The following is a 115,343-nucleotide window of genomic DNA, read 5'->3' as shown; positions in this document are numbered from 1 at the left end:
GCTAAACCTTCTCCAATGCCTGTTCCAGATCCTGTATCAGGAAATCCGGGTCTTCCAGGCCTATATAACACCTTATCGTGGTGAACGGCATCGAAGCTTTGTATGCCCCAGGTTTATACGAAGCCGCCACAGGAAAAATAAGCGATTCGTGCCCTCCCCAGGATGCAGCCATCAGAAAGTTCTGCAGGCTATCGCAAAACAGCTCTACCTGCTCCATCTTCTCCGCTTTTAAAACGAGTGAAAACTGCCCGGCATTGTTTCGCATTTGCTTAAGAGCCAGCTGGTGCTGGGGGTGCGCAGGTGAAAACGGAAACAGCACGCGCTCAACCTTGGGGTGCTGCTCCAGGTAAGCTACTACCTTGCGCGTTGAAACAGCTATACGCTCGAGGCGTATAGGCAGCGTCCGGAGGCCACGTAAGAGCAACGAGGCATCATGGGGCGAGAGCACTGCACCCAGGGTCATGTACTCTTTCTCGAAAATAGAATTTATGGCTGCTCTCGCTCCACAAACAATTCCCCCCATTACATCTGAGTGCCCTCCGATATACTTTGTGCAGGAATGCACTACCAAATCTACACCTAAGGCTATCGGATTCTGGTAAAGCGGCGTGGCATACGAATTATCGATAATTGTGGCACAACCATGTTCTTTCGCAATGGCCGCTACCGCGGCGATATCCTGTAATTCAAACGTAAATGAATTGGGGCTCTCCATGTAGAGCAGCTTTGTATTAGGCTTTATAGCTTTTCTGTAGTTTTCTGCATCTGTTCCATCTACCATCGTAACTTCTATCCCAAAGCGAGGAAGGAATCTGCGCATTAAGGCATTGGCCCAGGTATAAGGTTTCTGCACGCACACCACATGGTCTCCGGCTTTTACCTGAGATAGCACAGCTGCCGATACAGCTGCCATGCCGCTGCCAAAAGCTATAGCATGCTCCGCTCCCTCTAAAGCAGCTATCTTCTGCTCCAGTATAGTTACAGTAGGGTTATTGCCGCGGGTATAAAAAGGCACGTCCGGCTCATGCTGCAATACCTCCCGTAAATCAGCTACCGTTTTACAGGCAAAATTGCTGCTTTGCATAATCGGAGGCGCAACCGCATTGTAATATAGCTCTCGCTCCTCCCCCAGTTTATTTAGTATGTATGAAAGCTCCATAGGCTGTCCGGTATCAGGTATGTCTTAGTACTCCGGATTGCCTTTCTGCGTTACTTCACACTCCCTCTTCAGCAGTTTTAGCAAACAGTTTCAGCAAGCTTTGCACCTTATTTCCAGGCAATAAAATCAATTCTTAAACTTTACTAAAATTTTTTGCCATTATCTCACATAATTTTTATAAATATTTGATTTTCAATACTATATTTTACTAAAAATAATAGCAAAAATAACAGATAATGCAACTGAAGAGGGCATAAAAGTGTTTACTTTATATGAAAGAGAGAGACGAAGAAAACGTATTATCGCTGTACCCTGAAGAGCAGAAGCACGAGGGCGAGGAGTGGCAGAAATCTATTCCGGCGCAAGTGTTTCTCAACTACTTTTTCGCCATAAATTACCACCTCAACAACACTGCGGGTAATGGGCTGGATCAGTTGGCTTTCTTTAGAGGTGCTACTTCTGAAGTGGCAGAAAAGGACCTAGAAGCTGTGAAGCGCCTGCTGCTTAACTGCTGGAGCACAGAGTATGCCCTGCGTGCCACAGCCGAGCTGGGCGACGCTGAGTATATGCGCAATGCCCTCCACTGGACTTTTCCGCAGGCTTACTATACTGTGTTTGCTGGTTTGCAGGCTTTCCTGCACACGCGCGGTGTTCAGTCTAACAACGAAGCCCTGGTGCTGCGCGAGGTGGGCCGGCTGGTCGTGAAGAATGCGTATCCGCAGGCGGTAAGTTTCTACGCCTCCGGCCACTATGGCGACTTTAACCTGCACCGTTTGCCACTGGCCCACTATAAACCCAGCCTGCAGATTGCAGGCAAGGAGCTGGAGGCACAGGCACAGATCGGACAGTTTTTACGCACCACACGCCGCCTGAAAGCCAAAGCCCTAAGGCAGCAGGTGCAGGCAAATCCGGCTACTGCTATCCGCAGCAGCCGTACAGGGGAAGTATTGCAAAAATTTGGGCCGCAGCACTGGCAGCAGCTTACGTGGCGTATCGGCTACACCACCCTGTTCGATTTGCTGGGAAGGCTCCGCATCTCCAACTCGCACCGCGAGATAGAGCGTTTTGTGCAGGCCGACATCGACTTTAAGCTTTTCCATGAGTCGCTGTTGGAGATTGTAAGCTATCTGAATGGTATTCATGAAAGCTATGTAGCACAGGCAATGGGGCTGCAACAGTATACCACTTTTATCGAGCAACTGCCTAAGCATCTGCAAAACAACTTTGTGGCAGACAGGTTAGCCGCTAAGGTAAAGCCGCTGCTGCAGGACGAAGATTACCGGCTTGGTGCAGCCGCTTAAGAAGCATCATCGTCTACTACATATATGAAAGCCTCTGTGGGTTCTGCCTGCCGGGGCTTTTTGTTTTAGAGCCGCATACACTACATGCCCGCCCTCTGCTGCAATAAGGTAATCCTGCTATGGTTTACGCCTCTACCAGTTGTTGTATCTCGAACTTCTTCATCTGCATAAATGCCTGGGTTACACGCGGAGCTTTTTCAGGGTCGGCCATAAGGTGCTCCAAAACGGCAGGCACTACCTGCCACGAAACACCATACTTGTCTTTGAGCCAGCCGCACCGGCCTTCCTGCCCGCCTTCGCTCAGCCTGCTCCAATAGTAGTCTATCTCTGCCTGGGTGTTGCAGGTAACTACCAGCGAATTGCCCTCGCTAAAACAAAACGCATGCGCCAGCGTACTGTCCATGGCTGTAAATGCCTGCTGGCCCAGCGTAAACTGCGCGTATTTTACAGTGCCTTCCACATCAGGATCGGTAGCCTCGTAGCGAACTATTTCTCCCATACTGGCAGGCTCAAATACACTTGTGTAAAACCGGATAGCTTCCCCGGCTTTGCCTGCCTGTGAACCTGTAAACATAAATGCTGTCGACGGCTGCTGCGGCACCTCTTTATTTCTGAGCGACAGCTGCCAGTTTACACCGAACTTGTCCTGCACCCAACTGTACTGCCTGCTCCACGGGTAGTCGCCCAAAGCCATCAGCACCTGCCCCCCTGCCGACAGCCTGTTCCAGGCCTGTGCCAGCTCGTCTGCCGTCTCAAAGTACATGTTAAACGAAACAGATGGGTTGGGCCTGAACATAGGGCCACCATTCAGCCCCATAAATTTATGCCCGGCCAGCTCAAAGGTAACCACCATGGGTGTATCAGCTATGATGCTGCCGTAGGGAAAGGCGGTCAGGTAAAGCTCAGCCGCTTCTTTGGCTGTACCATCAAACCAGAGGCAAGGATAAATAGCATGATGTCTCATCATTATTTCTTCTCGCTGCAGTTAAACATCCAGTGGTTTGCAAAATTGAGATAGGTGCTTGCGGTCGCCATCGTTTTGTCTGATCCTTGAAGGTTTAAAATAAATTTGCATTACAACCTATGCCTCTGTTTCGCAAAGAGCCTTTAGCTTTTGCAATGCCGTGGGCCATGTTTCATTAAAAAAATCCTTAAACTCCTCATTGCTGTCGACATCCACGGCTACAATGGTTTCTTCGCCAGCTTCTGTAAAGGTATAGTCTTCCAGTGCTCCTGCCCAGCCTTCCACTTCAGGGCCGCTGGTTACTTCGGCACCGTTTTGCACCAGCCCCAGGTGTTCGATGCTCACAAACTTATTTGGGATATTCTCCTTTATCCTGCTTACCATACCGCCTACTGCGCCGTCCTCTCCTGTTCCCAGGAACTGAATTCTGGAGCCCTGCGCCCAGGAGCCTTCGTAATAAGAGGTGGGGTTAAACACAGAAGTCCATGCTGTGTAGGTTTCTTTCTCGAGCATGGTGCGGTATACTTTGTCGGCACTGGCCCCAATGCTTACCTCAAAATGCAGGCGTTCCGGCATTCCGTTTTTCTCTACGTGCTTTTTAAAGTTATCCAATATTGCTTGCCAGCCGGTTTGCTGCATTTCTACGGAGTGGGTTTGTTCGGCATCAAAGGTTTCAGTTACCGTGGTTCCTTCTTCAGCAGGTGCAAACACTATCTTCACATTCCGGTTATCCTCCAAAACATACGCTATAAGTTGGTGCTCTTCCACAGCCGTATAGGTGCCCTCAAAGTCAAACCCCATGGTGCCGTCTTTGGCCTCCATCCTGCACCGGAACTTGCCGCCCACGCGGAGATCGTTTTCTGCCCGCGGGGTATGCCAATCGTCGGAGGCATTGTTCCACTGTGTGATGTGGTGTGGTGTGGTCCAGAACCTCCAAACTTTTTCTACCGGAGCCTGCACGGTTGTTTCTACTGTAATAGCGGTGTTTGCTGCTGTACTTTCCATCGTATAAACGGTTTAAATTTGCCTTATTGATATTACAAATTTAGGCGGAGTATACCAACAGGTCGAGGGGCAAAGGTGCCAAAAGCAGGGGGAATTTACGACAAACTTATACCTGCACAGAAACACTTAAACAGGCATCGCCACATTAAAAAGCAGACTACAGCTTCGTTACTCGCCATAGTACCGTTAATTTAGGCAAAATATTGAAGAGCCGAACAATTGAGCCCTTATAGTTTTAAAAGCTGCTGTTTATTTAGCAATTTTGCACTTTATATCTAAACCATTCACTTTTAGTAGATAATCGCATGCAATTGAGCGAACAGGAACTACGCAGACGCCACGAGCGCGAAGAGTTGGAGAAAATGGGCATCAACCCGTATCCATCCGAATTATATGAAGTTACTGCCACTGCCAAAGAAATAAAGGATAATTTCGATAAGGAAAAGAATAATTATCAGGAAGTAAGCCTGGCTGGCCGCTTAATGAGCCGCCGCATTATGGGTAAGGCTTCTTTTGCCGAGCTGATGGACAGCACAGGCCGTATCCAGATCTATGTATCGCGCGATGACATTGCTCCCGGCGAGAATAAAGACCTTTACAACACGGTGTTCAAGAAGATGCTGGACATCGGTGACTTTATCGGTATAAAAGGATACGCCTTTGTAACGCAGGTAGGTGAAATTTCGGTGCACGTAACCGAACTTAAACTTCTGACAAAATCGCTGAAGCCGCTTCCTGTTGTAAAGCGTGAAATAGATGAAAACGGCGTAGAGCATGTGTACGACGGCTTTACTGACCCGGAACTGCGTTACCGCCAGCGCTACGTAGACCTGATCGTGAACCCGCAAGTACGTGAGACATTTAAAAAGCGTACGCAACTGGTAAACTCGATGCGCAGCTTCCTGAGTGGCCAAGGCTATTTAGAAGTGGAAACGCCTATCCTGCAGCCATTGTACGGTGGCGCGGCAGCTCGACCTTTTAAAACGCACCACAACACGCTGGACATGACCCTGTACCTGCGTATTGCAAACGAACTGTACCTGAAGCGCCTGATCGTAGGCGGTTTCGACGGAGTATTTGAGTTTGCCAAAGACTTCCGCAACGAAGGCATGAGCCGCTTCCATAATCCGGAGTTTACGCAGGTAGAGCTGTATGTCGCCTACAAAGACTATAACTGGATGATGGACCTGGTAGAGGAAATGGTGGAGAAAGTTGCTATGGACCTGCACGGCACAACAGAGGTGCAAGTGGGCGAAAACATCATCAACTTCCAGCGCCCCTGGAAACGTTTTACGATGTTCGAAGCCATAGAGCATTTCACGAAAATTGATATTTCGGAGATGGAAGAGCCGGAGCTACGCCAGACGGCAGAAAAACTGGGCATTAAAGTGGATCCGAAGCTGGGTAAAGGCAAAATCATCGACGAGATCTTTGGCGAAACCTGCGAGCCTTACCTGATTCAGCCGACGTTCATTACAGATTATCCTGTAGAAATGAGCCCGCTGGCGAAGAAGCACCGTAGCAAGCCGGGCTTGGTAGAGCGTTTCGAGGCCATCTGCAACGGCAAAGAGATCTGCAATGCTTTCTCTGAGCTAAACGACCCAATCGATCAGCGTGCCCGTTTTGAGGAGCAACTGGAGCTAGGTAAACGCGGTGATGTGGAAGCAATGGTGCTGGATGAGGACTTCCTGCGCGCACTTGAGTATGGCATGCCGCCAACCGCAGGTCTTGGAATAGGTATAGACCGTTTATCCATGATCATGACCAACTCGCATTCTATACAGGATGTACTGTTCTTCCCTCAGATGAAGCCTGAGAAGCACGAAGAATAATAATGATACTATTGTAAAACAACAAGGCCCGGCTACTGAAGTAGCCGGGCCTTGTTGTTTTATATTCTTAGAAATATCTTGGATTTGATTTGGCGGGATCATCTGTACCTGTCTCGCTTTTACCATTACCGGATGTAGCTCCGTTTGCCATGGTTTTTACTTTGCCCGTCCAGGTGTTCATCGTGCTTTTGCAGGTATCCATCACTTTTGTCATCTGCTGTGTTACCAGGTCTCCGGCTTCTCCTGCAGAATTAGCAATCTGAGTACGAAGTACTTTCCCTTTTTCCGGCGCCAGTAATACAGCGGCTAAAGCTCCCACACCTGCTCCGGCCAGCACACTCGCCACTAATGTGCCGGTATTACTGCTTTTAGCTGTGGTCTTTCCTTTCATGGTGCGCTCGATAGTACGTTTTATCATGCCAGGCGCCTCACTTATACCTGCACTTTCTTTCGCCTCCTCTTTTTGCGGAGTATGAATGCGAAAGCCTAACCTATCGTAAGTAGCTGCACTTGTTGTTGATTCTGCACTTGTTGTACTTGCCTTTTTTGTTTTCATAGTATTGCATCTTTCAATTTAATCAAGAAACTATAAAAAGCTTCTATATTAAAATAACGTGTTACTAGCCTGAAAGTTATCAGCAGGCATACCAGATGTAAACAGAAGCGGCCTGCTCTTGTTGTAGAACAGGCCGAAAATTGCGCGGCACTACATAAGCTTAACTCGCTTACATAGTGCCGCAATATCTTTATCAGATCTTTAATGTGTACTGCAAAAGCAGCATGCCATTAAGCGTTTCCGCCACCTGTTGCAGTTGTACCTGCACCAGTACCAGTTGAAGTACCTCCGGTTTTAGCAGTACCACCGGTAGCATTTTTCACAGTATCTGTTGCTTTCTCAGCTACATCAGAAGCTGTGTCTGTCGCTTTGCCTGAAAAGTCTTTCGCAGCGGTAGAAAGCTTATCTAATGTGTCGTTGCTCATGTTCTTGATTTCGTCTAAACCGGCCTGCAGGTTTTTCTCCAGGTCTTTGCTCAGTTTAGTAGCCCATTTTTTAACACTTGTTCTGGTTTGTTCACCAGTGTCGGGAGCCATTAACAAGCCTGCAATAACACCAGCGCTAGCACCAGCCAATAAAGCGAGTATTACTTTTCCGCTATTGTCCTTCATAGTTGTATAAGATTAAATTTGGTTAAAGTTCTATTTCCTGGGTAATTGATTTAATAACGATGATGCACAGCATTAAGTTATATCTATATTTTACTTTTCTTCCAAATTAGTTAAAAACCTTTACATTTGAAACAGAAGTCATATTCAGCAACTTATGCAGTTGCCAACATTACAAACAGGTAAACAACACGAAAGCTCAACTATAGAAGTAGTTGAGCTTTCGTGTTAGCTGCTTATCAGCTGTTATAAATCAGAAATCAATCTGACAATCTCATCTTTTGTTTTACCCAGTTTCTGCTGTAAGCGCCCGAACAGCTCATCTTCTTTTCCTTCGGCATAGGTCAGATCATCTTCTGTCAGTTCAGCGTAGTTTTGCTTCAACTGTCCTTTCACATCATCCCAGGAGCCACGCATTTGCAAGCTGCTTCCGGTACCTGTTACTTTTTTATTTTCAAGGCTGTCCATCCAGTTCTTTACTGTACGCTCCATGTCGTCGCCTACTTTTTTCAGGCTTCTTCCTATTGTATCGCGTGTAGCACGGCCATTATCCGGAGCTAAAAGCATACCAGCTGCAACTCCAGCTCCTATACCTGCTAAGGTAGCCATCAGAATTTTTCCATTGTCGTTGTTCATATTGGTTATATTTGGTTGATGTATCTTATAGCATACTTTCTATGCCTATCCGATTTGAAAACCCGAAAAGTTTCGTTTCGTAAGTTTCCAAGCTCAATAAAATACATACGGCTTGTTTAACAGTTAGTTAATATATACTGCTTATACTTGCTGCAAATACATGCTTAGCCTGCACAAATAATCAGCACTGCTCTGCATAATATCTCGTACCTTTCGGTGTACTTATTCTTTTTTATAAAACCTTTCATCTATGAAAAAAGCAACTGCCGGCATTCTATTGCTGTTTACATCAAGCTTCTTATCGTGCAAAAATGCCGAAGCACCAGATTGTATTGATACATCTAAAGTAAACCCTGACGCAGCCTGTATCATGGTGTATGACCCTGTTTGTGGCTGCGACGGTAAAACATACGGCAACTCCTGCGAAGCAGAAAAAGCAGGTGTTACTTCTTACCAAAAAGGAGAATGCAACACTCAAACTTCTAAGTAATGAGCGAAAAGAAATATTTTAAACAGACCAAACCATTCCGGGTACCAACGCCGGACAATAAGTTAATAGAAGAGCATTTTGGCCATGCCTCCACACAAACAGGAGGTTTTAGCGTGGCACACATGATTGCTCCGCCACATTGGGGAGAACCGCATCAAACTCCTGAATTTGATGAGATAACGATCGTTATCAGTGGCCGGAAATTAATAGAAATAGATGGCGAAGAAGTAGAAGTGAAAGCAGGAGAAACTATTCTGATTAAAGCCGGTGCCCGCATCCGTTACTCCAACCCATACAACGAAGAAACAGAATACTGGTCTATCTGTATTCCCGCCTTTGATATAAACACGGTGAACAGGGAGGATGGGTAAGCTAATAAGCTAATTATTAATGTGCTAATTATTTAATGAACCTAATAAACACATTAGCACATTAATAATTAGCACATTACTTGTTACTTACTGATCATCTCAACTATACCTTCGGAGATACCCATGCTGCTGAAGCCACCGTCGTGCATCAGGTTTTGCATTGTTACCATCTTTGTCAGGTCTGAGAACAAGGTAATGCAGTAGTCTGCACAGGCCTCAGCAGAAGCGTTGCCCAGCGGCGACATTTTATCTGCATAGTCGTAGAAGGCATCGAAGCCGCCTACACCTGTTCCTGCTGTTGTTTTAGTAGGAGACTGAGAAATTGTGTTTACACGTACATTTTTCAGTTTTCCATAGCGATAGCCATAGTTACGGGCAATAGACTCTAATACAGCCTTTGCCTGCGACATATCGGTATAATCAGGGAACACACGTTGTGCGGCAATATAAGAAAGTGCCACAATAGAACCCCACTCGTTCATGGCATCCTGCTTCTCTGCTACCTGCATTACTTTATGGAAGGAAAGAGCAGAAATATCCAGGGTTTTCAGGAACCACTCATAGTTCAGGTCTCCGTAAGATTTGCCTTTACGAATGTTTGGGCTCATACCGATAGAGTGCAGCACGAAGTCTATCTTTCCACCCAAAATCTCCTGAGACTTTGTAAACAGGTTCTCCAGATCTTCTACTGAGGTAGCATCTGCCGGAACAATTTCAGCATTACACGCTTCAGCCAGTTTTTTGATCTCACCCATACGCATAGCCAACGGTGCATTTGTCAGCACAAATTCAGCACCCTCTTCTTTGGCACGCATAGCTACTTTCCAGGCAATAGACTTTTCGTCCAGTGCTCCGAAAATAATTCCTTTCTTTCCTTTTAGCAGATTATAAGACATATTGTTATGTTGTTTGTTCGCTTTTTAGCCTGTTACCTTACAAAGGTATCAGAAAAAATAAATGGAGCGGCAATATAGCAATAAGTACTTATAGTGATAACAACTCTTTTGCACTTTGATACGCATTTGCACTCGGATTGGCACCTGCTATCATATGGGCAATTTCGTTTACTCGCTCCTCATCTGTTAATTTCCGTACGCGGCTGATGGTACGGTCTTCCCGGTCTTCTTTATACACAAAATAATGTGAGTTACCCTGGGCCGCAATCTGAGGTAAGTGCGAAATAGCAATTATCTGGTGCTTCTGCGCCATTTGCTGCATCATTCTGCCTACCTTAACAGCTACCTCACCCGAAATACCTGTATCTATTTCATCGAAAACAATAGTCGGAAGTGCCACCTTATCGGCCAGCATATACTTAATACTGAGCATCAGGCGTGAAAATTCACCTCCCGAAGCTGCTTTTACCAGTGATTGCGGCTGCGCACCTTTGTTGGCACTAAAAAGAATGCTGATTTCGTCGGTACCTGTAGCAGAAGGTGACGTAGAACTGTGCTGAATAACAATACGCGCATTCGGCATGCCCAGCTCTGCCAGTAAACGGTACAGCTCCTGCTCAAATTTACCGAAAGAATCTTTGCGGCGTTCAGAGAGAATCTCCGCTTTTGCCAGTACGTCCTTTTCCACCTCCAGCATGGCTTTCTGTGTGCTGGCGATAGCGTTGTCTAAGTTCAGTACGCTACCTACTTTGGTTTCCAGGTCGTGTTGTATAGCCAATAACTCCGCCACTGTTAGCACCTGGTGCTTGCGCTGCAGGGTATAGATCATGTTTAAACGTTCCTGCACTTCAGAGGCACGTTCAGGATCAGCTTCCGTATGGCGTTCCGCATCCTCCAACTCGCCCGCTATATCATTCAGCTCGATCATACAGCTTTCGGTTCGACTCCTGAGTTCTTCGTATTTCGGCGAGAATTGCGATAGCTGGCTGATTAGGTAAGCAGTATCTTTTAAAGCAGATGTGATGTTAAAATCAGACTCGGTTAAAGACTGCACTGCCTGCGTAAGCTTCAGCTTAATGTCTTCGGCATTTTCAAGTTGTTTAAGCTCCGCCTCTAGTTTCTCCTGCTCTTCTTCCTGCAGGTTGGCTTCCTCCAGCTCATTCAGCAGAAAAGTATTGTAGTCGAGCTCTTTCTGAGCCTGTGCCAGCTGGTCTGTCAGTTTTTTATAATCGCTTTCCAGCTTTTTGAACTTGCGGTAAGTATCGTTATAGTTTCTCAGGTAAGAGAGATTACCTGCATAAATATCAAACGTGGTATTTCCTGCCGATGCAGTATTTCCTGCATAAATGTCCAGGATGTTTAACTGATAGCTGGTATCGCCCAACTGCAGCGTGTCGTGCTGTGAGTGGATATCCATCAGGTTCTCTCCTATCTTACGAATTACATCCAGCGTTACCGGTGTATCATTCACAAAAGCACGGGACTTGCCACTCGGGCTGATCTCGCGGCGTAAGATGCATTGGTCGTCGAAGTCCAGGTCTTCGGCAGCAAAGATCTCGTGCAGGTTGTAAGACGACACATCAAACACACCTTCTATCACACACTTTTCGGCTTGGTTAAAGAGCAGCTTTGTATCGGCCCTGTTTCCCAACAGAAGCCCTATTGCTCCTAACATGATGGATTTACCAGCTCCTGTCTCACCTGTAATGATGTTCAGCACAGGCGAAGGGTTCATTTCCAGCTTTTCTATTAAAGCGTAGTTTTTAATTTTTAAGTCTATCAGCATATACTATAAAGACAAAAGACTTCAGACATAAGGTATAAGACTTTTTGCCTATGCTAAGTTCGTGGGTAAGGTATAAATTTACTGCTGTTTTACTAAATGCTATACTTTTTCTTAGCTTTAGTTTTAAATGGTGCGTGTTGATCTTACGAGGCTTAAAAGGCAGCTTCTTTATCGTAAATAATCTCTTCCACTTGCTGTAAAGGCACCATGTGCTTATGATTCCGGCCATCAACTAATTCCAGCTGTACTGAGCCTAATTTAACAATCTGCCCCTGCAGTACCATTTTATTGCGGTAAATAAGCTGCACAGACTTCTGATGAAGTAACTCTTCTGTACGGCCTGAAATCTGTTCTCTGAAAATACGGTGCTGGCGCTTTCCCATCTGGCATTTTATTCGGGCAGCATCTACTGCCTCATTACGTGAAGATACATGCTTTCTGTGGAATTGGAAAGCCTTAGCGCTTCAGTAACTGTTCGTATTTGGTATTGTTAGTAGGGTCTACCTGTGTGAGTAAGGTATAGGCTTGCTGTTTATCGGCTGGCGCTGCTGCTTTAAACATGTTTACCAACTCGTCTACCTTTGCTTCGAAGAAAGAACGTATAATAGCTGCCCCGGGCTTTCGCTGCGACACCTGTTGTATTTCCTGCAATACTGCCAGCATAGATTTCCTGGCTTGCTCCGGCTTCTCTGCCATCAGATCCAGCCCCAGGCGATGCATGGTATAAATACCTTCCCGGAAGGGCAGCATTTGCGGGTCCTGCAGGTTATCAATAATCCAGTACCGGTTGCGGTTACCTTCGAATGGCTTCCAGCCAGGGTATGCCGTATTCTGGGAAGCTGCCAGGTTTACAACCGCACGGGCTTTATCGAAAGCATCGGCACCACCCAGCCGCGAAAAGCTGTCGTTGTCCATTCCTATGATTGTATAGGCATAAAAAGCCAACATAGACGACAGATTGGAGGTATAGTTATTATCAGAGTAATCTAATAATTGCGCACTGTTAAACTGAAACAGCCAGTCTTTATCAATAAAGGAAAACAACACCGTTTCATAAACAGTACCGTACGCCGGCCGCAGCGACACTACCTGCACATTTGCCCTGAAAACACCTATCTCCGGCATTTCAGTCAGGTTGATCAGCAGCCTGCACTTTATCCGCTCCTCTACCCGGTAAGCCTGGTTGGTCCAGCGGCGGTTGTTCATAAACTCGAAAATGCGATTCTGCATGTCCTGGAACAGCTGCCGGTCTGTATACTGCACCTGTTCGCTGTTTACTACTACATCGCACTGCAGCTCCTGCGCTTTTGCTCCCAAAGCCAGTATACCGAAGCACAATATGAGTACAATTTTTTTAAGCATGTAATCTTTCCCAAACAAGATTTACGATATCCTGTGCTACTTCATCTTTGTGTTTTAAACTGAACAAGGTAGTAGCCTCCTGCTCAATTATAGTAATCTTATTTGTCTCATGCCTGAATCCTGCACCCGCATCACGGAGCGAGTTCAGCACAATCATGTCCAGGTTCTTTTTCTGAAGTTTGACTTTGGCATTCTCCCCTTCATTATCAGTTTCCAAGGCAAATCCTACCGAAAACTGATCGGCGCGTTTCTGTTTGCCCAAAGCCGCTGCTATATCAACGTTTTTAACCAGCTCAATGGTAAGTTCGGCATCCGATTTCTTTAGCTTTTTATCTGCTGCCACTTTCGGTTTATAATCAGCTACCGCTGCAGCAAATACCCAGATATCGGCATCTTCAGCCAATAACTTTACCGCCTCATACATTTCATCAGCTGTTGTAACCGATGTTACCTGTATAGCAGGATGCTGAGCCGCCAGGTTGGTTGGGCCGGATACCAGCTGCACCTGTGCCCCATGCGCTGCAAAACACGCTGCTAATGCGTAACCCATTTTACCGGTAGAGTGGTTCCCTATAAAGCGCACAGGATCTATAGGTTCGTAGGTTGGACCCGCTGTTAATAGTACTTTTTTACCGCTAAACGAATTTTCCACTTGCTGAAAAGAATTTCTGAAGCACCTCTACTATTTCCTCTGGCTCTGCCATACGCCCCTGCCCCACCAGCCCGCTTGCCAGTTCTCCGTATCCCGCTTCAATAATATGATTGCCGTAGCCCTGCAGCTTTCTGAAATTTGCCTGTACCGCCGGGTGCTGGTACATATCCAGATCCATGGCCGGAGCTACAAAAACAGGACATCGGGCTGATAAATAAGTAGCACTTAAAAGGTTGTCGCAAAAGCCATTGGCAAACTTGGCCACAGAATTGGCACTGGCAGGCGCTACCACCATGGCATCGGCCCACAGCCCCAGTTCTACATGGTTATTCCATACCCCTTGCGTATCCTTCACAAACTCAGTAAGCACCGGCCTTTTAGAAAGCGTGGACAGTGTTAAAGGGGTTATAAAAGCAGAAGCAGAAGCCGTCAAAATGACCTGAACTTCTGCTTCTGCTTTTATGAGCTGGCGTACTAATAAGGCGGCTTTGTAAGCTGCAATACTTCCGCAAACCCCAACTAATATTTTTTTACCCTGGAGCATGCGCTCTAGAATATATCGGCTGCTTCTTCGTCGTCTGGTGTACGAACGTAAACTTTTTTCTCTAAGAACTCTTCTGTTGCCAGAATAGTAGCTTTAGGTAAACGCTCATAATATTTGGAAATTTCGATTTGCTCACGGTTTTCGAAAACCTCTTCCAGGTTATCTACTGTTGTTGCAAACTCAGCCAGCTTAGAATTCAACTCCTCTTTCAGTTTAACTGAAATCTGGTTTGCTCTTTTAGAGATTACAGCCACAGACATATATACGTTACCGGTTTGCTTTGCAAAGTCGGCCATGTTGCGTGTAATAATGGATGAAGGAACTGATGCCATATATCTAATAATTAATTACTTTGTGTTGTTGCTGTATTTGAATTGCTTGTTATTCTTTCTAACTCTTCCAGAACATTGCCATATACCTGTTCGGCACTACGTAAAAACTTACTTTCCGGATAACGATCTACGAACACTTCATAGAATTCAATTGCTTCGCGGTAGCGTTCTGCCTGTTTACTTGCAATACTTTCTTTTGCATACCTGTACTGCGCATCAACTTTCAGATAACCAGCCTCATCGCTGTACGGAGAAGTTGGGTAATCGCGCTGAAAGTTTGTAAATGCCACAACTGCCGCTTTATAGTATCTGAGTGAATAGTATAAGCGGGCACTCTCAAAAGCCTTTCTGTCCAACTTCCTGAACAGTTCGTCTATCAGTTGATTGGCTTCCTCGCCATACTGGCTGCCCGGATAGCGCACGTTAAATTCCTGTAAAGCTTCCAGGGCCGCTAAAGTGCTTTGCTGGTCCTGCTCATGAGAAGGAGACTGATAATACTGTGATTTTGCATGTAAAAACATGGCCTGCTCTGCCAACTCACTACGCTGGTAGGTATCATAAAAGTTTTTGAAATGATACGTAGCCAAGATATAATCGCCCTGCATAAAGTATGTGTGAGCATACACAAAATTAGCACGTTCGGCCTCTACTCTTCCTGTCATTAAAGGAGCTACCTGCTTCAACAGTTCATTGGCACGGGTATAATCCTCTTTTTCGTAGTAAGAGAGTGCAGCCTGGTACTTCTTATCAACATCGTTGCTTTTTAAAAGCTTCTGATAATTGCTACAGCTTGTAAAGATGAGCAATAAGCCCAACAAAGCTACGGTATGGAAAAAGCCTCTATTCATGAACGGGCAAAATTATTGATTTTCTGTATGAAATACAAATCTGAAAATTATTGGCTTTAAACAACCTCATTAGTTTCCTCGTCTTAAATTACCGGTACTCGCCGGCCTGCTGTTAGAGCGGGTTGGCCCCTGCTGCTGAGCCTTACTGCCGGGTTGCCCCTGCGCCTGATTTCTGGCAGGAGCCTGCCTGGAATCAGGTTGTGCCTGTGCCGGACGGGCAACAGGAGGCCGCTCTTTTTTAGCGGGTTTGGTGTAAATATCTTTTTTTGCGGGCCTGAAATCAGCAAGCCACGAAAAGCCTTCCAGCTGTTTATCGTCTTTTTTCAGTTCATGGGGCGGAATAAAATCGGCGTCTGCGTCCACCAGAAACGAAATAGTTTTCAGTTTATTTTCTGCAAACCGCAGCACCATATCGCTACAGATTGCCTTATTCATTCCTGTCAGCAACGAATCTCCTTCCAGGGCAAAGTATAAGCTTTCGCCATTCCCGTTTACATCCACACGCCGCAGGTCGCCATTCTGGAAGTGGGCTACCATGTTGCGTCCTTTCACCTGGTTGTAGTTTTTGATAGAATCCTCAGAAGCGATAAAGGCATTGCTGAACATGTACATTTTATCGATGTTCTTGTTGCGCAGGTGGATGCGAATGGTGTCAGATACCATCTGGCTGCCTTCACTCCACAATACAGGCAATGTATTCATGTACATAACAGAGTCGGTACGGTTAAAGCTGAGCGAGTCGCAGGTGCCTTGTAAGTCTTTTTTGAAAATGCGCACATCTTTAAAGGCGTATAGCATACTCGGGTCGCCAGGCTTTACAGCTTCCTGCGAAATCAGCGTGTCGGCAGCCATAAAAAGGGTATCATTGTCCATGATAGACTCCATAACCGGATTACCATATACTTTGGCATACCCCCTCTGGCGCCAGTAGCGGCCTACCCGTCCGCGGATAATCACATCATCTTTTAAAGAACGCAATGTAACATTCTTTTCGGCATACCCATAGCCGGTACTTTCGTTGTAGTGCAACTTATCGCCTCCCAACCTGTACTCGGGAGTTAATATGTAGGCATTGCGCCCGAAATTAGAAATTTTAGTAATGGTATTATAAGTACCTTCTTCGGCATACAAATCGCCCTGCTTCCCTTTGATAAAGGTAGGTCCCTGGAAAAACACGATCTTGCTGAGTGTGTTATAGCGCATATTCTCAGCTGTTATGTTGTAGTCTTTCGAGAAGACTTTTACATTCTGCTGAAAAGTGAAAGTTTTGGTCTGGGTATCGTAAGTTCCACGACGGCTTTGAAGGCGGTTCTCCGGATCCACTATGGTACCTCCTTCTGTATACACAGCCACACGACTGTTCAGGTCATAGTCGAGGCTTGGCGTAGTAAGCGTCATCTGCGGATCCCGCATCACTACGTTTCCGGTCATTCTGGCCGTTCGTTTTGTACCGTCATACGTTGCACGATCCCCGGTCATGGTAAGTGTGTCGCCCTGCAGAATACGTACATTGCTAAAAGCCTCCAGCATCTCCGTTCCTCTGTACTGGTACACAGAGTCTGCGTGCAGAAAGGTATCGCGCTGCTTAAACACTACATTTCCCAATAGCCTGTCTACCTGCTGCCCATTATAGGTACCGCCTTTCAGACTATCTGCGTTTATTAAATCTACCTTGTTATTTTCCTGGGCAGGTAACTGCTGCTGCGGTCGTTGTGTTTGCCGCTGTGGCTGTTGCGTCTGCTGTTGTTTTTGCCGCTGCAACTGCTGCTGTGCCGAAACCGACAGAGAAAGCAGAGAAAACAAAGCAAAGACAAGAGAATACAGTACTTTTGTGATGTTCATTTAGAAAATAGATAATAGATTTTAGAACCTAGATTTTAGACGTAAAACAATACAAACCTCAGTATCACTGACTATTAAAAAATCAGGGACAACTATATTACTGGCAGATGTCTTTACATCTAGTATCTAACGTCTAGCTTCTAAATACTTTAAAAATCAAAATTATAAATAAATTTCAGCAACTGTCTTATGCTTCAGAAAGTTTCAGGTTTTATCCAGGCGCACCAGCTTTGCCAGCCCGAAAGCAAAATTTTAGCTGCCGTAAGTGGCGGCATTGATTCCGTTGTGCTGTGCGAGCTGCTGCATAAGCTAAAATATACGTTTGCCCTGGCACACTGTAACTTCGGGTTAAGAGCCGAAGACGCAGAAGCCGATCAGTTATTCGTCAAAAAGCTGGCCAAAAAGTATGATGTACCATTCTTTACCGAAAATTTCAACACCAAAGCATTTGCTGAACAGGAGAAACTTTCGATACAAATGGCTGCCCGAACCTTGCGCTACAACTGGTTTGAGCAAATACGCCAGCAAGAAGGCTACGATTACATTGCCACGGCCCACCATAGCAACGATACGACCGAAACCATATTGCTCCACCTGACAAAAGGAACAGGTATAGCTGGCCTGCACGGCATTCCGCCCCAAAACGGCCATATTATACGCCCCATGCTTTCTGTTACCAAAGACGATATCTACGACTTTGTAACATCTAACAAGCTGATCTGGCGTGAAGACAGCTCCAACGAAACCACCAAGTACCAGCGTAACAAAATCAGGCATGAGGTAATTCCCGTTCTAAAAGAGATAAACCCAAACCTGGAAGAAACGATGCAACAGACAGCCGAGCGGGTTAGCCATGCCGAAGCAATTGTGGGCGCCTATATCCAGCAGCTCGGGCAGCAGGCACTGCGCACAGAAGCCGATGCCACCTACCTCCACCTTCTTCCGCTAAAGGATGCGACCGGGCTACCTGTTGTGCTGCACGAGCTGCTGCGCCCTTACAACTTCAGCTACAGTGTAGTACTGGAGCTGACAGAAGCCCTGGAAGGCATATCAGGCAAACAGTTTCATTCCCCAAGCCATACACTTATAAAAGACCGGGACCAGTTGGTTATTACCCCCCGCAACCTCGCCACCTTTGGAAGTATAACCATAGAAGAAGGCCAGACACAAATACAAAGAGAGCATATCCGCCTAACACTTCGCTATATGGATGCGGCTAAGTATAAACTCAATACCAAACCCCATGTAGCTGCTCTGGATGCTGATCAGCTTAGGTTTCCTCTGAAGCTCCGAAACTGGCAGGAAGGCGACTGGTTTGTACCGCTGGGCATGAACGGAAAAAAGAAAGTAAGTGATTTCCTGATTGATAAGAAAGTACCTGCTAACCTTAAACCTCAAACACTGGTACTAGTATCAGAACAGTCGATTGCCTGGATTGTGGGGCAGCGGCTGGACAACCGCTTTAAAGTAACCGACAAAACAGAGCGGGTGCTGGAGATAGTTTTTTCAAGGACACAAGACACATGACTTAAGACAAAGGACTAAAGTATGCCAGGAAGAGGCGGATAAGTTGTTTATCCTTAATATACCCATACATTTAAAAAATCTTGTATCCTGTGTCTTATGTCCAGTACCAAAGAATACTTTTACTTTTCCCTGCATCGTAATAGTTTTTTTCTATATTTTTACAATAGTTAATCGATCCTCAAACCAATAACTAAAGCATATCCGATAATGAAAGTAACCGTAGTTGGAGCCGGAAACGTAGGCGCTACATGCGCTGATGTTCTTGCTTACCGCGAAATCGCGAACGAAGTAGTTTTAGTGGATATTAAAGAAGGTTTTGCCGAGGGCAAAGCGCTTGATATCTGGCAGAAAGCCCCTATAAACCTTTATGACACACGCACTGTTGGTGTTACGAACGATTACTCCCGCACTGCTGACTCTGATGTGGTTGTAATAACCTCCGGCCTGCCACGCAAGCCAGGCATGACCCGCGACGACCTGATCTCAACCAACGCGGGTATTGTAAAGTCAGTAACCGAAAATGTTATAAAATATTCTCCGAACGCCATCATTATTGTGGTTTCCAATCCGTTGGATGTGATGACGTATGCGGCTCATATTACGTCTAAATTACCGCGTACCCGTGTAATGGGTATGGCTGGCATTCTGGATACAGCACGCTACAGAGCATTTTTAGCAGAGGCACTTAATGTATCTCCGAAAGATATTCAGGCTGTATTAATGGGTGGCCACGGCGACACCATGGTACCACTTCCACGCTACACCACTGTAGGCGGTATACCTGTAACAGAACTGATTGAAGAAGACAAACTGAACGCTATAGTGGAGCGCACGAAAAACGGTGGCGGCGAACTGGTAAAACTGATGGGTACTTCGGCCTGGTATGCACCAGGTTCTGCGGCTGCTCAAATGGTTGAGGCTATTGTACGCGATCAGCGCCGCGTGTTCCCGGTTTGCGTTAAACTGGAAGGCGAATATGGAATTGATGGAGTATACCTCGGCGTACCTGTGATTTTAGGTAAAAACGGTATCGAAAAAGTAATTGAGCTTCAGTTAAACGATGAAGAGAAACAGTTGCTGGAAACTTCGCGCGGACACGTAAAAGAGGTAATGGAAGCGCTGGATAAGATCAATGCAAATGCTTAAATAAGGAAGCATTCCCTATAAAGGCAGAAGGCGCTACTGAATAAGTAGCGCCTTCTGCCTTTATAGGGAATGCTCGGTTACTCCTTTTCTATTTGCTTTCTTTCAGTTTCTTTAAAAACTCATTAGCCGCTGCTTCGTCTTCCTTCAGGGTTATAATCACAACGCCATTGGCTCCTTTGTCACCATAGCGTTCTACCGCAGATGTATCTTTCAAAACATCAACCGCTTCAATCCAATCTGAATCAATAGTCTTTAAAGAAGCATGCTCCACAGGAAACTCTTCTGCTGAGTTGCTTCGGATTATATAAAGCACATCTTCCGGACTTACATTTTTCCTCGTTTTTATAGTCATTGTCTTGCTTTCTTGGGCAAGTACGCTGGTAGAGGAAAACACGCTTAGTATCAGTGCAAACGCAAATAAGTATTTCATATCTTTTAAGTTAGGTTCTACATTGTCTTACTTAAAGATACGAAGATTATTCTTTCTGGCTGGCCTGGAAGAGCTTTTGTTTTTCTTCTTTGGATAAGCTTTCGTAACCGGAACTGGAAATTTTGTCCAGAATACGGTCTATTTCCAATTGGCTTGGTTTACCTGCATAACTGCTGCTGGCTACATTGCCATTAGAGGGAGCAGATGCTGTTGAGCGCCGATGCGTTACTTTTAAAGCAGGTCTGCGTTTAAATATTCCTGTTACAAAACCGAATAAACCATGTATAGGCCTGCCCAGATCGCTACCGCGCTGCAACTGCTTGATAAACATCCAGCCTAAAAACGCGCCACCCAAGTGGGCAATATTTCCACCGGCATTGCTTCCGACCGCCCCGGAAATAGACAACACAACTAAGAACAGCGCAATATACTTTATCTTTACCGGGCCTATCAATATTAAATTAAAGGTATAGTTTGGCAGTAAAGTGGCTGCTGCAACTACAACAGCCAAAACACTGGCAGAGGCACCTATCATAACAGCATAAGCCGACCTGTCTGCAAAAAAAGGCACCAGGTTGTAAAAAAGGATAAACAGCAAACCACCTGCAAGCCCACCTAAAACATATAAGCTTAGCAAGCGCTTATCGCCTAAGTACTCCCGGACCAACTGCCCAAACCAATACAGGTTAAGCATATTAAATATAATATGTAGAAAACCTTCGTGGGTAAAGAAATAGGTTACCAGCGTCCAGGGCTTTATCAGCACAGACCACGGATCAGAAGGCAAGGCAATAAAACTCATTAACCTGCCGTACACTTCAGGCCCTACTGTAAACGTAAGAAGCATACGCAGCACAATAAGCACCACAAAAACAATAACATTAATAAGAATGAGTTGCTTTAGTGTATTATTGGGCTGCCGGAAAGAATCTTTTATATCTTGTAAAATGCTCATTATACTTTTAGCATAAAAAAATAATTGTCATAACACACATAGTTGCTTTACGCTTGCCCGCCCTACAAAACGTTGCTGTATCTGCTAAACAAAGAAAGCTACTTATAGTTAAAGCTTAATAATTACGATAATCGTTCCGTTGCCACATCCTTATCAGGATATACGCAAACAACATACCGCCAAGGTGTGCAAAATGTGCTACGTTATCGCCGGGCACACGGTTGAAACCGGAATACAATTCATACGCACCATAGAGCAATACAAAATACTTAGCTTTAACCGGAAAAGGAATAAAAAGCAGGAAGAGCTCCAGGTTCGGGAACAGCATCCCAAAGGCCATTAATATACCGAAAACAGCTCCGGATGCTCCTACCAATGGTGTATTCACCACTTGATTGTAGACACGCCTTACAATTTGCTTGCTCCCCTCAATATACTCGGGACTGTCAGGATTACGACGAAACTCTGAGGCCATCTCCAGTCCTGCTCCGGGTGCCAGATGGTTGTCCATAAAAATATTGAAACCCAGAGGAGTAGGATTCTCCAGGTACTGTTCTGTATCTGCACGCAGGTTGTTCAGCTCGAAGGTTCTGACGCCTGTATAAAGCAAGCTAGCTCCTAAACCTGTAATCAGGTAAAAGGCCAGAAAGCGCTGTGGGCCCCAGAAACGCTCCAGCATCGGACCAAAAATAAACAAGCTGAACATGTTGCTAAACAGGTGCCCCCAGCTACCGTGCATAAACATGTGCGATAAAAGCTGAATTGGCTGAAAATATTCAGAGCTGAAATGATATAAAGCAAATTGCGCAGAAGGTATTAACCTGTCCTGCAAAATAAAGATAACCACGTTGATGATCAGGATGTTCCTGACCATGGGCGTTATATTAAGCATGCGTTAAGCGTTTCTAAGGTAGAACCATCAGCCTTTCAAAAAAAGCTCATGCAGCTGGCTAAGCTCCATGATTACTAGTGTTTTCTGACCACCAGGTGTATAATAGGGCACCTGGCAGGCAAAGAGTCTGTCTACGAGCGAATTCATTTCTAGGTCAGACATGCGCGACTGAAGTTTTGACGCCAGTCTTTTTGCCATAGCGCGCGCCAGATTCTCTCTTTTATCAAGCTTTAAGGTGGCCAGATTGTTTTTATACTGTTCAATTAACTCTTCCAGCAGCTCTTTCTCATTCGCTGCCTGCACATCGGCTGGTATGGCATTCAGAATAATGGTATTACCACCAAAGTCCTCAAACTGAAAACCAAGTTCCCGAAACTCCACAGCCAGTTCCTTCAGCAACACGGCATCGGCTGGCGAAAGCTCTACAGTTTGCGGGAAGAGCAGCGTTTGGGAGGCTACGGCTTTCTTCTGCGGTGAACCGATGTACTTCTCATACAAAATGCGCTCCTGTGCAGCCTGCTGGTCTATCACCATGATGCCTGATTTCACCTGCACCAACAGGTATTTCTGGTGTACCTGCAGTGTTTTGTTAACGGCAGCCGGGCTCTCGGCAAATGCATCATCCAACAGCCCCATCCCCGAAGAAGAAGTAATACGCTCCTCCTCTGCCGGCATCTGCTGCTTTAAAGGTTCGTACAGTTCTTCCCAACCTTTAGAACTTACCCGCTTAGGCGATGCAGGCACATTAAAGCCAGGAAATTTGTAGTCTTCCTCAAACTCACTCCTGACGCTCTGCAGTCGGATCGGCTGCAAGGGTGCAAAATTCACATCGCTCTGAAAATCAAGGGAAGGCGCTATATTATGCAGTCCCAACGATTTCTTAACGGCAGCATGCACAATAGCGTATACCGTTTTTTCGTCTTCGAACTTTATCTCCGTTTTAGTGGGGTGCACATTTATATCTATCTTCTCCGGATCGAGCTCAATAAAGAGCACATAAAACGGGTAATTATCTTTCGGAAGCAGTCCTTCGAATGCCATCATAACGGCATGGTGTAAATACCCACTTTTGATGAAGCGGTTATTTACGAAGAAAAACTGTTCTCCCCGGGTCTTTTTAGCATATTCAGGCTTGCCTATATACCCTTTCACGCTCAGAAAAGACGTATCTTCCTCGCAATAGGCCATCTGCTCTTTATAGTTGTTGCCAAACACACCCACGATCCGCTGGCTCAGCTTGGTTACCGGCAGGTTAAAAATTTCGGTGTCGTTGTGGTACAACGACATGGCAACTTCGGGGTATGCCAGCGCCACCCGCTGAAACTCATCCAGAATATGGCGCATCTCCACCGCGTTGGTCTTCAGAAAGTTGCGGCGGGCGGGCACATTATAAAACAGATTTTTAACAGAAATAGAAGTACCGGCCGGTGCAACCACAGGTTCCTGAGCCACTACGGCCGACCCCTCCACCAGCAACCTGGTACCTGCTTCCGCTGTGTGCTGCCTGGTTTTAAGCTCTACCTGGGCTACAGCCCCAATAGAAGCCATTGCTTCTCCCCTGAACCCCATTGTTCTGATGCGGAACAGATCTTCGGTAGAACTGATTTTGGAGGTGGCATGCCGCTCAAAACACATGCGGGCATCTGTCTCCGACATACCAATACCATTATCAACCACCTGTACCAGCTGTTTCCCTGCCTCCTTCACAATCAACTGCACGTTTGTTGCCTGCGCATCTATGGCATTTTCCAGCAGCTCCTTTACCACAGAGGCTGGTCTTTGCACCACTTCGCCGGCAGCAATTTGATTGGCAAGGTAATCCGGTAATAAATGTATAATGTCGGGCATCCGATAGCGTTAGTCTTTGTAATTGTTTTGTTACTAAACCAGCTCCAAGATTAAATTCGGACTGATTTTTGATTTTACTTATTTGTAAAAACAGAACTTATTCAGAAGTAATTTTATTACTAATTTACAGACTGATTAAAAAAAGATGCTGGAATTTTTGGTAAACCTTGATTTAATCTATGGCCTAATTTAATAAATGAGCCAACAGGTGGTTTTGAAACTGCGGCGCCGGCACACAGAACAGGCGATGCCGCATACCACTTAAACAGCTCGGCAGGTTTTACGTCTTCCGCGTGTTTTTAATCTGTAAAAAGGAATACAGCAGCATAAAAATTTACTTCTCCTGTACCGTCCTTTGCAAAATTAGGCTTAATTTCGACTTGTTCCAATAATATAAATACCTGTGTAGGATGTTGAAGCGTTTTAGTTTAGGATTGCTTGTACTTATTTTTCTGGGAATGGGGCCTATGATGTCGTTAAAGCCATCAGAAGATGCCGTGGATGAGGTAAAAGAGAAAAATTGGGTGGACAGCGTCTATAACTCACTTACTCCTGACCAGCGTATTGGGCAGCTTTTTATGGTAGCGGCCTACTCTAACAAAGACGAAAAGCATTTCAGGGAAATAGATGCACTAGTGCGAAACCAGGGCGTGGGCGGCGTTATGTTTATGCAGGGCGGGCCTGTGCGGCAGGCAAAACTTACCAATCGCTTTCAGGGGCAGGCAAAGGTGCCCCTGTTAATTGCCATGGATGCGGAGTGGGGCCTTGGCATGCGCCTGGACAGCAGCATGAACTTTGCCAAAGCCATGACGTTGGGTGCCGCAACCGACGACAAATACGTGTACATGATGGGCCGTGAGATTGCTTTAAAAATGAAGCGCATAGGTGTGCATGTGAGCTTTTCGCCTGTTATTGATGTAAACAGCAATCCAGGCAACCCTGTAATTGGCACCCGCTCCTTTGGCGAATCAAAAGAAGAGGTGGCCCAACGCGGCGTAGCCTATATAAAAGGCCTGCAGGACCACGGCATTATGGCTGTTGCCAAACATTTTCCTGGCCATGGCGACACCGATACCGACTCTCACTTATCGCTGCCTGTTATTTCACATGATCTGAAGCGCCTGACGGAGGTAGAGCTTTATCCATTTCGTAAATCATTCGAAGCAGGCGTAATGGGTGTTATGGTAGCACACCTCTACCTGCCCAGCATCGATACAACACGTAATCTGGCCACTACACTTTCTTATCCACTGGTAACAGGGCTTCTGAAGGAAAAGATGGGCTATAAAGGCCTTGTGTTTACAGATGCCCTGAACATGAAAGGGGTAACCAAATACTATGCACCCGGAGAAGTTGATTTAAGAGCACTAATGGCCGGAAACGATGTACTTCTTTTTCCCGAAAATGTACCGGTAGCCATTGCCAAAATAAAAGAAGCTGTTAGCCAGGGGAAGCTAAAGCAGGAAGAAATAGAGCAGCACGTTCGCAAAATACTCGAAGCCAAGTATTGGGCAGGACTGAACAACATCAAGCCTGTGGCACTCAAAAACCTGCAGGAAGACCTGGAGCGCCCGCTGAGCGAGGTAGTGCAGGAACAGATTTATGAGAATGCGGTAACGGTAGTTCAGAACAAGAACAATTTCCTGCCTTTCCGTAACCTCGATACCATGAGCATTGCCTCAGTGGCTATCGGAGCAAATAAAGGAAACACCTTTCAGCAAACCTTAGGCAACTACGCGCCTATAGCAAAGTTTACAATACCTAACCGCTTTGCTCCGGACTCTGCTTTTACAAAAGTGATAGCACAGCTCCGCGATTATGATGTGGTGGTGGTGAGCATACACAACATGAACATTACACCCCAGAAAGACTTTGGTGTAGGCGTAAGCACACGTGCCTTTATTAAATTTCTGCAGGAACGCACCGACAAGAAAGTAGTGGTGGCTGTGATGGGCAACGCTTACAGTCTTAAGTTTTTTGAAAACAGCAACTGGCTGGTTTGCGGCTACGAAGATAATGCCACCTCTCAGTTGCTGGTGCCGCAGATACTGTTCGGTGCAAGGGCTGCCAAAGGAAAACTGCCGGTTACAGCATCAGCCAAATTTAAGGCGGGCACAGGCGTTTCCACCGCTTCCTTAAATCGCTTAAAGTATGGCGCACCAGAAAGTGTAGGTATGGATTCCAGAACCTTGGCCCAGATAGACAACATTGCACTTGAGGCTATTGCCTATGCAGCTACTCCGGGAGCCCAGGTACTGGTAGTAAAAGACGGAACCGTGGTATTTAACAAATCCTACGGATACTATACTTACGATAAAATTAAGCCTGTAACCAATAACACGGTATATGACATTGCCTCTGTTACCAAAGTGGCAGCCACACTGCAGGCAGTTATGTTCTTAAAAGATCAGGGAAAAATTTCGCTGGATGAAAAAGTATCAGCTTATTTACCTGAACTAAAAGGCACCAATAAAGAGGGTATCATTATCCGGGATGTGCTGGGGCACCAGGCAGGCCTGAGAGCAGGCATTGTGCACTGGCAAAAAACGCTGGATAAGCTAAAACTAGCCCAAACCTACTATGCCAGCACCCGCACCGATGTGTTTCCAAATGAAGTGATACCTGGTGTATACTCCATTAAATCGATGGAAGACTCTCTTTGGACCTGGACGGTAAAATCGCCTTTGCTACCGCGCAGTAAAGGCGCCAAAACCTATGAATACCAGTACAGTGACCTTGGCTTTTATATTATGAAGCGCATGGCAGAAAAGATGCTGAACCAGCCCTTAGATGAGTTTATGGATCAGAACTTTTACACCCCGCTTGGCCTGAGCACCATGACTTACAAGCCCTTGCTAAAACACCCTAGAGAAATCATTGCGCCGACAGAGGATGACAACTATTTCCGCAAAAACCTGATATGGGGCACTGTACACGATCAGGGTGCTGCCATGATGGGTGGTGTAGGTGGCCATGCCGGTTTATTTTCGAATGCCAACGACCTGGCTATACTGATGCAGATGAACCTGCAGAATGGACAGTATGGCGGGCACAACTACTACAACAGCAAAGTAGTGAGCGAATTTGCCAAAAAACAATTCTCCGGAAGCCGCAGAGGCCTGGGCTGGGACAAACCTGCAACAGATGGCGGTAACGGACCAACCTCTAACCTGGCTTCAGCAGAAACATTCGGACACACTGGTTTTACGGGTACGGCAGCCTGGGCAGATCCGGATACTAACCTAATTTATATCTTCCTGTCAAACAGAGTTTATCCAGACGCCGGGAACCAGAAACTCGTAAAGTATAATATCCGCTCTCGCATTCACGATGTGATATATAAAGCGATTGTACCTAAAACATAAATTTAAATGGTAATTTAGCGGGTGCAGCCACAGAGGCTGCACTTGTTATTTCCACAGCATAGATACTATGAGAATCGGGATTGTCTGTTACCCAACTTTTGGAGGTAGCGGTGTGGTAGCCACAGAATTAGGAAAAGAGCTTGCCCTGAAAGGACACAAAGTTCATTTTATCACCTATAGCCAGCCAGCTCGCCTCGACTTTTTCAACGAAAATCTTTTTTATCACGAAGTATACATTCCTACTTACCCCCTGTTTCAGTACCCGCCGTACGAACTGGCACTTGCCAGTAAAATGGTAGATATTGTTCAGTTCGAAAAACTGGATGTGCTGCATGTGCATTATGCCATACCCCATGCTTCGGCAGCCTTTATGGCAAAGCAGATCCTGAAAACGAAGGGAATTCATATACCTGTTATCACCACCCTGCATGGTACAGATATAACCCTGGTAGGTAAAGATGCTTCTTTTGAACCTGTTGTCACGTTCAGCATAAACCAGTCAGACGGCGTTACAGCAGTTTCAGACAGCCTTCGGGCAGAGACGTATAACTTCTTCCAGATTGAAAAAGAAATAGAAGTTATTCCTAACTTTATCAACCTGTCTAAATTTAAGCGTCAGAAGAAAGATCATTTCCGAATGGCCATCAGCCCGAACAACGAAAAGCTGCTGGTACATACCTCCAACTTTCGGTCGGTAAAACGAATTGAGGATGTAATCCGGATTTTTGCCAAAGTGCGCGAAAGAATTCCGAGCAAGCTGTTGCTGATTGGCGACGGGCCGGAAAGGCCTAAAATGGAAAAGCTGTGCCGGGAACTGGATATTTGTAGCGACACACGCTTTTTAGGTAAAATGGAAGCCGTAGAAGAAGTACTCTCTATAGCCGACCTGTTCCTGATGCCTTCCGAAAAAGAAAGCTTTGGTTTAGCGGCACTGGAAGCCATGGCCTGCGAGGTGCCGGTTATTTCTTCTAACGCAGGTGGTATACCGGAGCTGAATGTAGATGGCGTTACCGGATTCGTAAGCCCTGTAGGCGCTGTAGACGAAATGGTGAAGAATGCGCTTTACATTTTGCAGGACGAAAACCTGAGCCGGTTTAAACAAAATGCCTTTAATCGCGCCAAAGACTTTGACATTAACACCATTGTGCCGCTGTACGAACAATATTACCAACGTATTATTGATGAGCAACTAGCTTTACTTTAATTCTAAAATTATTGACAAAATATTGAAAAACCAGCAAAATTTTACGTGCTGGTTTTTTTTATATTGTATCTTTACTGCTTAAGATAAATACCTAGTTAACTTTAGCTAGCTTTACGTGCCAAAGCAGAAATCTTACTCTTAAAATTAATTTTCAGCTGCTGGTATACGCATTGCTTGTGAAGCTAAATCACCCGTAATTATGAGCAAAGACAAATACTTTATCATTGATTTTGACAGCACATTCACACAAGTGGAGGCTTTAGACGAGTTAGGTGAAATAACCCTGCATGATGACGAACGCAAAGATCAGATTCTTCAGGAAATAAAAGATTTAACAAACAGTGCCATGGAGGGTAAAAGCTCCTTTACTGTAGGATTATCCAAGCGCCTGGCCCTGTTAAAAGCAAATAAAAAAGACCTGCAGCAACTTATTCCAAGGCTTCGCGACAAGGTATCAGAATCCATTAAACGAAACAGAGAGTTCTTTACAGAATTTTCTGATAACATTTTTATAGTATCAAGCGGGTTTAAGGAGTTTATCACCCCAATTGTTACTGAATACGGCATTAAGGAAGAAAATATTTTTGCCAATACATTTCTGTTTGATGAGAACGGTAACATTATTGGTTTTGATGAAGCCAATGTACTGTGCCTGGACAAAGGAAAGATAAAACTGCTTGAAACTATGGCGCTGAAAGGCGATGTGTATGTTTTAGGCGACGGGTATACCGATTACGAAATAAAAGAGGCCGGTCTTGCCAACAAGTTCTATGCCTTTACAGAAAATATTGCCCGCGATAGTGTAGTGGCAAAAGCAGAGCATATAGCACCAAGCTTAGACGAGTTCTTATACCAGAATAAACTTCCTATGGCTATCTCCTATCCCAAAAACCGCATCAGAGCACTTCTGCTGGAGAACATCCACCCTAAGGCTGTGGAGCTCTTTAAAAAAGAAGGATACCAGGTTGAAACTGTTGCAGGTGCTTTAAGTGAGGAGGAACTGTGTGAGCGTATAAAAGACGTATCTATACTGGGCATCCGCTCTAAAACACACGTTACCAAAAAAGTGCTCAAACATGCAAATAAGTTAATGAGCATTGGCGCATTTTGCATTGGCACAAATCAGATCGATTTAACTGCTGCGCTCGATGCCGGCATTACGGTTTTTAATGCGCCATTCAGTAACACCCGAAGTGTTGTGGAGCTGGCAATCGGCCAGATCATCATGCTGAGCCGCAACATCTTTGACAAAAGCGAAAAGATGCATCGTGGCGAGTGGGATAAATCGGCAGCCGGTAGTTTTGAAGTACGCGATAAAAAACTGGGAATTGTTGGCTACGGCAACATAGGCTCACAGCTTTCTGTTTTGGCAGAATCGCTGGGCATGGAAGTTTATTATTACGATGTGGTAGAGAAACTGCAGCTTGGTAATGCCCGCAAGTGCGAAACCTTAACTGAATTATTGGAAATAGCAGATTTTGTAACGCTGCACGTTGATGGCAGGTCTTCCAATAAAAACCTTTTTGGTGAAGCAGAATTTGCCGCCATGAAAGAAGGGGCTATTTTCCTGAACCTGAGCCGTGGCCATGTAGTGGACTTATCCAGCCTGGTAGGGGCTTTAAAAACAGGCAAGCTTCGTGGAGCAGCGGTAGACGTTTTCCCGGAAGAGCCAGCCAATAATTCTGAAGAATTCGTGAGCGAGCTTCGTGGTTTGCCAAATGTTATTCTGACGCCGCATATTGGAGGAAGCACTCTGGAGGCGCAGCAGAACATTGCTGACTTTGTACCGAAGCGCATTATGCAGTACATCAATGCCGGTAATACATATCAGAGTGTAAATTTCCCGAACATTCAGCTGCCTGAGCTAAACAATGCACACCGCCTGATTCATATACACCAGAACGTGCCGGGTGTATTGGCCAACATAAACAAAGTGCTTGCCAGCAACCATGTTAACATTCTGGGCCAGTACCTGAAAACAAATGAACGTGTGGGATATGTAATCACCGACATCGACAAAGCCTACGATAAAACAGTAGTAAATGACATGAAGCAGGTGCCGCATACCATTAAATTCAGAATATTATATTAATAGCTAAGGCTACTCCTGTCGCTGATTGGGCGCGGGAGTAGCTATGGTATACCTAACCTATTGCCAGTATCAGTAACGTTCTGCTCATTTATCTGCAATACCTTTTCCATGACTAATAAGATTTTCTTTACGCCAGGGCCTTCAGAATTATATCCTACAGTTGCAAAGCACATACAAAGTGCTTTAGAAGATAAAATTGGAAGTATTTCGCACCGCAGCCAGCAGTTTAAAGATATTTATGCACATGCCGAAGCTGAACTGCGCACCCTGCTTCAGTTGCCGGATAATTATGAGGTGCTGTTTCTGTCGTCGGCCAACGAAATATGGGAAAGAGCCATTCAGAATACAGTAGAACACGAAAGTTTTCACTTGGTAAACGGCTCCTTTTCAAAACGCTTTTACCAGGTATCAGGGGAATTGGGGCGTAAAGCAACTAAATATGAAGCACCCTTTACACAAGGCTTTGATGCTGCAAGTATACATGTTCCTGCCACAGCTGAATTAGTAGCTCTTGTACAAAACGAAACCAGCTCAGGTGCCAGTATGCCTGTGGCGGAAATCAACAAGTTCAGGGAGAAAGTAAGTCCGGATACGCTTCTTTTTGTAGATGCCGTTTCTTCGCTTCCTATTCCGGCCTTTGATTTCAATCAAGTTGATTCTGTTTATTTTTCGGTTCAGAAATGCTTCGGGCTTCCGGCTGGCTTAGGTGTCTGGCTTCTGAACAACCGGTGTGTAGCGAAGGCAGAAGCTTTGCAGGCAAAGGGAGTTTCGCTTGGCTCTTACCATAGTATACCTGCCATGCTTAGCAAGGCAAAGGCAAACCAAACTGTAGAAACACCAAATGTGCTCAACTTATACCTGCTGGGCAAGGTGGTGGAAGACATGCTTCAGAAAGGAATAGAAACAATCAGAGAAGAAGCAGCAACCAAAGCACAGCTTATCTATGAGTATATAAAGGTCAGCAAAAACTTTTCTGCTGCAGTACAGGAGCAAGCCCATCGCTCCGTTACAACCATTGTAGCCAATACCATTTTACCGGCATCCGAAGTAAATAAATTGCTGGCTCCATACAACATGGCTGTTGGCAGCGGCTATGGCGACTATAAAGAGAAGCAGATCAGAATTGCCAGTTTTCCTGCTCACAGTGTAGAACAGGTACAGGCTTTGGTTGAAAAGCTGCAGGAGTTAGTAGGCTAACAGAAGCGGCTCCTACAATTTTTTAATTTACAGCTGTAGCAGCAAATCAGCTTTTGATTGATGCCGATGGCTTTAAAAATTGTATTGGTAGGCTTAGCTTTTTCTTTTCAGGCCGCTTTAAGAAGTTTATAAAAAACTTGTTTATTATCAGAAAACCTGGGCTATCTCTTGCTTTATCGCACTGATGGCACGCGCAGTCGGGTCCTGCTCACCGCCCAGTATAGTTTCCAGGATGCGCTTAGCCAGATCATTTCCTTTTGCATCATCTGGCATTTGCTGATAGGCTTTGTTAATTAAAGCCACTATCTCTTCACGTGCCTGCTTTACCTGCTGCCACGCCTGGTCAGACATATACACCTGCTGCGACAGGTTATGATTGAATTCTTCCCGTATTTCAGATAAGAGCTGCCGATGGTACTCTGTGGCCGTACTCCCGGCCCCGCTTATACGCAATAACAGATTGCCAGGGCTGATACGCTCCAGCAGCAATGTGATCCGCTCATAAGCCTGCAAACGAATAGGCAGTACCGTTTCTGCATTTTTCATGCGTAGTTCCAGTGCCCTTACCCGTTGCTCTTTCTCCAGGTAGTTCTTTACCAATAAATACATGGCACCAGCAATAATAAGAGCCGGCAGTGTCAGTTTAAGAAGTTCAATCATGAAGATGGAAGTCTGTTGCATAGATATCGTTTGAGTGAATAAATATCGGGAAAAATTAATTTATCCTACGTGAATCATTTTCGGTTTATACCTGTTTAAATAGAACGTATGGTAGCCGTGAAGATTTATTTATTAAAAAATATGTAAATTTACGGTTCATAAAAGAATCAGATCATTATGGCAACAGAAACTAAAACTGCACCTATCACGCTCACAGAAAGAGCACTGGCTGAAGTTAAAAATATAATGCAAGAAAAGAACGTACCAGCTGATTACGGATTACGCGTGGGCGTTCAGGGCGGCGGCTGCTCAGGTATGTCTTACCTGCTTGGCTTTGATAAAGCAAAAGAAGCAGACGAAGTATTTGACCTTGACGGTGTAAACCTAATCATGGACAAGAAGCATGGTATGTATGTTATGGGTATGCAAGTAGATTTCCAAGATGGCCTTAACGCCCGCGGATTTACGTTTAACAACCCTCAGGCAACCAGCACCTGCGGTTGCGGTAGCTCTTTCTCTGCTTAAAAGCACCTCCTTTTCTTCCTACTAAAGAGCGTGGCCTGACTCATATGAGTCAGGCCACGCTCTTTAGTAGGATTTCAGCTTATTACTTCTCCAGCGACACCTTTGCCCACTTGCAAATGCCACCCAAGGGAGGGTTAAACTTATACACGCTGATCTTAACAGATTGCACAAACGGAAAGTGTTCATACACACGATCAATGATGCGATGCCCGATATGCTCCAGCAACCGCGCAGGAATTTTCATTTCTTCCAGCGCCAGTGCATACAGCACCTCATAATTTACAGTTTGCTGCAGCTCATCGCTTTCGGCAGCACGGCTTAAATCTGTTTCAATATACAGATCGATGCCGTACTTATTGCCAATCTTCTGCTCCTCATCATAATAGCCATGGAAGGCAAAGAACTCCATTCCTTCCAATGCAATCTGTCCCATTGCGTTTCCTTATATTTCGTCGAAGAAGGACCCAGCCGTTTGCCTGATAGGCGCATTTACCTGGTTTTTGGAAGGTTCGGTAAGAGGAGGCTGAATTTCAGGCTCATCCGGCGTTACAGGTTCAATATCAGGAATTGGCTTTTCGATACCCGGAGCTGGCACACGGCCAGGATAATCAGGCTCAGGTTGCTCAATTTCAGGGGCAGGTATATTAGGCACAGGCGTAACCGGATTAGGAATTTCCGGGTGCGGCTGTGTTACATCTGGGGCAGGATCTCCAAAAGGATCAAATCCGTTGCCATTTCTTACTGCTATAGGAGCATTAGCCGCTGTAGAAGCCGCTAACTGGTATGGTTTATTTTCGGATGCTGTGTTCATATCTTTCAGTTTTTGCAACAGCTCAGCTTGTTGCACTTGCACACTGGCTGCTCTTGAAAGAATACTTGATGTAGAGGTTTTTGGTTTTGCATTTGCCTTTTCTACTTTCTCTAAAGCATCATTAGCCAAATGTTTCAGGTCACGCACCATCGACTCCAGGTAACCCTCCAGTCGCTGATAATCCTGCTCCAGCGCTTTTACCTCCTGCTGCATTTCAGCCACCATACGTTCCGATTGTTTGGAAGCGTCTTCTAAAACCTGACGTGCCTGGTTGCGCGCCTGGCTTAAAAGCTCATCTGCCTTTAACTGTGCCTCGCGCACTTTCAGCTCCGATGATTTGTTTGCCTGTTCCAGAATACTGTTTCCTGTATCTTCAGCTGTTTTTAAAGTTTTATAGAGCGAAGATTCCACTTCACGCAGCTTCTGAGTCTCGCGATGCGACGCATCCAGCTTCATGCGCAGGTCTTTGTTTTCATCCAAAAGCTTTTCCCACTGCTGAGAGAGGGTCAGCAAAAAAGCATTTACCTCATCTTTGTCCAATCCCCTGAAAGCTTTCTCAAATGTCTTTTGTCTGATTTCTAATGGTGTAATCTTCATAACTCTAAAAATTTATATCCCAAACTGAGATGGTACGATCATCGCTACACGAAACTAACTGATTCTGATGAGCCGTCCAAAATAATTTATTGACAGATGTGCCATGGCTTGCGTTACGAACTTTATCGATCACTTTCAATAACTTAAAAGTTTGGGCATTCCATATTTTAATGGATTTATCCATGCTGCAGGTGGCAAAGTAGCGGCCATCAGGGCTATAAGCGATGTGATTGATGGTGTACATGTGCGCGATCAGGTACCCCCTTTCTTTGTACTCCTGTTTTGCCTCCCATACCCGCAGATGTGCATCGCGGCCACCTGTCAGAAGCAAATCGCCTTCAGGTGAATAAGCCATGGCAAACACAGAATTGGTATGTTGCTTTAGCTCATACTTCTGCTGCATAGTAGCCAGATCAAAAATACGAACGGTATTGTCGCTGTAGCCTGCGGCAAGTTCCTGGGTATGCTGGTTAATTGCCAGGCAGCGCGCACTCTGGTCAGACTTTCTGATGATCGTCTCCAGCGCAAAGGTTTCGAGGTTGAGTACGCAAATACCACCGTTGCCCAGTGCCACATATAATTTTCCGGTTACGGCAGACGCAACAATATCAAAAATAGGCACTTTAGGCAGTGCCACTGATTTTAGAATTTTTTTATCCTGCAAATCGATTACCTGCAGTCCTTCCGTATTCTGCCCTATCAGCAACAGGTGCCGCTCTGGCAGGTAACGCAAAGCATACACCGATTTTTCAGCATTAGCAATCAGCTCGCCATTTTCAGGGTCGTTCAGGTCCCACTGTGCCACCAGCCCATCACCCCCTGCAGAAAAAAACAGGTGCGTCTCCCCTGCCCGCTCCAGCGTATACACACAATCGCGATGGCCTGTGAGCGTGGCTACTTTCTGTACTTTTACTTGGCTGGCCATAAGCGAAATAACTGTAAAGTTTAAAATTTGCCTAAATTTACGATAAAAAGAGCTAATCCTTTGGCTAACGTTTTATAAAACCTGCGCTTGCTGTTTGCTTATGCCCCTGCTTTTCACAAAACAACTTCACCCACATACCTTATTAGGTGTCTGGTCAATTACAGAAAGTCCGGAGGAACTCCTGCAGCATTTGCCTGATTACATCGACCATAGCGCTATACCTGTTTTTCCGCACCCAAAGCGACAAAAGGAATGGCTGGCAAGCCGGGTACTTGTATATCAACTGCTGCAGCACTTTACAAGCGAACCACTCCAACTGTTGCGGAGTGAAAACGGCAAGCCTGAATTTGCTTCTTCAGGCATACATGTTTCCATCTCACATACGACTGATCTGGCTGCGGTAATACTCTCTGATACTTATGAAGTTGGCATAGATGTTGAATATATCAGTTCTAAAGTGCTTCGTGTGGCTAACAGGGTTTTAACGGAAGAAGAGCTGCTATACACCTCGGGCGATACAGAAAAAACCTGCCTTTACTGGAGCGCTAAAGAAACATTGTATAAATTATACAGCAGGAGAAATTTGATCTTTAAAGAAAATTTACTCGTACTTCCTCCCAATGCAGCCAACCATCATAAGCTGCAGGGTTATGTACAGACAGATAATTTAACTAAATTGTATCATATTCAACATGAAACCGTTCTGAGTCATATTTTAACGTATGGCATAGACAGTTTTTAAACACGGCAATAGAATCTTATCTATATGAAACTTCTTATTTCTTTTATGGTAACCTTACTGGTCACCCTTGGTGCTGCTGCGCAGTCTGGGGCCTACCAGTTAGGTGATAAAGTTGCTAATTTCACTCTGAAAGATGCTTCTAACAGAAGCTTTTCGTTGAGCGATTTTGCCAAAAGCAAAACGGTTGTACTTGTTTTTACCAACAGCCAATGCCCTTACGCCACACAATATGAAAACCGGCTGGTAACACTCTCCACTTCTTATGCGAGCCAGGGAGTACAGTTTATTTTCATAAATCCGGGTACAGGCGCTGAAACGCTTAAAGAGCTTGCCTCTAAAAACTATAATTTCCCATACCTGGCCGATGACAGCCAAAAAGTAACTTCGCAGTTCGGAGCTACCCGCATGCCTGAAGCTTTTGTATTAAATAACAACAACGGAGAGTTTACATTAAAATATAAAGGAGCCATTGATGACAACCCTCAGGCAGAATCGGCTGTAAAAAACAATTACCTGAAAAGTGTTATTGATGAGGTGCTGGCAAATAAAACAGTTACGATTCTAGACAAACGTGCTACAGGCTGCATGATTAAGAAGCTGTAAATAAACATTCCAATAAAGCACAAAGGCCACTCTTTAACAGAGTGGCCTTTGTGCTTTATTGGAATGTTTATGCTTATACAGCAGGATCATCGTCTGAAATAGCAGTAAGCAGCTTTGTTACCTCCGTCGCCTTTTCCAGATCGTTTGTTTTCTCAAAAGAGAAAGCCAGATTTCTAAGCGCACGCTTCACAATGTCCAGATTCGGGCACGGCTCGTAAAAAATATCGATCGGGTTCAGGTTAAGCTGCAGGATATAGTTATCAATATCTCCCTTAGAAAGAATCAGTCCTTTGTTGTACACATTAATGTAAAACTGCTGCAGGCCTTCCATTTTATACGTTAATATAAAGAGGTTTGGAAGGTTTACGCCGTAAACCGGCATCTTCAGCCGTTGTGCGATGGTCATGTAAATGACACAAAGTGTAAGTGGATTACCCCGCTTGGTTTCCAGAGCCAGGTGCAGCATAGAGTTGGCCGGGGAGTGAAAGTTCTTTGTATTCGCAGAAAACTTCTTATCCCTGAACAGCACATTGTTCAAGGCTTTCACCTGGTCGTAAGGATGCATATCTTCCCGTAGATTGGTCCAGGCATCGTAGTACAGCTGATCCAGTGCTTTCGTAATTGTGGCTAACTCCACATCAGGATACAAATACGTATTTACCAGCCAGATTCCTTCAATCAGGTTCTCAGCGCCGCTATCCTTCCATTCCTTTAACCTTGCGAGCAGGCCTTCAAACTGCAAATTATGAATCAGATCTTCCAGCTTCTTCTGCAGGTCAGCATCCAGTGTTTCTTCCCACTCTTCTTCTAAAAAAGGGATAATACTTTCTCCCAGCGACACGATCTTCTGCTCTACATGCGAGGCCACCTCATAATCATGGTCATCCAACAACGACACCAGTGCCTTTATTTCTTTCTTATTCACGCTCAGTTTTAATTAGAAATGCAAAATTAGAAATTAAAAATCAGAATACTTCAGCTATAAACAATTAAGCCGGGCACCAACTTCTTTCTAACCAGCTTAAAAGATGCTTTCTGCACCACAGCTGATACTTCTAACCTTTAACACCCTTTTCTGATTTTTAATTTCTAATTCACAATTTATAACTCAGGTCTGAATAACGCCTACGTTGTAAGGCTTTTCGACAGGCGCATGATTGGCGGCTTCTATACCCATGGAAATCACTTTTCGGGTTTCCAGCGGATCGATGATGCCATCTACCCATAATCGGGCTGCAGCATAGTAAGGCGAGAGCTCTTCGTTATACTTGGCAGTAATACGCTCGAGCAGTTCCTGCTCTGCTTCCGGGGTAATTTCTTCTCCTTTTGCCTTTAGCGCCGATACCTGTATCTGGAGAAGGGTTTTAGCAGCAGAGGCACCACTCATAACCGCTAGCTGGGCTGTTGGCCAGGCATATATCAGCCGTGGATCATAGGCTTTACCGCACATGGCATAATTACCGGCCCCATAGCTATTGCCCACTATAATCGTAAATTTAGGCACTACAGAATTTGCCATGGCATTCACCATTTTAGCTCCGTCCTTAATAATACCACCATGCTCTGCCTTGCTTCCCACCATAAAACCGGACACATCCTGTAAGAAAACAAGCGGTATTTTTTTCTGGTTGCAGTTCATGATAAAGCGTGCAGCCTTATCTGCCGAGTCAGAATAGATAACGCCTCCCATCTGCATTTCGCCTTTCTTGCTCTTTACAATCTTCCGCTGGTTGGCTACAATACCTACAGCCCAACCATCTATGCGAGCCAAACCGCATAGAAGCGACTGCCCATACAGGTCTTTGTAAGGCTCAAACTCAGAATTATCCACCAGCCGGAGTATAATATCCATCATATCGTAAGGCTTTACCCTGTCCGAAGGCAGCAGGCCATAGATCTCTTCCGGAGCAAGCTTGGGAACCGACGCCGCAGAACGATTAAACCCCGCTTTGGGATTATCGCCCATTTTATCAAAGATGTTCCGAATATGATCTAGGCACTCTTTGTCGTCTTTGCATTTGTAATCAGTTACACCGGATATCTCGGAATGAGTACTTGCCCCTCCCAGCGTTTCATTATCAATGGTTTCGCCTATAGCCGACTTTACCAAGTAAGAACCAGCCAAAAACACCGATCCTGTACCCTCTACAATTAAAGCTTCGTCGCTCATAATCGGTAAATAAGCCCCTCCTGCCACACAACTCCCCATAATGGCTGCAATCTGCACAATACCCATAGCGCTCATTACGGCGTTGTTTCTGAACATGCGTCCGAAGTGTTCCTTGTCCGGGAAAATCTCGTCCTGCATGGGTAGAAAAACGCCAGCACTATCTACCAGGTATACAATAGGCAGTTTGTTTTCGATAGCGATTTCCTGAGCACGGAGGTTTTTTTTGGCTGTTATGGGAAACCAGGCTCCTGCTTTTACAGTAGCATCGTTAGCCACTACCACACATTGTCTGCCTTTAATGTAGCCAACGCCTGTTACAACACCTCCGCTCGGGCAGCCGCCCACATCCTGGTACATGCCCTCTCCTGCAAAAGCTCCTATTTCCAGAAACTCGGAATGCTCATCGAGCAGGTAAGCAATGCGCTCCCGGGCCGTCAGCTTTCCACGGCTATGTTCTTTTTCGATGCGTTTTTCGCCGCCACCCAGGTATACTTTTTTAAGTTTAGCTTTCAGCTGGTAGGTTAGCTGCTTTAGAGAATCTTCGTTTTTATTAAATTCAATATCCATGCAGGGCTGATTAGAGTAGTTAGAAAAGTATCGTAACGAAAAATCCGCTTAAAAAGCGGATTTCCCTAATATACCTGTTTTCTGATACTTTAGTTGGCCCTTCTTTGAGAAGAATCCGGCACAGCAGGCTGAAAATCCTGTGGGTTCTGGTCCTGCATCTCTTTTATTTCCTCTACTGTGATAACTCTACCGGTAGCATCCACTTTATACTTATCACGGCGGCCGAACACAGAGAAGTGTACATAGCGTTTCGGGTTTACCTGAATATCACGCAGCAGTAAATTAAGAGCTTCGGTAGATCGGTTTAAGTTATCGTAAACGGCATTGTCGTTCATCAGCTTGCCCATAGAGCCCTCATTCGAGTTAAGCTTTGCCACTGCGCTTTCTAATTCCGAAACCGCATCGTTGGCATTATTCACCAGCTTATTGATTTCTACCTGCTTTAGTGTATCGGTAATTTCAGCCATATTCATGGCTAAACGGTTAATTTGCCGCTCTGTCTGCCGCAATGAAGCCGTTAATGCGCTTATGTTGGAAGTAATATCGTTGATGTTACGCTGGTTCTGGCGCAGCATCATGTTCAGAGCTTCAGTAGTTGCAGCAGAGTTAGCTAAAATTTGCTGAATGTTATCTTTAGCTTCGCTATCCAGCAGCTTGTTGACACGCACCAGGGTCGAATCAACCGTGCCGAGCACCGGCATCGCTTTAGATGTCAGCATATCTGTAATGCTTTTCTCCACATAGGCGATCAGCTGCTCACCTCCATTATACTGCCTGGTGTTATTGCCCATGTACAGGATAATAGCCTTGCTACCCAAAAGATCAGAATTGGCAAGACTTGCTACAGTAGAGTCGCCTATCTGCAGATCGTTTTGCACTTCAATTTGCACCTCTATCTGGTTTCCCTTATCGGTAAGCAGCTTTACAGCTTGTACCGTGCCAACGTGCACCCCATTTAATATGACAGGGTTTGATGCCGTAAGTCCGTCAGCATTGCTGTAGATAACATAAAACTTTTTAGTTCCCGAAAAAATCTCCGCTCCCTTCAGGAACATGAAGCCGAAGTATAAAAGCACCAGCGCTACTATACCAAGCAGCGCTACTTTAATTTCTTTAGTAATTTTCACGTAGGGGGTGTTTGCCTTATTGAATTAGTTCATGGCCTCGAGCTCTTGCTTATACTCTTTAAAAGCGCGATATATACCTGAAGCCATATACGATTGCCCGGTTTTATCGTTAAGAAATTTTTCCTCTGCAGGATTTGTCAGGAAGCCGGCTTCAATCAGAACACTAGGCATATAGGATTTCCATAATACAAGGAATACATCCTGTTTTACACCTCTGCTGTTTCTTCCAACACGGGCTTTGAACTCGTTTTCTACTTTTTGGGCAAAGCGAAGGCTGTTATCGATATAGGCACTTTGGTGTAATGCCAACAGAATATGGCTCTGCGGAGAGTTAGGGTTATAGCCACCATAATTCTCTTTATAATTGTCTTCCTGAAAAATAACAGAGTTTTCGCGTTTTGCCACCTGCAGGTTTCCTTCCGCCTTTTGCATACCCATGGTATAGGTTTCGGTACCATGTGCCGTAGCAGGCCCGGAGTTCAGGTGAATAGAGATAAAAAGATCGGCATTATGTTTATTGGCAATACCTGCCCGGTCGATCAGCTCCACAAACGTATTATCTTTCCGGGTATATACTACTTTTACATCCGGCTGATTCTTTTCAATCAATTCTCCCACCTGCAGCGCCAGCTTTAAGGCAACATCAGCCTCTTTTGAAAATTTTCCGTTACAACCTGTGTCCTTACCACCATGGCCAGCATCAATTACCACGGTTCTTAGTTTGTAAGGCTTACGGAAATACTCTAATCTGTTAGATGAGCACAATAAGAAAATCAGAGCTAAAAACGAAACTATAACAATATTTCTCACAACGTGCGTTAGTTTAAAAGCTAAAACAATAACTTTGTACAAATTAAATAAAAACTTTAGAGAAGTTCTGAAGAAGTTGCGTCACATTTTCATGTTTTTACTGCTACTGCAGTTCTGCATACTTTCATCATTGTCTGTATCAGGACAAACGAGGCCGCGTAATGCGCAGTCGACTCCTGATACTGTTCGTACTACTCCACAGGACACGCTCTCTACAGCCTTACAGGATACTGTAGAGATTGCTCCTCCTCCCGGCGATATCGCTACAACCATAAAATACTCTGCCCGCGACTCTATTTTATTTGAGGTAGACCGCAAGGTAGTGCATTTATATGGCAATGCGACGGTAGATTACGGAACAATGTCGTTAAAGGCTGCCTATATTGGCATAAATTACGACTCTACCACCCTTACTGCCGCCACCCTGGCCGATACTACCGGCCGCCAGACAGGACAGCCTGTTTTTGCTGATGGCGGGCAAAATTATGAGGCGAAACGAATTGTGTACAACTACAAAACGAGAAAAGGCCTCATCTCGCAAGTAGTAACGCAGCAAGGGGAAGGATATATACATGGTGAGGTGGTAAAAAGAAATGAAAACAACGAGTTTTCTGTTTTTCATGCCAAGTATACCACCTGTAACCTGGAGCACCCCCACTTTTACATTAATGCAACCAAGATAAAAGCCATACCCAACGAGAAAGTAATGTCGGGGCCTTTTAACCTGGTTTTTGCCGACATTCCGCTTCCTGTAGGCTTTCTGTTCGGGCTCTTCCCTACTCCAAAAGACAAAAGATCGTCGGGTATTATTGTGCCTACCTATGGCGAAACCAGGGCACGCGGTTTCAGCCTCAGCAATGGCGGTTTCTATTTAGCGCTGAACGACTATATCGGCACAAGTGTCACGGGTAGTATATACTCCTTAGGCGGCTACCAGGTAAGTGTAAATAATGCTTACTTTAAACGCTATTCCTATCAGGGTAACTTCAACTTCTCTTATGATTATTTTAAGAACGATGAAGCTGATGTGGAAGGTTCGAGGTTAAGTGACTATGCATTGCCGCCATCAACCAGGTCCTTTATGTTAACCTGGAGCCATTCTCCTGTTGTTAAGCCGGGCCGTGGGCGATTTACAGCGAATGTTAACTTTTCCAGCCCGCTATACACCCGCCTGAACGTGGTAAGTACATCCCAGTATTTGTCTGCTAATATCAGTTCATCCATTTCTTATCAGAAAACCATTCCTAACTCTCCGTTTAGTTATGGTGTTACCTTAAGGCATAGCCAGACCAACGGCGCCAGCAACATGAACCTTGTACTGCCGGACATGAACTTTGCTATGACGCAAATGAGCTTGTACGAGATCTTCACCAAAAACACCCCAACAGGTAAGTGGTATGAGAACTTTACTTTCGGCTATAGTGTAAACTTCAACAATAGTATTTCTAACCAGATACAGAGCATACCGGGCACCATATCTGCTATACCCGTTAACGGGAGCAATATTACACAAGTAGGAGTAGCGGGCGGGCCTACTCAGGTAGATACAGTAGATTTTAATTTTAATAACCTTGGCCGCCTCTGGAATGCCGGCAGGCGCCAGGCAAATCATAACTTTAGCATTGGTCTGGGTAACTATAAAGTATTCCGCTTCTTTAACCTTAACCCGAGCGTTAGCTACAGCGAAACCTGGGTAGACAGAAGATATACTTATACCAGTTCTCCTAATTATATATCATCGCAGCCGGGGGTTGTAGCTATAGACACAGCCGGATTTGGGCGTATCTACCAGTATAGTGCAGGCGCATCGCTCAGCACCAACGTATATGGAACCGTACAAATACGGGGTAAGCGGGTAGAAGCTATTCGCCACGTAATGCGCCCTAGTATTTCCTACAGCTATAGTCCTGACTATAGCAACCCTTCTTTTAATTATTACCAGACTTTACAGGTAAGCAGGGACCAGATAACGGGAGAAGCCCTCTACGCCAGATTACCCCGCTATGCCAACGCACCTGGTGGAGGTTTACAAAGTGCTATGAACTTTAACATTACCAATCAAGTTGAAATGAAGGTAAAGGCGAAGAGTGATACAGCCGCAGCAAAATTTGAGAAAGTCAGCTTAATTGATAACCTGAGTATTGGAGGAGCCTACAATCTTGCTGCGGACTCTTTCAAATTAAGTGTTATCAATGTTAGCATGAACACAAAGCTGTTCAAGATGTTCAACCTGAATGCCACCTCGGTCTTTGATCCTTACCAGACAGTAACAACTACACTAGAGAATGGCGATACACAAACACGCACTGTTGACCGCTATACCTGGCAAGGTGCCGGATTTAAGCTGCCGCGCATGACAAGAGCAAATCTGGCTGTTCAGGCTAGCTTTAACCCTGCGGCCCAGGGCTCTACCACTGCACCTCCTCAAAACCTGCCAGCGCTGGAGCCGGAAATGGGCAACATGCCTGCCTATATAGATTTTAAAATTCCATGGACGCTTAGCAGTGACTTCACCTTCTGGTATCAGAAATCGAACACAAGTACAGAGTTTACAATTACAAAAACACTGGGCATACAGGGTTCTCTGAATATGACAGACAAGTGGAAAATAAGCGGCTCTGGTACTTATAACTTTACAGATAACAACATTGCCTATGCGAATGTAAGCATCCATCGTGATCTGCACTGCTGGGACATGAATATCAGCTGGATACCGTTTGGGTATGCCAGAGGTTATAACCTGACCATTAACGCCAGATCTTCTATTCTGCAAGACCTGAAGCTAACCAGAAACAGGCAGGGCATCAGCTACAGGTAAAACTGTGCTCCATCATACTTTGATGTAAGTATAATATTTTGGAGCTTTACGGCTCATTAAACAACTTTTAAGGATGTCGGTACACAAACGCGATATAAAGATTGTAACTACCCATCAGTTGCAAAACATGAAGGATCGGGGCGAGAAGATTTCCATGCTTACCGCTTACGACTACTCAATGGCAACGATACTTGATAATGCTGGTGTTGATGTGTTATTAGTCGGAGATTCTGCCTCCAATGTAATGGCCGGGCATGAAACAACACTGCCTATTACACTCGACCAGATGATTTACCACGCTTCTTCTGTTGTAAGAGGCGTAAAGCGCGCGTTTGTTGTTGTTGACTTACCTTTTGGATCTTACCAGGGCAATTCCTCGGAAGCCTTACGCTCCGCCATACGCATCATGAAAGAATCTGGAGCCCATGGCGTGAAGCTGGAAGGCGGTGCTGAAATAAAGGAGTCTGTAACACGTATTTTAAGTGCAGGCGTACCTGTAATGGGGCACCTAGGGCTTACCCCTCAATCTATTTATAAATTCGGCACCTATACTGTAAGAGCTAAAGAAGAGGCCGAAGCTCAGAAGCTGCTCGAAGACGCTCAGTTGCTGCAGGAATTAGGTTGCTTTGCCATCGTACTGGAAAAAATTCCATCCGAGCTTGCCAAAAAAGTGGCGGCCGCTCTACATATTCCTATCATAGGCATTGGAGCAGGTCCTCATGTGGATGGACAGGTATTGGTTGTGCACGATATGCTAGGCATCACAAAAGAATTTAAGCCAAGATTCCTGAGACGCTATGCAGAGCTCAATCAGATCATGACTGATGCCGTGCAAAACTATGTAAACGACGTTAAGAGCAAAGATTTTCCTAGTGAGCAGGAAGCTTATTGATCTAATTATGAATGATGAATTAGGAATTATGAATAGAGCTGAAATGGTATCTGTAGTATTCCTTTTTCACTAACTATTCATTAATAATTTCTAATTCATAATTTTTTAATTCTGATGATCGATGTTCTCTTTGAGGATAACCATGTGCTGGTGGTGAACAAGCCTGCCGGATTACTGGTACACGGCGATGAGACCGGAGATGAGACCTTGGCAGACATAGCCAAGGCTTATATCAAAGAGAAATACAATAAACCCGGAAATGTATTTGTAGGCGTTGTGCATCGCCTGGACAGGCCAGTAAGTGGTGTGGTATTACTTGCTAAAACATCTAAGGCTCTGGCAAGATTAAATGAACTCTTCAGAAGCAAGAAAACCATAAAAACCTATTGGGCGGTAGTCGACAACAAACCAGCGCGCGAGCAGCAGACGCTGGTGCATTGGCTTGTAAAAGACAGCAGTAAGAATATCACCAAAGCTTACAGTAAAGAAAATAACAAGGGTTTACGTTCTGAACTCAGTTATCAACTTATAAGCCAGCAGGCGGGGAAGTATCTTCTTCAGGTAAACCCTGTTACAGGGCGGCCACACCAGATCAGGGTGCAGCTGGCTTCTATGAACTGTAGTATAGCCGGAGATTTAAAGTACGGGGCTGCGGCTCCCCTTCCGGATAAAAGTATTGCGCTTCATGCCAGAAGCCTGCAGTTTGAGCATCCGACACTTAAAACACCTGTTACTGTAAGCGCGAAGCCTCCCCATTCTCCTATCTGGCTACCTTTCAAAGACTTAAATACTGAGCAGCTTTAGATTTATACTAGCTCAAAAAATGATTTTCGTCATATTTCTGAACTTTTATAGCCCCATATATACTTTACTAAGGAATCATGTCGTAATTTTGTATACTGACTGGCATAGTTATAGTAGTATGCTTCGTTAGCACAGAAGACTTTACCAAACCCCCTTACCATATCTGGATGGCTATATTAATTTTCTTTGTGGTACATTGGTACCTTTCGCTTTTCGTTCAGACATTTTACCTGCACCGTTATGCAGCCCATAAAATGTTTACAATGAATCCTTTCTGGGAAAAAGCTTTTTTTGCATTAACTTATGTTGCCCAGGGATCATCATTCCTGTCGCCGCGTGCTTATGCTATTTTACACCGTATGCACCATGCCTTCTCTGACACAGAGCAGGACCCACATTCTCCCCATTTTTCCAACAATGCCTTCACCATGATGTGGAAAACAAAAGAAATCTATAATAATGTACTTAAAAACAGAGTAGAACCTGAACGTCGCTTTGAAGGAGACTATCCGGTTTGGAACGCTGTAGAAAAGCTAGGCGATACCTGGTTCTCACGCATTGGCTGGGGCGTTCTTTACGTCCTCTTTTATATCCATTTTGCAAACCATTGGTGGATGTTCCTCTTATTGCCTATCCACTTCCTGATGGGGCCGGTACACGGGGCTATTGTCAACTGGAGCGGTCATAAGTACGGCTATCAGAACTTCGACAACAACGATAAGTCAAAGAACTCGCTGTTCTTCGACTTTCTGACAGGTGGCGAACTATTTCAGAACAACCACCATAAATTGCCAAACCGCGTGAACTTTGGCGTGAAATGGTGGGAAATAGATCCAACCTGGCCAGTAATCTGGACCTTGGATAAGCTAAACATTATCAAGCTGAAAAAAGTAAAAGCAAAATAAAAGAAGGCTCCCTAAATGGGAGCCTTCTTTTATTTTGCTCACTTAGTTCTGCCAATGCTAACCACAGATAAATAGGCAGAAGCACATTTCTATAAAAAATAAACATTTAGTGTATTATTCTACTTAAGATTTTGTACCTTTGCGGTTCTAAAAAAAATGGTGGACGGGTTCCGCCGACTTAAATTTTTATAAAAAATGGCAGTTAAAATCAGACTGGCCCGCAGAGGCCGCAAAAAAGCAGCAATCTATGACATCGTAGTAGCTGACTCAAGATCACCACGTGATGGTAAATTCATTGAGAAATTAGGCGTTTACAACCCAAACACTAACCCTGCTTCTATCGACTATAACGAAGATAAAGCATTCCAGTGGTTAATGAATGGCGCACAGCCTACTGATACTGTAAAAGCTATGCTTTCTTACAGAGGCGTACTTTACAGAAGACACCTTCAAATTGGTGTAATTAAAGGTGCTATTTCTCAGGAAACTGCTGATTCTCGCTATGAAGCCTGGAAAGCTGAGAAAGACGCCAAAATAGCTGGCAAAGTACAACAACTTGGATCAGACAAAGAAGCGAAGCGTAAAGCTGCTTTAGAAGCTGAAACAAAAGTAAAAGAAGCTCGTGCCGAAGCTATCCGTCAGCGTGAAGCTGAGAAGGCTGCTGCCAATGCGCCAGCTCCAGCTGCTGAAGAAGGCGCTGCTGAAGGTGAAACTACTGAAGAACAAGCATAATTTAAGCTGCCATGAACATTGATGCATGTTTCCAACTTGGATATATCGTCAAAACCCATGGCATTAAGGGGCAAGTAGTTGCGTTCTTTGACGTAGACTACCCTGAAGATTATGAAGATCTGGAATCAGTCTTTCTCGAACAAGGAGGAAGGCTGATTCCTTTTTTTATTGATTCTATGGAGCCGCAGCAAAAAGGCCGTTTTATCATCCAGTTTGAAGATGTTAAAACAGTGGAACAAGCAAATAAGCTGCGCAACACGGCTCTTTACCTGCCTTTGGACGAGCTTCCCGAGCTGGACGAAGATCAGTTTTATTTTCATGAAGTAATCGGTTACAAAGTTCAGGATGAAACGCATGGCGCACTGGGCATTGTAAAAGAGTTTTACGATATGCCACAGCAGCAGCTGATGGCAATGGAGTACCTGGGCCAGGAAATGCTGATTCCGGTGATAGATGAAATATTTCTGCGTGCTGATCATGAAGCCAGGCAGCTCCATGTCAGGTTACCGGAAGGCTTATTAGAAGTTTATACACAGCCTTCTTCTCCCGAAGAAGCAGACGATAAAGACGACGACGCGGAGGATAGCCAATAATGCGTATCGATATTATCAGTTGCCAGCCTGACCTGCTCGATAGCCCTTTCAGCCACTCTATACTCAAGAGAGCTCAAAACAAAAACCTGGCAGAGATACATGTACACGATCTGCGAAAGTTTGCCATAAACAAGCACGGCCAGATAGATGACTACGCTTTTGGAGGCGGAGCAGGCATGGTGATGAGGGTTGAGCCCATCGATAAATGCATTTCTGCCCTGAAAGCAGAACGCACATACGATGCAGTTATTTATATGACTCCTGATGGGCAGACATTAAACCAGAACATCGTTAACCAGTTTTCACTTCTCAAAAACATCATCATCCTTTGCGGGCACTATAAAGGTGTAGACGAACGGGTTCGCCAACTTTTTATCACGCACGAAATCAGTATCGGCGATTACGTACTATCCGGAGGAGAACTGGGCGCAGCTGTACTGGCTGATGCAATCATCAGAATTATACCAGGTGTACTGAATGATGAATCTTCTGCTTTAACAGATTCTTTTCAGGATGGCTTACTTGCTCCTCCTGTTTATACACGCCCAGCCGAGTACAAAGGCTTAAAAGTGCCGGACGTACTGCTTTCAGGTAACACCCCTAAAGTTGAGCAATGGCGCTTTGAACAAGCTATCGAACGAACCAAGCAGCGTCGCCCAGACCTTTTATAACTTTTTTGTTAAAAAATTTTCTTTATTCAATAACATTTTATTAACAATTTAGTAATATAGTAGTAACATATAAAAGTGCTACTATTATGAAGACTCTTGCGCTCCAACTTTACCAGCACCTATCGCTGCGAAGCCTGCTTTTAATATTACTGGCACTCTCCTTTATCGCAGCCAGCTTTTCTATAGACAATCTCATTCTTGAGGTTAGTGTGGCAACCAAAGGAATACCAGATTACAGTTTTATTTACTTGGTGCGTACAGCAATGGCTATTCTGAGCAGTATATTGGTGCTATCGGCCATTATCCAGTTCAGGCAAACCGATAATTCGCCTGTTGTGCAGGCCAGGGAGGCAAATCAAGTGGCTAATAGCATTTTGTCTACTAAATTAAAAGCAGGAACAATAAGCCTGGTTTTACTAGCTTCTGTCTTATTCTTATCCCTGTTTCTAAGCGATCCCTACCAGTTCTATCTGTACTCAGAGGAAGATGGCTTTCTGGAGCAAACTTCGGCAATTTTGCTCTTTATCAGCTGTGGCATATTCATTTATGTATTTCTGCACTTCTGGCAGCACCCAAAGATCAACAACAAACTATACCTAACTACCACAGCTCTTTTCGCAGCCGGCTTCTTTTTACTGGCTATGGAAGAAGTATCATGGTTTCAACGTGCTTTGGAAATAGAAACACCAGTAAAAGGCTTTGAGAAGAATGCTCAGAATGAATTGAACCTGCATAACTTTTACACCTGGCACGCAGAAGCATTATATTACTTCGGTTCCTTTTCCTTTCTTATACTTTTACCTTTTATAGCGCAGGTTACGCAGGTATTTCAAAAAATTAAACCAGTGCATTTTTTTATACCAAGCCCCTTTGTACTGTTTGTAAGCGCTGTTGCAGTAGCTTATAACTACGATGGCTGGAACGTGATTTTTATGCAATTAGCGTTTTTTATTACCCTGTCTATTTTGGTATATTACATGTTAACTTACCGCAAAAACAAATCTCTTAGTTCTTTATCGGCTGCTATGTTTATCCTGATACTGGTAACACAGGTGCTTTACCTGATGTACGGTGGCAATTTTGTAAGAACCTGGGATGTGACAGAGTACAGGGAATTCTTGATGCCACTAAGCTTTACAATTTATGCCATAGAAGTTCTGCTGAAGCTGAGAAAGAATTCTGATCCCACCTTAAAGTCTGAAAAGCTGTAGCGGACCGTTGCCTGTTTTTAAAAATGTAAAATTTGGATGCTAGCCCTGTGTGCTATTGAAAAGGGTGTTAAGCCCTGCTTCTGTTTTACAGCCACTGCAACAAAAATTTAAGAGATGTAAATATTTTTTTTGAAAGAATATTCCTAAGTAAGAAATATTTACATATCTTTGCAGTCCGAAAATTGAAGAAGATACTATAGCTTTAACACATAGCCATGAGCGAATTAATTAAATTTATTGAGCAGGAATCTACAGACAAGCGTGCCTCTTTCCCAGCTTTTCAGGCAGGCGATACTATCAATATCCACGTAAAAATCCGTGAAGGTAACAAAGAGCGTATTCAGCAGTTCCAAGGTGTTGTCATTCAGCGCAAAAATGTTAATACTAACGGTGAGACTTTCACTGTAAGAAAAGTTTCTAACCAAATTGGCTTAGAGCGTATCTTCCCAATTCTTTCACCTGCTATCGAAAAAATTGAGCTTGTTAGAAAAGGTAAAGTAAGAAGAGCTAGATTGTTCTATCTGAGAGGTCTGCAAGGTAAAGCTGCAAGAATCAAAGAGAGAAGATAAAAATACCTGTTTTCATAAGTTTCCTATATTTAAAAAGGAGCCGACATTCGTTCGGCTCCTTTTTTTGCTTATACCCCTCTTACCCGGCATAGGACAGGACAAAGGCTATGCTTATATTTGCAGGCATTGATGCAACTGTTCCCCAATACCAAATGAAGCCAGCCATATATTTACAACTGCTACTCCTTTTGCCGCTCTCAATTGTGCTTAGCAGCTGCCAGACAGATTACGCTAACTTGCCTACCTATACTCCAACCAAACAGCTGCAGGCGGTTATCGAAACACCGGCAGGATCAGCGCATAAACTGATATATAGCCAGGAAAACAAAGATTTTGTAGCTGACAAAGAAGCCGGCCGAGACCGGGTGATCAGCTTTCTGCCTTTCCCGGCAAATTTTGGATTTATTCCTTCTACACAAACCAACAGCACCGGAAAAGGAATAGAGATAGTGGTTATTTCGGAACGAGCCGAGCCTGGAACCGTAATGGAAGTGATACCGGTTGGTGTACTGCAGTTAGAAACAGCCGGTGACCTCGAACACATCATAATTGCTATACCAGCGCGCCCAAGTGAACAATTGATTACTACCAGCGATTATACCTCCTTTAGCCGACAATATCCTGCCATAAAAGAGATTTTACAACAATGGTTTATGCATCATAACGCTACTGCAAAAACCAGGTTTATAGGCTGGCGCGATGAGAAATTTGCTGACCAGGAAATACAGCGGTGGATGAAACTATAGATTATATTTTTTCTGATTAGCTGCTTTCCAGATCTCATACAAGCCGTTATGTACATAGCTTCTGAGCGCATACGATAAATCTTCAAGCTCTTCGTAATGGCTGATAGAAGTACCCGAATACATTTCGAGCTCGCTTTTAATTATTTTTAAAGATCGGGCAATATCCTCTATCTGATTTTTCAGCTCCACGTACCTGATCTGTGGCATCGGCATGCTCTCTTCTAATTTAACATGGCGCTGCTTTAAATCCTTTGCTTTTAAAACATAGCGGGTATGTTCTCCAAAGTCCTTTAGTTTTGTAAAGCCTACGCTCAAAGCTACCTTCTCCGATTGCTCGGCAAAGGGACCAGCTGCAATACTGATTCGTACTTCTTCTCTGCTACGCAACAGGCAGGGTAAAATAACCTCGTTCAGATTCCTGGTCAGGTAGCCTTGCCTTCTATAGGCCGGCAAGACATACCAGTGCAGGTCGTTTTTCATGTCGAAAACGGCACCAATGTATTTGTTCTCTGGGTTTTTAAAAAAATAAAAGACGTTCTCTCTATCAGGAAATATCGTTTTGATGGGCGGCCTGGAATCTTTTGTCCAGATTTTAGCCATGTCCACAGCAGGAGCTAAGGGTCTGATAAATATCAGCTCTTTAGAGTCGTTTGCGTTGAGCTGCTGAATCAGCTCCTCCAAAGTTTCATCGCTCATTCAATTCAGCTGGTTTATCTATTTTACTGCCCTGAGTTTCGCCCGAACAGTCTCCACTGCTTTTTCCATTTCGAGCACCTGCTGCTGGCTGGCCTGCTGCTGCTTAGCATTGTTCTCCACATCTGCCTCCAGCTGCATTAGTTCTTCAGCATTACGCACCAGCTCCGCCTCTAGTTCCAGCTTTCTCTTTTTGTTTTTTTCTATACTGGCCTGGATATCATTGGCCTGCTTCACCACACGCTCTTGTTCAGCTTTTGTTTTCTGAAGCACATCTTCTGCCTGGTTTATCTGCCTGAAAATATCTTTTTTATACAGCTTCGCACCAAAAGATTTTAAAAAGCCTTCTGCTGCCGCGTATACCTCAGGCTCCGAATTTTTACTGATACTTCCGGCTTCCGTATCCAGCGACCACCACACATAGCTTCCAGTGGCATGGCTTCCAACCACAGAAAAAATGGTAAGCGGCTTGCTACTGATCGTATCTAATACAACCCCCTCCAAAGACAAAATGCCTTTGCGAAGCTTCACTTTTCCGGGCTGCTTTGAAAGGTAATCTTTCCAGTACTTCTCCACAAACTTCTGGTCGAGCTGCACGGTTAGCTGCTGCCCCTGCCTGAATAAACCGTTCACTGATTGTTCTTTTTCTTCTACTTGTACTGTCTGCGCCTGGCATACTCCTGAAAAGGCTAACATGAGCCAGAGTATGGAAACTTTCCACTTCATCTTTGGGGTACTCTTTATTCTAGTTTACTATTGTGTCTACGAAACTAAGCAATCTACACGAATCATCCTGTATCTGAAACCTAATTTAAACAAAATTAGGCTTGGGTTTCGCTGCGAAGCACTAACTTTGCAAATTATGGTGCTCTAGAATTAAAATTTTAGAAATACTCAAACTATAGCACCTCTATAGTTGTTAACCCACTATGAAGATAACCATCTGTCGGAAAGAGCAATTTAATGCTGCACATAGGTTACACAACCCCTCCTGGAGCGATGAGCAGAATGCTGCTGTATTTGGCAAATGCAATAATCCGAATTATCACGGGCACAACTATAACCTTATAGTTAAATTATCAGGAAATGTAGACCCGGACACCGGTTATGTGTATGATATGAAGAGGCTCAGCAACCTTATTAAGGCAGAGGTGATTGAGCGGTTCGACCATAAGAACCTTAATCTTGATACTACGGAATTTAACCAGCTTAACCCGACAGCAGAAAATATAGCCATTGTTATCTGGAACCTGCTCCGGGCAAAAATTAGCACCGACTACGATCTGGGCCTTACACTTTATGAAACTGAACGAAACTTTGTTGAATACAATGGATAAAAATAATCTGCGGCGCGACGAGGAAGAAATAGATGATCATATGATGAGTTCGCTGGAGACTCCTCTGCGTACAGATGCGTTTGATTTATCTGACGAAGAGAAAATCCTTCTGATTGAAGGCCACTTTAGAGAGATTATGCAGACGCTGGGGCTTGACCTGAATGACGATAGCCTGAAGGGCACTCCTTTGCGTGTGGCTAAAATGTATGTGCAGGAAATATTCAGTGGACTGCATCCGGAAAACAAGCCGGTAATACGCCGTTTCGAAAACAAGTATAAGTATAACCAGATGCTGGTAGAGCGCGATATTACAGTTTACTCTTCCTGCGAGCATCATTTTGTACCGATTATAGGTAAGGCTCATGTAGCCTATATGCCGAATGAGCACGTTATTGGTTTATCGAAGCTTAACCGTATTGTACACTACTATGCCCGCCGCCCACAGGTGCAGGAGCGTATGACCATGCAGATTGCCAACGAGCTAAAAGAAGCCTTACAAACAGAAAATGTAGCTGTATTAATAGAGGCAGACCACCTTTGTGTGATGAGCCGCGGCGTAAACGATGTGAGCAGCAGCACTATTACAGCAGAGTACTCAGGGCTTTTTGAACAGGAGCAGTATCGGAATGAATTTCTGAGCCATATCCGAAAAAAATAAATTTCTGTATAGCTGGTAAAATTAATACATTGATTTTACCAGCTATTTACTATTTTAGCATTTATTCTTCCTACCGCTTTCAGAACTGCAAAGCTTACCTGCACCTGTTTTAGGTATATCTGAGGTATGCTTAGTTGCAATTAAACAAACTTTACCCTTTCCAAGCTGTTACAGCAGAACGTATAATTCTGCTTATTACGTATTAATTTCATTAGAATTGTTTGCTTTATGCTAAAGACAAATTATGCCGGATAAGATACTTATAACAGGCGGTTCTGGTTTGGTAGGCATGCGCCTCTCCGAAATGCTGATAGACTTAGGCTATGAGGTTGCACATTTAAGCAGGAGTCCGGGTAAATTTTCGCATTACAAAACTTTCAAGTGGGATATAAAGGAGCATTATATAGATGAGAGCGCCATCACCTATGCCGATTATATTATCCACCTGGCAGGTGCAAATGTTGCCGCTGAGAAATGGACTGAAGATCGGAAGAAAGAAATTATTAAGAGCCGGATAGATAGTGCAGGTTTGCTCTATAAATGTTTAGCAGAATCAAAACACCATGTAAAAGGCTTTATTTCGTCTTCTGCCATTGGTATTTACGGTAATTCAGGTGAAAACCTGATGTCGGAGGAAAGTACCTATGGCGACGATTTTCTGGCTGAGGTTTGCAAGAAATGGGAGTCTACTGCCTGGAAGGTTAAAGAACTGGGCCTACGTACCGTTATTCTCAGGCTGGGTGTGGTGCTTAGTAGTGTGGGAGGGGCATTACCACAAATGGCTCGCCCGGTTAAAATGTTTGCGGGTGCTCCCTTAGGCTCTGGCAACCAATACATGTCCTGGATTCATATTGATGATGTTTGTAGGCTTTTTATCAGGGCTATAGAAGACACCCAATTTGAAGGAGTTTACAATGCAGTTGCGCCTCATCCTGTTACAAACAAGGAGTTCACTAAGAAATTAGCAGAAGTAATGCATCGCCCCCTGCTGCTGCCTAAAGTTCCTGCTTTTGCCCTTAACATGGTATTAGGCGAACTGAGTGAGGCCATTCTGTTTAGCCAGCGGGTAAGTGCCAACAAAGTAATTCAAACCGGCTTTACGTTTGAATATGCCTATCTTGATGAAGCACTGGCTTCTTTCTATGAAAAGAAAGCCTGATGTATATATTATTTGCACATAAACGGGAAGGCCAGCTAACTCAAACATTAGCTGGCCTTCCCGTTTATATCATCTCAGGGGAATTACTGCAGTATACTATCGTCCAGGTTTAACAGCTCCAGTTCCAGATCTACAGCCGTAGAATCAGATTCAACGACTTTGGGTAGTATGGTGGTGCAGTTATACTTTTTGTTAATTTTCACGGATGGCCCGGGGAAGCGCCCCATTGTATATCCCAGGTCTTTGTCTTTATAGATGTTTTCCATGTACAGGCCAAACACTGGCAAAGCCGTTTTAGACCCCTCTCCCAATTGTGATGTCCTGAAATGTATACTTCTGTCTTCACCTCCTACCCACACGCCTGTTACAAGGTCTTTTGTAACACCCATAAACCAGCCATCCGAGTGATTAGATGTGGTACCTGTTTTGCCTCCTATTTCATTTCCTTTCCACAGGTCGTACTCCCAGAGTGCCTGTGAGGTACCTCCAGGCTCTTCCATACCTCCTTTTAGCATGTGCATCATCAGGAAGGCAGTTTCTTCGCTTAACACTTTCTTCTGGCGAGGCATAAACTGGTGAATCAGGTTGCCATTGCGGTCTTCTATACGCGTTATAAACATTGGGTCGGTATGGAAGCCATGATTCGGGAAGGTACTATAGGCCCCCACCATTTCGTAAATAGAAACATCACTTGGTCCTAAGCCAATAGAGGGTACAGATTCCAGCGGGCTTTCTATACCTAACTTCTTAGCGTATTTTACAACAGTTTCCCAACCAATTTTTTCTGTTAGCTGCGCGGTTACAGAGTTCACAGATTTACCCATTGCCCGCCTAAGTGTCATAGGTGCTCCAGTATACGACCAATCGGCATTGGTTGGAGACCAGCTTTTCTTCTCCCCTTTCTCCACATAGTTTATTGTAATGCGCTGATCTACTATTTTATCGCAGGGCGAATAGCCGTTATCGATAGCAGCTACATATACAAAAGGCTTAAAGGTTGAACCTGGTTGCCTGCGGGCCTGCTTCACATGGTCGTATTTAAAATATTTAAAGTTGATACCACCTACCCAGGCTTTTATTTGTCCTGTAAAGGGATCCATGGTCATCATACCTCCATGCAGAAAACGCTTGTAGTAGCGCAGCGAATCCATCGGCGACATGGTAACCTGCTTCTCACGTGCTTCATTCTCCCAAGTGAACACCATCATCTCCCGTGGCGTGGTCAACTCACGCTTAATGGCTGCCTCGTCATCCCCATACTTCTTCTTCAGGCGCTTGTAGTAATCTGTACGCTTGATTGTTTCTTCAATGAATCCTGGAATCTCACGGCCTTTCTCATCAACCCATGGGTTCTTACTCCCCCAATGGTTATCAAACCTTCGCTGCAGGGTGCGCATCTGCTTCTCCATTGCGGCTTCGGCATGAGCCTGCATGCGCGAATCTATGGTTGTATAAATTTTTAAACCGTCCCGGTACAGGTCGTAGCCATTCTGCTTGCACCACTCTTTCAGATAGTCGGCTACTGCACCTCTAAAGTAAGTAGCAGGGCCATCGTAATGGTTCTCTACACGATACTGCAGTGTTAGCGGAACCTGGCTTAGCGAATCAGCCACAGTGGCAGGCATATAGTTATACTTCGCCATTTGAGCCAGCACGGTGTTACGGCGACGGGTAGCATTTTCAGGGTTAAAGCGGGGGCTGTAGTAGGTAGGTGCTTTTAGCAAACCTACCAGTACCGCGGCTTGCTCTGGTTTTAAGCTGTCGGGCGAGGTGTTGAAGAAAGTCTTGGAAGCTACTTTTATACCAAAAGAGTTACTGCCAAAGTCGACGGTATTCAGGTACATAGCCAGAATTTCTTCTTTGGTATACCGCTGCTCCAGCTTGATGGCCGTCAGCCATTCCTTTGTTTTAGATATCAGAATATTAATTCCCGGTATATGACCCAAAACGCCTTTCGAATCCTCGGTTCGTGTTTTGTAAAGATTTTTGGCTAACTGTTGGGTAATGGTACTGCCGCCCCCACGATTATCTCCGCGCACCAGATTATAGCCTACAGAAGCAATAGCCTTCACATCTATTCCTGAGTGCTCGTAAAAGCGGGCGTCTTCTGTTGCCAGCAGTGCCTGCACCAGCACAGGCGACATATCGTCATAGCTAACCGGGCTCCTGTTTTCTTTAAAATATTTACCTATCAGTTCTCCATCAGAAGTGTAAAGCTCCGAAGCCTGGTCAGACCTTGGGTTCTCCAGTTTATCAAGACTTGGTGAAGCCCCAAACAAATAGAAGAAATTATACTCTACACTTACTACATACAGAACCAGCAGCAACAGGCTCAAAATGAAAACGTTCCAAAAAAGCTTTATAATGCTCCTGTAAACAGATTTCTTCCTTTTCGGCTCTTCTTGTACTATCTTTTGCTCTTGCAGCATTATATAAAACAGGGTAAACCCACTTAAAATTCGAATTCAAGTTTTTTTCAAAACAGCTACAAATATAATCTAACTGTACAACATCTAAGGGATATAAGTCCTAAAACTTAGTAAAGCCCTCTCATTTTACCAAACATTAAATGCAGCTGCTTATCTTTGCCCTCAGTAGCTTAAAACACCATGATGCAAGAACAGCAGTTACAGCAGGCTTTTGAACAAATTATCGGTTTGCCCCTTACCAGAACCACCCGAACGGAACTGATAGAGTATTTTCATTTTGGAAATGCGCACTATACTACTCCGCAGGGCTTAGTACTGGATGTGGGAGCCTTTACGCTGGCTGTAAATTGTCCGTGGCAGTTACAGCAGCCCGGAGGCGAAACCATCGAGCATAAGGAGGTATTTATGCGAAAAAGAGAAGCTGGTTTGCCAACTCCAGGCTGGAACTGGAAGATTCCGGGGGATAACCTGCGCGACCAACGCCTGAAGGAGTTTATTCACCAGCATGGAGAACTGCTGGTAAAAAGCGTAGAGTCTACCGGCAACTATGGTCTCATCCTGCATATTGGCCAGCAGATCCAGCTTATTATCACACCTGATACCGCTAAAACAACAGAAGAATTCTGGCAGCTGTTCAGCAATACAGCCGAAAATTTCAGAATAGGCGCAGGCCCGGCCGGTGTAGTATAACTCCTTGTTTTTCTGAAGTAAATTAAGGCTTATATCTGCAAAACTTTTTAGGTGCTGCAGTAGTAATGTAGCTTAAAAGCTACGTTGCACATTCGCCTTCATTTATTTGAATTAGAAGATCAGCCCTGGTTCCCTCATTTTATACGGCAGGGAATGCTTGATTTTCTCCGGTTCATGATCTCAAAATTGGGAGCATATGAGGCCGCTTTGCCTTTGCTGGAGGAATTGCTGCTGAAAACCGGGCTCAACCACTTTACAGATTTGTGCTCGGGAGCAGGAGGAGGTATTGAGGTAATCCAGAAAGGCATAAGTAAGCGTATGGGAAAAGAGGTTAAGGTTACGTTAACTGATCTTTATCCAAACATAGATGCCTACGAGTATTTATACTCAAAATCCGGTGGTACTATAGACTATGAAAAAGAACCAGTAGATGCCACTGCTGTTCCTCGTCGTATAACAGGTATTCTTACTATATTTTCGTCATTTCACCATTTTAAACCGGAGCAGGCGCAGGCAATCCTGCAAAGTGCGGCTAACCACAGAGCGGCTATCGGTATTTTCGAAGGCACCAGTAAGAGCTGGTTAGAACTACTGTTCCTCTGGGTTGTTTTTCCTGTGCTTATTCTGGTAGTAACACCATTTATCCGGCCTTTTAAAATAAGCCGCTTGTTCTTCACCTACGTGGTTCCTCTTATACCGGCAGGCATTATCTGGGATGGAACAGTATCGCTCTTCAGAATATACACTCCACACATGCTTCAGCAGATGGTTGCCAAAGTACATGCGCCAGATTATACCTGGAAATGCGGAAAAGCGGGAAACCGTTTAGGGAAACATGTCATTTATCTTATCGGGTATCCCCGCACAAAATAAACGGATGCTTTCAGATACAAAACACTACGCCGATGCAGCCGCTGCTAACTGAAAGCTCCATGTTCCAGAGATATAGAGCCGCTTTGGTTCTGATGCGGATACCTTTCTCGGTATACCTGATGCCTGTATACTGGTTTGCATTAAGTGCTGCTCCTGTGGTCAGCCCTGCTTCTGCCATACTTACCTTCTTTATTTTGCACCTGCTGGTGTACCCGGCCAGCAATGGCTATAACTCTTATTTTGATAAAGATGAAGGCAGCATAGGCGGGTTAAAACAACCACCGAGAGTTACACCCGAATTGCTTCATGTCGTCCTGATCTTCGATACACTTGCGGTTCTGGCGAGCCTTTTACTTTCACCTGTATTTGCTGCTATGGTGGCCCTATACCTTCTTGTCTCGAAAGCCTATAGCTACAAAGGCATTCGGCTGAAAAAATACCCCATTACCAGCACGATAATTGTAACGGTATTTCAGGGCGCTTTTACATTTATAATGGTGCAGGTGGGTGCAGGAGTAGAACCCCAAAATACCTTGTACTTCCCAACTGAGGGCTTTGCTTTGGCAAGCACGCTTCTCCTCTGTGGCTCCTATCCTCTTACTCAAATCTATCAGCATGAAGAAGATAGCAAACGAGGCGACAAAACATTAAGCTTGCTTTTAGGAATACAGGGCACTTTTATATTTGCTGCAAGCTGCCTCACCCTTGGCAGCGGAGTACTTCTCTATCTATACTTTATAACTGATCAGGCAATCAATATCCTGATTTTCCTGGTTTGCACCGGGCCTATTCTTTACTTCTTTTCCAGTTGGGTGTGGCAGGCTCAAAAAAATGCACAGGTAGTTAACTATGAAAATACCATGCGTATGAATAAAATATCTTCTATCTGCATCAGCCTAGCCTTTGTAACGATAATGGTTGTGGAGGCTATAAGAGCCTGAAATTACTTTTACAGCATTTCTTGCAACCCCATGCTGTGGCTACGTATATGACTTCAAAAATATATTGATACATGAAGTTACTGTACGCCATTCTCTCCGGTTTAGCAGCAACCGCCGCCATGACTGCATTTCTATACCTGCTGTCTTACGCAACACACAGGGTTATGAAAGTGATAAAAATTCTGGGAACTATGTTGCTTAGTCGCACGCAGCGCAATGGAGAGTTATCTGATGCAATCGGAACAAGAGTAGTGGGTACACTGGCGCATTACCTGGTAGGTATTTTATTTGCGATAGCTTACCTGGCGCTCTGGGAATCCGGTGTGGGGCTGGTTACAGCCTCATGGGGTTTGTTATTCGGACTCGGCAACGGTATACTGGCAATGTTTGTATGGTACTTCTTTTTTATGATTCATCCAATGCCACCACTTATTCCACTCCGCCTTTACCTGATCACGCTTATCTTCGCCCATGTGGTGTTCGGTCTGGTTGTTACCTATACCTATTACCTCCTCTCCCATCCGGAGTACGGGTTCTGGCAATAAAGCCGCCGTGCTACAGGAGAGGCAGGTTGTTTGACCTATAAAAGCAAAGAGCCTGCACCCGCTTTCGGGTACAGGCTCTTCTATACTATTTACAAATGTGCTGGCAATTAGCCATTCATAGAAATCAGGAATTCTTCGTTGCTCTTCGTGCCGGTCATTCTGTCTTTCAGGAACTCCATAGCTTCTACAGAATTCATGTCAGACATAAACTTGCGCAGAATCCAGATGCGGTTTAATTCATCTTTGTCCATTAACAGATCTTCGCGGCGGGTACCGGAAGCAGGCACATCAATAGCAGGATAAATTCTGCGGTTCGCCAGTTTGCGATCCAGCTGAAGCTCCATGTTACCAGTACCTTTAAACTCTTCAAAAATAACCTCGTCCATTTTAGAACCTGTGTCTATCAGGGCTGTTGCTATAATAGTTAAGGAACCGCCGTTTTCTACGTTACGGGCGGCACCAAAGAAACGCTTCGGCTTGTGCAGTGCATTGGCATCCACACCACCTGATAAAATTTTACCAGAAGAAGGCACCACAGTATTGTAAGCACGGGCAAGACGGGTAATAGAGTCTAATAAGATAACCACATCGTGTCCGCACTCTACCATACGCTTCGCCTTATCCAGCACAATGCTCGATACCTTTACATGGCGTTCAGCAGTTTCATCGAATGTAGAAGCTATTACTTCCGCTTTTACGCTTCGGGCCATGTCTGTTACCTCTTCCGGACGTTCGTCTATCAGCAGGATCATCAGGTATACTTCCGGATGATTTTCGGTAATCGCATTTGCAATTTCTTTCAGCAATACCGTTTTACCTGTTTTCGGCTGGGCGACAATCATACCGCGTTGTCCTTTACCTATCGGGGCAAAAAGATCCAGCACACGGGTAGAAAGCTGGCTTGGCCTTGTAGTTAACTTTAAGCGCTCTTCCGGGAAAAGCGGTGTCAGGTGCTGGAATGGAATACGATCACGGATTTCCTCTGTCGTACGTCCATTTACTGTTTCTACCTTTAAAAGAGCGAAATATTTCTCTCCTTCTTTTGGCGGGCGGATCTGACCTTTTACAGTATCTCCGGTTTTAAGGCCAAATAACTTGATCTGCGAAGGCGATACATAAATATCGTCCGGGCTGGCCAGGTAGTTGTAATGTGTGGATCGCAGGAAGCCATACCCATCCTGCATGAGTTCCAGAACACCCTCGTTTAGGATTATTCCATCAAACTCTTTAAAGTTATTGCTGCTAACATTCGCCTGTTGCGGTTGTTGCTGGTTAAAACGACGTTGGTTATTGTCGTTGCGGTTGTCGTTCCTTTCAACGCGCTGTTCGCGATTTTCCGTTCTTTCAGGGCGAGGCTCACGGTTTTCGTTGCGTTCAAAACGGTCTCTGTTTTGATTCTGATTTTCGGGGCGTTCAGGTCTTTGCTGCTCACGGGTATCAGTCCGTTCTGTACGGTTTTCTACTCTTTCGGCACGTGGCTCACGATTCTCTGTTCTTTCAGGGCGAGGTTCGCGGGCTTCGGGGCGGTTATCGCGGCGTAAACGCTCTCTTCCCTGTTGTGGTCCATGATCCTTTGCAGGTGCGGCAGGAGCCTGTGCTACAGTAGGAGCCGCCACATCAACACGGGCAGCAGGGGCCTCGGCTCTTGCCGGAGCAGGTTTACGCTCTGGTCGGCTTTGCTTTCTTAAAGCTGGAGCCGGAGCTGGCGCAGCCTCAGACTCAGGCTCAGGCACCTCTGCTACTTCAGTTGTGCTTTCCGGGGTTTCTACTTCTTCTGGAGTAACTGGACGAGGAGGAGATTTGTACTTTTTAGGCAGTTTCTCAGGTGGGGTGATGGCTTGCTGATCAAGGATTTTGTAAATGATTTCTTGTTTGCTAAGCTTTTTAAAGTTCTTAACACCCAGGTCTTCAGCAATTTCCTTGAGTTCTGAAAGAAGCCTATCTTTCAATTCTTCAATATTGTACATAAATAGTTGTATGGTAGTTAACTATACTTGCCGGTACACGGCATGTGTAGCCAGCGAGAGATTTTTAATTATTAGGATTAAGATCAGGTTGTGATTGAGTAAGTGAGGCTCAGGAAAGGGCCTTCTTCAAATTGTACTGCAATGTTATTGCAATGCGCTTTAATTAACAAATATTACGATGTATTTTGTTAAAAATGTTTCAATTTTTATGTAAAAGATTTCGTAATGACAGCATACTACTCAAAAAAGTATATTTTTGTGCCTCAATACAAGCCCCAATTATGCTACAGTTACATGTTTTAAGAGATCAGACTGACCTGGTAGTGGCAGGTTTGACCAAGAAAAACTACAAAAATGCGGCAGCAGAAGTTGCCGCCCTGCTGGAGCTCGATCAGCAGCGACGCCAGACACAAAGCGAGCATGATGAACTACAGGCTAGATCGAATACGCTATCGAAAGAAATTGGCGTATTAATGAAGAGCGGCCAACGCGACAAAGCCGAGGCTTACAAATCGGAAACAACCGAGCTGAAGCAAAAGGCAAAGGCCTTGGCTGAGCAGCTTTCGTCGCTGGAAGAAGAACTTCAGAAAGCACTTTACAAGTTACCTAATCTGCCTCACGAAAGCGTGCCTGAAGGTAGAACAGCAGAAGACAACGAAGTAGTTCTACAACATGGAGAAATTCCTGTTTTACATGAAGGTGCTCTTCCACACTGGGAGCTAATTCAGAAGTATGATATCATAGACTTTGAGCTTGGCAATAAAATTTCCGGTGCCGGTTTCCCGGTTTATAAGAAACAAGGGGCACGTTTACAGCGTGCACTCATCAACTTCTTTTTAGACGAAGCCATTAAGGCTGGTTATGCAGAAGTACAACCCCCGATTCTTGTAAACGAAGCTTCAGGCTACGGCACTGGTCAGCTACCGGATAAAGACGGACAGATGTACCATGCTACTGAAGATAACCTGTACCTGATCCCAACTGCTGAAGTGCCGATCACAAACATTTACCGTGATGTGATTGTGCCTACAGAGCAGCTCCCTGTTAAAAATGCTGGCCATACGCCTTGCTTTAGAAGAGAGGCTGGCTCATGGGGCGCTGATGTACGTGGCCTGAACCGCCTGCACCAGTTTGATAAGGTAGAGATAGTGCAAATTACGCTGCCTGAGAAGTCTTATGAAGTGCTGGAAGAAATGAGCAGCTATATTCAGGGTTTGCTACAGAAACTGGAATTACCTTACCGTGTGCTACGCCTGTGCGGTGGTGATATGGGCTTTACTTCGGCTCTTACCTATGATATGGAAGTATACTCTACCGCCCAAAACCGCTGGCTGGAAGTAAGTTCTGCCTCTAACTTTGAAACATACCAGGCTAACCGCCTGAAACTACGCTACAAAACAGAATCAGGCAAAACCCAGTTGCTGCATACCCTTAACGGTAGTGCGCTTGCTCTTCCTCGTATTGTTGCTGCTATCCTGGAGAATAATCAGACGCCCGATGGTATTAACATGCCAAAGGTGCTGCATCCATACCTTGGGTTCAGCTCCATTTCATAAGTCATGTGCTAATTTTTCAATGTGAGAATTTGAAGATGTGAATGTTTAGTAAGCCTATCACAGAGAAGCCGCGGAGCAATTCCACGGCTTCTCTGTGATAGGCTTTAAGGTTACTGTATATCTAAGGCAGCTCTCAACTGTCATTAATTTTCAAATCTCCACATTTCCAAATTCTCACATCCCTAAATTAGTACATCAGCACATTACCTCATTCCCACATTAATCCCTGTTTGCAAAAGCAACTATAGACGCTTCATCGATATCGTGCATACATTTAAAGTGACCAAGCGGGCACTTTGGCAATCCGAATTTAGAGCAAGGCCGACACGGTAGTTCCACTCCTGCCTCATAGTGATTGCTTACCAGGTATGGCTGCACACCCAGCAATTCAGGCACTGTACTACCCCAAATAGAAACCAGGTCTTTGTTAAAAGCTTCTGAAATATGTGTAAGCCCTGTATCAAAGCCAATAACTTTATCCGCTTGTTTCACCAGGAACACAGATTCATTCATGCTGATTTTACCACAGGTGCTCACAACGTGCGCTCCTGCCCCCTGCTGAATAATGCGGCCGTTTTCTTCCACATCTTTTCCTCCCAGTAAAACAACAGGCTTCTGAAGCGACCGGCAGATACTGATTACTTTTTCATTGGGCATCCTCTTTGTAAAATGAGTGGCGCCAATAATAAAAGCCACATATCCTTTATGGTGGCTCTCCGGCAACAGGTGTTCCACCTGGTAATCACCTGCCAGAAAGTAATCAATAGGCTGCTGATCGTTAGCTACTCCCAGAAATTTAACGGCTTTGAAATAGCGATCAACCAGGTGCACAGGTTCTATTTTGTTTATTTTGAACCGTATTGCTAGCACCTTCTTAATCCTCTCTTTTTTATAAGTAGAAGATTTTACTCCCAATGCCACCTTCACCATGGCTGAGCGAAGGCTGTTATGCAAATCAATTACGTAATCATATTTCTCTGCTTTCAGGTCTTTTATCGTATCAGATAACTTGTCTTTAAGCAGATGAAGCCTATCCACATAAGGATTATGGTTAAACATAAAGCTGAAACTCTTCTTGGTGAGAAAATGGATTTCAGCCCCGGGTAACTGCTGTTTTAATGCACGCACAACAGGCGTGGTATAAATAATATCACCAATAGAGCTAAACCGGATAACCAGTATTTTTAAGTTTTCTTTTTTCAAGAGAACGTGTTTAAGCTGTTCGTATTAAAGTTTGTTCCAGTACATTGGCTGTGGCAAGTAAAACAAAAGAAAGGCATTAGATTTTTGCTTTCCGGTTTTTAAAATAGGCCTCTACTTCTTCCACAGTTTTTGCATTAAAGGTCATCTCTTTGGTAAGGCCACCTTTTCTGCCTACCAGCACGCCATAGCGCATATCGTGATAACCGCTGGTATGGTGAGCATCCGGGTTTATACTTAGCATAACCCCTTTCTCCTGTGCATACTGTACCCAACGCCAATCCAGGTCGAGCCGCCAGGGGTTTGAGTTTATTTCTATAATAACGTTATTGGCAGCACAGGCATCAATAACAGCTTTGTGGTTGATCGGGTAGCCCTCGCGGCGAAGCAGCAACCTGCCCGTTGGATGCCCAAGCATGGTAGTATAAGGATTTTCGATGGCTGTAATAAGTCGTGCGGTGGCCTTTTTTTCGTCCATGTTGAGTGTGCTGTGGATAGAAGCTACTATAAAGTCGAAAGTAGCCAGTATATCTGGGTCATAATCAAGAGACCCATCGCCCAGAATATCAGATTCTATTCCTTTAAAGATTTTGAACGGAGCCAGCTTTATATTCAGTTCATCTATCTCTTTCTGCTGCCGCAGCACATCGCCTTCTCGCAAACCACCGGCATAAGAAGCTGTTTTAGAATGATCCGAAATTCCCAGATACTCAAATCCCAGATCACGGCAATAAACAGCCATTTGTTCCAGTGTATGGGCACCATCCGAATAAGTACTATGGTTGTGCAGAATTCCTTTCAGGTCGCTCTCCTCCAGCAGAACCGGCAGTTTGTTCTCTCTTGCCAGTTGCAGCTCATTCGTGCCTTCTCTGAGTTCAGGCACAATATATGCCATACCTGCTGCCTGATAAATAGCCTTTTCAGAAGCGAAGTCCTGCTTTTTAATTAATCCGAATAATGTATCAGAAGCTTCGTAAGGAAGCGTTATGTGCTCTATGGCAGCCGAATGCATTAATAGTTCGTTTGCGAAACGTTTTTTAGGTACTATGTTTATTTCTGTCCGGAGGCTACTTATTGTATGCATACCTCTCCAGGCAAAAGGTCCGGAGGCTTTCTCCTCCTGGTGCAGCACTTCCAATGCATTCAGCTGTTCCTGCACGGCAACAGGTTGGTCGGCACCAATTAAAAGCTGCAGTTCCTCTACAATTTCCATCCTCCGCCTGACTGCCCCGACAAGGGCAACTTCGGCATCAGGTAAAACAGCTTTAATAGTTTGCTGCAGTTCATCAGCACTGGCTTCTGCCTCAGCAAACAGTAGCTTACCCCTGTTCTGCTGCGTAAAGAGCAATGCCTGCTTTATGTTTTCCTGCGTTTTAGCTCCAAACCCTTTAATCTTGCTTAATTTATCCTGTTCACATGCCTCCAGCAACTCTTCCAGCGTTTCTGTGCCCAACTCTTTCCAGATAGTACGCACCTTCTTAGGGCCTATACCTTTAATGCGAAGCATCTCTACCACGCCTGGCGGTGTGGCAGCAAGCAACTGATCCAGTTCCTCAAAAGAACCTTCCTCGTTTAATGCCAGAATTCGTGCGGCTATACTTTTGCCTACACCATTTATCTTCTCTAATTCGGCTAAGGTTTTGCCCACCAGTGGCTCTTCCACCAATTCCAGGGCCGCTATGGCATTTGCATAAGAGCGCACCTTAAAAGGATTCTCGTCATGCAACTCCATAAGCTCTGCCGTTAGCTTAAACTGTTTTATTATTTTTTTATTTTCCACTGCCAGCTTCTTGTGTTGTACAAAGATAGAAAATTCGCCCTGTACCAGAGCAACGCTTCAACTTCTAACATTTGAATTTTGACTTCAAAATAAACACGGAATTCTCTATCTTAGCTTTAAAATAGGCTGCTTGTTATGGCCTCTACCTTTATTTCTATGAAATACACATCGCTGCTCTGTATCCTGGGCCTTTTTCTGCTGGCAGTTACCTGCAAGAAAAGTAAACTGGAGTCGGAGCTTCTGCAGAAAACCTGGCTACACTCTTATGAAGAAGACCAAGGTGATATTATGACCTTTCGGCCTAATACATTTGATTTTCCACCTTCCCGAGGCAGAACAGGCTTTACTATGGAAAAAGATGGCATTATCCGCCAATATGAAATTGCTCCTGCCGATGGACTGGAAGAAGTAACGGGCCATTGGGAACTGGAAGGCCAGGACACGATACTGGTGAAATTTGATAGAGAAGAGCAATCGCCTGAACAGGATTATCGCATCAAAATCCTGTCTCTCAAAGACCAGGTCTTAAAAATAAGAAGACTGCCACTACAAAACTAAAACCAATAAAACTTACATAAATTAATAATATCCATGCAATACTGGCTAGTAAAATCAGAACCTGAAGCATATTCGTGGGCTGATTTGGTACGAGACGGCGTCACCTGCTGGGATGGCGTACGTAATTATCAGGCAAGAAATAATTTACAACAAATGCAGCCAGGCGATCTGGTGCTATTTTACCATAGCGTTTCTGAGAAAGCTGTAGTGGGCATTGCCAAAGTAAAAAATGCGGCCTATCCAGATCCCAAAGCCGAAGATGCAAAATGGGTAGCCGTAGACCTGGTACCAGAACGTGATTTTAAAGATCCGGTAACACTGGATCAAATTAAAAAAGATAACCGCTTGGAAAATATAGCCCTGCTGCGCCAATCCCGGTTGTCTGTAATGCCGTTAAAAACAGAAGAATTTGAAGTTCTGTTATCTCTGGGCAATTAAATAAGCCTGTAGCTAGAGCTTACTTAAAACCTGTCATCTTTAGTATGTAAGCCATGACAGGCTTTTTCCTCTTAAATTAAAAGCAACGCTGTTATGATTAGAGTTTACTTCCTGCTTCTTTGCTTACTCATTCTTTCAGCTGAACCACTCATGGCCCAGGAGCCAGACCAGTCTTTGCGCATAGAACTGCCATTTGACTGGAACAAAACTTCTGTAGAAGTAATTGCTTTACCAGATAGCAGCCTTCTCATTTTCAGCAAAACCAGTAGTACATGGGGCAGCAAAGCAACTTTTAATCTTAACAAGTACGATGCAAACCTGAAGCAGGTCTGGAGTAAAGCGCTTGACATTCCTTCCGAATGTGAGTTTATCAGATACTATACCGAAGCTCCTTATACCTACCTTGCCCTCTCAGGCAGAAAAACAGAGGAATACAAATTCCTGCAGGTACATATTCCAACCGGAAACCTAAAACTGGTAGAGCAGGAGTTTAAAAACATTGACAGCATCTATGAATATGGTGTTATACAGGGTAATTATTTCATTATAGCTCATAACAGCAAAGACGACAATCCGGTGCTTCTTTACCTGAACCCCGACCACAAAGAGCCTCAGATACTGCCAACACTATACGATCAGCGCTCTTCTTTCTCTGATCTGCTGATCGACAAAGAACATAAGCGTGTAGATGTAGTCTTAACAGAGTCTAATAATCGTATCTCACGCCTTCAGGTAAAAAGCTTTGATGTGTACGGAAAACTAATCAGCAACCACTTTATCCTACAAAACGGCAACCGGAGCTTGCTTAATGCTGAAATCACGCCAGGAGACAGTACTAGCAAATTGCTTTTTGGAACATTTGGCACACGCGATATCCGGTTAAATCAGGGCTTTTTTGTAGCAGATGTAGCTTCGGGCGTAGTAAATGCCGACTTTTACGATATGCTCCAGCTTGAAAACTTTTACAAGTACATGAAGCCAAGAAGAGAAAAACGAGTAAGAGCACGCGAAAAAGCACGTATAAAATCAGGCAAAGAACCGCTGAACCAATACAGGCTTCTGCTACATGATCTTATGCCTACTCCTGCTGGCTATCTTCTAGCGGCAGAAGTTTACAGCCCCTACTCAGGTGGCAGCGTCAGCACGTTAAACTATCCGCTTTTATTTCCTTCGTCGCGCAGAACAGAGGGTTATAAGCGGAGCCACCTGGTATTACTAGGTTTTGACAGGGCTGGCAACCTGGTTTGGGACAACAACTTCCCTATGAGCGAAATTACCACACCCACTCTTACTTATGCCGTTGAAATCGCCCACACAGCAGATGAGAAAATAATTATTGCTTACCCGGACGAAAACAAAATATTTTACCAGGTGATACAGGGTAACACGTACCAGAATGAAGTTTCTGAGCTAGAGTTACTACGCCTTGATGCTGATGAAAAAATAAAGGACACTTATGATCCAGGTGTTATCCGCTGGTATGGCTCAACCTTTGCTGCATTTGGATTTAAAAATAAAAACAACAAAAGCTACTCTGAGGAAAAAGTGTTTTACATTAATAAAATCACCTTCTAAAAAGCAGCGGGCTAAATTTAGCCATCATTGATTTTAAAAATTTGCACTACTCCCGCCGAAGTATCTATATTTGCAACACATACCGCTTCTTATGCAGAAAAGACTAATTGTAAATCACCAGTTGCTCGATATTATGGTATTGCGGCTTTGCCACCAGCTGATTGAGAACCATGGTAACTTTTCTGATTCTGTTATTTTAGGCTTACAACCCCGTGGCAGACAAGTAGCACAGCGCATTCAGGCAAAACTAACTTCTATTTTGGGCACGTCTGTACCTACAGGCTACCTGGATACCACCTTTCACCGCGACGACTTTCGCAGAAGAGAAACGCCACTTGCAGCAAATGCAACCCGCATCGACTTTCTGATTGAAGGAAAAAAAGTGATCCTGGTTGATGATGTTCTCTACACAGGCCGATCTGTGAGAGCTGCTTTAGATGCGATGATAGCTTACGGCCGCCCTGCCAATGTGGAGTTACTGGTTCTGATAGACCGCCTTTATAGCCGGCATTTGCCTATAGAGCCAACCTATGTAGGCAAAAGTGTGAATTCACTTCAATCGCAACGCGTTTTGGTAGAATGGCAAGGGCAGGAGGTTGAAGAAGATAATATCTGGCTAATTACGAAAAACGAAGACTAAATCATCCATGCAAGAGCTCAGCGTGAGGCACCTGTTAGGCATTAAAGATATTACCAAACAAGATATTCAGCTCATTTTTGAAACCGCTGATAATTTCAAAGATGTACTGAACCGCCCAATTAAGAAAGTTCCTTCGCTACGCGACATTACGATTGCCAATGTCTTTTTCGAGAACTCCACCCGCACCCGCCTTTCTTTTGAGCTAGCCGAGAAAAGACTTTCTGCAGATGTGATTAACTTTTCCAGCAGTGGCAGCTCCGTTAAAAAGGGAGAGACACTTCTGGACACTGTGAATAACATTCTGGCCATGAAGGTAGATATGATTGTGATGCGCCATTCAAGCCCGGGAGCACCTCACTTTTTGTCGAGGCATATCAAAGCCAATATTGTAAATGCCGGAGATGGCACGCATGAACACCCTACGCAGGCTCTACTGGACTCATTTTCTATAAGAGAAAAGTATGGCGAAGTGGCAGGCAAGAAAATCGTGATTGTTGGTGACATCCTTCATTCACGGGTTGCTTTATCTAACATTTTCGCTTTGCAAAAGCAAGGTGCAGAAGTAATGGTATGTGGGCCTTCTACTCTGCTACCTAAATACATAAAGGAACTGGGAGTAAAAGTAGAGCTGGATATAAATAAAGCTCTTGCCTGGTGCGATGTAGCCAATGTGCTCCGCATCCAGCTGGAAAGGCAGCAAATGAAATATTTCCCTTCCCTGAGAGAGTATACCTTGTACTACGGCATTAATAAGAAAATGCTCGACAAGCTGGATAAGCAGATCACAATTATGCACCCAGGCCCGATAAACCGGGGAGTAGAGCTAAGCAGTGATGCTGCAGATTCCCATCACTCCATCATATTAAACCAGGTGGAGAACGGAGTAGCCATCAGAATGGCTGTCTTGTATCTTTTGGCGTCTAAAAATAAGATTTGATTTAGCAGCGCTTATGTTTTTCTTATTTTGAGAATGTTAAAACGGACAGGAAGAAATAGTCTGTTCAAATTAAGCTTTATGAAGTAAGCTATCGCATCAACTTTGTTAAGCTTTTTCCACCACCTAAGTTAAAACCAATGCCAAAGGTATGCTGTAAGAAATGATCGTTCTTTTCTCCTCCCACTACACCATCAAAACTATCGGAAGCAGCCCAGTGCCTGCCTGTCTGCAGGAAAACATTAGCAGCCCTCGTTAAGCGGATATTAACTCCAGCTCCGCCAAACAAAGTACCCGTCACGTATTTTTCTTTTGCACTTTCGGCAGCATTAGTACTTTTCGTATCAACAAAGCTCATTCCTGCTGCCAGCATCAGGTACGGCCCTACAATAGCCTCTCTCCTTTTCCGGAACCCATACCTCCTGTAGCCAACTTTTCTCAGCGGGTTTTGATCCAGCACCGCCCGTAAGCCATGCAATTTAAGCCTGATGCCATACATAGCCGTTCCCACACGCGCATCGAACTTGGCCACATTTTCATTTGCAGCAAGCGTAGCAGCAGCTGTGCTGGTTTTGCCGTAGCTCATATGTAGTCCTCCATCAAAACACCTGTTCAGATACTGGTTAAATGAAACACCACCGCCCCAGTTTACTGCTGGCGTCCACCACTGGTTCGTAATATCTCCGGCATACTGTAACCCACTCGCATAAACCTGAATGTTAACAGGCATTTTTAATGTTTGTGCGGTTACCCATGATACTTTCCCGAATAGCAGGCAAGAAACGAGCAATGATACTTTAAATGTACGAGTAATGAGAAGCTTCATATGAACAATAGTCAAGCGTGTATCTTCAACATAATCAGCGCTATACCCAAGTAAGCGTATTCCAAATATAACCTATCAATGTTATACTTTCACAAGCGTTTCTCAATATTCATATAAAATTAAAAATATATATAAGTATTATTTTATAATAGATTCTAAGGGAAGTTCTATGATATTAAACAGATGTACTTTTTGCCAGAATGACATCTGTAGGAGCAAGAGAGAAGCAACTGATAATATGTTAATGCTAAATTGTTATAATTTGTCTGTATAAATAAAAAGCAGAAGCAACCAAACAAGCTACTTCTGCCACTTCTCTAAAAAAGGAAGAGGCCCCCGCTCTCATTCGAGCGGGGGCCTCCCCTTGGTGCAGGGCCCGCCCCTGCGGGCAGGCCTCTGTTATCTTACTCCATGTCCAGCTTCATGTCGGGCGTGTCCATCTGGAAGCCAACCCTCCTGTTCTGGGCACGGGCCGCAGCCGTTCTGGCCTTCGACAGGCGCGTGTTCACCTGCACGAGCGGCTGGCTCTCGCCGTAGCCTCTGGTCACCAGCCTGTCCGGGTTCTGAACACCTCTCGAGATCAGGTAGTCCTTCACCGCCTGCGCCCTGCGCTCGGAAAGCGCCTGGTTGTACTCCTCAGAGCCGATGTGGTCGGCGTGACCCTTGATCAGCAGCACGTGGTCCGGGTAGCGCTCCAGCGCCACAACGATGCTGTCGAGCAGCTGACGGTAGCCGTCCTGCACCCGGGCCTGGTCGAACTCGAAGCGAACCTTCTCCTCCATCAGGCGCAGCGTGCGCTCGTCCAGCTGAGGGCAGCCTTTGTTCTCGGCAGGGCCCGCTGAGTTAGGGCACAGGTCCTCGTGGTCGGCAATGCCGTCCCCGTCCGTGTCGATCGGGCAACCCTGCGCGTCCACCTGAACGCCGGCAGGCGTGTCTGGGCACTGGTCGTCGATGTCGGCAACCCCGTCGCCGTCTGAGTCAGGGCAGCCCTGAAGAGCGGCAGTGCCTGGCTCTGTCGGGCAGCGGTCGTCCTTGTCGGCCACGCCGTCGCCGTCGCCGTCAGGGCAGCCTTGCGTAGAGGCAGGTCCGGCCTCTGTCGGGCACTGGTCCTGATAGTCCGGAACACCGTCCCCGTCCGTGTCGATCGGGCAGCCCTTGCGGTCCACCTGAACGCCCGTCGGCGTGTCAGGGCACTCGTCCCTTCTGTCAGGAACGCCGTCCCCGTCCGTGTCGGTCGCAGATCCCAGGTTGAAGCCCAGGCCCACGTTGTGCTGCAGGTACTTGTCCCAGCCGCCGTCAACCTCGCGACCGTCGATGCCGTCGTTCAGGTCGAACATGAAGCTCGACTGCACAAAGCCGCTGATGCGGTCCGAGAAGCGAAGGCGGATACCGCCGCCGAGCGAGCCCAGAAGCGCGCTGTAGTTCTTGTCGAACGGACCAACAGGGTTGTTGGCGTAGGCCGTGGTGGAACCCTCCGTGCTGCCGAAGCCGGCGCCGATCGTACCCGACAGGTAAGGCCCGATGAAGGCGTCCTCCTTGAGGATCGTGCCGTACATCTTCAGCCTCAGGCCAAGAGAGGCCGAAGTCATATTGGCTCTGTACCAGTTACCTGCACCCTGCTGACCTGCGCGCATGTCCTGATAGCCCAGGTGAAGCCCGCCGTCGAAAGAGGGGCTGATGTAGCGGTTCAGCGACAGGCCGGCCCCGCCGTTCCAGTCAAACTTCCACCAACGGTTGATCATCTCGTTGTGCTGCTGCAGAGCCGTGCCGTACACCTGGATGTTCCAGGGCATGTCCGACGTCTGAGCTAGGAGACCAGGGCTTGCCGCAAGCAAGAACCCTAGCGCTAACGCTGCTTTTCGTAATCTTGTGAAGTATGTTCGCATAATTATTATTTGATAATTCTTCAGCTAGTATGTCAATATGAAGATATTCACATATTTTCACGCAAGTTTAGTGACATTTTTTTAAAATGCCAATCCTCAAACGAAAATACATGTAGTTTGCATTGATTTTATTGTTTTTACGCCACCATTTCTTCTAAATGAGTATGTACTCTCTTCTTTACCCTTAGATCAAAAAAAGCATTTTAATATTAGAAATACAAGATATGTATTCAAAAACCTAATACCAGACAGTGCAGAAGGTAAGTATTTACTTATTATTCACTTTCTTTTCAAACTCCCTTAGCCATTCCTTTGCCCTCTAAAAAAGGAAGAGGCCCCCGCTCTCATTCGAGCGGGGGCCTCCCCTTGGTGCAGGGCCCGCCCCTGCGGGCAGGCCTCTGTTATCTTACTCCATGTCCAGCTTCATGTCGGGCGTGTCCATCTGGAAGCCAACCCTCCTGTTCTGGGCACGGGCCGCAGCCGTTCTGGCCTTCGACAGGCGCGTGTTCACCTGCACGAGCGGCTGGCTCTCGCCGTAGCCTCTGGTCACCAGCCTGTCCGGGTTCTGAACACCTCTCGAGATCAGGTAGTCCTTCACCGCCTGCGCCCTGCGCTCGGAAAGCGCCTGGTTGTACTCCTCAGAGCCGATGTGGTCGGCGTGACCCTTGATCAGCAGCACGTGGTCCGGGTAGCGCTCCAGCGCCACAACGATGCTGTCGAGCAGCTGACGGTAGCCGTCCTGCACCCGGGCCTGGTCGAACTCGAAGCGAACCTTCTCCTCCATCAGGCGCAGCGTGCGCTCGTCCAGCTGAGGGCAGCCTTTGTTCTCGGCAGGGCCCGCTGAGTTAGGGCACAGGTCCTCGTGGTCGGCAATGCCGTCCCCGTCCGTGTCGATCGGGCAACCCTGCGCGTCCACCTGAACGCCGGCAGGCGTGTCTGGGCACTGGTCGTCGATGTCGGCAACCCCGTCGCCGTCTGAGTCAGGGCAGCCCTGAAGAGCGGCAGTGCCTGGCTCTGTCGGGCAGCGGTCGTCCTTGTCGGCCACGCCGTCGCCGTCGCCGTCAGGGCAGCCTTGCGTAGAGGCAGGTCCGGCCTCTGTCGGGCACTGGTCCTGATAGTCCGGAACACCGTCCCCGTCCGTGTCGATCGGGCAGCCCTTGCGGTCCACCTGAACGCCCGTCGGCGTGTCAGGGCACTCGTCCCTTCTGTCAGGAACGCCGTCCCCGTCCGTGTCGGTCGCAGATCCCAGGTTGAAGCCCAGGCCCACGTTGTGCTGCAGGTACTTGTCCCAGCCGCCGTCAACCTCGCGACCGTCGATGCCGTCGTTCAGGTCGAACATGAAGCTCGACTGCACAAAGCCGCTGATGCGGTCCGAGAAGCGAAGGCGGATACCGCCGCCGAGCGAGCCCAGAAGCGCGCTGTAGTTCTTGTCGAACGGACCAACAGGGTTGTTGGCGTAGGCCGTGGTGGAACCCTCCGTGCTGCCGAAGCCGGCGCCGATCGTACCCGACAGGTAAGGCCCGATGAAGGCGTCCTCCTTGAGGATCGTGCCGTACATCTTCAGCCTCAGGCCAAGAGAGGCCGAAGTCATATTGGCTCTGTACCAGTTACCTGCACCCTGCTGACCTGCGCGCATGTCCTGATAGCCCAGGTGAAGCCCGCCGTCGAAAGAGGGGCTGATGTAGCGGTTCAGCGACAGGCCGGCCCCGCCGTTCCAGTCAAACTTCCACCAACGGTTGATCATCTCGTTGTGCTGCTGCAGAGCCGTGCCGTACACCTGGATGTTCCAGGGCATGTCCGACGTCTGAGCTAGGAGACCAGGGCTTGCCGCAAGCAAGAACCCTAGCGCTAACGCTGCTTTTCGTATCTTTGTAACTAATTTCTGCATAGTTTTAATAGGTATATTATGATATGACAATACGTACTCACTATTCCTAGGTTCTCAAGTTTACTCTAATTTTGAAGTTGGCAAACATGAATAGTTGATACTCAATACAAAATAGGATTTAAAAGTTTTCATTTAAGTTTACTGTACTCTAAATAGCTAATGTAATATCACTACGGCTTAATTTTCAAAAAGGTATATTCCATGTTAATATTTCTTTTTAATCCAAAAAATGAAGACGAATTCAAATCTAGTTTGGCTTAAACGAAATACTATAAAAGAAAGGTTACCCAATCATCAAATTTGCACCTATACCCGTGCTTTCTTACCTGGCCATTAGTCTTTCTATTTCATCTGCTTCGAGCGGTATCTCTTTCATCAAATCTTCCGGACCGCTTTTAGTAATTAGAATATCATTCTCCAGTCGTACTCCCATTCCCTCTTCCGGAATATAGATACCAGGTTCACAGGTAAATACCATTCCTTCTTCAAATGGCCTGTACTTGTTTCCCACATCGTGTACATCAAGCCCTAGAAAGTGTGAGGTGCCATGCATAAAATACTTCTTGTACAGGGGTTTACCAGGATCCTGGTTACGTACATCACTTTCATTCAGTAAGCCCAGGCGAATAAGCTCGTTTTCCATCACCCTTCCTACAAAGGCATGATACTGATCTAATGTATTGCCCGGTACCAGCATCTGGGTAGCAGCTTTCATTACACGTAAAACGGCTTCATAAACATCGCGCTGCCGCTTTGAAAATTTACCGTTTACAGGCACCGTCCGTGTCAGATCCGAAGCATAATTGGCATACTCAGCACCAAAATCCATTAAGAGCAGGTCGCCGTCTTGACATTCTTTATTGTTATCAATGTAGTGTAAAATACAGGCATTTGCTCCTGAAGCAATAATGGAACTATAAGCGGGCCCTGTAGAACGGTTACGCAGAAATTCGTGCCATATCTCAGCCTCGATTTCGTATTCCATTACTCCTGGCTTAATAAAACGGAGTAACCTGCGAAAGCCCCTTCCTGTAATAGCACAAGCCTGCTTTATTAAATTTATTTCATATTCAGACTTAATTGCCCGCAGGTAATGCATTATAGGAGCGTTTCGTTCGTATTTATGCAGCGGATAACGTTGCTGGCACCATTTAATAAACCGGGAGTCCCGTGTTTCTACTTCTACAACCGCCCGCAAGTGCTCATTGGTATTCAGATAAACATGCTCCACCTCCAGTATCAGGCTATTTAATACCTGCTCAAACTCATGCGTCCAAAATATGGTGCTTATTCCTGATACTTTTTGGGCATGCTCTTTAGTGTATTTATATCCCTCCCATCTGGCAATCTGATCGTTTGTTTCCCTGATGAACAATACTTCCTTCATCCTGGGATCGCGCGCATCATGGTAAATGAGCAGGATGCTTTCTTCCTGATCTAGCCCAGTTAAATAAAACAAGTCGTTATTTTGCTTAAAAGCCATGGTAGCATCAGCATTTGCAGGCATTACATCATTCGAATGAAAAACTGCAATGGATGAAGGCTTTAGCTGCTTGCAAAACTTCCGGCGGTTCTGAACAAACAAAGCAGGATCGATAGGTGTGTATTTCATAGCTTTTGAAGAGGTAAAATTTGTAGCTGCACATATTTACTTTTAAAGATATACAAATAACAATTAAATATTTTACTTTTTATATACCTGGTTATTTCTAAACAGCTGTTTACTTTAGGTTATTTCAATCAAGATCATAGAAGCTTCTATGGTATTTCCGGAAGCTCATGCAAACAAAACAATTTGTATACTTGCACCCTGAATAAATAGTATCTAAGTTAATGAAGATAGGATTTGACGCTAAACGAGCCTTTACAAATGCTTCCGGGCTAGGCAACTACAGCCGTTTTATAATAGACTCGCTTATACAGCAATTCCCTCAGGACGAGTACATACTCTATACTACTAAACAGCATCAGCTTTTCAGTAACTTCTATAATTCCACAAACTCAGTTCATGTAGTGGAGCCACAAGGTGTGTGGCGGAAATTTTCCTCGTTCTGGCGAGTTTTCAAGTTAGCTTCTGTCTTAAAAAAGCAGCAGCTAGATATTTACCACGGCCTAAGCAACGAATTACCCTCTAACATTCAAAAGAGTGGCACCAAGGCAGTAGTTACCATTCATGATCTGATATACCTGCGCTACCCTGAGCTCTTTAAACCCATAGATCGCAATATTTATAATAATAAATTCCGACGGGCTTGTGAACAGGCGCATCGGATTGTTGCCATCAGCGAGCAGACAAAGCAGGATATCGTGAACTACTTCGGCACCGACTCTTCTAAAATAGAAGTAATTTACCAGGACTGCCACCCTATTTTTCACCAAAAATGTAGCGATGAAGCACTAGCTGCCATTAAACAGAAGTACAGTTTACCTAACCATTACCTCTTATGTGTCGGCACACTGGAACCCCGTAAAAATCAGCTTAACTTATTGAAAGCCTGGCATACATCCGGCACTGATTTAGATTTGGTATTTATTGGCAGGCAAACCAAATATACATACCTGCTGAAAGAGTATGTGGCACAGCATAAGCTGGAAGGGAAAGTGCATTTTATGCCGTACATACCATTCCAGGAACTACCTGCCTTCTTTCAGCAAGCCACAGTATTTGCGTATCCTTCCGTATTTGAAGGCTTTGGCATACCTATTATTGAAGCTTTGAATAGCGGGGTGCCTGTTATCACCTCCAAAGGCTCCTGTTTCAGCGAAGCTGGTGGAGAAGCTGCTATTTACATAGAACCAGGTGATGTAGAGGCCTTAGCGCAGGCCATAAACGAGGTGAGTCGAAGCCAGCACCTACGCCAGCAGATGATAGAAGCTGGTTATACACATGCTTTAAAGTTCCGGCCTGAGCACACCATCAAGCAACTATACGCTCTTTACGAACAGGTACTGAAAGACTAACAAACAATCATTGGCATGTTCCGGCTATCTGCTGCTTTCTTCTTTTTAAGAAGCACTTAATTTCTTTAATCAAAATCAGCATAAAGCAAAATTGCAAAAAGGTTTAATTCAGCCTAACTTGCTCTACCTAAATAGATAAAACACAATATATCTGATATAAGATAATGGCTCCAGGAATGAAATTCATTTTCCAGTTCAAAAAAAGATACAAGCTATATCTTCTCCTGTTTGTTACCCTACCACTTCTTTTTTCAAGCTGTGTTTCTATTTATATGCCCAATGTTCCCAATGTGCCTATGTTCACAGAAGAAGGCGAATTAAGTGCTGCCGGGCATATTACCCCAAAAGGCAATATTACTTTTAACACTGCTTATGCTGTTTCAGATCATTTTGGTGTCTTGCTTAATGGCTCTATGCTAAACAGCGAGCGCAAGAAGCGTGACTTCCGGCATAACCTCATAGAAGCGGCTGGCGGTTATTTCACAACTTTTGGGCCTCAGCAAAACCGTGTGCTTGAAATATATGGCGGCTACGGCAAAGGAAGTAGCGATCGAACTGAAAAGACAAGAAATGAACTGGGCGAACCCGCCTTCGAACGTTTTGAATCAAACTTTAACAAGTACTTTGTACAGGTTAATTTCAGCTCTAAAAGGAAAAGAACGTTTAAATTGTGGAACTGGGAATACCCGTTGAATTATGGCACCGTATTGCGTGGAAGCTATATAAACATGACTAAATACCTGCACAATGGTATTGCAGAGCCAACAGAGAGCAATATATTCCTGGAGCCGATCTTTTTCACCCGCTTAACACTTAACCCTTCTGTACAACTTCAATATACCAGCGGAACAACCATTGGCTTAAAAAACGGCAAAACGCTTACGGCCGCCTACTCTGTATTTTCAATCGGATTTGTGATTAACGTAGGCGGAAGGTCGCTTAATTAAGCTAATTACATTCTTAGCACCGCCTCCTAAATGAGGCATGGGCAAATCATTCAGAAGCAGCGAAAACATGTAATTTTTCCGTATCTTTGCAGGCTAATTTAAAATTGAATGCCTGATTATCATATCCATACATTACCGAACGGTATTCGTATCGTTCACAAACAAGTAATCCACACCAAAATTGCACACAGCGGCTTTATAATGGACATCGGCAGTCGTGATGAACTGCCCGAAGAAGTAGGCCTAGCACACTTTTGGGAGCACATGGCCTTTAAAGGCACTACCAAGCGCAAATCTTTCCATATTCTGAATCGCTTGGAATCAGTGGGAGGAGAGCTTAACGCTTATACCACAAAAGAAAAGATCTGCTTTTACAGCTCCGTGTTAGACAAACACTTTGAGAAGTCTTTCGAACTGCTTACTGATATCACGTTTCGTTCTGTCTTTCCTGAAAAGGAAATCGAAAAAGAACGTGGAGTTATTCTGGAGGAGATGTCGATGTACCTTGATACGCCTGAAGAAGCTATTGTAGATGAATTTGACGAGGTAATTTTTGGAAAGCACCCACTTGGGTACAATATCCTGGGTACAAAAGAAAGTGTAGCCGGTTTTAAGAAACAGGATTTCCTGAACTTTATAGACAGGAACCTTAGCACAGATTTTTTGGTATTTTGCTCTGTGAGTAATTTGCCATTCGAAAAAGTGTTGAAGCTGGCAGAGAAATACCTGGCTGATATACCAACTATTCAGAAAAGCCGCAACAGACTTGGCTTCGACAACTATATACCCCGCACAGTTACGCTGGAGAAGTCTATATCACAGGCACACTGTGTAATAGGCTGTCCTGCCTATGCCTTAAACGACAAACGCCGGATCCCATTTTTTATGCTGGTAAACCTTTTGGGCGGACCAGGCATGAACTCGCGCCTTAACCTCGCCGTTCGCGAAAAGCACGGACTAGTGTATACCATAGATGCCAACTATGCTACCTATATAGATACTGGCCTGCTCAGTATTTACTTTGGCACCGAGAAAAAGCAGCTGAAGCGCACAACATCTCTCGTGCTGAAAGAGCTGAGAAAGCTACGGGAAAAGCCGCTGGGATCGCTGCAACTGCATACTACCAAAGAACAGCTGATGGGGCAGTTAGCCATGGCCGAAGAAAGCAACATGGGCCTGATGATGATGATGGGTAAAAGCATCCTGGACCAGAATTCCATCGATTCTCTGAACGACATCTTTGAACAGATCCGAAGAATTACCGCCCAGGAATTAGTAGATATTGCAAACGACGTGCTAAGCGAGGACAAGCTAAGCTTTTTAAACTATGTACCTTTGTAACAAGCGAAGCTTGTTCAATTAAAAATTATGAATTAGAAATAAGGGAGCCAAACATAGTTTTCAAATTCCCACTTCTTCAAATTCTCAAATTTACATATGGAATTCATAGACGAGGAACTTTTAAATTATTCAGAAGAGCATACTTCGCCAGAAGGCGCACTGCTGCGCAAGGTTAACCGCCAGACGCACCTGAACGTGTTAAAACCGCGCATGCTATCCGGCCACCTGCAGGGAAGATTACTGGCCATGTTCTCTCACATGATACGCCCAAATCAGATTCTGGAAATAGGCACCTATACGGGTTATTCTGCTATTTGCCTGGCAGAGGGTATGCAAGCAGGAGGCATACTGCACACAATTGATAAGAATGAAGAGCTGGAAGACGTTGTGCGGGGTTATTTTGCAGAAGCTGGGCTTCAGGATAGCATAAAATATTATATTGGCCATGCACTTGATATTATCCCAACAATTGAAGCCACGTTTGATCTGGTATTTATTGATGCTGATAAAATTAACAATGCCCTATATTACGATATGGTTATAGATAAAGTAAACCAGGGTGGATACATAATTGCCGACAACGTGCTATGGAGTGGCAAGGTACTGGAGAAGTATCGAAAGAAGCTTGACGAGGACACTGCCGCCTTACTCGCTTTCAATAAAAAAGTACACGATGATGAACGTGTTGAAAATATTCTGATGCCAATACGGGACGGACTCCTGGTCGCACGCAAACTGTAGAAAGAGGCTAAAAGCCTCTTTTTTTATGCTTAAGTAGCAGAAACACTCAACTTTAAATTTTACGTCTCCCCTACCTCCTCCTATAGGGGAAGCAAAACTCCTTCTTTTTATAAAAATTTTATCCGCACATCTTCGTTTTCAAACCTAGGAAGAGAAACAAAAAACTCTAATTTTGTAGGTTCATATTATATTCTGAATAAACTATACTAGAGCACCTTACATGCTTCTGTTTAAACAGAAAGTATAACAAGAATTTTAATTAGCCTGTTTGTTTAATTACCCCTCGTTATGAGAAAAAGCTTACCTCTTCTCCTGCTGCTTTTGTTGCCGCTAATGGCATGGGCACAAAGCGCTGTAGTAGTACCAAAAAATATATATGTGGCAGATGTTCACCTTAAAATATCGGATGGTGCGCAACAGGAAATACAGAAAAAAGTAGATGCCCTGCATCGCCACCCCACCTACTTTAACATTAAGGTAAACCTGGCCGATGCTTATTTCCCTATCATTGAGCGGACTTTCAGAGAAGAAGGCGTACCTGATGATTTTAAATTCCTGGCTCTACAGGAAAGCGGTCTGATAGGCGATGCTGTTTCCACTTCTAACGCAGTTGGTTACTGGCAATTCAAGAAAGAGGCTGCTCAGGACTTTAGCCTTCGTATCGATCATATTATTGATGAGCGCAAACATATTATAGAAGCAAGCCGCGGTGCAGCAAAGTATTTTAAGCGCAGCAACAACTACTACGATAACTGGTTTAATACCATTCTTTCTTACCTGCTTGGCTACTCAGGTGCAAAAACAGCTACCAGCCCTTCTGATATTGGAAGTAAAAAAATGGAGGTAACTGAAAAAACACACCCTTACCTGCTCACTTTCCTGGCACATAAAGTTGCCTACGAAAACTTTGTAGGAAAAAGGCCCATTGTTTCACTCAGAGAAATGCGTGCCACACCTGGCCAAAGCCTGACCGATATTGCTTTAGCCACTCAGACAGATTATGCTGAGCTTGAGAAGTACAATAAGTGGTTATTGGGCAGTTCTATTCCTTCAGACAAAGATTATTATGTGATGGTACCAATACAGACTGGTGCCGAAGGTGGCCCGTTACTCGCTTCTACCACCACTTCAACGCCTATAGCCAAACAAACTACACAACCAGCCGCCAGTATCATTAAGAAAAACGGGTTAAACGCATTGGTTGCCAGAGAGGGCGATACCAAAGACAAGCTTGCTTTGCAGGCAGGCATTTCAACCCGGAAATTCTTAAATTATAATGACATGCATAGCTTTGACAATATCGAAAAAGGCAGCGCATATTATATTGAGCAGAAAAGGACTAAGGCAGATAAAGAATATCATGTCGTGCAGCCAGGAGAAACCATGCAGATGATTTCACAGCATTACGGCATGAGATTAACTTACCTGTTGTTTAAAAACCGTATGGACAGGGCTGAGGTTCCTGTACCCGGACGTGTGCTTTGGCTGCAGAAAAGACGTCCTGCTAAAACTCCTGTTGAGATTCGTGACCTGAAACAACAGCCGCTATCCGTGCCAAATACAGCTATTGCAGTAAAAGAAGCACCCTCACCAAAAGTTTCTGCTTCCTCAACTGAAGCAGAACCAGCACCTAAAGAAAATATCTTTACAAGATTTATCAACAGCCTGAAGAAAAAGCCAGCCGACACTACAGAAGAAACAGTGGTTGTTGCAGCTGAGGAAACTGAGGATGAAACAGAAGATGAAGCAGCTTTAGAAGAAGAGTTTGAAGAAACAACCTATTCCATAGAAGAAGGAGAAGCGGTAAAAAGATCAACCAAAGCGGCTGTTTATCCTGGCAAAAAAACTACAACAGCACCTGCATCGCCTCAGTCAAAGCCTGATTCGGGAACAGTAGCTCCAGTAACCACCACTGTAACCAACACTACTCCGGTTCAGGAATCTGTATTTTCTTCCCAGCCAGCTCCTGTACAAGAAAAAGCGCCTACACCTGTTACAAAAGCTACCACTCACGTGGTGCAACAAGGAGAAACACTGTATGGCATCTCCAGAATGTATGCCGTATCTGTAAACGATATTTCCACGTGGAATAACCTGGGCGATGAACCAATAAAAATCGGCCAGGAATTATTGATTGCTCAGCCGCAGATGGCACCGGCTGAGCGTCATGAGCCTTTTGCACCAACAGCAACAGGCAGTCCTTATCATACAGTAGAAACAGGGGAAACACTTTACCAGATCACCCGAAAGTATGGCATTACCATGGAAAACCTGCTGGACTGGAACAACATGACAGACACTAATATAAAGGTGGGTCAGCAACTACGCGTGGTGGCTCCCCAGGGATATACTGCACCTGCCGCCGCCCCAAAACCAGCAGCCTCCGAAACCAGCCAGGGGAACTACCATGTAGTGCAATCAGGCGAAAGCATGTACCAGATATCCCGCAAGTATGGAGTTACCATCAAAGACATTATGGAATGGAACAAGAAAAGCGACTTTAATGTAGCTGTTGGAGAAAAGCTTGTAGTAAGGAAGCCATAGGGGTAGAGACATACCTGGCAACCGTCATCAAAGAGGAAAGATCTTTCTGCAGGTCTTTCCTCTTTTGTTTATAATAGCTTTCTTATTGTTGGGTTTATCTCTCTTCAGGCGGAGTTGTGAGCGTAGAAGCAGACTGTAGTCCGGTCGCTATTTCAGGCAAAATACCTAAACGCTCATAAATAGGATCTACCATTTTACGCAGCCTTCCCAGATTTAAAGCAAACGGCACAATGCTAAGAGCACAAAGTACTCCACAGGCTGCCAGGGTATAGTTAACGCCCAGATACGCTGCCACAGAGCCGGCCAACATACTCCCGAAAGGTGCCATTCCCATAAAAGCCATGCTGTACAAACTCATCACACGGCCACGCTTGTCGTCTTCCACGATAGTCTGCAGCAAGGTATTGCAGGAGGCCATTGTCACAATCATGCCAAAACCGCTGAACAGCATACACACCAGGGACACCGGCAACACTTCCGAAAATGAGAAAGCGATCAGGCCCACACCAAAAGTCAGCATTGTAAACACCATCACTTTCCCCAAGCCCACCACTGTTTTGCGTTGCGCCAGAAACAAGGCTCCTATCAGTGCGCCTACACCCGAAGCACCCATTAAATAACCTAGCGTATTGGCCCCGCCATGCAGTATGTCTCGTGCAAAAACAGGCATCAGTACGCTAAAGGGCATCCCGAATAAACTCAGGCACGCCACTATACTAATGAGGGCTCTTATTGGTGCAAACCCGAACGCATAGCCAAAGCCTTCCTTCAACGACTGCCAAACCTTTCGTTCCTGGATCACTTTCTCAAAAGGCTTCAGACGCATGAGCAGCAACGACCCAATAACAGCCACATAACTGACAGCATTAATCAGAAAGCACATTCCCTCTCCTACTGCTGCTATTAAAATACCTGCCACTGACGGCCCTACCAACCTGGCCATGTTAAACATAGAAGAGTTCAGAGCAATGGCATTGCTTACATCCTCCCGTTTATCTACCATCTGGATTACAAAAGCCTGGCGGGTAGCAATATCATAAGCATTTACAATTCCCAGAAAAGCACTCAACGCCAGCACATGCCATATCTGCACTGTATTGGTAAGCACCAGAGCCGTTAGAGTAGAGGCCTGCACCATAGAGAGCACCTGCGTCACTACCAGCACCTTGTGCCTGTCAAACCGGTCTGCAACCACACCTGCAAATGGCCCCAGTACAAAGGAGGGTACCTGGCTGCAAAAAGTAACAGCACCCAACAAAAACACCGAATCTGTAAGGCGGTACACCAGCCAGCTCAGTGCGATCTGTTGCATCCAGGTGCCTATAAGTGATATACCCTGCCCTATAAAAAAAAGCCTGTAATTGCGATACTGCAAGGCCCTGAACATACCACCAATATTACTTGAAGTTTCCTCTGTTGCCATTAAAATTAATTTGCTGCACCTGTTTCTGCACAGGCTTTTTCTTACGTATAGCAGGTGTAGTGTTGTTATAGTTAGGCCGATTTCTTTTGGAAGCCCGTGCTATATGATTTAATTTTAACCTTGGTCGCAGCAAGACAGCCTGTGCAGCAGCCTGCTTTTCTAGCTATACCAGATCGTAATCAAGAGAACAATACCTGGAAAGCCAGTAAAATTTTTGTTCATTTTTAACACATAAATTCAGTTTATCTGCGGGATAACCCTTTATACTATGGATGAAATAAATGAATTCTTAAACAGAACTTACCTTCACAATACTGTCAGAGATTACCTTATTGCAACTGCCTTTGTATTTGTTTCCTTATTGCTAGTAAAGGCCTTTAAAAGATTTATACTTACCAAAGTCGCTAAGATTGCCGAGAACACAGAAACAAATCTTGATGATTCTGTGGTGCAAACCTTTAGCCGCTATGGTATTCCTATTATCAACATCAGCATTATCTATTTTGCTTTTGAATACCTCCGGCTATCGGCCAAGGCAAACGTGTTTTTAAGCAGGGTTACAACGGTTGCCATTACTGTTTTAGTCATTCTCTTTGTTTCTTCTACCTTGGTAATGCTGTTAAAAGCATACCTGAAGAAAAGGCACCAGGGCTCTGAAACTTTAAATGAGTTTGGGGCACTTAAACTCATTATCAACGCCATTGTATGGTTTATAGGCCTAGGCTTCCTGTTCGACAACCTGGGTTACGACCTGACAGCTGTTATAGCAGGTTTGGGTGTGGGAGGTATTGCAGTGGCGCTGGCAGCACAGAATATACTCGGCGACCTTTTTAACTATTTTGTTATCTTCTTAGATAAACCCTTCGAAATTGGCGACTTTGTGGTAATTGACGATAAGAACGGAGTTATTGAAAACATTGGCGTAAAAACAACCCGCATTAAAACACTTTCAGGCGAGCAGCTTATTTTCTCGAACAGCGACCTGACCAGCTCCCGCATTCACAACTTCAAACGGATGCAGCGCCGCAGAGTCTTGTTTAAAATCGGCGTTACTTACCAGACCTCTTACGAAGACCTCGCAAAAATTCCCGAGGTTCTGAAGTCAATTATCCTGGAACAAAGCCCAGTGGAGTTCGATCGTGCCCACTTTGTATCTTACGGCGACTCCAGCCTCGATTTTGAAATTGTATACTATGTACTAGACTCCAGTTATAACGTGTATATGGACATACAACAAGCTATAAATCTGGGTATTTATAAGTCTTTCGCAGAAATGGGCGTAGAAATTGCCTACCCAACCCGCACTTTATTTGTCGTGAATGAGCAGCAGGGAGGGCAGCAAAAGGATGAGAAAGAAAGTCCGCTTCTGGTTTAAGGTAATGCCATTTCCGATAAATCTAATCTAAAATGATTATTTATATTTATAAATTAAAACTTGTTATTAATCAAGTAAAGCTTTAGCTTTGATCAAACACTTTAGGGGTGTTCTGCGCTTGACGCATAAGCGCAGAACTGAGAAATACCCTCTGAACCTGATACAGTTAGCACTGACGAAGGGAAAAGTATATGATAAACAGACCTGTCTTCTTACTTCTTCTTACTGCCGCTCGGCACACCGGCGTTCAAGCTAACTGTATCCCAACCCGAGCGAATCATGAAGATCTTTATTAACAACCAGCCGGAGGAGCTTACGCAGCCTCAGCCTGTATCCGCTATTCTGAACCTGCTTCAGGTGCAGCACACGCGTGGCCTGGCCATTGCCGTGAACAACCAGATTGTGCCCAAAACAAACTGGCAGGCACACCTACTCCAGGATAATGATAAAGTAACTGTTATTCGGGCTACTCAAGGAGGGTGATCCGAATCAGGATTTACAAAATATCAGGATGAACACAATGTTTATAAAGGCTGCTACTCCTGCTCCTTAGCTGAGTTAATTTTAAATCATGCTGTAATCTAAACTTCTCAGCCCTATAAAAGAGGTCGGGAATTGAGTTAATATTTAGCAGAAGCATGCTAAGCTCTATCAATGTTCAAAAAATCCTGTGTCTTAAACCTAATGTCTACATACTAGATTCAGAAATATGAAACAAGACAAAATGCCTACTGCCAGCGCTATTACACGCGATCCTTTTCCGGGCTCCCGCAAAGTATACGTGCCTGGCCAGCTGCACGACATTAAAGTTGCCATGCGCGAAATTGTGTTGGAAGATACCGTGAACAAGTTTCTGGGGGTTGAAAACAGCGAACCGAACGCACCTGTAACAGTTTACGATACCAGCGGCCCTTACACCGACCCCAACATAGCGATAGATGTACGGCAGGGCCTGCCTCGCCTGCGGGAAGAATGGATTCTGAACCGCCAGGATGTGGAGGAGCTAGCAGAAATAACCTCCGACTACGGCAAGGCAAGGCTATACGATGAAAAGCTGGATGCGCTGCGTTTTGAGCACCTCCGCAAGCCGCTTCGCGCCAAGCCAGGGCAGAATGTAAGCCAGCTACACTACGCCCGCAAAGGCATCATCACGCCGGAAATGGAGTATATTGCCATCCGTGAAAACCAGCGTATACAGGAAATACAGGAACTGGGGCATCAGCACGAGGGGCATAGCTTTGGCGCCAATACTCCCAAAGGTTTTATCACGCCTGAGTTTGTAAGAGCCGAAGTGGCCGCGGGACGTGCCGTTATACCCAGCAACATTAACCACCCTGAAAGCGAGCCGATGATTATTGGCCGTAATTTCCTGGTAAAGATAAACGCCAACATCGGAAACTCTGCTGTTACTTCTAGCATTGAAGAAGAAGTAGAAAAGGCTGTATGGGCCTGCCGCTGGGGCGCCGATACCATTATGGACCTTTCCACAGGCAAAAATATCCACGAAACCCGCGAATGGATCATCCGAAACTCTCCTGCTCCGATTGGCACTGTTCCGATTTACCAGGCACTGGAAAAAGTAAACGGCAAAGCCGAAGACCTGACCTGGGAAATTTTCAAAGACACACTTATTGAGCAGGCTGAGCAGGGGGTGGACTATTTCACCATACACGCCGGTGTGTTGCTGCGCTATGTGCCGCTTACAGCAAAACGAGTAACAGGCATTGTTTCACGTGGAGGCTCTATTATGGCGAAGTGGTGCCTGGCACATCATAAGGAGAACTTCCTGTACACACATTTCGAAGATATCTGTGAAATAATGAAAGCTTATGATGTGGCATTCTCGCTGGGCGATGGTTTAAGACCTGGCTCTATTGCCGATGCTAACGATGCCGCTCAGTTCGCTGAGCTGGAAACACTGGGTGAGCTGACTAAAATTGCCTGGAAGCACGATGTGCAGGTGATTATAGAAGGCCCGGGCCACATCCCGATGCACCTTATCAAAGAAAACATGGACAAGCAGCTGAAGGAGTGCCATGAGGCGCCATTTTACACCCTCGGTCCCCTCACCACTGATATTGCCCCTGGTTATGACCACATTACATCGGCTATCGGAGCGGCTATGATCGGCTGGTTTGGAACGGCTATGCTTTGCTACGTAACGCCTAAAGAACACCTGGGCCTTCCAAACAAAAAAGATGTAAAAGACGGGGTAATCACCTATAAACTGGCTGCCCATGCTGCCGATCTGGCCAAAGGCCACCCGGGCGCACAGTACCGTGACAACGCCCTGAGCAAAGCCCGTTTCGAGTTCCGTTGGCAGGACCAGTTCAACCTGTCGCTCGACCCAGTCACAGCCCGTGAGTTTCATGATGAGACTTTACCGGCCGAAGGTGCCAAAGTAGCCCGCTTCTGTTCTATGTGCGGTCCGCATTTCTGCTCTATGAAAATAACGCAGGAAGTGCGCGACTATGCCGAAAAAACAGGCGTAGCCACCGAGGAAGTCTTCGATAAAGGAATGGAAGAAAGATCGGCTGCTTTTAAAGAACAAGGTTCCGAACTATACCTGTAAAATACCTCGCCCTGCTTTTCCAGGCTATGAAACCTGTTGCGTTTGCCTCTCCTTTGCCAGTGAAAAACGAAGCAAGGAGCAGGCAAAACAGCAGAAAACAAAAATAACCTTTGCCTGCCTTTGCCGCACCAGGCGGGCAGGCATACACCGTAACGAAACATGAAGAAGATAGCTAAACTGCATTACATCACCCAGGCAATTGCAGGTAAAAACCATTCCGAAGCAGCTGCCGGGGCTTGTGCTGCAGGGGTGGATTGGGTGCAGTTGCGGGTGAAAAACGCTTCTTACAACCTTTGGAAGGAAGAGGCACTCCGCACCCAGGAAATCTGCCGCCACTACGGCGCTACTTTTATCATCAACGACAACGTTGCTTTGGCTGCCGAAGTAGGTGCCGATGGCGTGCATTTAGGTAAAACAGATATGGCACCTGCTGCGGCTCGTAAGCTTATGGGCACTGCTAAAATAATAGGAGGCACGGCCAATACCTTCGAAGATATACAGCGGCTTATAGCAGCAGAAGTAGACTATATTGGCCTCGGCCCCTTCCGCTTTACCAGCACCAAAGAAAACCTAAGCCCTATACTTGGCCTGAACGGATACGAGCAGCTACTGCAGCAATGTACTCTGTCTGGCATCACAACTCCGGTTGTGGCTATTGGCGGCATTACCCCAACAGATATTGCTCCCTTGCTTCAGGTTGGTATACACGGAATAGCTGTTTCTTCGGGCATAAACATGGCGCAGGATAAAAAACAGGCGGTATCTCAGTTAACAGATGAACTGTACCAATATCAAACAAAATGAAAGACTTAACAATAGCCAATAAAACATTCACTTCCCGCCTCTTTACTGGCACCGGTAAGTTTAGCTCCAGTTTGGAAATGGAAGAAGCGCTGCTGGCATCCGGATCAGAGTTAGTAACAGTAGCACTAAAGCGAGTGGATGTACACAATCAGGACGATGACATTTTACAGCACCTGTCACATCCACAGTTCAGCCTGCTACCTAATACATCGGGAGTTCGCAATTCCAAAGAAGCAGTTTTTGCAGCTCAACTGGCACGTGAGGCACTGGAAACAAACTGGCTGAAGCTGGAAATTCACCCCGACCCCAAATACCTGCTCCCCGACCCTGTTGAGACGCTAAAGGCAGCGGAGGAACTGGTAAAGCTGGGTTTTGTGGTGCTGCCCTACATACATGCCGATCCGGTGCTGTGCAAGCGGCTCGAGGAAGTTGGGGTGGCAGCCGTTATGCCCTTGGGCTCCCCCATTGGCAGCAACAACGGCCTGCAAACCAGAGCGTTTTTAAAAATTATTATCCAGCAAAGCCACGTGCCTGTGGTGGTAGATGCCGGTATAGGTGCTCCCTCACATGCAGCAGAAGCAATGGAACTAGGTGCAGATGCGGTGTTAGTGAATACAGCCATAGCTGTATCTCCGAACCCGGTGCAAATGGCAAAAGCATTTAAAATGGCTGTAGAAGCAGGACGTATGGCCTACGAAGCAAAACTAGCTCCGGCAGGCAATTTGGCAGAAGCAAGCAGCCCGCTTACAGCTTTTCTGGATGAGCTATAATTTAATAAAGGACAAAGGACGTAAGACTTTTATACCTGCACGCGGTGGGGAAAGTATTCGCTGAAACCCATACCGTCTCGCGCCAGCAAAGGCGGCATGGCTCATGCAACTTAATTTCTGATCCGCTCAACTCATAATTCTAAACTTTTAACCTTAACTAATAAAGTGGGCTTTAACGAAGTATTTGAACAGTATAGCTGGGATGAGGTGAAGCAAGGCATCTATGCTAAAACAGGTGCTGATGTAGAACAGGCGCTGGTGAAACCTGTGCGCGATCTTGAGGATTTTAAAGCACTTATCTCTCCTGCTGCCATGCCTTACCTGGAGCAGATGGCACAGCTAAGTCAGCAGCTTACACAGAAGCGATTTGGAAAAACGCTGCAACTGTACATTCCGCTCTACCTTTCGAATGAATGCCAGAACATCTGCACCTACTGCGGTTTCAGCCTCGATAACCCTATACCCCGCACCACCCTCACCCATGAGCAGATTCTGAAAGAGGTGGAAGTAATTAAAGGCTATGGTTACGATCATGTGCTGCTGGTAACAGGTGAGGCCAACAAAACTGTAGGAGTGCCTTACTTCAAGAATGTGCTACAACTGATCAGGCCATACTTCTCGCATATTTCTATGGAAGTACAGCCACTCGACCAGCACGACTATGAAGAGCTGGTGCCACTGGGGCTGAATACCGTGCTGGTTTACCAGGAAACCTATCACCAGGAAGACTATAAAAAGCACCATCCGAAAGGCAAAAAGTCGAACTTCCAGTACCGCATCGAAACTCCTGACCGCCTTGGCCAGGCAGGTATACATAAAATTGGACTGGGCGTACTGATTGGCCTGGAAGACTGGCGCACCGATAGCTTCTTTACAGCACTACACCTGAGCTACCTGGAGAAGAAATACTGGCAAACGAAGTATTCTATTTCCTTCCCAAGGCTACGCCCTTTCTCCGGCGGATTGCCGCCTAAAGTAGAAATGAACGACCGGGAGCTTGTACAGCTAATCTGCGCGTATCGTATATTTAACGAAGAAGTGGAGCTATCAATGTCTACCCGCGAAAGCCAGACATTCCGCAACAACGTAGTTAAGCTGGGCATTACCTCCATCAGCGCCGGTTCTAAAACAGACCCAGGCGGTTACGCCTCGCAGGAAAAAGCGCTGGAGCAGTTCGAAATCAGCGACGAACGCACACCCGCTGAAATCATCCGCATGATCCGCAGCCAGGGCTACGAAGCTGTCTGGAAAGACTGGGACAGCGTTTTAAGTTAGAAAGTTAGCGAGGTATGGAGGGAAGAGTTAGGGAGGAATAGAATTGGAAATTTGGGGATGTGTGACGGGAAATTCAACCTTACTTTCTTATTAACTTTTTTCTTTAGCTCATTAGTAACAGCTCATTATTTAAATGATTTATAACTTTACAGAAGAACAGGTCAGGAGCCTTAAAAAATAACTCCTGTTTTAAATCCTACAAAACTCATAACTTTCAACCCTCAACTCACAAATAACTTTCTAACTCTTAAACTATCTAACTTTTTACCTCTTAACTTCCTAAGAAATGTTTTCTCCTGCCGAATATAACCGTTACAATCGCCAGATTATACTACCTGAAATCGGCCCTGCCGGACAGCAGAAGCTGAAAGAGGCGCGGGTATTGGTAATTGGAGCAGGAGGATTAGGTTGCCCTATTCTACAGTATTTAGCAGCTGCGGGTGTGGGCACCATAGGTATAGCCGATTATGATGTAGTATCGGAGAGCAACCTGCACCGCCAGGTTCTGTTTACAGCAGAAGAAGTTGGGCAGCCTAAAGCAGAGGTAGCAGCACGTAAGCTAAAACTACAAAACCCTTTTGTGCAGTTTGTAGTGCACGGGCAGGGTATAACTGTGCAGAATGCGCTGGAGCTAGTGCAGGCGTATGATCTGGTGGTAGATGGCTCCGACAACTTCCCGACACGCTACCTGGTGAACGATGCCTGTGCTCTATTGCAGAAGCCGCTGGTGTTTGGCTCAATTTTTAAATTTGAAGGACAGGTAACGGTATTCCATTACCTGAACGGTCCCTCTTACCGCTGTCTCTTCCCGGAGCCTCCTGGCAAAGATGAAGTACCTAATTGTGCCGAGATAGGTGTTTTGGGTGTATTACCAGGTATAATTGGCACCATTCAGGCAAACGAGGCTATCAAAATTATATGCCAAATAGGCACGAAACTATCAGGGCGCCTATTCATGCTCAATGCCTTAACCATGGAAACAAGCGCTTTTAATTTCCGTCGAACAGATCAGGCCGAGGTAAGGCAACTCCTGTCAGATTATGAAGCCTTCTGCTCTCCTGCTACAACCACACCTGCTGCCGAAATAAACGAAATCTCCGCTGATGAACTGAAAGATATGCTGGATGAGGAAATTGATTTCCAACTGCTTGATGTGCGGGAGCCGCATGAGTACGAGCAGTATAATATAGAGGGAGTACTGCTGCCACTATCAGAACTGGAGCAGCACTTCAGCCAAATAGAACCTCAAAAAACGATAGTGGTGCATTGTAAAACAGGCAGCCGCAGCCGCCAGGCTATCCAGCTACTCCAACAGCACTTCCCTGGCACTACTTTCTACAACCTGACCGGCGGCATTGATGGGTATCCGTATTAACTAATGCCTCCTAAAGTAGGTTAAGATATCTATATCATTAACAATAATACTTTTTTTCAAGAAGCAGCAATTAATACTACTTTTGACCATAGTTCCTATGCACTCTAATTTGAGCGTTTATAGTCTGCGGTGACAACGAATGTAAGTACGCTACAAGCTCTGGCACATAACTTTCAAAATCTGGGTATTCCTTTCTGTTCTGCTCATATTCCTTTATTTTACTTTCCAGCAAAGGAATTAAGACACATTTATAGTCATAAATATGCAGTCTTCTTAAACGTTCTGCTTCTTTATCATCTTCCATAGATACAGCTATACGAATTTCACCTAGCCTTCAAGTGCTCAATAACACATACATACCAATCAGTAATGTAATGAGGGCTTAATATCTCTTGTAATTCCGGCGTAAATAAAATTAAGTCCGCTTTAATTTTAGAAGCATATTTTTCAACTAATGGATTAACAAAAGTGTGCCCGATTTCATGACTGGAGAGAAAGCGTGTAACGTCTGGATTGTCAAACCCAAATTTTTTATAAGCTGACAAGTTTGTTTGCAGAGGCAACATTTTACTTGAACTAATGACCATAGCTGGTATTTTACCCTCTGCCGACGCAATAGATGGCCCATATCCCCTGTAGTTATCATCTCCAGTAGTAATGGGCATAGCGGGAGCTAAATACAGCATATAGTGCGGAAATTCTCTTCCGTACCACTTCTCCATATAAGGAAAAGCATCGATACGAATATCTTTTTGGGCTTCCTGAAGTACGCCATTGTAAAATGAAACATTCTTTTTTAGAAACTTACCAACATTAGCCTGTATGTAAAATTTTCTTAAATTTTCTGTAAGCTCTGCTAACAAAGGCCTTACAGAAGGAGTAGCCACATCAATTTCAGCACCTGGGAAACGTGGACCAGACGCAGGAAATTCTTTTTGATTTAATAAGTAATCCATGATCGGGCCATTATCGTGTAAAGAGTCTCTTAGCGCCTGCAGTAGCTCAGCTGATCTTATTATCAGGGGATCGTTCTGATAATCCTTAAAATGGTTAAACGCAAAGTGAACAACAGGCTGATGGGAGTAATCTTGGCCTTTAATATTAAAAACATAATTTCCAATCCGTTCCACCGCTAACTTTTCAACAAAAAAATAGGTTTCGATGTTGCTGCTTATGATAAGAGAGACTTTAGGAGATAATTCCTTTCTATACTGAGCATGAACATTGTGGGAAAAGATAAATAGAATAAAAAGTGGGAATAAATTTTTCATAGCTATGCAAGGTTCACATTAAAGCATACAGAGTCTATACCAGTACCGTTAAAAAGTACTCCCATGATTTTAGCCGCATACTCACCCAAAGTCAATTTCATGTATCAAGGGCTATAGAAAATCTGCCATTACGAAACTTAACTTATAGTAATACGGATGAGCTACACTTGCTAATAAAGAGGTAGTAACTTCATGATCTGGTTAACAGATGCAGCAATAGCTAAAACGGTTGTCTGCTTCAGTAATAATAGTTAATTATTTTCCACTTTATAGCTCATACAAGCTTCTGCAACTCACTAAAGGCTTTTAAGGGATCTTCCGCCTGCCATACAGCACCTAAAACTGCAGCACCAGCAAAACCTAGTTCCTGCACCTTTGCCAGATTACTTGCATCTATGCCTCCTAAAGCTACGACAGGCAAGTTGGACTGCCGTACGGCTAGCGCTAACTCGGCAGGTGCAAAAGCAGCCTTGTATCCTTCTTTGGAAATACTGTTGAAAACAGGGCTCAGAAAAGCGTAATCGAAAAGCGGCTGAGGTTGTTTTATATCTTGTAAATGATGAAAAGAAGTAGAGAAGAGTAGGCTTCCTTTTGGAGTTGTAGCCACTCTTACACGTAGTGCTTCCGGGAAATGTAAACCTTTAACCTCAAACTCCTGAGCCAGTTCATGGTAACTGTGCAGCATCAGCCGGGAGTGGTACTCAGCAGGAATCTGCTGTATAAAACTGTGCATCTCCTGAAGAGTAAAACCTGGCTTACGGAGGTGCAGCCTCTCCAGGCCCCGCTCAAGAAGAAGATTTATATACTTATGTTCTTCAGGAAAAGGAGCAGGAAATGTCACAATGATCAGGTTCATGTACGGCTGGTACTTTTTTTAATAGTAGGAACTGGCAATATCGCGAATTTGACAGTAAATCTTATCCAGCTCGTTTAGAACGCCTTTCCTCAAACAGATGTTCTAAAGGTAGTAACGCAGGCGATAAAACCTTTACATATCCACCCCTTTTTCGTAATTTTAACATCCCGAAAATGACTTTTAAGTATAGTATTCAGCTAATACAGCAGTCACTTTTAATTCATAATTTCTAATTTTTAATTCTTAGGACGCTTTGCCAGTTTTTTCGCATTTACATACGCATACGCAGTATTCCCTGCTCGATGGGCAGGCCAGCATCAGCGCACTCATGAAGAAGGCGCAGGCCGATGGCATGCCTGCCGTAGCCATGACCGACCACGGCAATATGTTTGCTGCCTTTAACTTTGTGGCTGAGGCAAACAAATATAACGTGAAGCCAATTGTAGGCTGCGAGTTTTACCTGGTGCAGGACCGCCACCAAAAGAACTTCAGCAAAGAACTGAAAGACGTGCGCCACCACCAGCTGCTGCTGGCCAAAGACCAGGAAGGTTACCAGAACCTGGCCAAGCTTTGCTCCTACTCTTATATTGAGGGGATGTACAGCAAGTGGCCTCGTATTGACAGAGAGTTACTGCTTAAGTACCACAAGGGCCTTATTGCGACCAGTTGCTGCATTGGTGCTGAAGTACCGCAGGCCATTCTATGGAAATCAGAAGAAGAGGCAGAGGAGATTTTTAAGTGGTGGCTTGATCTCTTTGGCGAAGATTACTATATAGAACTGCAGCGCCACGGCCTCATGAACATAGACGGTACAGGCAAAAGCCAGGAAGATGTAAACCAGGTACTGCTGAAGTGGGCGAAGAAGTACAATGTAAAGGTTATCTGCACCAACGACTCCCATTACGTAGACCAGGATGACTGGAATGCACACGATATTTTACTTTGTGTAAATACCGGCGAAGACCAAAGCACACCGGTCGGTGACTTCCAGACACGCTATTACCGCTTCCTGTCAGACGACCAGAAAGTAATTTATGATACGGTGGAGAATGTGCGTCAGAAGTACGGCAACAGCCCGGGCATACGCCAGATGCTGCAACGCATAGACGAAGCCGGACCTAAAACGCGCTTTGGCTTCCCAAACGACCAGTTTTACTTTAAATCGCAGGCTGAAATGAACGAATTGTTCAAAGATGTGCCTGAAGCTGTAGACAATACCAACGAAATTGTAGACAAAATCACGCCTCCTAAGCTGAAGCGCGATATCCTGCTGCCCAATTTTCCGATTCCGCCAGAGCATGCCGATGCCGATGCTTTCCTACGCCACCTGACTTATGAAGGAGCAAAGAAACGATACATTGATATTACGCCTGAAGTAGAAGAACGCCTTGACTACGAACTGCGCATTATCCAGACAATGGGCTTTGCCGGTTACTTCCTGATTGTACAGGACTTTATTAACCGTGGACGCGACATGGGCGTGGGTGTGGGTCCTGGCCGTGGATCAGCGGCAGGTTCGGCTGTGGCTTACTGTATCGGTATTACCAACATCGACCCCATTAAATACAGCCTGCTGTTCGAGCGTTTCCTGAACCCGGAGCGTGTGTCTATGCCCGATATTGATATCGACTTCGACGACGTGAACCGCCAGCGTGTGATCGACTACGTGGTGGATAAGTACGGGAAAACGCAGGTGGCACAGATTATCACTTTCGGCACCATGGCAGCTAAGTCGTCGATTAAAGATGTGGCACGTTCTACCTCTCTGCCTTTGGCAGAAGCCAACGAACTGGCAAAAATGGTTCCGGATACGCCTGGCACTACGCTGGCAAAAGCCTTTATGGAAAACCTGGAGCTAGCTGCCATACGCGAAGGCGACGACCACCGGGCTTCTGTTCTAAAGCTGGCTGAAAAGCTGGAGGGCTCTGTACGGAACACAGGTATTCACGCAGCAGGTGTTATTATTGCCCCCGATGATATTACAAATTACATTCCTGTATCCACTTCTAAAGACGCCGACCTGCTGGTAACGCAGTTCGATGGTAAGGTAATTGAGAGTGCCGGCATGCTGAAGATGGACTTCCTGGGGCTGAAGACGCTTACAATTATCAAAGATGCTATTGACCTGATCGAGAAGAACCATGGCGTTAAAATAGACATTGATGAAATTCCGATTGATGATGAGAAAACGTACCAGTTGTACCAGCGTGGGGATACGATTGGTACATTCCAGTTCGAGTCGGAAGGTATGCGCATGTACCTCAAGGACCTGCAGCCTACCAACATTGAAGACTTGATCGCCATGAACGCCCTTTACCGTCCGGGCCCGATGCAGTTCATCCCGAACTTCATTAACCGGAAACACGGGAAAGAAGAAGTAGAATACCCGCACGAACTGCTCAAGCCGATCCTGGAATACTCTTACGGTATTATGGTGTACCAGGAGCAGATTATGCAAACGGCCCAGATTCTGGCCGGTTACTCACTGGGTGGTGCCGACTTGCTGCGCCGCGCCATGGGTAAGAAGGACATGAAGAAGATGGCCGAGGAGCGGGAGAAATTTATTGCTGGTGCCGCCGAAAAGCACAATATCCCCGCTAAAAAGGCCTCGGAAGTGTTCGACGTGATGGAGAAATTTGCCCAGTACGGCTTTAACCGCTCCCACTCTGCCGCCTACTCGGTGGTGGCATACCAGACAGGTTATTTAAAGGCGCACTACCCAGCCGAATATATGGCGGCGGTGCTTACCAACAACATGAACGACATTAAAAAGGTGACGTTCTTTATCGAGGAAGCGCGTAAGCAGGGGGTGGCCGTACTAGGTCCTGACGTAAATGAATCGTTGCTGAAGTTCAATGTAAACGAGCAGGGACAAATTCGTTTTGGCCTGGCTGCCATAAAAGGTACCGGTGAAGCCGCTGTAGATGCCATTATATCCGAAAGAGAGAAGAATGGCATGTATCAGGATATCTTTGACTTTTCAAAGCGCATTAACCTTCGTGCTGTTAACAAAAAAACTTTCGAGAGTATGGCTCTGGCCGGTGCTTTCGACTCGTGGGGGCTGTACCACCGTGCGCAATTGATGGAGATTCCGGAAGGAGAAAACATCAGCTTACTGGAGAAGGCAGTGCGATACGGCAACAACTACCAGGCAGAACAGCAGGCAGCGCAGCAATCGTTATTTGGTGGTTCAGCCGCCGTAGCAGCCCCGTTACCTAAAGTACCTGAAGTGGCCCCCTGGACACAGGCCGAAATGCTGCGACGCGAAAAAGAGGTAGTAGGTTTCTATATCTCAGGGCACCCGCTCGATCAGTTTAAGCTGGAAATTGACTCCTACTGTAGCTGTTCTTTAGACAAAATTGCCGAATACAAGAACCGTGATATTAATGTGGCAGGCATGGTATCGGAAGTTGTCATCCGAACGGCCAAAAACGGTAATCCGTTTGCGTTATTCTCAATTGAGGACTATGATTCTACTTTGCAGATGGCGCTGTTTGGTGAAGATTACGTTAAGTTCTCCCCTTACCTGAAGACAGGCTTGTACCTGTTCATTCGTGGCAAAGTACAGCTGCGCTACCGCACCGAAGATCAGTGGGAGCTAAAGCCAACCAACATTCAGTTGCTGGGCGATGTGATGGATAAGATGGCCCAGGGGGTACAGGTGAACGTGAATCTGGAGCTATTTACCCCAAATCTGGCGGAGGCATTGGAAAACGCTATTGTAACCAGCCCGGGGCAAAAACGCTTGGAAATCACCTTGCACTTACCAGAAGAAAAACTGGCATTGCCTACCTACTCCCGCCGCTACCGCATTGAACCAAAACAGTTTCTGTCAGAAATTAAAGGTTTGGGATTGGGTGAGTGTAAGTTGATATAAGCTATAGTTGTGTAATGCAACAACGCTCTGATAACAGCAAAAGCGGCAGGTTAGCTAACCTGCCGCTTTTGCTATATCTAAAAAACATACCCTAGAGAAGCTCCTAATCTAAGTTCTCCAAACGAAGGAGCATATTCCTTTTTCTGTTTATCTGTATAAGAATTGTTACTTTCCAGGCGATGAATCAGGTAATAACCAGCTCCACCAAATACATCTAAAGCCAAGCCATTATCCATTATTTTTTGATATCCTACTGTTACTCCTGCACCATAAGAACTCCAAACCTCTTTCTCTCTGGCTGGCAGTCTGATCAATACAATACGTGTGTCCGGATCTTTTGGAACAGCTTCTTTTTCATTATGCAAGCGCAAACGGTACTTTATGTATGGGTTCATATAGAACCCATGCAATGCATCACCTTCTGCATAAAAGCGAAACTCACCGGTAACTGCGTATGTAGAGGATGCGTCTCTTGCCGCAAGTGTTAACCTTTTAGGATAAGCCGTTAGTGTAATTCCTGCAGAATGTAGCTGATTAAGTTTACGCTCGTACATAACATTTATAGACCCACCCCACAAGGGGAGTAGATTTAACTTAAAAGCGTTTGCTCGCGGATCAGGGGCAACTGCTTCATCTTGTGCGAACAGCAAAAAGGATTTCGCCAGAAGTAAAAGCGTCAGTAACAATTTAATCTTCATAAAGCACAGCTTAAGTAGTGTATCTTGGTTAAATTATCCGGCTGCAGAACCCCAACGTTTGTTGATCATTTACACCTTTTCAAATTTAATAATACTTTATATTAATTAAAGTTAATTTAAGATTTTCAATTTTAAAACAGAAGCAGCAGTAGCTTTCTTGCGGATTTTGTACCATCATAATTCAACAGATCACTCAGCATGTACATAAGTATAAGAAACTCCTGCAGCAAATATCTTATGTAAATCCTATGTATTAGATATACCTACCAACAAAAAGGCCCGTCTTTAAAGAAAGACTGGCCTTTTTGTTAAATTAAACTTAACCGAATTATCTTACTTCCACATAAACGTCAGAAGCACCAGGTACATTTTTCGACACTGCTGGCTTTGGATCTCCGTTTGAGGTTGGCATTTCAAAAACCAATAATCTACCACCGCCATTCGCTCTTTCAGCTACATAAATATGCTTTTTCTTCATATCATAAGATACCTGAACCGGGTTTCCTAACATGGTATTAGGCCCCGCAATACGAATCTGGCTTCCAGCACCAATTGTTCCGCCATTGGCAACACTACTCCATACAGAGGTAAAATTGTTAATGACAGAAATAGCACCGTCTGAATCTGAAGTAGCGGCAGCAACATCCGTTAAAATCATTTTATCATCATGCTTCGAATACACAAGGCCGTGCGTTCTAACAATACCTTCGACCGTAACACGCTTAGTTGGCATCACCATACCTGATGGGTTGGTTAAAAAATCTTTAAACATAACGATATCACTGGTGTTATCAACCACAGCCCAAAGGTCCATGCCTTCACCATGTATGCCCCATAGATTAAAATCTACAGAATATGTTTTTTGCAATCTAACTCCACTCGGCGTACGCTCATATGCATATAGCATATTCATGTTGTTGTTTGCTGCACTACCCTGCTGTGCTACAATAATCATGTTTCCGATCATGGTTACGTCGCGCGCATTAGTAAAATTCCGTTCACTTGTAGTTTTCAGCTCTAAAGTTCCGTTAACAAGCTTCTGATAAACTTCCACTCTGTTGTTTCCTCTGGATGCGATAATCAGCTCGTTTCTTTCCTTGTTATAGTGAACACCCTCCGTATCTGTTGAACCAGGCGCTAAAGATTTCATTTCAAACGTAGCATCTTTTCCTGTCAGCAAATCATAAAGATCGTCCATGCTAAGAATAGCTAACTTGCCGGCTGTATTGCTGGTTACATAAGCCTCTATCTGCTTATTTATAGGAAGATGAAAGTTAAAGTCATCGTCTTTCTTACAAGATGAAAACGTAATGGCTGCAATTCCAAGCAGGGCACCTAAACGGAATAATTTTTTCATAGTTAAATGGTTTTAAGTTTAAAAATCCTTGTGATTTATACTTACGAAGTAAATACAGTAAATAGATTTGAGGTGGAAGCAATTCTACTTAAAAAAAAGGTCAATTTACCCTCAATTTTATACCACTATATAGTAATCATAAATTTAAGCAGCCTCTAGCACACATCTTGTTCTATTCTATAGCTGTAAGTTCTTCTTGTTTCTGAAACTTTTATTTACAACATTTGTTGATACAAATAAAATACACCCATTGGCCCTATTCTACCGTAAGTATAGGACAAGAACCAGCTTGAGTGTAACTAGTAAGACACGACAGCTTGTCATAGTAATAGAGTTTGGATGTATATTTGCCAAACCTATATTTGTTATTACCTTTATAACACAGAACTTATTTTATAAACCGTTAAAGTTATGGCTAATAAAGCAATAGAAATTACAGACGCGAACTTTGATGAAATCATCAATTCAGATAAACCCGTTTTAGTTGACTTCTGGGCAGAGTGGTGCGGACCTTGCCGTATGGTAGGCCCAATTGTAGAAGAACTGGCTGGCGAGTACGAAGGCAAAGCTGTTATCGGTAAAGTTGACGTAGACGCTAACCCACAAACTTCTGCTAAATTTGGTATCCGTAGCATTCCTACACTTTTGGTGTTCAAAGGTGGCCAGGTAGTGGACAAGCAGGTAGGTGCTGTTCCTAAAAATGTGCTTTCTCAAAAACTAGAAGCACAGATTGCGTAAGCAGTATAGAGAATAATTATAAAAGCGACAGCCTCTCCATGTGGAGAGGCTGTCGCTTTTATATACCTGCAGGAATGGGCTACTTTACAGATTCACACTCACAAAGCTTCTTGTCGAGGTTGCAGAGTAACTCATAGTTTCGCTCCACCTCTTTCATGGCAAGTTCTAATCTCCTGGTTTTCTCCTGCACCGCCTGTAGCGCCATAAAATCTGCCGGCTTTTTAGTGAGCTCATCCAGCTCTTTGATGGCTGCCGCCAAAAGAGTGCTTTTCTCGTTAATGCGGGTAAAATAAGCTTCCATGACCGTTGAAGCTCCGGCCACAGCCACTGCATTTAAGTTATTCTGGAAACAAAGCTGAAGACGCAAATATTTAAAAACCATTTGCTCGGCCTGCTTATTCAGCTCCTCCTGCTTATATAGTGCTTCCCGTAACCTGAAGCTATCGTAGCGCTTGTTATATTCATTTACAGCCTCTCGCACTTTATCGCGGCAACTGATACATTTGCTTGTACCAGCTTTTTCCAGCAAGCCATTACGCTGTGCTGTTGTCTCATCAGATGCCGGTACCTCTGCCAGTTTTTTCACATCTTTTTCGAAAACTTCCGCATACTGCATATCTTCCAATTTCTTGACAAGCCGCACAATGGCTTCGCCCTCCACTGAAGCAGAAAGGTATTCAGTTCGTGGCAGCTCTACTGCATATAGTTTTGCCAAAGCAGCCTCGCGCAAAGCTGGTGTTGCCCAAGCCTTCGGATTTCCCTCCAGCTCCCGTAGAGTGTTCACCAATATTTTGCCATTCTTTAAATTATGATCAGCCTCCAGGTAGAGGTCTGCATTATTCAGAATAGACTCATATTCGGGCCTGAAGATGTTCTTATAGGAGCTTGTATTACTAAACTCCTTCTCCCGCGCATCAAAAAAGGTTTTCAGGCGCTTATACTCCTGCATAATGCCAAACAGGTTTTTTGCATTAATCTCCGGGCTATTGTTTCGGTAATTTAACCGATAGGCATTCAGGTTCTGCTTCATTTCAGCAAAAACCCGCAGAAACTCCACAAACTGCTTTTCCTGCCGGAATGTCTCGTCGTTTATAAGTTTAGCGTCGTAAGCAGCCTGAATTTTCTGTTTCCGTTTCTCAATCAGCTCCATGGTCACCTCGTCGCCGGTTAGCACATCTGTTTTGTAGAGCGATTTATAGTTAGCCACAACCATGTAAGGATACTCGCTATAGCCAATTACCTCTTCCAACTGCTTCCGATCAAGTTTGTTGGGATTCTTGGTAAGATAGTCGGCCAGCTTAACAGATTTGATTGTTACCGTTTTCACCTCTCCGGGAACAAAAACATAAATTTTTACAGAATGCAGGCGTGTGTCAAAGTCTTTGCCTTCGTACAAACGAATAGTAGAGCTAAACTTGTACTCCTTCTTCTTTGCACGGGAACTAAGTAAATTACCAAACTCCCCTACTAATGCCATAGCAGCAGTGGTAGGATTTGTAAGGCGCGATAAGCTTACCAATTGCGTGGCTACCAGATTAAATACCTGGTCTCCGTCCTGATTCGTTACAGCCTTTGCATTTATAGCGGCATCAATGCTGTTCTGGGTAGAGCCAAGGGGCATTTTATCAATAATACGAACTACTTCGAGGTGATCGCTTACCTGCGTTTGATAATCGCTCTTGTCTTTATTTATATAGAAGTTGTAAAGCGGGTACACGATCTCATCGTTGCCAAACAACTTTACATTCTTAAGCTGCGCTGTAATAAACAGATATTCCAGCTCATAGGCATAGTTCTTTTTGGCTTTTTTCTTTACTCCCCCATCCAGCTCGTTTAGTACACGATTAAATTTACCGCCATTAAACAAGTAAATATCAGTTGAGAGATACTGCCATTCATCCGAAAACTCAAATTTATCGTTATAACTATAGCCCAGGCGGGTTTCTATAGTATGTTGAGCAACAGCCTGCTGGCACAGCAGCAGAACAAACGCATAAAGGATTTTTTTCATGTATTACATTAAATTCTTTCGGAACCGACAAAACGGATACAGCTTCTGCAGCAACCTAAACGTTATAGGATTAAATTAAGTGCACTTCGATGCAATTAAAATTTTGTAATCATTCATTATCCATTTACAATATATGTTTAAAAAACTGATACTTGGATTGGCTCTTGCAACAGCCTTCTCAGTGTATGCGCCAACTACCCTGGCGCAATCAGGGCCTCAAGCGACAGCCAGCACCACGGCTCTTTCAGAAGACCAGAAAATTAATAAGCTTATTGCTTACATCAGAAACCTGGAAGGCGCCACTTTTATCCGGAACGGAAGTGAACATTCGCCTGCCGAAGCTGCCGATCATTTGCAGGCGAAGTATAAAAAACATGCGAAGCGCGTTACAACAGCAGAAATCTTTATAGAGCAGCTGGCCTCAAAATCGTCTATGTCTGGTGAAGTTTACAAAATTAAGATGCCTAATGGCTCTGTAACCGAAGCAGGTAAGGTACTGAGAGCAGAGCTTCAACGATTATCACAGGCATCAGCAGGTAATTAATGGCCATAAAATACGTTATCAGCAAAAAGAAATTAATTGTAAAACCATAAACCAGTTCACATGCTGCAGCTCTTAGAAGAATCAAGAGGAGACTTAGTTGCCTTTAAACTTTCAGGTTCAGTAGATAAACAGGATTATGCAGTTATGCTGCCTGTATTAGATGAAAAGATTAAGCAGTACAGCAAAATTAATGTATATGCTGAAGTGCAGGAGGTAGATACTTATTCTCTGAGAGCACTATGGGACGACCTCAAGTACGATTTTAAACATGCAGCCGATTTCAGGAATGTAGCAATTGTAGGCGATAAAAAATGGCTGGACTGGCTTACAGTAATGGCTACCCCTTTTACTACTGCCAAAGTAAAATACTTTGAGCCTGCGCAAAGAGCAGAGGCTATGCAATGGGCAAAAGCTGATGCAGTGTAAAAGCTAAATACCTTGTGTTATATACCTGCACACATTGCATTTCTGTGCTGCTTTAGAGAATAGAAATGCAATGCTCTCTTTTTAGCTTTATCAAATATCCTTATGCTCTACAGCAAGGTACATCCATATGCTGTTCATATTTCTGCTATCACTTTTCCCTCTATTTTTACAATTGGCTTACATTCTTCAAAAATATATCTTCTAAAGAGGTTTAAATATATTTCTAGCACAATATTTGCCTCACCCTTAAACACCTGGGGCAGGTATGGCAATGTAGCTCATGTATGGTTTAACCATGATTCTTTCACATATTTGCAATTGGTAACCATAGGAACTTACATATTTCGAAACAACTAATTAACAACACACATGAAATTTAACTTTTTTAAGGCCTCTCTTTCTCTGGCACTTTGTGCAGGATTGATGACCTCGTGCGTTTCTTCAAAAAAATACGATGAACTAAAAGCTAGCAGAGATGCATTGGAGCGTGAGCAAGCCGCCAGCCGCCAGCAGGTCAATGATTTAACATCTAGCCTGAAGGACCGCGAAAAGAGATTGGCGGACCTGGAGCGCGCCATGAATGAGCAGCAAAAGGTACTCGACAACCTTCGTAACGAAGTAAATGCGGCCTTACAAGGTTTTAACCAAGGTGACTTAAATGTGAGCATCCGCGAGGGCAAAGTGTATGTATCTATGTCTGATAAACTTTTGTTTGCCACAGGCAGTACTAAGGTGAACGAAAACGGCCAAAAAGCAATCGACCAGCTGACTAGTGTACTGAAAAGAAATCAAAGTGTTGGCATTATGGTGGAAGGCCATACCGATGATGTTCCTCTTTCGAAAGGCACTTTTGGTATGCAGGATAACTGGGACTTAAGTGTGCTTCGTGCAACTGAAATTACCCGCCTGATGACATCAAAAGGTCTTTCTCCGGATAGAATTACTTCTGCAGGACGTTCTTTCTACCAGCCGGTTGATACAGGCCGTTCTCCTGAAGCAAAGGCGAAGAACCGCCGTACCGAAATTATTTTAACGCCAGACTTCACTGAAATCTACAGGATTCTGGGTATTCAATCATAAGTATATGCTTAAGCCTTAACTATAAAAGCCGATCTCTGTTATGAAAGAGACCGGCTTTTATAGTTTTACAAGCAATTAAAATTTCATGCCTGCATTGTCTTAGCCTTTCGAACAGCCACAAATAGCTCTTCCGGGTATTGAGAACCTATCAGAATAGGCTTCTGGTTATAAAAGTGTAGTTTCACTCCCTCCTGCCCCGATACATTATATGCTTTTCCGTGGGAAGTCCAGCGTATTCCCCAGCCCCCGTACTCATGAATCGGCTCATAAACTACCTGCTCATAATCACGGACAAGGTGAAGCGGAATTTCAACAGCTTTCAGGTGAAATGGCCAGAAGCGTAGTTTTAGCAACCCTGGCTCTACCTGTGTTGTGAGCGACATCCGGTAAAAGAACAGTGGTAACGCTGTTCCGAAAAGTGCTGTTAACAGAAAGGCGCCACCTGTACCTACCGGATTGTTTCCAACGGTATACCCCAACATTACCTGGTATACAAAGCCTGCCCAAAATAATGCCGCCACAGCCAGCACAATAAGCCAAAGCCCGATCTGCCTGAATCGCTGTTTTTCCTTAAAAAGTACCTGTGGTTCTGCCATACACTACCCTTTACCTTTGAAACAGGAAGAGCCGCTTGCTGTAGCAGCAGGCGGCTCTTCCTGTTTCAAATACAGAGGTTACCCGATTGCCTGCTCCAGGTCTGCAATCAAATCTTCTGCGTCTTCTATACCTACGCTTAAACGAATCAAAGAATCACTAAGGCCACCTTTCATACGTTCCACTCCAGGTATGCTGGCATGCGTCATGGTAGCCGGGTGCCCGCAAAGCGATTCTACTCCACCTAATGATTCAGCCAAAGCAAAGTATTGAAAGCGCTCCAGGGTTTTAATGGCGTCTTCCATTCGGTCGCCTTTCAGCACAAAAGAGATCATACCTCCAAAGTCATTCATCTGGGCTTTTGCAATGTGGTGGTTCTTATGATCTTCGAAGCCCGGCCACAACACTTTTTCTACCTTCGGATGCTTTTTAAGGTATTCCGCTACCTTACGCCCATTCTGGCAATGGCGTTCCATACGAATATGCAGTGTTTTCAATCCCCGCAGCACCAGGAAGCAGTCCTGGGGCCCTGGTGTTGCCCCGCAGGCATTTTGTATAAAGGCTAACCTGTCTTTCAGTTCATCGTCATTTACAATGATGGCTCCCATTACTACATCTGAGTGGCCTGCCATATACTTTGTAAGCGAGTGTATCACAATATCGGCACCTAAATCTAGAGGTGTTTGCAGGTATGGTGTAGCAAACGTATTATCTGCTACCAGCAAAATATTATGTTTTTTGGCAATAGCCGCACAACCTGCTATATCGATGATGTTCAGTAGTGGGTTGGTTGGTGTTTCTACCCAGATAAGCCGTGTTTTATCATTTATCAGCGCTTCTACACTACCAAGGTCATTCATGTTCACGAAGTGAAACTTGATACCGTAATCCTGGTAAATTTTAGTAAAAATACGGTAGCTACCGCCGTACAGGTCGTTAGTAGAAATAACCTCGTCACCCGATTTCAGGAGCTTCAGGATAGTATCAATAGCGGCCATTCCAGAAGCAAAACATAATCCGTGCTTTCCGTTTTCCAATGCTGCCAACGCATTTTGCAGTGCTGTACGGGTTGGGTTATGCGTACGGGAATACTCATAGCCCTTGTGGTCGCCCGGCGACTTTTGCACGTATGTAGAAGTCTGGTAAATGGGCGTCATGATAGCGCCTGTACTTGGGTCTGGCTCTACGCCAGCGTGTATGGCTTTTGTTCCGAATTTCATGTGCTATTGTTTAAAGTATTAAACGATATGCTGCAAGTTAATAAATTTGCTCTGTCTGAAAGGCTAATCAAATTTAATTCGCTGCTTTACTCCGGTTTCGGCACAACCAGCCTTGTGTTTCATGAATTGATACATCAACAATGTTTAAATTTTCTTTGCTCCGGAACTTCGTCCGCGAAAATGCTTTCACCTTTGTTTCTATGCTGCTACTGGTGGTTGTGCCGCTGGTTGTAAGCTCCACGCTTGCTTATCAGCTCTACCAGTACCAGGACCTTTTTCAGAACCTTTCGTTTGGGCAAATGCTGCTCTATTTTATGGTGATTTCCATAACCATGGCACTAGCACTTACACCCACTACCTTTGTAGCGCTGGTTAGTGGTTTTTACCTGGGCTGGCAGGCTTTTCCGGGCATTGTTGTCTCGTATGGTATAGCTGCCTTAGTGGGCTATAGCCTGGCCCGCTTCATTGATCACGGTAAAATGATGAGCTTCCTGAACCGCTTCGATCAGGCCAGGGCTTTGATGCAGGAGCTGCGGGCACAAAGCTGGAGCCTTATTTTCCTATGCCGCATTTCTCCTGTTCTGCCTTTTGCTTTGATGAACTTTGTGCTCTCTTTACTACAGGTAAACAGAACACGATTCTTCTTGGCAAGCATTGTAGGTATGCTCCCACGCACACTTTTCTTCTTCTGGATTGGCACGCAGGCAAACGATATTATAAATTTATTGCAAAACCCCGACAGTGGCAGCAAAGGCCAGATTTTAATGATTACCCTGATAATCATTTCGATAGGTGGCCTATACTTCGTTTTCGACCGTGCCCTGAAGAAAGCTTTGCGGAATGCCAGCATTAAAAATGAGTAAAAATTTATGCAGCCTCTTGCGTAGAACAAAAAAAAGCCTTTACTTTGCACTCACAATTAAGGAATGGTCTCGTAGCTCAATTGGATAGAGCATCTGACTACGAATCAGAAGGTTTGGGGTTCGACTCCCTACGTGACCACTTGAAAATCAGCCACTTACGAGTAAAATCGTTAAGTGGCTTTTTTTATGTACACACAATTTGCACACAAACTTTTTGCTATTCAGCCGACTTCTTACTTGCAAATAATTCTCTCCATAGCTACTTAACTTTTTTTCATCTTTCCTTCTTCCGAACCACATTGCTAGACTTATTATTATTTCAATTAATTTTCAGTAAAGCTTTGAGCTCCCCGCTACAGCCTCCTAAGTGTATACTCTGAGAGCTTTTTTACCCTTCCAGCCCATTTTTTCACAAGCCTCTACACGTCAAGTTTCTTGCTTTAGCAACTGGACAGACTTTCTTAATGTCTTTATAGTTAAAAAATCAATGATAAAATAGTTAAGGCCATCAAATAACCTTGCTCCTACTCTATTCTTACTCACTCGTTTTAAGATGACTGTATCCTCCTCCATCTTTAGACTGAAGCAAAATAGTTTAAAAAGAAGCTAAAAACACCACCCCTCAAGACACTCCAATATAAAAGTCCGAGGTCATTCATTCCGGCGCAATTTAGCCTGCCGCCCGGACACGGGACAAGGTAGTCCGAACAAAATGGGTATCCCTAAAGGGAGCCCTCCGCATTTTCTTCGGCTCCACCCTGCCCTTAGTCCGTTCGCCAGGCAGGGCAGGCACCATAATCAATTCCTAAAACCTTAAAAGAACAAGATTATGGAAAAGCCAACTAAAAAAACCGGAATGAACAAAGTAGCAGAAATCAAACTGACCTACCGCTCCAAAGTAAAACCGTCCGAGCGCCCACAGGTGACCAGTTCCACCGACAGCGCAGAGGTTCTCCGTCAAAACTGGGACACCGGCAAAATCGAATTTGTAGAACAGTTCAAGGTGATGCTACTCAACAGGGCCAATCGGGTGCTGGGCATTTATGAACTTTCCACCGGAGGTATCGCAGGCACCATAGCTGATCCTAAGCTTATCTTCGCGGCGGCACTCAAAGCCTGCGCCTCCTCCATCATCCTTTGCCACAACCACCCCTCCGGTAATACCAAACCAAGTGCGGCAGACCTACAGCTGACAAAGAAAATGAAGCAGGGTGGAGAATTGCTCGACATCGTCGTCCTGGATCACATTATCCTCACCAGTGAGACATACTACTCTATGGCAGATGAAGGGCTCTTGTAGCCCTTTTTTATTCATTACCATTAATGAATAAGATAAACATTTTTTTTCGTCCTAGCCAATAAGTAAGATTATGTAAAGTAGGTGTCGCCAATCTTAGGAAGAACACGACCTTGCTAAGGTATCTTTCCCTTTGCCACTCCCTTACTTAAGGCGGGCATCAAAGTCGTGCGGCCTGTTTTCTATTATCTTTATTCGCCCCGCATCCGGGTGCATCGGGTTGATCAGGTAATTACTCTCATAAGGGGAATGTACAGACGGCACTTGCATGACCAGATACTTATTCTCCCTAATCCACTCCTCTGTAAAAACCTTCAACTCTTTCGGATGGGGAAAGATATTCCAGTTAGCCGGAAGATCTTCTACTGTGAGTCTCTTGTGCTCCAGGTCGTCCGGAATCTCAATTTTGATTAGGGCATAATTCCTAGGAATGGACTTTGTATTGGCCAGCACTTCTAGTTTGGCCAAGGAGAAGCTTTCTGATGTATATAATATTCGCATCCCTTTGTCATGCCACCTGCCCGAACCGAACAATCCTCCAGTCCCAGCCAAGTCCACGATAAAGTCCCGATTGGCTAAACGATATACAATCATGCTTAGGAGTAATGACCGTATTGAATACCCACCAATAAATCCACCAACTGCTCCCTGCCGATAGATGAGTCCAACCAGTCGATTGGCCTTTCATCTCCCAAGGCGATATTCTTAGTGTTAAGCCACTCTGTGAAGTCCTGTTCGTCTCCAAACACTTCAATGCCTTTCGCAATGATTTTAGATATCTCGTAGGCGGCCTCAGACTCAGACTTTCCTAGCCGGCTTTTTTGCTTAATAAGACGCTGTAGAGTGCTCTCAGAGATCTCCAGAATACTGCTCATCATTTTGTTCGTCAAACCTATTCTGCTCTGGAGAACCTTGATAACAGCCACGGAAATACCTTCCCGTGAGGCCAGTATAAAATCATGTGTATTATGAATGTCGCGCCCAATGTTTTTGGGGCCGCCCATTACTTCTACTATCGAATCAAGTGACATAAGCATCAATTTGAATGTTTAAATACAGTCATATGAACGCAATATAGTTTAAAATCGTTTATTTTATAATAGAAATATCAAACGCTATTTTGCTAATGAATTAAGAAACAAAAGTCTTGTAGTAAATATTAATGAATGTATATAGTATATTCGTTAATACAGTTCTGTTTATCCTCCCTCTATGAGAGGATAAACAGAATAACTCCTTACATCCAATAGTTGGCAGCAAGCTGATATAAATAAATGAACAGAAATTTAAAATGTTTCATATCCGCGTCACACAATGTTGACACAACTTCAGTTAAGAATATTCTTGCTGAGAATGGTATTGAGTCTTTTGACCTATACGATTTTTCAATTGGAGATTCTATTCAACAAATTTTAAAGAAGAAAATAAAAGAATCAGATTTTGCCATTTTTATTGTTACAGATACCAATCCAAATGTTATTTATGAAATGGGTGTCTGTGAAGGTTTAGGGAAACAACATTTCATTTTATTAGATAAGAATTTAAAAATTCCATTTTACTTAGAAAACAAGTTGTTCATAAGAACAGACTTGAACGACTCGGAATTTACCAGTAACTCTATTGTTAAGTTACTTTCAGATGTAAAGAAGAAACCGAAACAATCATATCATAGAAAGAATGACAGATTTGATAAAGTAACCGAATATTCAAATAAAATTAAAAGTCAGTTAAAACAAATTCTTCCAGAGATAAATGATTTAAGAAACTTTGATATTAACAATAACCAAAATGCAGCTCGGAATGCGTTTAGGATGGAACAAATTACGGCTAAAATTTTCGATATAATTAATCTTAATTATGTCGAAAATAATACAAATAAAGACAAAGGTATTGACTTTGCTTTGTGGAGTGATAACCTAGGGAAGGTTCTAGGAAATCCAATAATAGTAGAATTGAAATATGGCAGATTAGATAGAAGTAGATTAGAAAATGCGGAAAATCAAATTAAAAGATACATAAATATTTCAGATGCGAAAGTTGGACTTCTACTCTACATTGATAGAGATAACAATAGACCCAAAATAAAATCTTCACTAGCCCCCTTAATAATAAGCTATGATTTAGAGGACTTTGTAAATGAATTAATAAAAAATTCATTTGAGGCCTTACTTTTAAATCAAAGAAATAAAATAGCACACGGACTTGAATAATGGCAAGATATTCTCAACCAAAAATATCTCGATTATTAAGAGAGTCAGACACCGCTCCAAACACCGCTGTAAAAGGAGCTAAACTTGAAGAATTAGTTCGCTACATTTTTTGTAAAGTGCCAAAAGTAACTCATTATGACTCAAATGTTCTTGATGGCGTTAGAGCTCACGAATTAGATGTTATTTTTAATAATGATACTAGAAATTCAGATTTATATTTTTTGGACTATGCTATAATAACAGAATGTAAGAATACAGCATCTCCTGTAAGTAGTGCTCAAGTAGGTTGGTTTATAAGAAAGTTACAAGATAGATTTGCAACAACTGGAATCTTAATTTCATTGAGTGGTATTACAGGTGCAGCTGATGGAGTTAGTAATGCACATAGTGAAATAATTAATGCTTTGACGAGAGATAATATTAGAATATTAATTATAAAAAGAGAAGACATTTTAGCCTTTCAAACTACTGATGATTTGGTTCAGTTACTACAAAGGAAAATAATGCGTCTGACAATAAACAGAACGATTGAATAAAAGCCAGTCGCCATTAATGGCTATACGTAATGCGAGATAAAATGCTAATATGAACGTAGTTACAACGAATAAACAAATCACTAAGCGGAAAGTTAACTGGCTAACCCTTCGCCCTACACATAGCTAAGTTCGTTGGGCCACATGCAAATTTGATATCTAATATTATGAATAAAATAGAAAAACTTGAGAAAAGACTAGAAAAAACAAGAAATAGTTTAAATACTGACAGACTAGATATGTCTTTTGGAGAAATAATGAGCATGTATGAACGAGCAGAAATCATTATTGACCCAGACTTTCAAAGATTATTCAGGTGGGACACTTATCAAAAAACAAGGTTTATTGAGTCTATTTTAATTGGGATTCCAGTTCCTCCAATTTTTGTTGCAGAAGACGAAGATGGCAGATGGGAGCTTGTTGATGGTCTTCAAAGAATTTCGACCGTGTTCTCATTCTTTGGGGTTCTCAAGGACACAAAAGACAAAAATAATTGGGTCATGTGTAAAGGTGATTTGACTGAAGAATTGGAACACCTTGCATGTAAAGATCTTCCATTAAAATTTCAATTAAATATCAAAAGAGCCACTTGTAGAATAGAAATTATTAAGTGGAATAGTGCATTTGATATGCGCTACGAATTATTTAATCGATTGAATACAGGTGGCTCAGAACTAACAGATCAAGAAATAAGAAATGCAATTTTTAGGGGCGTTTCAAAAGAGTTCAATATTTTCCTGAGAGACTGTGCTAAAAATGACAAATTTGTTCAATTAATTCAACCTACAGAAAGACAGTTAGAACAGCTTTACATGGATGAATTAGTTTTACGTTTTTGTTCACTTACAGATGGGCAGGACGAGTTGTCTGAAAACATTTCCCAGCACATGACAAATTATATGAAAAAGGCAGTTTCAGATGACGAGAGAATTTTCCACTTGAAAAATTCCTTTGAAAACATGATAAACTTACTACACCCAGTAGGAAGGGATGTGTTTAGGGGTTCAAACAATGTGTTCTCAACAAGTTTGTATGATTGCGTTTCTATTGGCATAACCAAATATTACCAAAAGTATAAAGATCTCCGAACTGATGAGTTAATTGCTAAAGTAAATCAATTAAAGGAGTCACAATCCTTTAAGAAAGCCTCAGGTTCGGCTTCTGCAAGTAAATCAAGAATCTTAAAGCGAATTGAAGTAGCAGACGAAATTTTTGGTTGAAAGACTTTCTATGAAAACATTTGTTCAAGAAATATTAGCTGATATTGAGTGGAGAACATTTGAACTCGCTACTTTAAAAAGTATTCCGATTAGGTACAGCTTTAGTCCCGATCATAAGGAGTTGCATATTAAATATTCAATACCAGCTATTTACTCGATTTGGGAAGGTTTTGTGAAAAGTTGTTTTATAATTTATTCTAACCACCTAAATACATTATCGCTTAGTCGGGCTGAAATTTCCTATGCGCTTTTGACACACCAAATGGACTCGGAATGCGACTTCAATAATCCGAGAGTAAATTTCGAAAAAAAGATAAAGCTAGTTCAATCATTAGACAGCTTATTTCAAGACAAAATCATTATTACTCCAACCGTCCCGACTGAATCAAATGTAAATCTAAAAGTCTTGAATCAAGTTCTAGAACGTTTTTGCATTCCTAAAATAGATGACAAATACAACAACGGACTTAATAAGCTTTTACTCTTTAGGAACAAAATTGCTCATGGTGAAAATTCTATAATCGTCAAT

The 115,343-nt window shown here is 44.5% G+C and carries 107 protein-coding genes, 1 tRNA gene and 1 riboswitch (1 of these 109 cut by a window edge); of the genes, 60 read left to right on the top strand and 48 right to left on the bottom strand.

The window, feature by feature from the left end:
• Window position 1 precedes the first annotated feature (1 nt).
• A complete protein-coding gene (locus tag C1N53_RS20830; RefSeq protein WP_137761139.1) occupies window positions 2-1,159 on the bottom strand; it encodes a PLP-dependent aspartate aminotransferase family protein in 1,158 nt (385 codons plus the stop codon).
• Between the two features lie 272 nt (window positions 1,160-1,431).
• On the opposite strand from C1N53_RS20830, the gene C1N53_RS20825 reads away from it, so the two are divergent.
• Window positions 1,432-2,460, top strand: coding sequence for a hypothetical protein (locus tag C1N53_RS20825; protein WP_137761138.1), 1,029 nt, complete (start codon window positions 1,432-1,434; stop codon window positions 2,458-2,460).
• A gap of 124 nt (window positions 2,461-2,584) precedes the next feature.
• Here the strand turns inward: C1N53_RS20825 and C1N53_RS20820 are convergent, their stop codons facing one another.
• The gene (locus C1N53_RS20820; protein WP_240773314.1) at window positions 2,585-3,427 is read right to left on the bottom strand and encodes a VOC family protein; all 843 of its coding nucleotides are present in this window, start codon (window positions 3,425-3,427) and stop codon (window positions 2,585-2,587) included.
• Window positions 3,428-3,541: 114 nt separating this feature from the next.
• On the bottom strand, window positions 3,542-4,429 hold the full coding sequence (locus C1N53_RS23025; protein WP_137761137.1) for an SRPBCC family protein: 888 nt from the start codon (window positions 4,427-4,429) through the stop codon (window positions 3,542-3,544).
• Between the two features lie 305 nt (window positions 4,430-4,734).
• Here C1N53_RS23025 and lysS point away from each other — a divergent pair, with 305 nt between their 5' ends.
• On the top strand, window positions 4,735-6,261 hold the full coding sequence (gene lysS, locus C1N53_RS20810) for a lysine--tRNA ligase (RefSeq protein ID WP_137761136.1): 1,527 nt from the start codon (window positions 4,735-4,737) through the stop codon (window positions 6,259-6,261).
• Between the two features lie 67 nt (window positions 6,262-6,328).
• On the opposite strand, the gene C1N53_RS20805 is transcribed toward lysS, so the two are convergent.
• The 3 genes from C1N53_RS20805 to C1N53_RS20795 form a co-directional block, all read right to left on the bottom strand.
• Window positions 6,329-6,817, bottom strand: coding sequence for a YtxH domain-containing protein (locus tag C1N53_RS20805; RefSeq protein WP_137761135.1), 489 nt, complete (start codon window positions 6,815-6,817; stop codon window positions 6,329-6,331).
• Window positions 6,818-7,047: 230 nt separating this feature from the next.
• Entirely contained in the window at window positions 7,048-7,428 is a 381-nt protein-coding gene (locus C1N53_RS20800) for a YtxH domain-containing protein (protein ID WP_137761134.1), read from the bottom strand.
• Window positions 7,429-7,671: 243 nt separating this feature from the next.
• Entirely contained in the window at window positions 7,672-8,061 is a 390-nt protein-coding gene (locus C1N53_RS20795) for a CsbD family protein (RefSeq protein ID WP_371415939.1), read from the bottom strand.
• A gap of 250 nt (window positions 8,062-8,311) precedes the next feature.
• Here C1N53_RS20795 and C1N53_RS20790 point away from each other — a divergent pair, with 250 nt between their 5' ends.
• Window positions 8,312-8,551 carry a kazal domain protein gene (locus tag C1N53_RS20790; protein ID WP_137761133.1) on the top strand — a complete coding sequence of 80 codons (240 nt, stop codon included), beginning with the start codon at window positions 8,312-8,314 and terminating at the stop codon, window positions 8,549-8,551.
• Complete coding sequence (locus C1N53_RS20785) at window positions 8,551-8,922, top strand: cupin domain-containing protein (protein WP_137761132.1); 372 nt, start codon at window positions 8,551-8,553, stop codon at window positions 8,920-8,922. The genes C1N53_RS20790 and C1N53_RS20785 overlap by 1 nt, the downstream gene beginning before the upstream one ends.
• A gap of 83 nt (window positions 8,923-9,005) precedes the next feature.
• On the opposite strand, the gene C1N53_RS20780 is transcribed toward C1N53_RS20785, so the two are convergent.
• The 9 genes from C1N53_RS20780 to C1N53_RS20745 all read right to left on the bottom strand — a co-directional run bounded on the left by C1N53_RS20780 (window position 9,006) and on the right by C1N53_RS20745 (window position 17,184).
• Window positions 9,006-9,818, bottom strand: coding sequence for an enoyl-ACP reductase (locus C1N53_RS20780; RefSeq protein WP_137761131.1), 813 nt, complete (start codon window positions 9,816-9,818; stop codon window positions 9,006-9,008).
• A gap of 88 nt (window positions 9,819-9,906) precedes the next feature.
• Window positions 9,907-11,604, bottom strand: a complete 1,698-nt coding sequence (recN, locus tag C1N53_RS20775) for a DNA repair protein RecN (protein WP_137761130.1) — start codon at window positions 11,602-11,604, stop codon at window positions 9,907-9,909.
• A 152-nt stretch (window positions 11,605-11,756) separates the two neighbouring features.
• On the bottom strand, window positions 11,757-11,987 hold the full coding sequence (locus C1N53_RS20770; protein ID WP_137761129.1) for a hypothetical protein: 231 nt from the start codon (window positions 11,985-11,987) through the stop codon (window positions 11,757-11,759).
• A gap of 73 nt (window positions 11,988-12,060) precedes the next feature.
• Window positions 12,061-12,966 (bottom strand): DUF4835 family protein, encoded by a 906-nt coding sequence (locus C1N53_RS20765; RefSeq protein WP_137761128.1) that lies wholly within the window; start codon window positions 12,964-12,966, stop codon window positions 12,061-12,063.
• The gene (gene coaBC / locus C1N53_RS23020; protein WP_371415938.1) at window positions 12,959-13,618 is read right to left on the bottom strand and encodes a bifunctional phosphopantothenoylcysteine decarboxylase/phosphopantothenate--cysteine ligase CoaBC; all 660 of its coding nucleotides are present in this window, start codon (window positions 13,616-13,618) and stop codon (window positions 12,959-12,961) included. Before coaBC ends, C1N53_RS20765 begins: the two co-directional genes overlap by 8 nt.
• Window positions 13,602-14,162: a flavoprotein gene (locus C1N53_RS23015; RefSeq protein ID WP_371415937.1), complete on the bottom strand. Its 561-nt coding sequence runs from the start codon at window positions 14,160-14,162 to the stop codon at window positions 13,602-13,604. The genes coaBC and C1N53_RS23015 overlap by 17 nt, the downstream gene beginning before the upstream one ends.
• A gap of 5 nt (window positions 14,163-14,167) precedes the next feature.
• Complete coding sequence (locus tag C1N53_RS20755; protein WP_137761127.1) at window positions 14,168-14,494, bottom strand: DNA-directed RNA polymerase subunit omega; 327 nt, start codon at window positions 14,492-14,494, stop codon at window positions 14,168-14,170.
• Between the two features lie 11 nt (window positions 14,495-14,505).
• Complete coding sequence (locus tag C1N53_RS20750) at window positions 14,506-15,342, bottom strand: outer membrane protein assembly factor BamD (protein ID WP_240773313.1); 837 nt, start codon at window positions 15,340-15,342, stop codon at window positions 14,506-14,508.
• Between the two features lie 69 nt (window positions 15,343-15,411).
• A complete protein-coding gene (locus C1N53_RS20745) occupies window positions 15,412-17,184 on the bottom strand; it encodes an OstA-like protein (RefSeq protein WP_137761126.1) in 1,773 nt (590 codons plus the stop codon).
• A 189-nt stretch (window positions 17,185-17,373) separates the two neighbouring features.
• Between C1N53_RS20745 and tilS the strand changes: the two genes are divergently transcribed.
• Window positions 17,374-18,711, top strand: a complete 1,338-nt coding sequence (tilS, locus tag C1N53_RS20740) for a tRNA lysidine(34) synthetase TilS (protein ID WP_137761125.1) — start codon at window positions 17,374-17,376, stop codon at window positions 18,709-18,711.
• A 207-nt stretch (window positions 18,712-18,918) separates the two neighbouring features.
• Window positions 18,919-19,857 (top strand): malate dehydrogenase, encoded by a 939-nt coding sequence (gene mdh, locus C1N53_RS20735; protein WP_137761124.1) that lies wholly within the window; start codon window positions 18,919-18,921, stop codon window positions 19,855-19,857.
• An 88-nt stretch (window positions 19,858-19,945) separates the two neighbouring features.
• On the opposite strand, the gene C1N53_RS20730 is transcribed toward mdh, so the two are convergent.
• From C1N53_RS20730 to mutL, 4 genes are all read right to left on the bottom strand, one after another.
• Complete coding sequence (locus C1N53_RS20730) at window positions 19,946-20,287, bottom strand: hypothetical protein (protein WP_137761123.1); 342 nt, start codon at window positions 20,285-20,287, stop codon at window positions 19,946-19,948.
• 46 nt (window positions 20,288-20,333) lie between these two features.
• On the bottom strand, window positions 20,334-21,242 hold the full coding sequence (locus C1N53_RS20725) for a rhomboid family intramembrane serine protease (protein WP_206077590.1): 909 nt from the start codon (window positions 21,240-21,242) through the stop codon (window positions 20,334-20,336).
• 115 nt (window positions 21,243-21,357) lie between these two features.
• Window positions 21,358-22,134 carry a rhomboid family intramembrane serine protease gene (locus tag C1N53_RS20720; RefSeq protein ID WP_137761121.1) on the bottom strand — a complete coding sequence of 259 codons (777 nt, stop codon included), beginning with the start codon at window positions 22,132-22,134 and terminating at the stop codon, window positions 21,358-21,360.
• 27 nt (window positions 22,135-22,161) lie between these two features.
• The gene (gene mutL / locus C1N53_RS20715) at window positions 22,162-23,982 is read right to left on the bottom strand and encodes a DNA mismatch repair endonuclease MutL (RefSeq protein WP_137761120.1); all 1,821 of its coding nucleotides are present in this window, start codon (window positions 23,980-23,982) and stop codon (window positions 22,162-22,164) included.
• Window positions 23,983-24,416: 434 nt separating this feature from the next.
• On the opposite strand from mutL, the gene C1N53_RS20710 reads away from it, so the two are divergent.
• The 4 genes from C1N53_RS20710 to C1N53_RS20695 all read left to right on the top strand — a co-directional run bounded on the left by C1N53_RS20710 (window position 24,417) and on the right by C1N53_RS20695 (window position 31,840).
• On the top strand, window positions 24,417-27,347 hold the full coding sequence (locus tag C1N53_RS20710; RefSeq protein ID WP_371415936.1) for a glycoside hydrolase family 3 N-terminal domain-containing protein: 2,931 nt from the start codon (window positions 24,417-24,419) through the stop codon (window positions 27,345-27,347).
• Window positions 27,348-27,414: 67 nt separating this feature from the next.
• Window positions 27,415-28,551 carry an N-acetyl-alpha-D-glucosaminyl L-malate synthase BshA gene (gene bshA, locus C1N53_RS20705; RefSeq protein WP_137761119.1) on the top strand — a complete coding sequence of 379 codons (1,137 nt, stop codon included), beginning with the start codon at window positions 27,415-27,417 and terminating at the stop codon, window positions 28,549-28,551.
• Between the two features lie 199 nt (window positions 28,552-28,750).
• A complete protein-coding gene (serA, locus tag C1N53_RS20700) occupies window positions 28,751-30,643 on the top strand; it encodes a phosphoglycerate dehydrogenase (RefSeq protein WP_137761118.1) in 1,893 nt (630 codons plus the stop codon).
• Between the two features lie 108 nt (window positions 30,644-30,751).
• Window positions 30,752-31,840 carry an aminotransferase class V-fold PLP-dependent enzyme gene (locus tag C1N53_RS20695; protein WP_137761117.1) on the top strand — a complete coding sequence of 363 codons (1,089 nt, stop codon included), beginning with the start codon at window positions 30,752-30,754 and terminating at the stop codon, window positions 31,838-31,840.
• Window positions 31,841-31,987: 147 nt separating this feature from the next.
• On the opposite strand, the gene C1N53_RS20690 is transcribed toward C1N53_RS20695, so the two are convergent.
• On the bottom strand, window positions 31,988-32,500 hold the full coding sequence (locus C1N53_RS20690) for a hypothetical protein (protein ID WP_240773311.1): 513 nt from the start codon (window positions 32,498-32,500) through the stop codon (window positions 31,988-31,990).
• Window positions 32,501-32,677: 177 nt separating this feature from the next.
• Here C1N53_RS20690 and C1N53_RS20685 point away from each other — a divergent pair, with 177 nt between their 5' ends.
• Window positions 32,678-33,025, top strand: a complete 348-nt coding sequence (locus tag C1N53_RS20685; protein ID WP_137761115.1) for an iron-sulfur cluster assembly accessory protein — start codon at window positions 32,678-32,680, stop codon at window positions 33,023-33,025.
• A gap of 82 nt (window positions 33,026-33,107) precedes the next feature.
• Here C1N53_RS20685 and folB read toward each other — a convergent pair whose 3' ends face one another.
• From folB to C1N53_RS20670, 3 genes are read right to left on the bottom strand one after another with little or no spacing between them, the layout of a single operon-like run.
• Window positions 33,108-33,458, bottom strand: coding sequence for a dihydroneopterin aldolase (gene folB, locus C1N53_RS20680; protein WP_137761114.1), 351 nt, complete (start codon window positions 33,456-33,458; stop codon window positions 33,108-33,110).
• Between the two features lie 9 nt (window positions 33,459-33,467).
• The gene (locus C1N53_RS20675; RefSeq protein ID WP_137761113.1) at window positions 33,468-34,433 is read right to left on the bottom strand and encodes a DivIVA domain-containing protein; all 966 of its coding nucleotides are present in this window, start codon (window positions 34,431-34,433) and stop codon (window positions 33,468-33,470) included.
• Window positions 34,434-34,437: 4 nt separating this feature from the next.
• A complete protein-coding gene (locus tag C1N53_RS20670) occupies window positions 34,438-35,358 on the bottom strand; it encodes a WD40 repeat domain-containing protein (protein ID WP_137761112.1) in 921 nt (306 codons plus the stop codon).
• 100 nt (window positions 35,359-35,458) lie between these two features.
• Between C1N53_RS20670 and C1N53_RS20665 the strand changes: the two genes are divergently transcribed.
• Complete coding sequence (locus C1N53_RS20665) at window positions 35,459-36,100, top strand: 4'-phosphopantetheinyl transferase family protein (RefSeq protein WP_137761111.1); 642 nt, start codon at window positions 35,459-35,461, stop codon at window positions 36,098-36,100.
• Between the two features lie 24 nt (window positions 36,101-36,124).
• The gene (locus C1N53_RS20660; RefSeq protein ID WP_137761110.1) at window positions 36,125-36,703 is read left to right on the top strand and encodes a thioredoxin family protein; all 579 of its coding nucleotides are present in this window, start codon (window positions 36,125-36,127) and stop codon (window positions 36,701-36,703) included.
• 73 nt (window positions 36,704-36,776) lie between these two features.
• Here C1N53_RS20660 and C1N53_RS20655 read toward each other — a convergent pair whose 3' ends face one another.
• From C1N53_RS20655 to C1N53_RS20640, 4 genes are all read right to left on the bottom strand, one after another.
• Entirely contained in the window at window positions 36,777-37,628 is an 852-nt protein-coding gene (locus tag C1N53_RS20655; RefSeq protein ID WP_137761109.1) for a transglutaminase-like domain-containing protein, read from the bottom strand.
• 183 nt (window positions 37,629-37,811) lie between these two features.
• Complete coding sequence (locus C1N53_RS20650; protein ID WP_137761108.1) at window positions 37,812-39,440, bottom strand: acyl-CoA carboxylase subunit beta; 1,629 nt, start codon at window positions 39,438-39,440, stop codon at window positions 37,812-37,814.
• Between the two features lie 89 nt (window positions 39,441-39,529).
• Window positions 39,530-40,567: an MlaD family protein gene (locus C1N53_RS20645; protein ID WP_137761107.1), complete on the bottom strand. Its 1,038-nt coding sequence runs from the start codon at window positions 40,565-40,567 to the stop codon at window positions 39,530-39,532.
• A gap of 24 nt (window positions 40,568-40,591) precedes the next feature.
• Window positions 40,592-41,377 (bottom strand): N-acetylmuramoyl-L-alanine amidase, encoded by a 786-nt coding sequence (locus tag C1N53_RS20640; RefSeq protein ID WP_137761106.1) that lies wholly within the window; start codon window positions 41,375-41,377, stop codon window positions 40,592-40,594.
• Between the two features lie 91 nt (window positions 41,378-41,468).
• Here C1N53_RS20640 and C1N53_RS20635 point away from each other — a divergent pair, with 91 nt between their 5' ends.
• From C1N53_RS20635 to C1N53_RS20590, 10 genes are all read left to right on the top strand, one after another.
• Window positions 41,469-44,195, top strand: a complete 2,727-nt coding sequence (locus C1N53_RS20635) for a putative LPS assembly protein LptD (protein WP_137761105.1) — start codon at window positions 41,469-41,471, stop codon at window positions 44,193-44,195.
• Between the two features lie 73 nt (window positions 44,196-44,268).
• Window positions 44,269-45,087, top strand: coding sequence for a 3-methyl-2-oxobutanoate hydroxymethyltransferase (gene panB / locus C1N53_RS20630; RefSeq protein WP_137761104.1), 819 nt, complete (start codon window positions 44,269-44,271; stop codon window positions 45,085-45,087).
• 114 nt (window positions 45,088-45,201) lie between these two features.
• Window positions 45,202-45,891 carry an RluA family pseudouridine synthase gene (locus C1N53_RS20625; protein ID WP_137761103.1) on the top strand — a complete coding sequence of 230 codons (690 nt, stop codon included), beginning with the start codon at window positions 45,202-45,204 and terminating at the stop codon, window positions 45,889-45,891.
• 167 nt (window positions 45,892-46,058) lie between these two features.
• Complete coding sequence (locus C1N53_RS20620; protein ID WP_137761102.1) at window positions 46,059-46,796, top strand: acyl-CoA desaturase; 738 nt, start codon at window positions 46,059-46,061, stop codon at window positions 46,794-46,796.
• A gap of 195 nt (window positions 46,797-46,991) precedes the next feature.
• Window positions 46,992-47,528, top strand: coding sequence for a 30S ribosomal protein S16 (locus C1N53_RS20615; RefSeq protein ID WP_137761101.1), 537 nt, complete (start codon window positions 46,992-46,994; stop codon window positions 47,526-47,528).
• A gap of 11 nt (window positions 47,529-47,539) precedes the next feature.
• Window positions 47,540-48,121, top strand: a complete 582-nt coding sequence (gene rimM, locus C1N53_RS20610; RefSeq protein WP_137761100.1) for a ribosome maturation factor RimM — start codon at window positions 47,540-47,542, stop codon at window positions 48,119-48,121.
• A complete protein-coding gene (trmD, locus tag C1N53_RS20605; RefSeq protein ID WP_137761099.1) occupies window positions 48,121-48,792 on the top strand; it encodes a tRNA (guanosine(37)-N1)-methyltransferase TrmD in 672 nt (223 codons plus the stop codon). Before rimM ends, trmD begins: the two co-directional genes overlap by 1 nt.
• An 86-nt stretch (window positions 48,793-48,878) precedes the next feature.
• Window positions 48,879-50,003: a hypothetical protein gene (locus tag C1N53_RS20600; protein ID WP_137761098.1), complete on the top strand. Its 1,125-nt coding sequence runs from the start codon at window positions 48,879-48,881 to the stop codon at window positions 50,001-50,003.
• 215 nt (window positions 50,004-50,218) lie between these two features.
• Window positions 50,219-50,572: a 50S ribosomal protein L19 gene (rplS, locus tag C1N53_RS20595; protein ID WP_137761097.1), complete on the top strand. Its 354-nt coding sequence runs from the start codon at window positions 50,219-50,221 to the stop codon at window positions 50,570-50,572.
• 107 nt (window positions 50,573-50,679) lie between these two features.
• The gene (locus C1N53_RS20590) at window positions 50,680-51,318 is read left to right on the top strand and encodes an inorganic diphosphatase (protein ID WP_240773310.1); all 639 of its coding nucleotides are present in this window, start codon (window positions 50,680-50,682) and stop codon (window positions 51,316-51,318) included.
• Here C1N53_RS20590 and C1N53_RS20585 read toward each other — a convergent pair.
• A complete protein-coding gene (locus C1N53_RS20585; protein ID WP_137761096.1) occupies window positions 51,313-52,014 on the bottom strand; it encodes a hypothetical protein in 702 nt (233 codons plus the stop codon). The genes C1N53_RS20590 and C1N53_RS20585 overlap by 6 nt on opposite strands.
• 18 nt (window positions 52,015-52,032) lie before the next feature.
• Window positions 52,033-52,737 (bottom strand): DNA repair ATPase, encoded by a 705-nt coding sequence (locus C1N53_RS20580; protein ID WP_240773309.1) that lies wholly within the window; start codon window positions 52,735-52,737, stop codon window positions 52,033-52,035.
• Between the two features lie 203 nt (window positions 52,738-52,940).
• On the opposite strand from C1N53_RS20580, the gene C1N53_RS20575 reads away from it, so the two are divergent.
• From C1N53_RS20575 to C1N53_RS20565, 3 genes are all read left to right on the top strand, one after another.
• The gene (locus tag C1N53_RS20575) at window positions 52,941-53,348 is read left to right on the top strand and encodes a 6-carboxytetrahydropterin synthase (RefSeq protein WP_137761095.1); all 408 of its coding nucleotides are present in this window, start codon (window positions 52,941-52,943) and stop codon (window positions 53,346-53,348) included.
• Window positions 53,311-54,006, top strand: a complete 696-nt coding sequence (gene folE / locus C1N53_RS20570; RefSeq protein ID WP_240773308.1) for a GTP cyclohydrolase I FolE — start codon at window positions 53,311-53,313, stop codon at window positions 54,004-54,006. The genes C1N53_RS20575 and folE overlap by 38 nt, the downstream gene beginning before the upstream one ends.
• Window positions 54,007-54,250: 244 nt before the next feature.
• A complete protein-coding gene (locus C1N53_RS20565; protein WP_137761093.1) occupies window positions 54,251-55,165 on the top strand; it encodes a TIGR01777 family oxidoreductase in 915 nt (304 codons plus the stop codon).
• An 83-nt stretch (window positions 55,166-55,248) separates the two neighbouring features.
• On the opposite strand, the gene C1N53_RS20560 is transcribed toward C1N53_RS20565, so the two are convergent.
• The gene (locus tag C1N53_RS20560) at window positions 55,249-57,594 is read right to left on the bottom strand and encodes a penicillin-binding protein 1A (RefSeq protein WP_137761092.1); all 2,346 of its coding nucleotides are present in this window, start codon (window positions 57,592-57,594) and stop codon (window positions 55,249-55,251) included.
• Between the two features lie 180 nt (window positions 57,595-57,774).
• On the opposite strand from C1N53_RS20560, the gene C1N53_RS20555 reads away from it, so the two are divergent.
• From C1N53_RS20555 to C1N53_RS20540, 4 genes are all read left to right on the top strand, one after another.
• Window positions 57,775-58,284, top strand: a complete 510-nt coding sequence (locus tag C1N53_RS20555; RefSeq protein WP_240773307.1) for a hypothetical protein — start codon at window positions 57,775-57,777, stop codon at window positions 58,282-58,284.
• Between the two features lie 153 nt (window positions 58,285-58,437).
• Window positions 58,438-59,157, top strand: a complete 720-nt coding sequence (locus C1N53_RS20550) for a class I SAM-dependent methyltransferase (protein WP_137761091.1) — start codon at window positions 58,438-58,440, stop codon at window positions 59,155-59,157.
• A gap of 59 nt (window positions 59,158-59,216) precedes the next feature.
• The gene (locus C1N53_RS20545; protein WP_240773306.1) at window positions 59,217-60,098 is read left to right on the top strand and encodes a UbiA family prenyltransferase; all 882 of its coding nucleotides are present in this window, start codon (window positions 59,217-59,219) and stop codon (window positions 60,096-60,098) included.
• A gap of 71 nt (window positions 60,099-60,169) precedes the next feature.
• A complete protein-coding gene (locus C1N53_RS20540) occupies window positions 60,170-60,643 on the top strand; it encodes a DUF2938 domain-containing protein (protein WP_137761089.1) in 474 nt (157 codons plus the stop codon).
• Between the two features lie 107 nt (window positions 60,644-60,750).
• Here the strand turns inward: C1N53_RS20540 and rho are convergent, their stop codons facing one another.
• Complete coding sequence (gene rho, locus C1N53_RS20535; protein ID WP_137761088.1) at window positions 60,751-62,610, bottom strand: transcription termination factor Rho; 1,860 nt, start codon at window positions 62,608-62,610, stop codon at window positions 60,751-60,753.
• 281 nt (window positions 62,611-62,891) lie between these two features.
• Between rho and serS the strand changes: the two genes are divergently transcribed.
• Window positions 62,892-64,166, top strand: a complete 1,275-nt coding sequence (gene serS / locus C1N53_RS20530) for a serine--tRNA ligase (protein WP_137761087.1) — start codon at window positions 62,892-62,894, stop codon at window positions 64,164-64,166.
• Window positions 64,167-64,385: 219 nt separating this feature from the next.
• Here serS and C1N53_RS20525 read toward each other — a convergent pair whose 3' ends face one another.
• Together C1N53_RS20525 and C1N53_RS20520 are read right to left on the bottom strand one after the other, a co-directional pair.
• A complete protein-coding gene (locus tag C1N53_RS20525) occupies window positions 64,386-65,369 on the bottom strand; it encodes a glycosyltransferase family 9 protein (RefSeq protein ID WP_137761086.1) in 984 nt (327 codons plus the stop codon).
• Between the two features lie 76 nt (window positions 65,370-65,445).
• Window positions 65,446-67,098 carry a helix-hairpin-helix domain-containing protein gene (locus C1N53_RS20520; protein ID WP_240773305.1) on the bottom strand — a complete coding sequence of 551 codons (1,653 nt, stop codon included), beginning with the start codon at window positions 67,096-67,098 and terminating at the stop codon, window positions 65,446-65,448.
• A gap of 204 nt (window positions 67,099-67,302) precedes the next feature.
• Here C1N53_RS20520 and C1N53_RS20515 point away from each other — a divergent pair, with 204 nt between their 5' ends.
• From C1N53_RS20515 to C1N53_RS20495, 5 genes are all read left to right on the top strand, one after another.
• Window positions 67,303-67,704 (top strand): hypothetical protein, encoded by a 402-nt coding sequence (locus C1N53_RS20515; protein ID WP_137761084.1) that lies wholly within the window; start codon window positions 67,303-67,305, stop codon window positions 67,702-67,704.
• Window positions 67,705-67,737: 33 nt separating this feature from the next.
• Window positions 67,738-68,142, top strand: coding sequence for an EVE domain-containing protein (locus C1N53_RS20510; RefSeq protein ID WP_137761083.1), 405 nt, complete (start codon window positions 67,738-67,740; stop codon window positions 68,140-68,142).
• A 93-nt stretch (window positions 68,143-68,235) separates the two neighbouring features.
• Window positions 68,236-69,717: a hypothetical protein gene (locus C1N53_RS20505; protein WP_137761082.1), complete on the top strand. Its 1,482-nt coding sequence runs from the start codon at window positions 68,236-68,238 to the stop codon at window positions 69,715-69,717.
• A gap of 91 nt (window positions 69,718-69,808) precedes the next feature.
• Window positions 69,809-70,357: a bifunctional pyr operon transcriptional regulator/uracil phosphoribosyltransferase PyrR gene (gene pyrR, locus C1N53_RS20500; RefSeq protein ID WP_137761081.1), complete on the top strand. Its 549-nt coding sequence runs from the start codon at window positions 69,809-69,811 to the stop codon at window positions 70,355-70,357.
• A gap of 7 nt (window positions 70,358-70,364) precedes the next feature.
• Complete coding sequence (locus tag C1N53_RS20495; RefSeq protein ID WP_137761080.1) at window positions 70,365-71,294, top strand: aspartate carbamoyltransferase catalytic subunit; 930 nt, start codon at window positions 70,365-70,367, stop codon at window positions 71,292-71,294.
• A gap of 88 nt (window positions 71,295-71,382) precedes the next feature.
• Here the strand turns inward: C1N53_RS20495 and C1N53_RS20490 are convergent, their stop codons facing one another.
• The 4 genes from C1N53_RS20490 to C1N53_RS20475 form a co-directional block, all read right to left on the bottom strand.
• Complete coding sequence (locus tag C1N53_RS20490) at window positions 71,383-72,021, bottom strand: hypothetical protein (RefSeq protein ID WP_137761079.1); 639 nt, start codon at window positions 72,019-72,021, stop codon at window positions 71,383-71,385.
• A gap of 500 nt (window positions 72,022-72,521) precedes the next feature.
• Window positions 72,522-73,910 carry an OmpA family protein gene (locus C1N53_RS22945; RefSeq protein ID WP_168194073.1) on the bottom strand — a complete coding sequence of 463 codons (1,389 nt, stop codon included), beginning with the start codon at window positions 73,908-73,910 and terminating at the stop codon, window positions 72,522-72,524.
• A 499-nt stretch (window positions 73,911-74,409) separates the two neighbouring features.
• Entirely contained in the window at window positions 74,410-75,798 is a 1,389-nt protein-coding gene (locus tag C1N53_RS22940; RefSeq protein WP_168194073.1) for an OmpA family protein, read from the bottom strand.
• 415 nt (window positions 75,799-76,213) lie between these two features.
• The gene (locus tag C1N53_RS20475) at window positions 76,214-77,503 is read right to left on the bottom strand and encodes an aminopeptidase P family protein (protein ID WP_137761076.1); all 1,290 of its coding nucleotides are present in this window, start codon (window positions 77,501-77,503) and stop codon (window positions 76,214-76,216) included.
• Window positions 77,504-77,724: 221 nt separating this feature from the next.
• On the opposite strand from C1N53_RS20475, the gene C1N53_RS20470 reads away from it, so the two are divergent.
• The 5 genes from C1N53_RS20470 (at window position 77,725) to C1N53_RS20450 (ending at window position 84,425) form a co-directional block, all read left to right on the top strand.
• Window positions 77,725-78,852 carry a glycosyltransferase family 1 protein gene (locus C1N53_RS20470; RefSeq protein WP_137761075.1) on the top strand — a complete coding sequence of 376 codons (1,128 nt, stop codon included), beginning with the start codon at window positions 77,725-77,727 and terminating at the stop codon, window positions 78,850-78,852.
• 296 nt (window positions 78,853-79,148) lie between these two features.
• Entirely contained in the window at window positions 79,149-79,799 is a 651-nt protein-coding gene (locus C1N53_RS20465) for a hypothetical protein (protein ID WP_240773304.1), read from the top strand.
• Window positions 79,800-79,907: 108 nt separating this feature from the next.
• Window positions 79,908-81,140, top strand: coding sequence for a pitrilysin family protein (locus C1N53_RS20460; RefSeq protein WP_137761073.1), 1,233 nt, complete (start codon window positions 79,908-79,910; stop codon window positions 81,138-81,140).
• Window positions 81,141-81,236: 96 nt separating this feature from the next.
• Window positions 81,237-81,881 carry an O-methyltransferase gene (locus C1N53_RS20455; protein WP_137761072.1) on the top strand — a complete coding sequence of 215 codons (645 nt, stop codon included), beginning with the start codon at window positions 81,237-81,239 and terminating at the stop codon, window positions 81,879-81,881.
• 288 nt (window positions 81,882-82,169) lie between these two features.
• Window positions 82,170-84,425: a LysM peptidoglycan-binding domain-containing protein gene (locus C1N53_RS20450; protein WP_137761071.1), complete on the top strand. Its 2,256-nt coding sequence runs from the start codon at window positions 82,170-82,172 to the stop codon at window positions 84,423-84,425.
• A gap of 94 nt (window positions 84,426-84,519) precedes the next feature.
• Here C1N53_RS20450 and C1N53_RS20445 read toward each other — a convergent pair whose 3' ends face one another.
• Complete coding sequence (locus tag C1N53_RS20445; protein WP_137761070.1) at window positions 84,520-85,848, bottom strand: MFS transporter; 1,329 nt, start codon at window positions 85,846-85,848, stop codon at window positions 84,520-84,522.
• 268 nt (window positions 85,849-86,116) lie between these two features.
• Here C1N53_RS20445 and C1N53_RS20440 point away from each other — a divergent pair, with 268 nt between their 5' ends.
• The 7 genes from C1N53_RS20440 to moeB all read left to right on the top strand — a co-directional run bounded on the left by C1N53_RS20440 (window position 86,117) and on the right by moeB (window position 94,019).
• Entirely contained in the window at window positions 86,117-87,223 is a 1,107-nt protein-coding gene (locus tag C1N53_RS20440; RefSeq protein ID WP_240773303.1) for a mechanosensitive ion channel family protein, read from the top strand.
• Window positions 87,224-87,316: 93 nt separating this feature from the next.
• A riboswitch (TPP riboswitch) is annotated at window positions 87,317-87,424 on the top strand.
• A gap of 78 nt (window positions 87,425-87,502) precedes the next feature.
• Entirely contained in the window at window positions 87,503-87,706 is a 204-nt protein-coding gene (thiS, locus tag C1N53_RS20435) for a sulfur carrier protein ThiS (protein ID WP_137761069.1), read from the top strand.
• A 226-nt stretch (window positions 87,707-87,932) separates the two neighbouring features.
• Complete coding sequence (gene thiC, locus C1N53_RS20430) at window positions 87,933-89,795, top strand: phosphomethylpyrimidine synthase ThiC (RefSeq protein ID WP_137761068.1); 1,863 nt, start codon at window positions 87,933-87,935, stop codon at window positions 89,793-89,795.
• 159 nt (window positions 89,796-89,954) lie between these two features.
• Entirely contained in the window at window positions 89,955-90,599 is a 645-nt protein-coding gene (locus C1N53_RS20425) for a thiamine phosphate synthase (RefSeq protein WP_137761067.1), read from the top strand.
• Window positions 90,596-91,369, top strand: a complete 774-nt coding sequence (locus C1N53_RS20420; RefSeq protein WP_137761066.1) for a thiazole synthase — start codon at window positions 90,596-90,598, stop codon at window positions 91,367-91,369. Before C1N53_RS20425 ends, C1N53_RS20420 begins: the two co-directional genes overlap by 4 nt.
• Before the next feature lie 165 nt (window positions 91,370-91,534).
• Entirely contained in the window at window positions 91,535-92,644 is a 1,110-nt protein-coding gene (thiH, locus tag C1N53_RS20415) for a 2-iminoacetate synthase ThiH (protein WP_137761065.1), read from the top strand.
• A gap of 286 nt (window positions 92,645-92,930) precedes the next feature.
• Window positions 92,931-94,019, top strand: a complete 1,089-nt coding sequence (gene moeB, locus C1N53_RS20410; protein WP_137761064.1) for a molybdopterin-synthase adenylyltransferase MoeB — start codon at window positions 92,931-92,933, stop codon at window positions 94,017-94,019.
• A gap of 76 nt (window positions 94,020-94,095) precedes the next feature.
• Here moeB and C1N53_RS20405 read toward each other — a convergent pair whose 3' ends face one another.
• From C1N53_RS20405 to C1N53_RS20395, 3 genes are all read right to left on the bottom strand, one after another.
• A complete protein-coding gene (locus C1N53_RS20405; RefSeq protein ID WP_137761063.1) occupies window positions 94,096-94,323 on the bottom strand; it encodes a hypothetical protein in 228 nt (75 codons plus the stop codon).
• Between the two features lie 19 nt (window positions 94,324-94,342).
• Entirely contained in the window at window positions 94,343-95,290 is a 948-nt protein-coding gene (locus C1N53_RS20400) for a DUF4932 domain-containing protein (RefSeq protein WP_137761062.1), read from the bottom strand.
• Between the two features lie 274 nt (window positions 95,291-95,564).
• Window positions 95,565-96,146 carry a thiamine phosphate synthase gene (locus tag C1N53_RS20395; protein WP_137761061.1) on the bottom strand — a complete coding sequence of 194 codons (582 nt, stop codon included), beginning with the start codon at window positions 96,144-96,146 and terminating at the stop codon, window positions 95,565-95,567.
• A gap of 253 nt (window positions 96,147-96,399) precedes the next feature.
• Between C1N53_RS20395 and dnaE the strand changes: the two genes are divergently transcribed.
• Window positions 96,400-100,023, top strand: a complete 3,624-nt coding sequence (gene dnaE, locus C1N53_RS20390; RefSeq protein WP_137761060.1) for a DNA polymerase III subunit alpha — start codon at window positions 96,400-96,402, stop codon at window positions 100,021-100,023.
• Window positions 100,024-100,100: 77 nt separating this feature from the next.
• Here dnaE and C1N53_RS20385 read toward each other — a convergent pair whose 3' ends face one another.
• Window positions 100,101-100,721 (bottom strand): DUF3575 domain-containing protein, encoded by a 621-nt coding sequence (locus C1N53_RS20385; RefSeq protein ID WP_137761059.1) that lies wholly within the window; start codon window positions 100,719-100,721, stop codon window positions 100,101-100,103.
• A gap of 328 nt (window positions 100,722-101,049) precedes the next feature.
• Window positions 101,050-102,078: a hypothetical protein gene (locus C1N53_RS20380; RefSeq protein ID WP_137761058.1), complete on the bottom strand. Its 1,029-nt coding sequence runs from the start codon at window positions 102,076-102,078 to the stop codon at window positions 101,050-101,052.
• Between the two features lie 411 nt (window positions 102,079-102,489).
• On the opposite strand from C1N53_RS20380, the gene trxA reads away from it, so the two are divergent.
• The gene (trxA, locus tag C1N53_RS20375; protein WP_137761057.1) at window positions 102,490-102,816 is read left to right on the top strand and encodes a thioredoxin; all 327 of its coding nucleotides are present in this window, start codon (window positions 102,490-102,492) and stop codon (window positions 102,814-102,816) included.
• 79 nt (window positions 102,817-102,895) lie between these two features.
• On the opposite strand, the gene C1N53_RS20370 is transcribed toward trxA, so the two are convergent.
• Entirely contained in the window at window positions 102,896-104,827 is a 1,932-nt protein-coding gene (locus C1N53_RS20370; protein ID WP_137761056.1) for a hypothetical protein, read from the bottom strand.
• 133 nt (window positions 104,828-104,960) lie between these two features.
• Here C1N53_RS20370 and C1N53_RS20365 point away from each other — a divergent pair, with 133 nt between their 5' ends.
• The 3 genes from C1N53_RS20365 (at window position 104,961) to C1N53_RS20355 (ending at window position 106,877) form a co-directional block, all read left to right on the top strand.
• Entirely contained in the window at window positions 104,961-105,371 is a 411-nt protein-coding gene (locus C1N53_RS20365; protein WP_137761055.1) for a DUF5329 family protein, read from the top strand.
• 60 nt (window positions 105,372-105,431) lie between these two features.
• Window positions 105,432-105,797, top strand: a complete 366-nt coding sequence (locus tag C1N53_RS20360) for an STAS/SEC14 domain-containing protein (RefSeq protein WP_137761054.1) — start codon at window positions 105,432-105,434, stop codon at window positions 105,795-105,797.
• A gap of 369 nt (window positions 105,798-106,166) precedes the next feature.
• Window positions 106,167-106,877, top strand: coding sequence for an OmpA family protein (locus C1N53_RS20355; protein ID WP_137761053.1), 711 nt, complete (start codon window positions 106,167-106,169; stop codon window positions 106,875-106,877).
• 83 nt (window positions 106,878-106,960) lie between these two features.
• Here the strand turns inward: C1N53_RS20355 and C1N53_RS20350 are convergent, their stop codons facing one another.
• Window positions 106,961-107,473 carry a DUF6141 family protein gene (locus C1N53_RS20350; protein ID WP_137761052.1) on the bottom strand — a complete coding sequence of 171 codons (513 nt, stop codon included), beginning with the start codon at window positions 107,471-107,473 and terminating at the stop codon, window positions 106,961-106,963.
• Window positions 107,474-107,551: 78 nt separating this feature from the next.
• Entirely contained in the window at window positions 107,552-108,691 is a 1,140-nt protein-coding gene (locus C1N53_RS20345; RefSeq protein ID WP_137761051.1) for a cystathionine gamma-synthase, read from the bottom strand.
• Between the two features lie 140 nt (window positions 108,692-108,831).
• On the opposite strand from C1N53_RS20345, the gene C1N53_RS20340 reads away from it, so the two are divergent.
• The 3 genes from C1N53_RS20340 to C1N53_RS20330 all read left to right on the top strand — a co-directional run bounded on the left by C1N53_RS20340 (window position 108,832) and on the right by C1N53_RS20330 (window position 110,854).
• Entirely contained in the window at window positions 108,832-109,554 is a 723-nt protein-coding gene (locus tag C1N53_RS20340) for a TVP38/TMEM64 family protein (RefSeq protein ID WP_137761050.1), read from the top strand.
• A gap of 65 nt (window positions 109,555-109,619) precedes the next feature.
• Window positions 109,620-109,693, top strand: a tRNA-Arg gene (locus C1N53_RS20335).
• A 690-nt stretch (window positions 109,694-110,383) separates the two neighbouring features.
• Window positions 110,384-110,854, top strand: coding sequence for a RadC family protein (locus C1N53_RS20330; protein WP_137761049.1), 471 nt, complete (start codon window positions 110,384-110,386; stop codon window positions 110,852-110,854).
• 141 nt (window positions 110,855-110,995) lie between these two features.
• On the opposite strand, the gene C1N53_RS20325 is transcribed toward C1N53_RS20330, so the two are convergent.
• Both C1N53_RS20325 and C1N53_RS20320 read right to left on the bottom strand, forming a co-directional pair.
• The gene (locus C1N53_RS20325) at window positions 110,996-111,445 is read right to left on the bottom strand and encodes an RES family NAD+ phosphorylase (protein ID WP_137761048.1); all 450 of its coding nucleotides are present in this window, start codon (window positions 111,443-111,445) and stop codon (window positions 110,996-110,998) included.
• A 2-nt stretch (window positions 111,446-111,447) separates the two neighbouring features.
• The gene (locus tag C1N53_RS20320) at window positions 111,448-111,882 is read right to left on the bottom strand and encodes an antitoxin Xre/MbcA/ParS toxin-binding domain-containing protein (protein WP_240773302.1); all 435 of its coding nucleotides are present in this window, start codon (window positions 111,880-111,882) and stop codon (window positions 111,448-111,450) included.
• Window positions 111,883-112,125: 243 nt separating this feature from the next.
• Here C1N53_RS20320 and C1N53_RS20315 point away from each other — a divergent pair, with 243 nt between their 5' ends.
• The 4 genes from C1N53_RS20315 to C1N53_RS20300 all read left to right on the top strand — a co-directional run.
• A complete protein-coding gene (locus C1N53_RS20315) occupies window positions 112,126-113,061 on the top strand; it encodes a hypothetical protein (RefSeq protein ID WP_137761047.1) in 936 nt (311 codons plus the stop codon).
• The gene (locus C1N53_RS20310) at window positions 113,061-113,597 is read left to right on the top strand and encodes a restriction endonuclease (protein ID WP_137761046.1); all 537 of its coding nucleotides are present in this window, start codon (window positions 113,061-113,063) and stop codon (window positions 113,595-113,597) included. Before C1N53_RS20315 ends, C1N53_RS20310 begins: the two co-directional genes overlap by 1 nt.
• A 164-nt stretch (window positions 113,598-113,761) precedes the next feature.
• The gene (locus tag C1N53_RS20305) at window positions 113,762-114,814 is read left to right on the top strand and encodes a DUF262 domain-containing protein (protein WP_137761045.1); all 1,053 of its coding nucleotides are present in this window, start codon (window positions 113,762-113,764) and stop codon (window positions 114,812-114,814) included.
• Window positions 114,815-114,824: 10 nt separating this feature from the next.
• Window positions 114,825-115,343: the 5' portion of an MAE_28990/MAE_18760 family HEPN-like nuclease gene (locus C1N53_RS20300; protein WP_137761044.1), read on the top strand. 102 nt of this gene lie beyond the right edge of the window; the window shows 519 of its 621 coding nt (coding positions 1-519); the start codon lies at window positions 114,825-114,827; its stop codon lies beyond the right edge, outside the window.

The organism is Pontibacter sp. SGAir0037 (genome assembly GCF_005491705.1).
GTDB lineage: Bacteria > Bacteroidota > Bacteroidia > Cytophagales > Hymenobacteraceae > Pontibacter.
Note: the sequence above shows the minus strand (reverse complement) of the source record. Positions and strands in the feature narration are given on the sequence as shown.

Excerpts from the sequence above, each read along its gene's own strand:
- lysS (WP_137761136.1), top strand. The coding sequence starts at position 4,735 with ATGCAATTGAGCGAACAGGAACTACGCAGACGCCACGAGCGCGAAGAG.
- C1N53_RS20325 (WP_137761048.1), bottom strand. The coding sequence starts at position 111,445 with ATGATTGTATATCGTTTAGCCAATCGGGACTTTATCGTGGACTTGGCT.
- C1N53_RS20395 (WP_137761061.1), bottom strand. The coding sequence starts at position 96,146 with ATGAACCTGATCATTGTGACATTTCCTGCTCCTTTTCCTGAAGAACAT.
- C1N53_RS20445 (WP_137761070.1), bottom strand. The coding sequence starts at position 85,848 with ATGGCAACAGAGGAAACTTCAAGTAATATTGGTGGTATGTTCAGGGCC.
- C1N53_RS20790 (WP_137761133.1), top strand. The coding sequence starts at position 8,312 with ATGAAAAAAGCAACTGCCGGCATTCTATTGCTGTTTACATCAAGCTTC.
- C1N53_RS20560 (WP_137761092.1), bottom strand. The coding sequence starts at position 57,594 with ATGCTGCAAGAGCAAAAGATAGTACAAGAAGAGCCGAAAAGGAAGAAA.
- C1N53_RS20650 (WP_137761108.1), bottom strand. The coding sequence starts at position 39,440 with ATGGATATTGAATTTAATAAAAACGAAGATTCTCTAAAGCAGCTAACC.
- C1N53_RS20780 (WP_137761131.1), bottom strand. The coding sequence starts at position 9,818 with ATGTCTTATAATCTGCTAAAAGGAAAGAAAGGAATTATTTTCGGAGCA.
- rimM (WP_137761100.1), top strand. The coding sequence starts at position 47,540 with ATGAACATTGATGCATGTTTCCAACTTGGATATATCGTCAAAACCCAT.
- C1N53_RS20725 (WP_206077590.1), bottom strand. The coding sequence starts at position 21,242 with ATGAGCATTTTACAAGATATAAAAGATTCTTTCCGGCAGCCCAATAAT.
- C1N53_RS20310 (WP_137761046.1), top strand. The coding sequence starts at position 113,061 with ATGGCAAGATATTCTCAACCAAAAATATCTCGATTATTAAGAGAGTCA.
- C1N53_RS20685 (WP_137761115.1), top strand. The coding sequence starts at position 32,678 with ATGGCAACAGAAACTAAAACTGCACCTATCACGCTCACAGAAAGAGCA.
- trxA (WP_137761057.1), top strand. The coding sequence starts at position 102,490 with ATGGCTAATAAAGCAATAGAAATTACAGACGCGAACTTTGATGAAATC.
- C1N53_RS20600 (WP_137761098.1), top strand. The coding sequence starts at position 48,879 with ATGAAGACTCTTGCGCTCCAACTTTACCAGCACCTATCGCTGCGAAGC.
- C1N53_RS20385 (WP_137761059.1), bottom strand. The coding sequence starts at position 100,721 with ATGAAGATTAAATTGTTACTGACGCTTTTACTTCTGGCGAAATCCTTT.
- C1N53_RS20455 (WP_137761072.1), top strand. The coding sequence starts at position 81,237 with ATGGAATTCATAGACGAGGAACTTTTAAATTATTCAGAAGAGCATACT.
- trmD (WP_137761099.1), top strand. The coding sequence starts at position 48,121 with ATGCGTATCGATATTATCAGTTGCCAGCCTGACCTGCTCGATAGCCCT.
- C1N53_RS20380 (WP_137761058.1), bottom strand. The coding sequence starts at position 102,078 with ATGAAAAAATTATTCCGTTTAGGTGCCCTGCTTGGAATTGCAGCCATT.
- C1N53_RS20690 (WP_240773311.1), bottom strand. The coding sequence starts at position 32,500 with ATGATTGAACTTCTTAAACTGACACTGCCGGCTCTTATTATTGCTGGT.
- C1N53_RS20360 (WP_137761054.1), top strand. The coding sequence starts at position 105,432 with ATGCTGCAGCTCTTAGAAGAATCAAGAGGAGACTTAGTTGCCTTTAAA.
- thiS (WP_137761069.1), top strand. The coding sequence starts at position 87,503 with ATGAAGATCTTTATTAACAACCAGCCGGAGGAGCTTACGCAGCCTCAG.
- tilS (WP_137761125.1), top strand. The coding sequence starts at position 17,374 with ATGCTTCAGAAAGTTTCAGGTTTTATCCAGGCGCACCAGCTTTGCCAG.
- C1N53_RS20615 (WP_137761101.1), top strand. The coding sequence starts at position 46,992 with ATGGCAGTTAAAATCAGACTGGCCCGCAGAGGCCGCAAAAAAGCAGCA.
- C1N53_RS20745 (WP_137761126.1), bottom strand. The coding sequence starts at position 17,184 with ATGAACATCACAAAAGTACTGTATTCTCTTGTCTTTGCTTTGTTTTCT.
- C1N53_RS20350 (WP_137761052.1), bottom strand. The coding sequence starts at position 107,473 with ATGGCAGAACCACAGGTACTTTTTAAGGAAAAACAGCGATTCAGGCAG.
- C1N53_RS20830 (WP_137761139.1), bottom strand. The coding sequence starts at position 1,159 with ATGGAGCTTTCATACATACTAAATAAACTGGGGGAGGAGCGAGAGCTA.
- C1N53_RS20505 (WP_137761082.1), top strand. The coding sequence starts at position 68,236 with ATGATTAGAGTTTACTTCCTGCTTCTTTGCTTACTCATTCTTTCAGCT.
- C1N53_RS20555 (WP_240773307.1), top strand. The coding sequence starts at position 57,775 with ATGATGCAAGAACAGCAGTTACAGCAGGCTTTTGAACAAATTATCGGT.
- C1N53_RS20330 (WP_137761049.1), top strand. The coding sequence starts at position 110,384 with ATGGAAAAGCCAACTAAAAAAACCGGAATGAACAAAGTAGCAGAAATC.
- C1N53_RS20805 (WP_137761135.1), bottom strand. The coding sequence starts at position 6,817 with ATGAAAACAAAAAAGGCAAGTACAACAAGTGCAGAATCAACAACAAGT.
- C1N53_RS20800 (WP_137761134.1), bottom strand. The coding sequence starts at position 7,428 with ATGAAGGACAATAGCGGAAAAGTAATACTCGCTTTATTGGCTGGTGCT.
- C1N53_RS20550 (WP_137761091.1), top strand. The coding sequence starts at position 58,438 with ATGCTTGATTTTCTCCGGTTCATGATCTCAAAATTGGGAGCATATGAG.
- thiC (WP_137761068.1), top strand. The coding sequence starts at position 87,933 with ATGAAACAAGACAAAATGCCTACTGCCAGCGCTATTACACGCGATCCT.
- pyrR (WP_137761081.1), top strand. The coding sequence starts at position 69,809 with ATGCAGAAAAGACTAATTGTAAATCACCAGTTGCTCGATATTATGGTA.
- C1N53_RS20660 (WP_137761110.1), top strand. The coding sequence starts at position 36,125 with ATGAAACTTCTTATTTCTTTTATGGTAACCTTACTGGTCACCCTTGGT.
- C1N53_RS20490 (WP_137761079.1), bottom strand. The coding sequence starts at position 72,021 with ATGCCTGTTAACATTCAGGTTTATGCGAGTGGGTTACAGTATGCCGGA.
- C1N53_RS20470 (WP_137761075.1), top strand. The coding sequence starts at position 77,725 with ATGAAGATAGGATTTGACGCTAAACGAGCCTTTACAAATGCTTCCGGG.
- C1N53_RS20515 (WP_137761084.1), top strand. The coding sequence starts at position 67,303 with ATGAAATACACATCGCTGCTCTGTATCCTGGGCCTTTTTCTGCTGGCA.
- C1N53_RS20625 (WP_137761103.1), top strand. The coding sequence starts at position 45,202 with ATGATCGATGTTCTCTTTGAGGATAACCATGTGCTGGTGGTGAACAAG.
- serS (WP_137761087.1), top strand. The coding sequence starts at position 62,892 with ATGCTACAGTTACATGTTTTAAGAGATCAGACTGACCTGGTAGTGGCA.
- C1N53_RS20305 (WP_137761045.1), top strand. The coding sequence starts at position 113,762 with ATGAATAAAATAGAAAAACTTGAGAAAAGACTAGAAAAAACAAGAAAT.
- C1N53_RS20580 (WP_240773309.1), bottom strand. The coding sequence starts at position 52,737 with ATGAAGTGGAAAGTTTCCATACTCTGGCTCATGTTAGCCTTTTCAGGA.
- C1N53_RS20585 (WP_137761096.1), bottom strand. The coding sequence starts at position 52,014 with ATGAGCGATGAAACTTTGGAGGAGCTGATTCAGCAGCTCAACGCAAAC.
- folE (WP_240773308.1), top strand. The coding sequence starts at position 53,311 with ATGAAACTGAACGAAACTTTGTTGAATACAATGGATAAAAATAATCTG.
- C1N53_RS20545 (WP_240773306.1), top strand. The coding sequence starts at position 59,217 with ATGTTCCAGAGATATAGAGCCGCTTTGGTTCTGATGCGGATACCTTTC.
- C1N53_RS20465 (WP_240773304.1), top strand. The coding sequence starts at position 79,149 with ATGTTCACAGAAGAAGGCGAATTAAGTGCTGCCGGGCATATTACCCCA.
- C1N53_RS20675 (WP_137761113.1), bottom strand. The coding sequence starts at position 34,433 with ATGAAGATTACACCATTAGAAATCAGACAAAAGACATTTGAGAAAGCT.
- C1N53_RS20575 (WP_137761095.1), top strand. The coding sequence starts at position 52,941 with ATGAAGATAACCATCTGTCGGAAAGAGCAATTTAATGCTGCACATAGG.
- C1N53_RS20475 (WP_137761076.1), bottom strand. The coding sequence starts at position 77,503 with ATGAAATACACACCTATCGATCCTGCTTTGTTTGTTCAGAACCGCCGG.
- bshA (WP_137761119.1), top strand. The coding sequence starts at position 27,415 with ATGAGAATCGGGATTGTCTGTTACCCAACTTTTGGAGGTAGCGGTGTG.
- C1N53_RS20540 (WP_137761089.1), top strand. The coding sequence starts at position 60,170 with ATGAAGTTACTGTACGCCATTCTCTCCGGTTTAGCAGCAACCGCCGCC.
- C1N53_RS20495 (WP_137761080.1), top strand. The coding sequence starts at position 70,365 with ATGCAAGAGCTCAGCGTGAGGCACCTGTTAGGCATTAAAGATATTACC.
- panB (WP_137761104.1), top strand. The coding sequence starts at position 44,269 with ATGTCGGTACACAAACGCGATATAAAGATTGTAACTACCCATCAGTTG.
- C1N53_RS20345 (WP_137761051.1), bottom strand. The coding sequence starts at position 108,691 with ATGAAATTCGGAACAAAAGCCATACACGCTGGCGTAGAGCCAGACCCA.
- C1N53_RS20720 (WP_137761121.1), bottom strand. The coding sequence starts at position 22,134 with ATGCTTAATATAACGCCCATGGTCAGGAACATCCTGATCATCAACGTG.
- mdh (WP_137761124.1), top strand. The coding sequence starts at position 18,919 with ATGAAAGTAACCGTAGTTGGAGCCGGAAACGTAGGCGCTACATGCGCT.
- C1N53_RS20795 (WP_371415939.1), bottom strand. The coding sequence starts at position 8,061 with ATGAACAACGACAATGGAAAAATTCTGATGGCTACCTTAGCAGGTATA.
- moeB (WP_137761064.1), top strand. The coding sequence starts at position 92,931 with ATGTTTTCTCCTGCCGAATATAACCGTTACAATCGCCAGATTATACTA.
- C1N53_RS20635 (WP_137761105.1), top strand. The coding sequence starts at position 41,469 with ATGTTTTTACTGCTACTGCAGTTCTGCATACTTTCATCATTGTCTGTA.
- C1N53_RS20750 (WP_240773313.1), bottom strand. The coding sequence starts at position 15,342 with ATGAATAGAGGCTTTTTCCATACCGTAGCTTTGTTGGGCTTATTGCTC.
- C1N53_RS22945 (WP_168194073.1), bottom strand. The coding sequence starts at position 73,910 with ATGCCCTGGAACATCCAGGTGTACGGCACGGCTCTGCAGCAGCACAAC.
- mutL (WP_137761120.1), bottom strand. The coding sequence starts at position 23,982 with ATGCCCGACATTATACATTTATTACCGGATTACCTTGCCAATCAAATT.
- C1N53_RS20565 (WP_137761093.1), top strand. The coding sequence starts at position 54,251 with ATGCCGGATAAGATACTTATAACAGGCGGTTCTGGTTTGGTAGGCATG.
- C1N53_RS20665 (WP_137761111.1), top strand. The coding sequence starts at position 35,459 with ATGCCCCTGCTTTTCACAAAACAACTTCACCCACATACCTTATTAGGT.
- C1N53_RS20370 (WP_137761056.1), bottom strand. The coding sequence starts at position 104,827 with ATGAAAAAAATCCTTTATGCGTTTGTTCTGCTGCTGTGCCAGCAGGCT.
- C1N53_RS20365 (WP_137761055.1), top strand. The coding sequence starts at position 104,961 with ATGTTTAAAAAACTGATACTTGGATTGGCTCTTGCAACAGCCTTCTCA.
- C1N53_RS20440 (WP_240773303.1), top strand. The coding sequence starts at position 86,117 with ATGGATGAAATAAATGAATTCTTAAACAGAACTTACCTTCACAATACT.
- C1N53_RS20730 (WP_137761123.1), bottom strand. The coding sequence starts at position 20,287 with ATGAAATACTTATTTGCGTTTGCACTGATACTAAGCGTGTTTTCCTCT.
- C1N53_RS23025 (WP_137761137.1), bottom strand. The coding sequence starts at position 4,429 with ATGGAAAGTACAGCAGCAAACACCGCTATTACAGTAGAAACAACCGTG.
- C1N53_RS20620 (WP_137761102.1), top strand. The coding sequence starts at position 46,059 with ATGGCTATATTAATTTTCTTTGTGGTACATTGGTACCTTTCGCTTTTC.
- C1N53_RS20400 (WP_137761062.1), bottom strand. The coding sequence starts at position 95,290 with ATGAAAAATTTATTCCCACTTTTTATTCTATTTATCTTTTCCCACAAT.
- rplS (WP_137761097.1), top strand. The coding sequence starts at position 50,219 with ATGAGCGAATTAATTAAATTTATTGAGCAGGAATCTACAGACAAGCGT.
- C1N53_RS20450 (WP_137761071.1), top strand. The coding sequence starts at position 82,170 with ATGAGAAAAAGCTTACCTCTTCTCCTGCTGCTTTTGTTGCCGCTAATG.
- folB (WP_137761114.1), bottom strand. The coding sequence starts at position 33,458 with ATGGGACAGATTGCATTGGAAGGAATGGAGTTCTTTGCCTTCCATGGC.
- serA (WP_137761118.1), top strand. The coding sequence starts at position 28,751 with ATGAGCAAAGACAAATACTTTATCATTGATTTTGACAGCACATTCACA.
- C1N53_RS23015 (WP_371415937.1), bottom strand. The coding sequence starts at position 14,162 with ATGCTCCAGGGTAAAAAAATATTAGTTGGGGTTTGCGGAAGTATTGCA.
- C1N53_RS20425 (WP_137761067.1), top strand. The coding sequence starts at position 89,955 with ATGAAGAAGATAGCTAAACTGCATTACATCACCCAGGCAATTGCAGGT.
- C1N53_RS20460 (WP_137761073.1), top strand. The coding sequence starts at position 79,908 with ATGCCTGATTATCATATCCATACATTACCGAACGGTATTCGTATCGTT.
- C1N53_RS20420 (WP_137761066.1), top strand. The coding sequence starts at position 90,596 with ATGAAAGACTTAACAATAGCCAATAAAACATTCACTTCCCGCCTCTTT.
- C1N53_RS20405 (WP_137761063.1), bottom strand. The coding sequence starts at position 94,323 with ATGGAAGATGATAAAGAAGCAGAACGTTTAAGAAGACTGCATATTTAT.
- C1N53_RS20820 (WP_240773314.1), bottom strand. The coding sequence starts at position 3,427 with ATGATGAGACATCATGCTATTTATCCTTGCCTCTGGTTTGATGGTACA.
- recN (WP_137761130.1), bottom strand. The coding sequence starts at position 11,604 with ATGCTGATAGACTTAAAAATTAAAAACTACGCTTTAATAGAAAAGCTG.
- rho (WP_137761088.1), bottom strand. The coding sequence starts at position 62,610 with ATGTACAATATTGAAGAATTGAAAGATAGGCTTCTTTCAGAACTCAAG.
- C1N53_RS20670 (WP_137761112.1), bottom strand. The coding sequence starts at position 35,358 with ATGGCCAGCCAAGTAAAAGTACAGAAAGTAGCCACGCTCACAGGCCAT.
- C1N53_RS20765 (WP_137761128.1), bottom strand. The coding sequence starts at position 12,966 with ATGCTTAAAAAAATTGTACTCATATTGTGCTTCGGTATACTGGCTTTG.
- C1N53_RS22940 (WP_168194073.1), bottom strand. The coding sequence starts at position 75,798 with ATGCCCTGGAACATCCAGGTGTACGGCACGGCTCTGCAGCAGCACAAC.
- C1N53_RS20520 (WP_240773305.1), bottom strand. The coding sequence starts at position 67,098 with ATGGAGTTGCATGACGAGAATCCTTTTAAGGTGCGCTCTTATGCAAAT.
- C1N53_RS20510 (WP_137761083.1), top strand. The coding sequence starts at position 67,738 with ATGCAATACTGGCTAGTAAAATCAGAACCTGAAGCATATTCGTGGGCT.
- C1N53_RS20320 (WP_240773302.1), bottom strand. The coding sequence starts at position 111,882 with ATGTCACTTGATTCGATAGTAGAAGTAATGGGCGGCCCCAAAAACATT.
- C1N53_RS20770 (WP_137761129.1), bottom strand. The coding sequence starts at position 11,987 with ATGGGAAAGCGCCAGCACCGTATTTTCAGAGAACAGATTTCAGGCCGT.
- C1N53_RS20355 (WP_137761053.1), top strand. The coding sequence starts at position 106,167 with ATGAAATTTAACTTTTTTAAGGCCTCTCTTTCTCTGGCACTTTGTGCA.
- C1N53_RS20785 (WP_137761132.1), top strand. The coding sequence starts at position 8,551 with ATGAGCGAAAAGAAATATTTTAAACAGACCAAACCATTCCGGGTACCA.
- C1N53_RS20315 (WP_137761047.1), top strand. The coding sequence starts at position 112,126 with ATGAACAGAAATTTAAAATGTTTCATATCCGCGTCACACAATGTTGAC.
- C1N53_RS20825 (WP_137761138.1), top strand. The coding sequence starts at position 1,432 with ATGAAAGAGAGAGACGAAGAAAACGTATTATCGCTGTACCCTGAAGAG.
- C1N53_RS20755 (WP_137761127.1), bottom strand. The coding sequence starts at position 14,494 with ATGGCATCAGTTCCTTCATCCATTATTACACGCAACATGGCCGACTTT.
- C1N53_RS20695 (WP_137761117.1), top strand. The coding sequence starts at position 30,752 with ATGACTAATAAGATTTTCTTTACGCCAGGGCCTTCAGAATTATATCCT.
- C1N53_RS20340 (WP_137761050.1), top strand. The coding sequence starts at position 108,832 with ATGTTTAAATTTTCTTTGCTCCGGAACTTCGTCCGCGAAAATGCTTTC.
- C1N53_RS20590 (WP_240773310.1), top strand. The coding sequence starts at position 50,680 with ATGCTTATATTTGCAGGCATTGATGCAACTGTTCCCCAATACCAAATG.